Genomic DNA, 115,343 nt, shown 5'->3' on the forward strand with positions numbered 1-115,343 from the left:
TCCAATACTTATTTGAGCCGTATAATTTCTGGCAACCCACGGCGAGATTTCGAGGATGACCACGCTCCCAGAAGGCTGCCCCTTCTCTTGGGGGAATAAGCGCAACGGCTCGCTTCATCTTAATAGCAGCGCGACACGCTCTCGTGTCGTAAGCGCCATCACCAGACACCTCAAGGATGCTTCGACGTGTTTGTTTCAGTAGGTTCGGGAGTACTTCACCATCTGTAACCGTTGATAAACTTAGCTCGGCGGCAATGATCTCATGAGTGCTTGTATCAACTGCAATATGCAGCTTTCGCCAGACTCTCCGCTTGCCATCCGTCCCGTGTTTTTTGACTTTCCATTCACCTTCGCCATAAACCTTAAGGCCAGTTGCATCAATGGCTAGGTGTTGTATCGCTCCTCTCGCTTTAGTCTTAAATGAGACCTCAACTTGCTTGGCTCTACGACTGATGCAGGTGTAATGCGGACAACTTAACGGCACATGGGCTAACCTAAATATCGAGTCGATAAATCCTTGCAGCGCTCTCAGTGGCATAGAAAAAACTCGTTTCACCATGAGTGCTGTCGTAATAGCTAAATCACTGAACCGACGTGGCCTCCCGCGCTTATTCTGTTTGCTTTGCGCCCACCCACTTATTGCTTCTTCATCGATCCAGAAGGTCAGAGAACCACGGTTAATGAGCGATTGGTTGTATTGCTTCCAGTTGGTTGTTTTGTAACAAGGTTTAGGCATAAGGCTACGAGAGAGAGTGGTGGTAGCTGATCAGATCGTAGGTTCTTGATTTAGTTCCATTGAATTACGCAACAAAGCCACTCAGAGATCGCGTCAGTGAATTTATCGAAGAAGAGAAGAAAACACTGACCAAGACAATATCGAGCTACCGTAACGAACTAAAAAGCAATGTCGGTGAAATAGATGCTGTTATTAAAGAAAAGGCTCGAAATAAGTCTGCCGAATATACTCAAGCGTTAGCTGAGGTTATGACATCCATAAACTCAACCGCTATAGATACTTATTCTGAGGAAGAGTCACTAGAGGTTGTCTCGTCTTGGGAAAAGCAGCTAGAAGAGATTAATGAGCAAACGGAACAATACTTCAAAAAAATGCGAGATACCATCGAGCTTGTTATTAATGACATCAACGATGATGAATCAAGTTCAGTAGACGTTATCGTTGCCTTGGAAAGTGAAAACGAACAAGTAAAAGAATCCCTCAACCAATACTATGAGTTTGCTCAACTAGGAATGTCACTGGGCATTATTCAGCATGAGTTTAGCAGTACTGCTCGTAACGTAAGAAGTTCAATTCGTTCCCTCAAACCTTGGGCAGATAAAAACCCTAAGCTAAATGGGCTATATAACAACATTAGCCACAGCTTTGCGCATTTAGATGGGTATTTGAAAATGTTTACCCCGTTAAATCGCCGGCTATATCGAAGCAAGATAGATCTCTCAGGTAAAGAAATAGACAGCTACCTAAAAGATATTTTCGATGAACGCTTAAAACGCCACAACATTGAATTAACGTCGACTAAAGCGTTTATGGTGAAAACGACCAATGTGTTTCCATCGTCATTTTTACCCGTGTTTATCAATGTGGTAGACAACGCTATTTACTGGCTTAACACCCAACTGGAAAGTGATAATGATAAGAAAGAAATCAAGTTGGATGTTGATGGTGATCAGTTAGTCATAAGCAATAATGGCCCTTCAATCCCGCTAATTGATAGAGATAGGATTTTTGAATTCACTTTCTCTAGAAAATCCAGCGGTCGTGGCATGGGTTTATTTATAAGTAAAGAATCCCTCAATCATGAAGGGCTTGATATTCAGTTAGCTAGTGGAAGTGCAGATGCCTCTCCATGTTTTGTTATTAGTGAAAAAATTATGGAGCAAGAGTAATGTCTGCATTTAATCAGTACTGCCGTGAGGTAGTTGATGAGTATGTCCAAACTGTTTTGATCATCGATGATGGGGCTGGCTTAACAAACGCTTCAACTATTATTGAACCTGCCGATGCTCTTGTTGAACCTAGTGGAGTTTTTGACCCTATGGTTGCACCCGTACCGCTCGAGGAGGTGCAAATAGGAGAACTAGTGGAGCCGAATGAGCAAATCACACATCCATTAAATACGTTATCTCTCACTAATGCATTCTATGATCGTGGAATTGTGGCTGGTTTGTATCAGCCACAGATTCAGGAAGGTGAGCCTGCTGTTGATTTCGCTTCAAAAGCGATGAAAGTATCAGCAACTGCAGATGTCATAATTCTCGATTGGATGCTAGTAGATCATGACGCTACCTATAGCCAAGAAATCGTAAAGCAGATACTTCAACACGATAAGGCAAATGGCGGAAGGTTACGTACCATAGTTGTATATACTGGGGAAACAGATCTTCAGAAGTTACGTGATGATCTATGGGAGTATTTAGGTGACGAAAATTTAGATAAACCTGGTGAATATCAGGTTAGTTCAGAGCAGCTAAACATTATTTTTTATCATAAGAAAAATACAATTGAAGGCCCTAGGGCAGTATACGAAGAAGAATTACCAGCTAAAGCGCTAGAAGAATTTGCCATACTTGTTGATGGTTTAATTCCTGCTTTTGCGATGAAAGCGACGACGACAGTAAGGCAACATACTGGAGCTTTATTAGCGAAATTCAGCTCTGATTTAGATTCAGGATATTTAGCTCACCGTGCTCTTTTACCAGACCCTGAAGACTCCGAAGTTCTAATGTTAGAAAATTACTCATCGTACTTGAGGAATGTGCTAGCGCTTGCTCAGATTGACCGTAAGACTCTTGGGTACGACACAATAAAAACATGGGTTGAAGCAAACTATGACAAGCGATATCAGAAAGCTGCTATAACAGATGATGGGACACCTACTGATGAGATTACTCTCAGTAGAAATGGATTCCTTCAATCTTTTGAATATGGTTTTACCCCAAAAAAGAAAGGGCTATTTAAGGCTGTTCAAGAAAATACTAGTGCTGCTAGAGCTAGTAAAATAGTGAAGGTAATCGCTAACCTTGAAAAAGTTGTCGGTGCATTTGGTAAAGCTGATGGGGAAACTCAAAAATCTTCTCAAGCTCTCGCCTGTATTACTGCTTTTCGCCGTACATTCCGTGATTTGATGGTTGGTTTTCCTTATTTGACCCAAGGAACAATAATCAAATCAATTGAAGATGGCTCTTATCTGCTATGTGTTATGCCAAAGTGTGATACTGCAAGAGTAAAGAGACCACGTAACTTCTTATTTGCGCAGTTAGTTATTAACGATGGTGTGTTTGATTTAGTTGCACCAGATATAAACAACGAGGGTGATTATGTTCACCTGCGAACTAATTTGAAATTTTATGAGTTAGAACATATTGAGTTTAAAGCCCATGGGGGGCCGAAGGTTGAAGCATTTGATGATCAAGATAGTATTGTATTTGAGTCAGAAGCAAATAAAAAATACCAGTGGATTGGAGACCTTGAAGACTTAGATGTCCAAACGAAAGTATCATCAATTGTGGGTGACTTTAATCGCGTCGGAGTTGATGAGGTTGAATGGGTAAGGCGACGAAAAGCTCAAGCTAACTAAGATAAGCGGCTATAAGCCGCTTTTTTACGTCTGAAGTATGTGTAATCCTAAGCATGATTTTATTGAGTTGTGATTGAGGTATTGAGTGGTAGTTCTAGATTTCTTGAATGGTAGGAATATATTGGTTAGCAGAGAGTTATGTTTAGCGTCCCACTGAATAGTTTTGTACATCGTGTGAGTGATAAAAGCCAAGTGATGGCGCATGCTGCAGAATGTGGATGTCAGTTGAAACGAGTTCGTCGTTCGCGTAATTGGCTTTTGGTCGCTCAAGAGCATCAACTCGTTGAATTTAAAACGATGTTAACTCACGAAAATGACGATTGGATAGCAATCGCAATCGACAAAGTGCTGCCTAAACCTTTGGTGTGTTTGGCATCTCTGTTGGCCGCGACACCCTCAATGACCGTCGCTCAACTGGTGATGGAATCTGGATGTTCAATGGCAGAAGCAAGGCGTGCCATTGATGAACATGAAGGGCTGTAGGCGTATTCGAATCGTGTGAAAAGAGAATCGCGAGCAGCAAAAAGCCCGTAACGATATTACGTTTTTCAGCGTTATATCGTTACGGGCTTTATCATCTGTGTTTGTGCTGCTGTTAAGCTAAGCCATGTGGCTTATAAAGCGTTTACTCGATTAAGAGTTAGCGACTTTTACACGAATCGTGTTTTTGCCAAGCTTTGACAAGTTCAGCTTGTTTAGTGCTGCTTTAGCTTCTTCGTGCTCTGGCATTTCAACAAAAGCAAAGCCTTTAGATTCGCCAGTTTCTTGGTCTAAAACTAGGCTGCACTCTTTTACTGAGCCGAACTCAGAAAATAGAACACGGATGTCTTGCTCTGCAGTAGAGCGCGATAGGTTACGAACTAGAAGTTTCATAATAAACCTTGAATATGAATTTACGCTGAGCATTGTCGCACACTTTCGTGCTCACCCTCACAAATAATTAGCGGAATAGCTCGGTTTACCTGTTCGCTGCTCTCATTAGCCGTTAACCGCGGTTTATCGTGATATCTGACACATATCCATGCTCGGTACTGGTTAACGCCTGCTGCAGCATTTGAGCGGCTTCTTGTGCGGTCATAAAGCTTGAGGTATCCATTGCTTTGCCGCTGGTTCCCCAAAACTCGGTTGCCATCCCGCCGGGGTAAACTGCAACGATCTTCATCGGGTGACCTTTGAGCTCCAACCTTACCGATTCGATAAAGCCTTTTACTGCCCATTTTGCTGCGCAGTAGGTGGACTCTTCTGCTTTAGCGCCTTGAGCTGCGGTCGACATCACGACCGCAATGGTGACGGGTTGATCTTTGTAACGCTGAACCAGCTCACGAATCAGAAATATCGAGGACTCGATATTGTTTTTTAGCATGTCACTGATCGCCGCTGGATCTTGCTGTTCTATCTTACCGAAGTATCCACTGCCAGCGCTGTGAACCACCAGTTTTGGTGTTTCTGGCAATGCATCAAGCAGTTCGCTTACGGAGTGCGGGTCACATAGATCACAGGTTTGGCTAACGGTATCTGCTGGCAGGTTTTTCGCTAATTCAGCTAAACGTTGTGAGCTGCGGCCAGTGATCATTAAGCGCTGACGGCTGTTTGATGCGTTCGCATATTGCTTAGCTAAAGCTGCGCCTAAACCGCTGCTTGATCCGGTGATTAAAATCATGGGGACTCGGGATTGTTGAATTGAATCGAGATAGTAAGGCTTTGAAAGCTTGTTTTCTGAGATCTAAGACCAAGATGCTGAGGCTCATGACTAAGATTGCTCGATAGAATTGAGGTTTGAGAAAGTGATGTAAGCCAGGACGGAAAAAAGAAGGAGTACTAAAAAGTAAAAACGCCGGCATAGCGCCAGCGCTTTTGAAAATCAGATTACTCGTCGTCGAACTGTTTGGTCGTGAATGAGTCTTCGATTCTGTTGAGCTCTTCTTGATCTTTCACTCGCTGTTCTTCTTGGCGAATGACTTTCGCTTCATTGAAGCGTTTCTTTTCCGACTTAGTCAGGAATTTTACAGCTTTCTTGTTGGTCAGTGCGTAAGCAACTACGTCTTCGCCTTTTTCTCTGCGGTCGTTTACACGTTGTGAGAAACGTTCATTGTCGCGAGCTTTACGCTCCGCTGAGGTCAACTTGCTCATGCTTTAAAGCCTTTTCAATTATTCATGGTAGGGGATCTACGCTTAGCGAAACAATGGGGAAGTGCTCATAATTGGTGGAACTGTGTATCACGTTCGCTCAACTGAGTTTAGCCCATTTGTATGCTGGTGGCGCATCTTAGCACAAAGGCTTGAGCATACAGGTATGCTATTCGAGGGATTAAACAGAACAACCCACAATTTTCTGTTGTGGGTTGAGATTGTCTTTTGGGATCGAGGTTATTGCTGATGGAACTGCTAATCAGAAACGCCAGTTAATTAAAGTTTTTCGATATACAAAATCACTTCACCGACTTTAAAGCCGAACTTAGACATCTCGGTTTTGTTGAACAGGCGTTTGTCGTCCATCAAGAACATCCAATCATCGAGCACTACTTCATAAGTGCTACCGTCTACTTCGATTTCCAAATCGTATTTCCAGTAAAGCGCTGAACCTTGGGTCTCTCCATATGCCGTGCCCACGACATCGTTGGCGGTGCCTGTGTAGGTGTTGTCACCGGTTTTGATGAGGTTCCAAACGCGGGTTGAACGCTCGCCATCAGCAAAGGAGAACCACTCTTTGATTTCTCCGTTGTCTCCATCCCAAGTAGCGATGAGCTTGGCATCAAAGCGGCGCAGTAAGTTACCAGAGCGGTCAAGCACGATGCCGTAGGCCATCAATTCACCGTCAAAGAAGGTTTCCAGCTTTAGCTCTGGGGTCGTGTCTGCGTGGTTCTCTAAACTTGCAGAGCCACAACCTGTTAGCCAAGCGAGCGACAATATTGTCAGGGCGAGTTTGATTATTTTTGTTTTTGGACTCATTTATTTAAACCTAAAAGTTGTTTGCGTAGGCCGGGCTCAGAGGTGTTTTCAGATAACCAAATCGCTAAGAAAGCGTCACCAAACTGCTTGTCTTGAATGATACCGATAGGCTGCTCATCGAAATAAAAACGACTCACGTTGTCTTCGGTTACGCGGATAGTGAGTGTGCTTCCTGCTTCTACGTTAGGCCACATCTCGTATAGAGGTTTCAACCAACGTTGGATATTGTTGTTGGAGTAACCAAGTTTGCTCCATTGGTCTTGGGTGGCATCAACGAGGTCTTTGCTATCAATTGCGCGGTAATATTCAAGCTTTAAAGCGCGCTCGGAATTGGTTGGGGTCGCGTAGAATTCAGCGGAGTAGAGTGTCCAAAACAGGTAGCTCATCTCACCTTGGCCGCGTTTGCTTAGATTATCTACAGCGGAAGCTTTCGCATTTCCGGTTAACAGGAGTGCCGCGCAAATAAGGGTTAAGGTGACTAAGCTAAAGAGTCGATTTCTTGATTGCTCGCTTGTTTGAGTGCGAACGCGACTATTATCGCTCTCAGATTTGAACGCTTGCGTAGGGTTGCGTGGAAAAGCCATAAGTCACCTCGTTGTTGCCATTTTGGGTTGTACTAAGTTGGAGTAAGCGGCCACCAGTAAGGGCAACAAAATCCCCCAACTTATTGCAAGGGCAGCTAGCACCGATGCATCTGGCCAAGTAGTCAGAAGGGCGCCTGCTTTGATGCCTCCCCAATAACTACTAGTACCTGCTACGAACCCTATGACAAACAAGATCACTTTTGAGCATTTTAAAAGCCAATTCAGGCTGTGATTGAAACTGATTAAGAACATGATCCACAGGCAAATGAGCCAAACTGGAAACCAAGATTGATTAGCAATTTCAGAGTCGACGGCAAAAATACCGAAGTGGAGCATGAGGCTATCAAGCAATAGCCCCAATGGTAATAAGACGAGTATTTTCAAGTCGCTACTGCGAGTTGGAGAGAGAAGGAAGTGAACCACCACGATCAATGGCGTGACGAACGGGGCTTGCGCGGTAAAGAAGGCGCTGCAAACCCAGGTCGCTTGAAACAGAACGAGATTAATAATCCAAAACCGTTTCATCTTTTGCTCCAAAGTAACGAGGTTTTCTAGCAACTAAGTGATGAGTACTGATCACGCGCTCTTTGAATGCACCTTCACAGTAGCAGAAGTAGAAGATCCACAAGCGCTTAAACTCTTCTGAATAGCCTAGAGACTCTAACTCTTCCCAACTGTTTTCAAAGGCGATGTTCCAATCATTAAGCGTTCGAGCGTAGTGCAGGCCAATGTCATCAATTTCTTGGACAACAAGGTCTGTACTGGTCGCGAGGTGTTGGGTCATCACTGAGACCGAAGGTAGGCAACCGCCTGGGAAAATGTACTTCTGAATGAAGTCGACGCCTTTGCGGTATTTGTCATAACGACTGTCGGCAATGGTGATTGCTTGAATCAGCATTTTGCCTGATGGTTTCAACAGTGAAGAACATTTCTCAAAGAAGGTCTGGAGATATTCATGGCCGACCGCCTCAATCATCTCGATAGAGACCAACTTGTCATACTCACCAGTGAGGTTGCGATAGTCCTCTTTAAGCAGGGTGATTTTGTCGGTTAAGCCAAGCGCTTTTACTCTCTGTTCTGCAAGCGCGTGTTGGGCATCTGAGATTGTGGTTGTGGTGACATGGCATCCGTAGTGTTGCGCCATGAATATCGCTAAGCCACCCCAGCCGGTACCTATCTCGACCACGCTGTCTTTCTCTGACAACTCTAATCGCTCACAGATGGTTTTCATTTTGTTTTGCTGAGCTTTGGATAGAGTTTCTGCTTCTCCGCTGTAGATAGCGGAAGAGTATTGCATCGAGCTGTCTAAGAAGCGTTCATACAACTCATTGCCAATGTCGTAGTGCGCAAGAATATTACGTTTAGAGCCTTGCTCGGTATTGGCATTCTTACGACGCAACAATAGGTTTTTGATGCGAGAAATCCATTGCGTTTTATCGTCAAGCTCGTCGAGTTGAGATTGATTTCGAGCCATGATTTGAATCACTTTGGTGAGATCTGGGCTTGTCCATTTTCCATCAATGTAGGCCTCAGATGCGCCAATACTGCCGTCAATCACGACATCTCTAAAAAAGGTTGCATCGTGAATCACGATTCTACCTTTCAAGTCTGCTTCTCGATCGCCGAACACCGAATGCTGGTCGCGCTCAATAATCTCAAGCGTCGCGAATTGCAGGCTTTCTAGAACCTTAAAGATTAAAGCTCGATATTTACAGTTGCTTGAAACAGCAACGGCTTTAGCTTGTTGTTCAATGTTGTTGTTTTGTTTGGCAAGCTGTTCCATGTAAACCTCGCTGATAACTCATTCTAATATTTTGTGCCAACTAAGCTGGGTTGTGCCCCTTAGTTGGAGCGAACCCAAGCTTGGGTCGAGTTCTATTATTTAGTTGCTGTGAAGACACTTAAGATGTTGAGTCTGGATGCCCCACAAACGGTACTTTTTTCAGGAATAATTTGAGAGCCTGATAATAAATTCCCATCACGACTTTGATCGTCATCGCCGGAATCTTAAATACCGTTCGTCTAATGTTTGTCTTGGTTACTGACTGTTTCGTCAAGGCCAGTGTCGCATCGAAAAGCTTGTCGTCTCGGCGGCTTTCAATGTGGACCAAGGTGCGTTTCGCTGGTGGCTTTATTTTCCACAAATAGTTCATGTCTAAATCCATGAACGGCGAAACGTGAAACTCTTTTTTTACTTTCAACTCTTTGTGCATGTCGATGAGATAATAGTGTCTTTCTCGCCAAGGCGTATTGCTCACTTCGGCCAACATATAGCGACAATCACCAGTTTCGTCGTAACAGAAAAAACAGTTGATTGGGCTGAAATAAATCCCTAAACAACGGCACTGAGCCAGCATCGTCACACGGTTTGATACAGACCAAACCCCACCAAGTTGTTGTACTTTGGAAGCTATACGTTGCTTAAGTGATTTAGGTTCATCAGCCGTGACATTTTCTTTTTTTTCAGCGAGATAATCCGATTCAACAAAGCGAATCGGGTTATACCACTGAGTACCGAATAAGCGACTGCGAGTGGTTGTTTGAGGGATTTCATCGAGATCTAATCCCATCATGTACAACTGGTAGCTAAATTCATGAGTAATATCGCCAAAGCGGCGGTGGCGTACGTTACCCCAGTAAATTCCGCTGAGCTCTTCACTCTTTTCTGATGCTATCCCCATGTCGGGTGTCAGGGTTTGACTGTTCATAGCGCTGAACTCGTACTCAAATCTAAACCGAAGCGTTTGGTCACATCGAGTGCACTGTGGACACCGTCTTCATGGAAGCCGTTGTACCAGTACGCGCCGGCAAAGTGCGTCTGGTTTTTGCCACAAATCTGCTCACGCTTGTGCTGAGCTTCGACCGTGTTCGAATTAAGTACCGGGTGATGATAAACAAAGCTGCGAATGATTTTTTCTGGGTCGATGGCTTCGCTCTGATTCAAGGTGACACAGAAGGTGTCTTGGCTTTCGATGCCTTGCAGAATGTTCATGTTGTAAGTCACACAGGCAGGTCGTTTACTATCGCCATCCAACATGTAGTTCCAACTTGCCCATGCAAGCTTTCTGTCTGGTAACAATCGGGTATCAGTGTGCAGAACCACTTCATTGCGGCTGTATGGGATCTCGCCTAGAACCTGTTTCTCTTGCTCGGTCGCATCGCCGAGCAAACGTAACGCTTGGTCTGAGTGGCAAGCAAATATCACTTCGTCGAAACCTTGTGTGCTGCCATCTTCAAATTCAATCGTGATGCCCGTTTCTTGGCGAGTCACTTGTTTAATCGATGTATTCAGTGCAACGGGTTTGTTTAAGCGTGAAAGGATGATTTCAACATAAGAACGCGATCCTTTTGGAATCACATACCACTGAGGACGGTTCGCGATATCGAGCAATCCGTGGTTGTAGAAAAACTGGATGAAGAACTTGAGCTCAAATTCTTCCATCTCTTCCAAGCTTGTCGACCAAATAGCCGCACCCATAGGTAGGATGTAATGCTGACTGAAAAAGTCGGAAAATTGATTCTCGCGCAGGAAGCTGCCGAGGGTAACATCTGGCGTGAATTGGTTGCTTTCGAACTGGGCTTTACACAGCTTATTGAACTTGAGGATGTCAGACACTAAAGACCAGAACTGAGGTTTGAAAATATTACTCCTCTGAGCGAATAACGAATTAATGCTGTGGCCGTTGTATTCAAACTTCGTCGTAGTGTTGTGGACGCTGAAACTCATCTCGGTAGGTTGCCTTTCAACACCGAGTTGTACGAGTAGCTGATTGAAATTCGGGTAGGTTCGATCGTTGAATACTATGAAACCTGTATCTATCGAAAACGCCGAGCCTTGATGTTCAATATCAACGGTCGCGGTGTGGCCCCCAACATAATCGTTCTTTTCGAATACGGTCACGTCGTGGTGCTTATCTAATACGTGTGCGCAAGTCAGTCCAGAGATGCCTGAACCTATAATGGCGATTTTCTTCATTGTTATACCATCCTTGAAGCGAGTTTTTGCCAAACTGGAGTTGGAAGCATTCTTAGTAGCTTCATCAACATGATGAATCGTCTTGGGAAATCGATTTCACTCTTTCCTTGAGCAATACCATTTACGATTCGCTGAGTTGCGGCCTCACTACTAATAATCATAGGCATAGCGAAGGAGTTTCGCTCGGTTAATGGTGTTTCAACAAAGCCTGGGTGCACAATTGAGACATGAATATTGTGCTCGGCCAGATCAACCGACAGTGTTCTGCCTAAGTAGGTGAGGGCTGCCTTTGAAGCGCCATAAGCCTCGGCTCTTGGCAAAGGTAAAAAGCTGGCGCTGGAGCTTACTAAAACCAAACGGCCGCCCGGCTTAATGTTTTTTAACCAGGCTTTAAGGGCGTAGCCAATTGAAATTAGATTGATGTTGATGACGCGCTCGAAAAGCTCGGCATCAAAATTCACGGGGTCGTTGATGTACTCACAATCACCCGCGTTCAAGATCAGTAGGTCGAGCTGCTTATCTTGTTCGAGTGCAGGGAAATTGTGGTAATCGGTCAAATCAAAACAGAGTGGGTCAATTGACGAGTGCGATAAGTCTGTCTCGTGAGAATCAACTAAAGCTTGCAGTTTGTCTTGATTACGGCCGCAAGCAATCACCTGATGCCCTTGTTGAGCATAATCTATAGCGAGTGATTGGCCGATACCTGAGGTCGCGCCTGTGATCATAATACGCATTATTGGCTCGCTCTCTTTTTGATGGATTTGATGGCGCAGCCCAGAACTGGAATGTGTTCGTACAACATAGAGCCGACATCAAGATAGTCTCTGTGATAAACCACTTGACCGTCGAGCATCTTGAGGTGGCTGTGTCCTTGCACTTCGATCGGCTTTTGACCGTTCAGCTGCTTATGAGAAAATTGCATCGTCCAATACACCGAAGCTTCGTCGTGCGCTTCGAAAGTGTGTTCGATATGAAAGTAACAGCTCGTTACCTGGGTGTAGAGGTTCTCGAAGTAGTGGGTAAGCGCCGAAATACCGCTGACATGATGCAGCGGGTCTTGGAATTCAATATCGGGGTGATAAACCGTCTTAAGCACGTCGAAATTGTCGGTTCCGAGTTCTCGATACATGTTGAGAAAGTTATCAAGCCATAGAGAGTTATCCATAATATTCACTCTAATTATTTGAAAAAGGCTAAGGCTCTCAATCGTGCTTCTTTGTGTTCAACGATGGGTTGCCAGTATTCGCTGTTAATTCCATTTTTTGCAATGTAATCATGTGGAAAATGCACATGCTTGTCAGGAATATTTTGCAGCTCTGGAATGTACTTACGAATAAAAATTCCTTTCGGATCAAACTTTTCGCTCTGGGTGATCGGATTGAAAATTCGAAAGTAGGGTTGAGCATCACAGCCAGTACTTGAAGCCCATTGCCAACCGCCATTATTGGCGCTGAAATCACCATCGATAAGGTGCGACATAAAGAAGCGTTCGCCCCAGCGCCAGTCAATCAGCAGGTGTTTGGTTAGGAAGCTTGCCACCACCATTCTTAGCCTGTTGTGCATCCAGCCTGTCTCAACCAATTGACGCATCGCTGCATCAACTAATGGGTAGCCTGTCTTACCCTCACACCAAGCTTTAAAACTAGGGTTGTCGTGATACCAATCTAAGCCGTTGTATTTCTGCTGAAAGTTCGCACCTTTAACCAGTTTAGGATGGTGGAACATCAAATGCTTATAAAAATCTCGCCAAATCAATTCATTAAGCCAAGAAAAGGCTGGCAACTGAGTATCAAATAACAAGTCAGGCTGTTGTTGAATCAATTGAATCGCTAACCAACGAGGGCTGACTGCACCAATAGCCAAGTAAGGAGATAAGCCCGATGTCCCCTTTACTGATGGAATATCTCTAAGGCGAGAGTAGTCATTAACTTTATTGGCTAAAAAATTGGGAATCACATTCTCAAGGACGTTTTGGCTTAGTGGCCAACGCTCCGAATCGGTACGCGGAAAGTCGAAATCGTACTCGCCAGAAAAACCACTTAACGATTGTTTCAGTTGTGATAGGTTCTGAAGCGAATCCGTTTCAGATGAATCTGCTTGCGCTGATCCTGTTGAATGCACTGGAGTTGGGCTGCAAATAATGCCTTTCGCTTGCACTTCTTTTAACCATGCGTTTTTGAAAGGTGTGAAAACCTTGAACATCTCACCTTGTTTATTCAGTACGCTACCTAATGGCAGAATCGTATCGCAGTCGGTTATTTTCAGTTTGATGCCGCTTGCGATTAAGTGTTTGTCTCTTAACTGCTCATCCACTTCCGGCTCTGAATTGGCATACACACATGTCGCATCGACCTGTTTGCACAAGTTGATGAGTTGAATAGCTTGATCGTTAAAGTCTGTGGCTTTGAGGTGCAGCAGAGTGATACCGAATTCAGCGAGTTGTGACTCGAACTGTTTCAGGTGGCGATAAATGAAGTCCGCTTTTATCGGTGCCAGGTGATGTTGTTGCCATTGCTGCGGGGTTGAAATAAAAACGGCGATAGAGACGCCGTTTTCAACTGCAGAGACGAGCGCTGGGTTATCGTGAATCCTCAGGTCTCGTCTTATCCATAGAATGTCGCTCAATATCCGTATCTCAGCTTAAGTTCTTGTGGGTGCGGGTTTAGATAAACTTGTGATTCTAGGTACTCGTTTGGGTATTCCATCAGATAGTGATTAATCAGCGTCAGTGGAACTAACAGAGGAACCAGCCCTTCTCTGAATGATGAAATCTGATTGGTGAGCTCTTGTTTGTGAGCGCTACTCAGTTGTTTCTTAAAGTAACCTTGCAAGTGATGCAGAGTATTAGCATGACTGCCGCGATTTGCATGATGCGTTAGCGCCGTCATCAGACCTTCGATGTACTTTTCAGCCAACTCATCGATCTCTAAATCGTTACTCGCTAAAAGTTTGCCTAGGCTCTTGTAGCCTTCAATGTGGTGGCACATCACTAGATATTTGTGAGCGCTGTGAAATTGAATCAGCTTATGTTTGGTTACGCCTTCATCGACAAGATCGAGCCACTTTTGATATGTGAAAACACGAGTCATAAAGTTTTCACGCAGAATTGGATCGTTGAGGCGACCATTCTCTTCTACTGGAAGGAGGGGATTGCCTTGCATAACCTGTTGAGTAAACAAGCCAACACCTGTCGACTCAGAACCACGCCCGTGGTGGTGGTAAACCTTTACTCGCTCCATGCCACAGGTTGGGCTTTTCTGACACACAATGAACCCTGCGATGTGTTGATTGTTCTTTGAATAGTTTTGCCCAAACTCGATCAGTTCATCGGTGACATCGCCAGAACCATCAGGTCGAGAAACATGAATAATGTCGTCTAACATTCTTGTTTGACGGATCGTAGGACGAGGCGTTGGAAGTCCAACCCCCATCTCTGGACAAACTGGCTCAAGCTCTACGTAGTCTGCAAGATCGTCTGTGCAAAAACGAGAACGCTTATGGCCAGTATCGAACCGAACTTTATGACCGGCGACACATGCACTAATGCCTATTTTTATTTTTTTATCCATTGGTCAATTCCTTACACTCATTGCTCGTTGTTATTCTTATATTGTGTGTTTTGTTGCTTATTAAACATTACTTTAGTTCGGTTTTTACTTTTCTTACTAGCCAACTCTATGAGTCTTGTGACGTACCCGATAAATCTTTTGAAGCTAATAAATGTATTTACCCAGTGGGTTGAACAGTTGGCTCACCCCTTTAGTGAAATACAAGGCATCACTTGAAACGGTTAAACACACACAGCCTTCTTTAGTCGCAGGTTGGTGGGTGTGTTCTCCATCTAACCAGATGAAATCGCCTTTGTTGTAGACACCCATTTCGTCTTCGAAGCTGCCTTCTAAAAGAAGCGTGATCTCGAAGCCTTTGTGAGTGTGACAAGGCACCTGTCCATCCTTATCTATATGCAGCAAGCTGGTATGGTGTGATTCGTCATCAAAATCAAGTCGTGCGCGAGAAATCTTGCCCAAGTTCAACCAGTCTTTTCTTGCGACTGAATTGAGTGCGCGAGGAATCGTGAAGGTTGTGTTAGACACAGTCTCTTGTTGCGCTTCAACAACAACTTCGACAGCCTGAGACAAATCAGCTGTGATCTGGTCAATAGCATCAAAATCGAACTCCCCATCGTCAGATAGGAACGCATCCATTTCGCTGTCAGACCGTTTTAGCCCTGCTGTATCGCTTTCAAAGACTGAGTCAGCGGCTTGCGCCGTCAACATGCTTACTTGTTTTTGACAGTGTTCACAAAGCTCTACATGGCTAGAAACAATCAGAGAAACCGAATCCGCTAGATTGCCATCGACAAAATCTTTCAAGATTGCCGCATTTGGGTGATGTTTAATCATGGTCTTGTTCCCCCATGTGAACTTTTAGTTTGGCGAGTGCGAGTCTTAGACGTGATTTAACAGTTCCAAGCGGGACATCGAGTTGTTGGGCGAGTTGTTCTTGCGATAACTCTTGGAAGTAGACACCTTTCACAATGGTTTTTTGAGCGAGAGGCAACTTTTCGATTTGAGTCATTACATGACGGCTCATTAGATGATCGCCAAACTGAAGCTGATCACTTTGTGATTCGGCTACCATGGCGTCAATTGGCCAAATGTCGTCAGCGATGGTTTGCTCTGCTTTCGCTTTTACCTTTCTTAACATATCAAAGGCGGCGTTCCGCATAACGGTATAAACCCAAGTGGTTGCTGCGCCTTTTTCTTCGTTGTAGAGATGCGCTTTCTTCCAAACGTTGGTCATCGTGTCTTGGACTAGCTCGTTGGCAGCGGCTTCACCGCCCAACTTACTGATGCCAAAACGCTTGATTTTGGGAGCAAAGAATTTAAACAAGCAAGTAAATGCCTGCTTATCTCTGTCTGAACCAACCAAAATCAGCCAGCTTGAGAGCTCTGTAGGTACCTTACTTTCGGTAGGTAGTTTGTTGTCGGGGATAATGACATGCTCCTTGCCGTTCCCTGTTCTTCTGCTTTCCACTTGCATAGTAATCAACCATCATGCGAATTTGATAGACACTACGTGGAGAGTGAGAGTAGGGATCACTTTATTTTAAATTAATTTCTACTATACAAAATTATAGTGAATAAAAGTGCTTATTGCCCTGTAATGATTTGATTCAAAAAGGGAACTAAAGACGGAAAACTAGCGGGTTCTGTGAATTTGGTTTTCTTTTCCAATGGGATAGGCATCATTTCGAGGAGTCGAGCACAGATCCATTGAGGACTTTCAAAGTCAGGAGTGGGGTAAAGTGCTCTGATTGAATCGTGTTCTCGAAACAACTCGACAAGAAATGCAGTCACCACGTTCGGCACCTTATAGCTGTGTTGCGGCCAGTGAGGCAACGGGCGGAAATCACTTTTTATTAAATCATCTGTGTCGCGGAAGGACGAGTGAAGCTGGACCAACTGTTCGCCTTCAACATCGATTTCCAAGATTTGATCATCGGACATATTGAAATCGACAATAGACACTTTTGTCCCCCAAGAACTCAGACGTTCGGAGTTGGTGTTGTCCTGAGTCGCAATGATGAAGCCGTCTCCCTGCGCAGCATGAGCGACCATTTTCAAATACTTGGGTTCGAAAATACGCAGTCTTTGTCTGCCCCTTGGCAAAATGAATAACGGGAGAGGAAACACCGCAAGCTCTTGAGAAGTCTCTACGGGTGTTTCTGATTCGGTTTCTATCCGTGTGATCTTCTCAGCTGAATTCGGCACAAAGTACTCCTTAGTTCATACATGATTGAGTCTGTACGGATTTGATTCGTACGTAATTCAGAGATGTATACGTGTACTCGTTGAAGTTCGATCAATGTGGGGTGATGTATTGAACAGGAAGTTAGAGAGAGGGAGACATGGTTTTTTGTCGCGTTTATTCGCAATTTAATCGGTTTAACCTTTTTTAACTTACGGCATTAGGTAATATGGGTTAAGAATTAGTCAATGGGTAGATAACAAGCGACATGCTTATCTCTTAGTTCTTCTTTACCTGACATCACATCAAAGGAATGGTCATGATCGTTATTTATGGTATCAAAGAGTGCTTAAATCCGATTAAGTTACAGCTTTCTAATGTCTTACAACAATGTTTGAACAGTGAGATGGGGTTACCTGATGACAAACGAGCGCATCGGTTTGTACCATTAGAAAGAGATGATTTCTTTTATCCCGAAGGGCGAACAGAAGCTTACACCGTCATAGAAATTAATATGATGGAAGGACGAGCGGTGAACACCAAAAAGCGCCTGATTAAGAAGATATTTTCTGAAATAGAAAAGCAGCTGGCCATCTCTCCCATTGATATCGAGATCACCATCAAGGAGCAGCCATCGCATTGCTGGGGCTTTCGAGGCATGACTGGCGATGAAGCCCAAGATCTTAAGTATAAAGTAAAGGTCTAGGGTTTAAGCTCCTAACTCCTAATACGTAAGACAGAAGGCTTAAGCTAACCTATCTAGTCGTGGTTTTGGAGTTTGATGCCAAAGCCGTTAGATGGGCTGAGTTTGGACATATGAATTATAGGTAAATGATTCATGGACAAAGCCCTAAAGGGACTAGTTTCTTTGTTTTCCGCTGTATGTCACTACAGTTCGTTTGCGACAGTGGCAAGTTTGTTTTAGAGTGCAACTCTTCTCAGCATTTTTAGATTAGTTATGGTTAGAATCAACACGAATTTAATTCAAAAGATACTCATTACACTGCCTTTGTTTTGGATTGTTACCGTTCAGGTGTGGCTAGGTCAGGGGAGTAAGCCACTTGTGGGTATCACTTTATTGATAGCGGCCTGTTGTGCTCTTTTGTACCGAAAAAACAAGGAGAAACATGACTGGTTTGAAGATGGCTGGGTGTGGATACTGCTCTTGCTCTCTATTTTTTCCACTATATCTTACGAGTTGCATGGCTTCAGTAGTCAAGAACTAAGGGCAACTTTGATTGCTCTGGTATTTTTCCTTTTTTATCGAAATGGCTTTGTTAAGTTATCAGATATACAGAACTTATGCTTCACTTCTGTTGTCAGTACAACTGTCCTCGTTGCTTATTATATCTTTTTTCTCTCCGGGGATCGGGGGACCTTGCCGTCTAATGCTCTTGTTATAGCTTCAATTCAAGGTTTCTCTGTCATTTTATTGCTCGCACTTGGCTGTGTTTCGTATGAAGGAAAAAAAACCAAAGCAATAGCTATCTTGGCATTTATAGGCTTTCTATCAATGTTTTTGGTGGGGTCAAGAGGACCTCTACTAGCCGTTATTTTTATTGGTTTAGTTGTCCTATTCAAAATGATGATGCAGCATCGTCAGTACAAGGCGCTGCTTGGTATTAGTGCCATGGTCGTTTTTTCTGTGTTTTTGATGTCGAAATATGACGTGGTAAGTGAACGTATTGACTATAGCTTGCATGAGTACCATGAGATATCACAAGGCAACATGGATACTTCCATAGGCTTAAGATTACAAATGTATCAAGCAGGGTTCGACTTCTTTGTGGATAGCCCCTTGCTCGGCATTGGAGGCGATAAAGAAGCGCAATTAGATAAACTCTCATTTACTCCAACAAATTCGGGAAAGAGGTTTATCGTTAATGCACACCTGCATAACAATTATATTGATAAAGCAGCGTCATCTGGCTTGGTAGGCATTGCCCTTCTCATGCTTAGTTTGATGTACCCTTTGTTTAATTCTAGATACAAGCTATCGCCTATTGTATTGTTACCGGTTGTTTATTTTTCTTTCATGTGTCTATTCGATTCACCTTTCAGGAATGGTGATTTAGCTGTGATGTACTTTGTGTTTATTGGAGTACTACTAAAACTACAAGTGAGAACAGAAGCGTAATGAAACCGGTATATTACGCCAATTTCATTGTGGGTAGTTTTAGGCCGTTTATTGATTTAAGGTTATAACGAATAAATAATGAATAAAAATTTCAGGTATGACATCAATGCATTACGTGCATTAGCTGTCTCAATCGTCGTCATTTTCCATTTTTTCCCGGGTTTTATCACTGGCGGCTTTTTAGGTGTGGATGTGTTTTTTGTCATTTCAGGCTTCCTGATGACAAAGATTATCATGTCGAGTTTGGAAACTAATACCTTCTCATTAAAGGGCTTTTACTTAGCGAGGGCAAAACGCATTATTCCTGCTTTAGCGGTCATGTGCCTTGTTGTGTTACTCGTTGGCATTATTTACCTAGACCCTTGGGCGTTAAGAAAACTAGGTAAGCATATTCTCACCAGTGTCGGGTTTGTTTCTAACCATACCTATTTAAAAGAGTCGGGATACTTTGATGTGGCCGCGCAAAGCAAGTGGTTGCTTCACACTTGGTCTTTATCCGTAGAATGGCAATTCTATGTATTATATCCTCTCGTTTTAATGGCGACCTACAAGTTATTCGGAGCTAAAGGTGCAGCCGTTGCTATTGGAACGACTCTAATAGGAAGTCTAGCTTATAACTATGCGTATTTGGGGAGTTCGGCTTCTTATTACACATTACCGTCTCGTGCATGGGAACTGCTCGCAGGTTCGGTAGTTGCTTTGAAAAGAGAGCGCATTGAATTCAAAAAATCCAATGTTCAGTTATTGCTGTTAGTTGCTATTGCCTCGCTGTTTATATCTCCTTTCATGATCGACAGCGGCACACTTTGGCCTAGTCATGTGACGCTTATCCCGGTCATTGCTACCGCGATAATTCTGCTTTTGAATTTGGACCTCAATTTTACCTTTCATAAATCACGGCTGATACAAGGAGTTGGGTTATGTTCCTACTCAATTTATCTCTGGCATTGGCCTATTAATGTTTTCATTAAGAATCTCACGAGCAACACTATTACTCACAATATAGTTGGAGTAATGGTATCGGTATTGATGGGGATCCTTTCATTTAAGTTCATTGAAAGTTACCGACCTAAGGAGACACGCAAAGGCGGTAAGTTCTTTTTGAACTATTACCCTCTCATTCTTGCTTCCTTTATTGCCTTGATAGGGCAGGTTATTTATGAAAGTGAAGGATTACTTTGGCGCCTGGATAAAACACAGCTCGTCATTGCACAAAGTGTCTATGACCGGAACCCACGAAGCGGAGAGTGCCACGTCGAATTCGGACCCTCTCCTGAGTGTCACTATGGATCAGGACCCGTATCCGCGATTGTTTTAGGCGATAGTCATGGCGCATCGATAGTGAGAAGTGTTGAAGCGTCAGCACCTAACGATACATCGGTCATCGACTGGACGAGAAGCGCATGTCCGACGATTTCAGGTATCAAAAGAGTGCTCTCAAGTGGTGAGTTATCAGAAGAGTGTGGGGATTTTGTCTCAGCATCGTTGATTAAAGCTAAAACCAACTACCCTAACGTTCCTGTTGTTGTCATTAACAGAATGGGCGGCTATCTATATGGTTCGAATGAAGATGGATGGCAAAGTGAGAACGAAAAGATCAGTTTAATCGCAGGGGATAAAAGGTTTCAGACCAGATCTGAAGAGTACCTGAACTCAATCTTATCCAGTTTTGAAAAGACCATGTGCGAGCTTAGTCAATCTAACCCTGTTTATTTGGTTAAGCCAGTCCCTGAGCTGAAGAAAGATGTACCTAAAACTATGTATAAGTATTCGATTCTAAATCAATCTGATATTTCGGTTTCCATTCCTCTTGAAGAGCACCGACAAAGAACCGCATTGATTACGGAATCCTATGCAAAAATCAGCCAAAACTGTCGAGTTACTCTTATAGACCCTGAACCGATATTTTGTGATGATCAGCAGTGCCGAGGGGATATCAACAATCACCCAACATACGTTGATGACGATCACCTGAATGAATTTGGTGCTAGCCAACTTATTCCTCAATTCCGCGAAAAAATATGGGGTCAATCAGCTCCGTAGGAAATGCTCATTCGCCCTTATTGTTTACACGAAAAAATAAGGGCGTTTCTGTGTTTGGAGCTATTGTGTTGGTCTTAAATGATTCGTTTAGGTAGCGATGTTTAAGATAAATTTCGGTTCAAGTGAACCCTTGTGCTATACTCCGCGCCCCAATCCGAATTGGCTTGTTAAATCTTAGGAAATTATTATGAGTGTTAAAAACGAACTTCAACAAATTAACAACCGTCTAGACAAGTGTCGCAACAAGTTAGCGGCTGCTAAAACTCGTAATGATCGTCCTGTTGTTCGTCAATTTGAAGATGAAATTAAGAAGCTAACCAAGAAAATCGCTCAGCTGAAACATAAAGAAAGCTACGATGTGAACCAAGAGCGTAAGTCTCTGGTTGATATGCCATTTAAGCGTGAGATTACTAAGGCTGAACAAGCGGATATGGGTAAACTTAAAAAGTCTGTTAAAGGATTAGTAATTGTTCACCCAATGACCAAGATCGGTAAAGAGCTTCGCATTGAGGTTATGACGGGTTACGCACCGAAAAAATTCTAATTGCCAGTGATGGTGATGAAAAAGGAGCTAGCAATAGCTCCTTTTTGCTTTTTTAGGTATTAAAAAAGCAGAGTCAGCGGTAAGAATACTCACGCCGTTTTCAACTTTTTAGAGGTGATTGTTGTCACAAATCCTTTTATCTCCTATAAAAGTTAACGTGCTACTAACATGGCACCAAGTGAACGCAGTAATGTGTTCGCTTTTCGAATCTACAATTTCTCTCCAGTTTGTATAAATATAGGTAGAGCAGCACAGATAATTACAGATAAAACTAGACTCGTTAAGGAAGATGAGAACGTAAAAAAATAGAGGTTATATGAATCAATTAATTTCAATTGGACCACTAGAATCCTTCCTAATCGCGATTAGTGTTTTGTTTCTAGGTCATTTCGTCAATGCAAAGCTTCCTGTTCTCAAAAAGTACAATATCCCAGAGCCCATTGTCGGCGGCTTGATTGTCGCTTTTGCTATTACAGCCCTGCACTTTAACGGCCTTGATCTTGAGTTTTCTTTGCCCTTGCAGAACACATTTATGTTGATGTTCTTTGCAACGGTCGGCCTTGCAGCTAACTACACACAGCTGATGAAAGGTGGTGCCAAGGTATTCCTATTCTTAGGGGTGGCTTCGGTTTACATCATTATCCAAAACGGTGTAGGCGTAACCTTAGCAACGACACTAGGCCTTGAGCCCTTGATGGGTTTGATTGCTGGCTCTATCACCCTTTCGGGTGGGCACGGTACAGGCGCGGCTTGGTCTCAAACTTTTGCAGACACGTTTGGCATTGCAAATACGTTAGAAATCGCAATGGCTTCTGCGACCTTTGGTTTGATCATCGGTGGTATTATCGGTAGCCCAGTGGCGCAAAAGCTGATTGATAAAAACCAGCTTGAATCTGAGTACGGCACTGGCACGCAAACGCACGAACGCTTCCCTGAACTTGTTACTTACAACGAGTATGAAGAAGATAAAGTGACGGCGAAGAAGGTGATTGAAGTGTTGTTCATCCTTCTTATTTGTATCACGGGTGCGAAGTACCTAGAGCAGTGGGTGGCGACTTTTGAAATTTCTTGGTTGATGATTCCTGACTTCGTTTACGCGTTGTTTATCGGTGTGTTCATCACTAACGTGTTTGAAGTGACTAAACTGCATAAGACGGACAGCGAAACGGTTGATATTCTTGGTACGGTGTCATTGTCACTGTTCTTAGCGATGGCGCTAATGAGCCTTAAGCTTTGGAATATCTTTGACCTTGCGATTCCGTTCTTGGCTATCCTTGCAGTTCAGGCTGTGGTGTTAGGTATCTTCTCTTACTTTGTGACGTTCAAAGTAATGGGTTCTAACTATGATGCAGCGGTTATGGCGGGTGGTCATTGTGGTTTTGGCCTAGGTGCAACCCCAACAGCGGTAATGAACATGGGTTCTTTGGTGAACCGATTCGGTCCGTCGCCACAAGCCTTCATGGTTGTGCCAATTGTTGGTGCCTTCTTTATCGATATCGTTAACCTGATTATCCTACAAGGTTACATCTCGTTTATTGGATAGTGCGAACGCACCAATAACGAAGTATGCAGATACAAGAAAGCCAGTCGATTGACTGGCTTTTTTTGTTTTAGCGAACACCGCTTATTTTATTCAACGTATATTATTGAGCTTATGCGGGTGAGCTTGCTTGTAACTCTTTAAGCAGAGGGAACGCCGCTTTGGTGTGTTCTCCCGTGACAATGAATCCAACCAACTGGTTATCTTCATTAAAGCCCTTAGCGACAATGCCTTTAGGATCGAATCGAGTTTCCCAGCTCTGAGCTGTGTGAATATCGCGCCCTGCCAGCTGAATCGGGTAACTCGGTGTTTTCACCTTGGTGATCATATGAGGCAAGCTGAGCTTTACTTCACCCACTTTGACCTCTCCTGTATCCATAGTCAGCTGCTTCGCCAACACGTTTGCCGACAAGATTGCTGGCTGCAGATAAGCCATCACACGACCTTCAATTTCAGCGCAATCACCAATCGCATACACATTGTTGGCGCTGGTTTTCAGGGTGTCATCGACCACAATGCCTCTGTTGATGTCTATTCCCGCTTGCGTGGCTAAAGCCGTATTTGGCCTTAACCCTGCTGCGGCAATCACGATATCGGTTCGTATCAATCGAGAAGACGTGGTTTGCAACCTCACTCCATCAGGGAGATAAGTTGCGCGACATACTGCAGAATCGGTTTCGACGGTAACCCCTGCTTTTGCCAGCTCCCTTTCCAACTCAAGTGAAACGAAAGGCGGCACCAAGTTATTTAGCAAGTAACTCGCGGGTTCGATGATCGTGACATCTTTACCTGCGGTTTGAAGGTCGAAGGCGAGCTCAACGCCGATCAAGCCTCCACCAATCACGGTGATGCGTTGAGCGCCATCGATCTGAGCTTTGTGTTTATCGAACTCTTCCAAACTATTTAACGTAATGGTTGCGCTGCGTTTAAGCCCTTCCGCTGGTGGTATAAAAGGCGTCGCGCCCGTCGCTAATACCAACTTTGAATAGTGGATAGATTGGCCATCAACATGAATACACTGCTGCTCAGTATCTATCTCGCTCACAAGTGCTTTGGTTTTGATGACCACGTTGTACTGCTCTGCCAATTGTTGAGCGTTATGTACTGCCAGTGTTTCCGGCGTTTGTTCCTGACTGAACGCGTGGGAAAGGTTCGGCTTACTGTACTCAACCCCGGCATCGGCGGTGATCATAATAATCGCGATATCTTGGTCAAGCTTACGTACCATCTTGATGGTTTGTAGGGCAGCGAAACCGCCACCCACAATAACAATGTTCGACATGCTACTTCTCCACAAACACTTCTTTGCCTAAATGGCATTCAGGGCAAAGGAAATCATCAGGTACTTGCGCCCAAGGAGTTCCAGGTTCGACGCCTTGGTAGGGTTCGCCCAATTGTGGGTCGTACACCCATTCACACACTGTGCAACGCCAGCAAGTGCAGTCTGCACTGTGTACTGGCTTATCTTGCGCTTCTTCTGGCTTCTGCTCTGTCGTATCTTTGAGCTCGGTAGTGGTGTTTGCCGGTGCTGGTGTAGCTTCAAGCGGTGTGACATGACGTGATACTTGTTTCGGTGTGCTCACTTCATCTGCTTCTACACGCCAAACCTCGGCCAGTGTCATGCCGTAATCGATACATTGGCGAAGAGCGTCTGTGTCTGGTTTCCAATGGATGTGTTGTGGCGCACTGACTTCGAAGTTAGCTTCATGTAAACGAGCGTCGATACGTTTTACTGCGCCACCTGTCCAACCTGAAGAGCCAAATGCTGCGGCTCTTTTACCAGCAAAGCGCAGTCCGTGTATTTCTTCTAGTAGCGCTGCGATTTGCGGCATCATCACATTGTTCATGGTCGATGAGCCGACTAGAACCCCTTTTGAACGGAAGATATTGGCAAGGATGTCATTCTTATCGTGCTTAGAGATATTAAAGACTTTGATTGCCGTTTCTGGGCTGCCTTTACGGATACCTTTTGCGATTGCGTCAGCCATCATGCGAGTGTTGTTCGACATGGTGTCGTAGACAATCGTGATACGATCTTCTTTGTAGGCTTTAGACCACTTGTAGTATTGCTCAACAATTTGCGTCGCGTTGTCGCGCCAAATACAGCCATGAGAGGTGGCGATAACATCGATAGGCACACCTAAGCTCAATACTTCTTCTATTTTCGCTTTCACTAAAGGTGCGAAAGGTGTGAGGATGTTCGAGAAGTAACGCAGACATTGATCGTGCAGCTCTACTTGGTCTAGCTGATCGTTGAATAGGTTTTCATCACAGTAGTGCTGACCGAACGCATCGTTACTGAACAGGATCTCGTCACCTGTGAGGTATGTTGCCATCGAGTCTGGCCAGTGCAGCATTTTCATCTCAACAAAGATGAGTTGCTTACCGTTACCGACATCGAGCGTGTCGCCTGTTTTAACGGTTCGGAAGTTCCAGTCAGGCTGATGGTGATGGCCAACAATCGAGTTAACGCCAGCTTCTGTGCAGTAGACGGGTGTGTTTGGAATTTTGGCTAATAGTGCTGAAAGGGCACCTGAGTGGTCTTCTTCAGCATGCTGACAAATGATGTAGTCGATCTCATTGATGTCGATTTCCATCTCAAGGTTTGCAAGGAATTGTTCAGTAAAGCGATGATCAACGGTATCAACAAGCACCGTTTTCTCTTCACGAATCAGGTACGAGTTATAACTGGTACCTTTGTTCATGTGGTATTCCTTACCATGGAAGTGTTCTGTTTCCCAATCGTGGACGCCAACCCAGTGAACATTTGATTTAACGTGAATAGTCATAATGATAATACCTTATTTAAATATCTAAGGTCATCATTGCACTAGTTGTGCCATGTTTTTAAGTGTCTGTTTTTAATGTGTTTGTTTGGTCTTTTGTTATTTGAAGAGTCATTTTGACGCGATGCATTTTGTGGTTAAAATGAATCCTAAGTGTCTTTATGACTTTTTGGATTGATAGCGGTTTGGCAAGAAAATTAATGATGTTTGCTCAGAAAGAGCAGGGTGAGGAACATGTTTCAATAAAGGGGATTATAGCGTAACTCCTGCGCTTGGCGAATTAGAACACGTGGATTGATTAGGTATTGGTGGTCTAAAAAGCGACTTGAATGGCTAAAGCTGAGATAGAAAGGATGGATGAGAAATACAGACATGAAAAAGGCCAGACGAGTGTCTGGCCAAAACAAGGCAGTGTAATTTAACAGTCTGAAGTGCTGTTGAAACTATATTTTGTAAAACGAAAAAGCGTTTTAAAAATTAAAGTGTTGTAGCAGTTAAGCGTTGTAACTGTTTAACGTGTTATAGCTGTTGATTCATTTGTCATCTTAATTAACGCGTTAAAGCGTCGTCACGATTTCATCAAGAGCTAGACGTGCTTTGGGTTTACCGTGGTTATAGTCTTCGCCGTCTTTGTGGTAGCCGATTGCTAGCGCTACATCAACAACGTGACCGTCTAGTTCGTCAGCAAACTCTTCACTGATCATAGCGGCATCTACGCCTTCCATCGGTGTTGAAGCAATACCAAGACGAGCCAGTGTGTGCATTGTGTTACCTAGTGCGATGTACACCTGAGACTTAGTCCAGTTACCGTTGAAACCTGTTTCGTCTGTGTTCATTTCTGCGAATGCGTAAGCCCCTAAGAACTGCTCGTACATTTCAGCGGGTAGGTGACCAGAGCTTACTTCTGTGTCAGCACGCTTTGCGAATTTCTCTTTAGTGTACTTAGGATCGTGAGCAAACAGGATCGTATGTGACGCTTCTTTCGCATGCGGTTGGTTAAACTGGAACATGTTCTCGAAAGTATTGTGGAAGCGTTGTTTTGCTGCGTCACTCTCAATGATGATGAATTTCCAAGGCTGAGAGTTGATAGAAGAAGCTGACAAACGAAGTGCTTCTTTGATTACTTCCATGTCTTCCGCAGAGATGCGCTTTTCTGCATCGTATTTTTTAGCTGTGTAGCGAGTGTTTAGATCTGAAATGATTGGATGAGTCATGTTGAATCCTAATATCTATCAATAATAAATGTTGTAGGGTTTTATGTTCGGTAACGTCAACAATAAACGGATAACGCATTTAGGCTATATCTCTATAGAAGTCGTTTCTAGAACAGTCAGCCTCTAAAAGGCTGAACGCTTAAATGGCTATCGAACATGCCCCAATAAATCGAGTATCTGCGGTAGCTCAAGTCGATGGGTGTAAGATAATAGAAGATTGGCTTGGGAAAAATAGCGAACACATCAAATCACTATGGTTAATAATGTCCATAATGATTTGATTAGTGTGATCTGGATGTGTGTTGGTTTTCGAAAATCAGCCAGTTAGTACGCTTTGATTCCATATTGGCGTAATAAAGAGGGAAGTACACTGTCGAGGTTTGGGATATCTTCAGGGTTAAGTTCAATCAAGCTAAAACCGTGCTCTTGGTAAACTTTCTTGGTCGCATTTCGTTTGTCTTCTTCTATAGGGCCTGAATCTGTTCCCCAGAATTGAATGTATACCTTGCCGCTTGGCAGGTAGAAATCGCTCATTACTTCTTTTGATATCGGGAGCGGACGTTCATAGGCATGAACCACTCCCGCCATATAAAGCCAGTTATCGATGATCAGCTCTCCCTTTGAACGTACATAATGTCCGTCTAAGGTTCGGTGTTTCGCCTCAAATTTCTGACGAAAGCTAGAAAACGAGACATCGGTAGAGTGGCTTTCAGCATCATGCCCTAGAAATTCGACAACAGACTGCTTCAAACGTTTATTGCGAACCAACGAATCGTGCCATACCACAAATAGGTTTTGAGTCGCTTTATCTTCCCTTTGCTCACCGCCTGCTTTTAAGCCTGTTGAGGTGACATGCCAACCATCTTCTTCACGTGTTATCCAACCAAGCTCGCTGAGCAACAGGTTAATTTTTTTTGCGCTAAGTTGAAAGGCACTGCCTAGTTGAGTTGCCGTTAGCGTTTTTCCAGAGAAAGAATCTAGGTCGATGAGTAGTTTTTCTGGCCAGACAATAAAGACACCAAACTTCTTGTGTTCGACATACTCCCCACCAAAGCTTTCGCCTCGTTCTGTGAGTACCCAACGCTCCTGTGAACGCACGATATAGCCAGCTGTTTTCAAATCACTGAATAGAGCCTTCGCTTCTATCCCTTTTTGTTTGGCTAGTGCTGATGTGGAAATCTTGTCTGGCATAGTCTGTTTCTCAATTAGCAGTAGAACTGCTGATTAATGTTGAGGGGCTGTTGTATAGAATAGGGAAATACAATAACACAACTGTTGATACTAACTGCAGTTCACTGGTCCATGTTTTTAGTGAGTATTCGCTCTCATTTTGAATGTTAAGCAAAATGCGGTCTAACTTGTAATTAAATTACAGCTTTAGGTTTTTTTCTCATCTTGGTGCATATTTATCATTCGTAATACGATGTTCTTTTATACGGCTTATATGGATCTTAGATGCTATATTTTATTAGGTGTGATTTGTGTCACCATTTATTTTTAAGTATTACAAAATAAAGTGTGACGTGTATCTTGTGTTAATGATATTCACTCTCATTAACTTGGCTTTGTAATTTAAATTCATAGTGTTTTTGTGATCCAAGGTGTACTCATTAACCCGAAAGTGTTTTTTGCGTGTGATGGCTGTCACTAAAATTGGGCTGAGGTGCATTTTGAAAATGTTGTGATACATTTTAATCGACTTTTGAGTACACACTTTCGGTCATTTGACCAACCAATACATTACGGGGTTCTACCTATGTTATCACCAGAAGCAAAGATTAAGGTTCAAAACTTTGGTCGTTTCTTATCCAATATGGTAATGCCAAACATCGGCGCATTCATTGCGTGGGGTTTCATTACTGCACTATTCATCCCAACCGGTTGGTGGCCTAACGAAACGTTAGCATCAATGGTTGGCCCTATGATTACATACCTATTGCCACTGTTGATTGGTTACACTGGTGGTAAAATGGTTGGTGGTGACCGCGGTGCGGTAGTGGGTGCCATCACGACAATGGGTGTTATCGTTGGTACTGATATCCCAATGTTCATGGGTGCAATGATTGTAGGTCCACTAGGTGGTATCGCAATTAAGAAGTTCGATGAAGCTGTTCACGGTAAAGTGAAGAGTGGTTTCGAAATGCTAGTGAACAACTTCTCTGCGGGTATCATCGGCATGATCTGTGCGATCATCGCGTTCATCGTGATTGGTCCTGCGGTTAAGATTCTGTCTGGCGGACTTGCTGCTGGCGTAAACGCAATGGTGGAAGCGGGTGCACTACCTCTAGCATCTATCTTTGTTGAACCTGCGAAAATTTTATTCCTAAATAACGCAATCAACCACGGTATCTTCTCTCCACTAGGTATCCAGCAATCTGAAGAGATTGGTCGCTCAATCTTCTTCCTAATCGAAGCAAATCCAGGTCCTGGTTTTGGTCTTCTACTGGCTTACATGGTGTTTGGTAAAGGTAGCGCAAAGCAATCTGCGGCTGGTGCATCTATCATCCACTTTTTAGGTGGTATCCACGAAATTTACTTCCCTTACGTTCTAATGAACCCACGTCTAATTCTTGCGGTAATCGCAGGTGGTATGGCTGGTGTATTCACTAACGTAATGTTCGATTCTGGCCTTATTTCTCCAGCATCACCAGGTTCTATCTTCGCAGTCTTACTGATGACGCCAAAAGGCTCTTACATCGGCGTGATTCTATCGGTTATCGCAGCAACGGCAGTATCGTTTGTTGTAGCGTCAATCCTTCTTAAAACATCAGCGCAAGATGATGAGGAAGATTCACTAGAGAAAGCTTCAGCACAAATGAAAGACATGAAAGCGTCTTCTAAAGGTGCAGCAATGGGGGCAGATATCAACCTAGCTGACGTGAAAGCAGTATACGTAGCGTGTGATGCGGGTATGGGTTCAAGTGCAATGGGTGCAGGTCTACTTCGTAAGAAAGTTGAGGCAGCGGGCCTAAATATCACGGTAACTAACTACGCAATCAACAACTTACCAGCTGATTCACAAATTGTTATTACGCATAAAGATTTAACAGACCGTGCACGTAAAACCATTCCTGGTGCAATGCACATGTCTCTGAACAATTTCTTAGATGGCGCAGTATACGACAACCTAGTAGCAGAACTTGTTGAAGCACAAAGTGGTGAAGCGAAGGTAGAAGATCCGGCTCCTACGGCAGCACCAGCTCAAGAAGGCAACAAGCTTGCACTGACTAATGACAGCATCTTCCTTGGCCTTAAAGCGACTCAGAAAGAAGACGCAATCAAGTTTGCTGGCGAACAATTAGTAAAACTTGGCAACGTATCACCAGAATATGTAGACGGCATGTTTGCTCGTGAAGAGCTTGTGTCTACTTACCTAGGTGAGTCTATCGCAGTACCACACGGCACAATCGAAGCGAAACAGTACGTACAAAAAACCGGCATTGTTTTCTGTCAGTACCCTCAAGGTATTCAATGGGGCGAAGATGAAGATGATATCGCGAAGATGGTTATCGGTATTGCCGCACAAGGCGATGAGCACAACATGGTGCTGATGGCTATTACCAATTCACTCGATGATGAAGACGCTGTGGAATGCCTACAGAACACAACAAACCCTGCTGATGTTCTACGTATTCTCAACGGAAACTAACAAGCTCTAGTCAAGCTCCTGAGTGAAGGAGGCCAGTATCCCCCTACTGGCCTCATTTCCGGTCTCAATCTTTATCTGTAGATAAAGGTTCGATCTGAATAGGTCACTGCTTAATGCCTAGGACGTGATTGAAAGCGGCATGTGTTTGAGTGGTTAGCTATTTAGATTCAAATAATTATAAGGTCAAAATTATGAAAGCGTTACATTTTGGTGCAGGTAATATCGGTCGTGGTTTCATTGGTAAGCTTCTTTCTGATGCTGGTATGAAGGTTACGTTTGCTGACGTAAATGAAACGGTTGTAAATGCGTTAATTGAACGCCAAGAATACCCAGTTAAGATTGTTGGCGAAGAGTGTGTTGTCGAAGTTGTTAAGAACGTGTCAGCAGTAAACTCAGCGACAAGCGCAGTAGTAGATTGCATTGCTGAGTCTGATCTTGTGACGACAGCAGTGGGCCCTACGGTTCTTAAAATCATCTCTAAGTCTATCGCTCAAGGCATTGAAAAGCGTGCAGCTGCAAACAACACTGCGCCAATGAACATCATCGCGGCAGAGAACATGGTTCGCGGTACTAGCCAATTAAAAGCAGCCGTGTTAGATCACCTTTCTGATGAAATGAAAGCGTTCACTGAAGAGCACATTGGCTTTGTTGATTCAGCGGTTGACCGTATTGTTCCACCGGCAGAAGCGGGCGAAACAGACCCTCTAGCGGTAACGGTTGAAACGTTCAGCGAGTGGATCGTAGACCAAACACAATTCAAAGGTGAGATTCCAAATATCCCAGGTATGGAATGCACTGACAACCTAATGGCTTTCGTTGAGCGTAAACTGTTCACGCTAAACACAGGTCACTTAGTAACGGCATACCTTGGTGTGCTTGCCGGTCATGAGACTATTAAAGATTCTATCGAAGACGACGTAATCCGCGCTGAAGTAACAGCGACGATGGAAGAGAGTGGTGCGGTTCTGATTAAGCGTTACGGCTTTGATCCAGAAGCACACGCTGCCTACATCCAAAAGATTCTAGGTCGTTTTGCTAACCCGTTCCTACGTGATGAAGTAGACCGCGTTGGTCGTCAGCCAATTCGTAAACTGAGCCCGCAAGACCGCCTAGTTAAGCCTCTAAACGGTACATTAGAGTACGGCCTACCGAATGCTCACCTAGTAAAAGCAATCGCTGCTGCGTTCCATTACAAGAACGAAGACGACCCTCAAGCGGTTGAACTTCAAGCAATGTTCGCAGAAAAAGGCTTTGCTGAGACATTAGCGCATTATTCTGAGCTGAATAGTGACTCAGAAGTTGTTAAACTAGCGGAAGAAGCTTATCTAGCATTGAAATGATAAACCATCAAAGTGCCACACCAGTGGCACTTTATTCTTTTAGAGCAACCATGCCCATACATACAACACACGAATCAGATTTACTTGAAGAACTAGCCGAATCAGCTAATGCTGCGGAGTGCCTGTTGTGCGCCTACGATGTCTTAGAAGACATGCTGGACGCTTTGTTGAAAAGTATCTTCTATAAAGATGACTACGCAGTAAAATTTGTTGTTGACCCTCTCCTTACCACTGATGGCCCTTTAGGCGAAATTCTTGTTCGAACAAAACTATTGTTAGGGCTAGGCGTGATCAGTAAAGAGGTGTATGACGATATTGAAGTTTTCGTTACTCTAAAAGAGTGGGTAAATATTCAAGAAGGTCAGGTAAATTTCTGGGACCAAGATGTCGTTTTTGAACTTAATCGTATCAATGCTATTCAAAAAATGATGCCAATCGACTATGACCCGGAGTTGGTCGAAGGCATGTCTGATGATATGAAGCGGATGTTTTTAGAGCGTCACTTTCAAAAAGTGCGCTCTACGATAGTGCTAGCGGTTAATGATATACATCAGCAGTTAGCGAAAGAGAATGTGCTGACCTCTTAAGCTATCTCTAGGTAGTGAAAGTAAGCTCGGTGCTATTTATGATCTACTTTTGTCAACCACAGATCACACTGATCGATGAGCTCTTGCAAAAATTGTGTTGGGTTCGCAAGTTTCTCATTTCCTTTTACACTTGTTGTCGTTACCTGCCAAAAACTCAGTGAGACTAGGTTTCTTTTGTATAGGAACTCATTTAACTCTGCTGATGAAAGCGCAAGGGTCTCCCCAAACACATCATATAACTGTTGTATAACTGGCTTTAGCTCTGTGATAGTGCCTTTCAGAAACTGCTCTGAAGTCAGGTTTTCAATGGCTTGGGTATCACTAGAACTGTTTTGTTTACAAAGTGCTCTAATCGACTGGTAGAGTGAGTTTTCCAATCTTTGTACTGAAAGCAGAGCTTTTCCAAGTAGAGATAGTTGTTCATTGCTTAGGTTAGTTGTGTCTGTCATTTAAGTCAGTTCCTAATAAATTGAAGTCTGTTTTACCTGAATTTTGAGCTAGCTTGTTCGGGCGTATAGGTGTCTGCATTGAAAATAATATAGTCACCGCTTATCAATTTTTCACATTGAATTTGTCCTTTAAAGCCAATGCTGCACAGTTTTTTTAGCAAGTGTGGCTTGGCGTTATCGTAGACAATATTTAAAAAAGGAAGGTGGTTAGAGTGAACTACGTTATGTAGATTAAACTCTTCTAATGCCTCTGAGAGGTGATCACTGTCAGTCAGTTCGATGACCTCGACAATTTCATTCAACAACATGTCTATTTCCATATTTTTTAGTTGATAGCGATTGTGACATAAAAAAAAAACCACTTCCGATAGAAGAAGTGGTTTTAATTCTACAATCAAGATCTACATCAAATTATAGGTCTTGAATGTTCTCAGCTTCTAGCTCTTGGAAGTAGCGAAGAGTCTTAACTTTTAGCTCTTGTTGAGCTGGCTCATCAGCAACGATGATAGCTTTACGGTGCATCTGTAGAGCGGTAACAGTCCACATGTGGTTTACAGAACCTTCGATAGCCATTTGAAGCGCTTGCGCTTTGTTGTGGCCTAGAGAAAGGATCATTACTTCTTCAGAATCTAGAAGAGTAGCAACACCGATAGTTAGTGCGTATTTAGGAACTTGGTTGATGTCGCCATCGAAGAAACGAGAGTTCGCGATACGAGTGTCTTCAGTCAACGTTTTGATACGAGTGCGTGAAGATAGAGAAGAACCTGGCTCATTGAATGCGATGTGACCGTCGATGCCTACGCCGCCCATGAACAGGTTGATTTTTCCGTATGAACGGATTTTCTCTTCGTATGCTGCACAGTGAGCATCGATGTCTTCAGCTTTGCCGTCTAGCAGGTTGATGTTTTCTGCTTGGATATCAACGTGGTTGAAAAAGTTCTCGTGCATGAATGTGCGGTAAGACTCTGGGTGGTTAGGGTCGATACCAACGTACTCATCCATGTTGAATGTTACAACGTGCTTGAAGCTTACTTCGCCAGCTTTGTAAAGTTCAATTAGCTCAGCGTAAGTAGTTAGAGGTGTGCTACCAGTAGGAAGACCTAGTACAAATGGACGCTCAGCAGTTGGAGCGAATTTGTTGATCGAATCTGCGATATGACGAGCAGCCCATTTACCTACTTTTGCTTTGTTGCTTAATGGAATAAGTCTCATTGATTTTGCCCCTAGAAATTAAATATTATAGTGTTCTGAAACATTAATTCGCATTATAAAATAAGTTATCAGATTCCGCTATTGTTTTAGGTCAAGTTTTTGCCTTTTTGATCATATCTGTGATTGGAATTCTCAAAATTGCACAATTATTGTATGGATATTTGGTGGCGTTAAACAAGATTAATACGTTTGTCATATATCGTCGGATGGATTTGATTCAGGGGCTGAAGGATCAACAAACTTTATTGGATGAAGGGTAAGGGGGCAATGAAAATACGATCAAAGTATGGTGGCTATGTGGCACTGCCGTACAAAAAATAAGGAAGTTTCGCCGACAGGCGTGAATTATCATTGGGTATATTTAAGAATAGTGATTATTCAAAGGTATCACTATGAATTGTATATAAATATTGGTAAAACTGGACAGGTTGGCTAAACTTATTAATTACGAAGAAGATGCGAGTTTATTTTAAGTTCCCGCTAATCCGAGATGAACCCAAAAAAAGCTCAAAGTGATGAGGTATCACTTTGAGCTGTTTTACTAATCTTCTAACACTAACTCTCTTTCGTATTCTTCCCGAGAAACTTCGCTGCGTTTGCAGCCGTTTAGGGTATGAAAGCGACGGCGTCCACGAGCCAGTTGAATGTACTTCAACCAAACACGCTCTAACTTGGACTTCGCCTTATGAGGGTGAGACAACACTTTGATGAAGTGTTTTTCTTCTGAGTTGCTTGGCGAAAGTTCGCCAGTCTCAAGTGCAAGCATAGTGTCACCAAACAAGGTTAGGATTTCCTCTTCTGAAAGAGTAAAATCACCCGACTTAGCAAACCCTCGTGGGAATTTAATGGTGTCATAAAAACGTTTTTTTCCGTGTCGGAATTCGGTCTCAGACATATCAGCCTCAGTAATGTGGTTAGATAGAAATTAGTGTTTATTGCTCACGCGAAAATATTGTTAAAAGGCTAAAATAGGAAACAAAACGTTTTTGCCTTTACGATAAACAATCCTAGATCGGCTAGTTAGCAGATTTATTACAGAGATGTATTTTTGATGGATGTGAAAGTATTTAGAACCTTTCTTGAGGTTGCAAGGGTGCGCCACTTTGGGCGTGCAGCTGAAAACTTGTATTTAACACAAGCAGCGGTGAGTGCGCGGATCAAACAGCTTGAAGGCTATTTTGATACTCAGCTCTTCATTCGTGACCGCAATAACATCAAGCTTACCTCTTCCGGTGAGCGTTTGATTGGTTATGCTGAAGTGATGGTATCCACCTTACAACAAGCCAAATTTGAGCTGTCGTTAGAAAGTGGAAAAGCGTTGCAGTTAACACTGGGTGGCACACCGAATATCTGGGATGCGTATCTACAAAACTGCTTAAGTGTGGTGACCGACTCTTTCGGTGGCTACGGCTTTATGGCCGAGGTGATGGGGCGCGAGCAACTGAACCGTAATTTGTTAGAACGAACCTTAGATATGGCTTTCGCTTTTGATCAGATCAAAGCGGAAGAGCTGAACTGTAAAAAAGTCGCTGATTTGGTTTTGGTGTTGGTATCAACACAACAAGATGATCTGGAATCTGTATTCCAACATAAATACGTTTATGTCGATTGGGGAACGCGCTTCGGTTCTGAACATGCCGAGCGTCACCCAAAAGTGCCCGCGCCGTATTTACGTACCTCTACTGCACGTATTGCGCTCGATTTTATTTTAGAGAAAGGTGGCAGTGCGTATTTACCTGTTTCTATGGTTGAACCTTTTATCGAGTCGGGTCAATTGCACAAGGTCAAAGGGGTTGAAGACTGGTATCGCCCAATTTACCTGAGCTACCGTAAAAGCAGTACTTCGGTTGATGCGATCATTCAGGTTGAGAAGTTGGTTAATGAAATTGACCCATCGACTGCCTACACGTTGCAACAAGCCGCTGAACAAACACCAGAGTAACAGCTGTTTCTGTAACCAATATGCTTTGTTGATTAAATAAAAATGGCTCCTAACTAGTTATATAGTTGGGAGCCATTTTTGTTTTTACACCAGAAATGTATTTCTTTTCGTAACTAGAGATCGTTTCTAATTCCATAAATATCGTTTAAGCCTGGTATGCGTAACCTTTTTTAAAAGCCCTATCACTTCAAAGCACTATTCTTCGAAAATTCTAGAGATTCATTAGATTCTCGATAGACTCTTCAAGAGAGTGTGACATGTAAGAATGGATTTGATTGCCATCCGTTGCGTCAATCTCAATCTTAGAAATCCCCTTATCCGCTTCGTCTTCAAGAAAGCTGAGAGACTGCTCGACTGATTGACTGGTGAGAACCTGTTGGTTTGATAAAACAATACGACACGTGTGAAGAACCATAGCCTTTTCCTTTTTATATTCGACAGGTCTCTGCATCTTAGTGTGCTGAGTACCTATCGTTGACGTTGTGAGAAGAGTTTCTTCTCAAGGTTAAATTTAGTCGAATTGCGTAAAAAGAAAACCCTTTTTTGTGATTTATCTAACCTTCAGTTCCGAAAATGGCTAGCGACAATGACAGTTCACGGTAAACTTTTAGGTATCGGAGTAAAAATTATGGCAAATGGGAAGAGCACAGCATGTCGAGAAATATTCATCACAACAGTACGTTAACGAGTGAGCAGTGTCATTTAGCTCGATACGCGCGAGATGCTCGCTTTGATGGGATGTTTTTTACGGCGGTAAAAACAACCGGAATTTTTTGTCGTCCGATTTGCCCAGCAAGCCCGCCCAAAGAAGAAAATGTCGAGTATTTTTCTCATCAAGCTCAGGCTTTGAAAGCGGGTTATCGCCCTTGTTTACGTTGTCGTCCAGACAGCGCGCCTTTTTCTCCTGCGTGGAAAGGGGTTGAAACCACTTTCTTACGTGCGATGCAGTTGATTGATAATGGTGCGCTGAACTCAGGGTCAATCGTCGACCTTGCCACTCGATTAGGTATTTCAGACCGATATTTACGAACCTTATTCGATAATTACATCGGCGTGTCACCAAAGCAATATAGCCTTTATAGCCAATTGATGTTTGCCAAGCAGTTGCTGCACACCAGTAGCATGAGCATTACCGATGTTGGCTTTGCGAGTGGTTTTAATAGCACGCGTCGTTTCAATGATGCTTTTCTAAAGGAGCTGCAGCTCTCGCCAAGCCAAATTCGGCGAACAAAGCTCAGTGATAATCTGCGCAATCATATTCAGCTAGGCTTTCACGGACCATTGGACTGGAAGCATTTGCTGGATTTCTATCGACGAAGAATGATTGAAGGCGTAGAGGACGTTGGCGAAGATTATTATAAGCGCACGGTAAATGTGAACGGCTCAAAGGGTTGGTTCAAGGCGACTTTAGCCAAAGAAAACCGCTTGGATATTGAATTTGAGTTGGACGATATAAGTCAATTAAGAAGCTTGATTGCTAACATTCGACGCATATTCGACCTTGATGTCGATATTGCCCAGGTCGAGGCATTTTTTACAACCATTGACCCTAACTTGGTGGCCAAGAGTGGCATCCGCATACCTGGTGTGTGGAGCGCTTGGGAAGCTGGGGTAAGAGCGATTCTCGGGCAGCAAGTCTCGGTAACAGCGGCCATTGGTCAGCTTAACTTGTTGGTGCGAGAGCTCTCTGGTTCATATCAGGTTTCTGATTTACAAGAGCAGGCTAATTCACAAGAGTGCTCTGACTTACAACAAATAGCTGATGCATCAGAGAAAGCGTATTTCCCTACACCTAAACAAATAGCTGATGCTGATGTGAGCTTTCTAAGGATGCCGGGAAGTCGTAAGGAAACCTTAAAGCGTTTTTCCCAATACATGGTCGACAACGAATCCGAGCATCCTTCTAAGTGGATTGACCTCAAAGGCATTGGGCCTTGGACGATCCAATATGCGCTGCTGCGCGGGCTCAGTGAACCTAACCATTTGCTAGTAGGCGATTTGGTGGTGAAGAAGTTCATTGAGCATCGCCCTGCTATTAATGCAGAGAGCGTTTCACCTTGGGGAAGCTACGCCACATTCCATTGTTGGAATAAATCTTAATCGGAATACCAAGCTAGGAGATATCATGGCTAACCGTTTTACTTACTACGAGAGCCCTCTGGGCACCGTGACGTTACAGGCGAACGATGAAGGGCTACTCGGCCTTTGGTTTGAAACTCACACGACCAAGCCTGAACAGTTAGGTGTTCAAGATGATAGCTTTCCGATCTTCGCGTTGGCTATCAAACAGCTCAATCGTTATTTTGCTGGAGAAGCTATCCAGTTTTCTGTGCCGATCGCAGCCAAGGGCACTCCGTTTCAGCAGTCGGTTTGGCAGGCTCTTACTGCCATTCCTTATGGAGAAACATGGAGCTATGCACAATTGGCCGATGCAATTGGTAACCCAAAAGCGGTGCGTGCAGTGGGTTTGGCGAATGGCAAAAATCCGGTGTCTGTGATTGTGCCGTGTCATCGTGTGATAGGTAAAAATGGAAAGCTGACGGGTTATGCGGGTGGCGTAGAACGTAAACAACGCTTGTTAGTGATTGAGGGAAGAAAACAAACTTAGAAAGCTACTTAGCTAGCGACTTGAAACTCTGTTCTGTCGGTTAAGGTTGAAGGTTTGTACGACTCAGGAGGAATATTAAGAGGCCTCAAGCGTGATTCTGCAATAAAAACGTGACTTTGCAATAAATTCGCTACTTTCTGGAAAATAATGATTTGGTTGCATATTATTTAGCCATGTTTTTTAGGCAAGGATGCCCAAATGAATAACCATCATTTTCTGATAATAGCTTTCACTAGTGTGTTATTGCTGACCGGTTGTTTAACTGATACTAGTCGCCCCTTTGAAGTACCGCAGCTTGTTTTGTTCAAAGGGATGTATGAGAACGCGGACGATAACAGCTATCTACTTTTTGAGTCAGGACAAATGACCTATCAAACAATCGGTAACACGGTCACTAGAACTTATCGTATTGAAAATGATTTGATTAACATCGAGTTGAATTCAGGAAATAGCCGAGTGGATTCTGGGTTGATGATGCGAATTCAACAAGAAGGAGCGGTGTTAACTTGTAACCAGTGTCCAGCTGTGCAGTTAAGCAACGTCTGGACACGCGTTGATACGCCTTTAGTTGATATGCCTTAGACTAGAACATATCACCGTTCAGCCATAGGTGAGCGGCGATACTGACCCCATAACCAATCATGATTACTGGCATCCATTTCAAATGGCCAAAGAAGGTGTACTTACCATGTGCTGCCCCCATTAATGCCACACCAGCGGCACTACCAATAGACAATAAGCTGCCGCCAACGCCTGCGGTTAGGGTGATCAGTAGCCAGTTGCCCATCGACATTTGTGGCTCCATGGATAACACCGCAAACATGACCGGAATGTTATCGACAATAGCCGATAAGATCCCCACCATGACGTTGGCCCAAATTGGATCCCACTGGCTATACATCACGCCCGAAGCTAATTCCAAGTAACCAAGTAGACTCAAGCCACCGACACACATTACCACGCCGTAGAAGAACAAAAGCGTGTCCCATTCGGCATGAGAAACTCTTCGAAATACATCGAACGGCACAACAGAACCGAGTCGCTTCAGGGCGCCTTCATCGTTATTGGCGATCGCCACTGCCTTTTTCTTGGCGAGTGAGTTGGGCAAAGTCTTGCGTAAGTAATAGCCAAAGAACTGCAGATAGGCGAGCCCCATCATCATACCCATTACTGGAGGGAAGTGGAGTACGGCATGGAAAGCAACAGCGGTCGCTATTGTCATAATAAACAAGAATACGATACGCCTCGCACCACGTTTTAATTCAACGTGTTGATGGACTGTGTCGGGCTGAGTGGTGGGTACAAAGTAAGACATGATCAACGCAGGGACGAGGTAATTCATCACCGAAGGAATAAACAAAGGAATGAACTCACTAAAACTCACATAACCAGCCTGCCACACCATGAGCGTTGTGATGTCTCCGAATGGACTGAATGCACCGCCAGCATTGGCGGCTATCACGATATTCACGCAGGCTAGGTTGACGAATTTAGGATTAGAACCTGCCACTTTAAGAACCACAGCGCACATCAATAGAGCTGTCGTGAGGTTGTCTGCGATCGGTGAGATAAAGAAGGCCAGAATACCGGTTATCCAGAACAAAGAGCGAAAGTTAAAGCCTTTGCCTACCATCCACGCTTGCAGCGCATCAAACAGTCTCCTCTCTTCCATGGCGCTAATGTATGTCATGGCGACGAGTAGAAAGAGTAATAGCTCGGCATATTCCAGCAGGTTGTGTTCGAGCGCTTGTTTGGCGACTTCAACAAGGTTGTGTTCTTGGTAGGTAAAACCAATGATTATCCAGATTAGGCCCGCTGCAAGTAGAACTGGCTTGGATTTTCGGAGTTTTAGGTATTCTTCCATCATCACCACGATGTAGGCGACAACGAAAATGGTCAGCGATAGGTAGCCAGCAAATGAACTGGTTAGTTTGAGCGGCTCTCCCAACTGAGAAGTGGCAGCGCCTACTACCGTAGAAAAAAATAATAAAGAGAGAACAGCAGAAAGCTGGATACCTAACATGGATTACGCTCCGAAGTTAATAAGTTATTAACACGGGTAAAAGCGTAGACCTAAATAACCCTGTTCAGTGTGATAGATATCTTAATAATTCAATAGATTATATAGAAAACAGTAGATTGGGTGAAAACGTGAGATCACGATGAAAGATTTTTTTGAACTTTCTATTCGAAGCCTGATTATTGTGGCGATTATTGTGGCGATTATGTGCGTTTTTGATTGCGGTGTTGAAGCTAGGTTTGTTTAGTTTTGTATGAGAAATATTCTAATTTTTTAGCGTATACCTCTACTTTAAAATTTGAATCACAGTTTTATATGTTGCTTTGGTTCTTTTATTTAAACCGATGCACTATTTGATTTTGGTCATTAACCTTTTGCTCATTAGTTTGCACTATCTATATGTGTTCTGTTCCACATAAACGAGATGTATAGAGGTCCTTATGACTAATCCAACCAAAACCGATCGTAAAGTCACGATCGGCAGCTATATCGCACTCGCGTTCGCGATTGTGTTCTTTTCAGGCTTAATGCAGTCCAATGAATGGTATGGAGTGCTCGATTTTACGACGCTCAACGGTTCATTTGGTAAGGTCGCTTACGATGTGAGTGAGTCGGCTGATGGTATCCAAGCGGCAACGACGTCACTGCGTGGTAAAGGCGGTAGTGGTGCGCGCGACGGTTTCATTTTTGCATTGACACTTATTCCGACCGTGATGTTTGCACTGGGTATGATCAACGTACTTGAGCACTACGGTGCACTGGACGCGGCTCGTAAACTACTAACTCCACTACTTCGTCCTTTAATGGGCATTCCGGGCAACTCAGGCTTGGCACTGATTGCTTCTCTGCAAAGTACCGATGCGGGTGCTGCGATGACACGTCAGCTCAAAGATGAAGGGCATTTGACTAAGCGTGAAACCGATGTGTTCACCATGTTCCAGTTTACTGCGGGTGCGGCGATCGTTAATTTTTTCTCTTCAGGTGCGGTGTTGTTCACTCTAACGGCGATGGATGGTTCTTTGGCAGTGACATCGTCAATAGGTCTTGCTGTTGCGGTGATGTTTATCTTCAAGTTTGTTGGTGCGAACTTATTCCGCCTTTACCTCAATATTACTGAAGGTAAAGAAGACAAAACAAAATCAGACAAAGAACAAAAACTGGAAGAGGAAGTAGCATAATGAGCGAAGTTAAAGCAAAGAAACCAATGGTTACTGATATTTTCGTTGAAGGTGCTAAGAAAGGCTGGGTTATTGCGACAACCTCTACAGTACCTAATGTTCTGATGGCGTTTGTGATTATTAAGGCGTTGCAGATTACTGGTGCACTGGATCTGATGGGTAGTGTGTTTGCACCTATCATGGCGGTATTTGGTTTACCGGGCGAAGCGGCAGCAGTATTGATTGGCGCGTGGATGTCGATGGGTGGTGCAGTCGGTGTGGTTATCACGCTATTTGACCAAGGCATTCTGAACGGCAACCATATTGCTATCTTGGCGCCAGCTATCTACTTGATGGGTTCTCAGGTGCAATATATGGGACGCATCATGGGACCAATTGGTACTGAAGGTCGTTATATCCCTGTGATGATCGCGATTTCAGTATTGAATGCGTTTGGTGCTATGTTTTTGATGAACATTATTTTGTAACGTGGCTTTGAACGGTTAGCTACTATTTGAACGGTTAGCTACTATTTGAACGATCAGTTACTAATAGCTTTTCGATGTTGAAAAAAGAAACCCCGTTTGGCTTTCACCAAACGGGGTTTATTCTTTTTCGTAGCCATCCTGCTACTGACGTTGTTACTTATTTTTTAATAAGGTCACGTATGCTCCTTGCATCGTTCCTTGATTTGGCTAAATCCTTTAACCTATCCAATCCATCGCCTTCCTAGCGGTGTCCATGCTAACTCATCATCCTGACAAGTGACTCTATCCTAGAGTAAAACTTCCTTGCTGATCACTCATCCTAAGCCATCAAATCTTCATCCTGAAGATACCTAATCCGTTAGGCTTTTTCCTGTTCCTGCCAACTCCCTGTCGACATGAGTATTAAACACTTTGGAGGCTTTATTCGCAATTAGCCTTAGGAAATAAATATCCTCGCTAACTAAAATAAATATGCGTGGATTCATATAAAACAAGGGGTTGGGTTTGTAATTTTTCTTTTTTCTGCGAAGCTTGACTGTGATCTCTTACGTTCGGTGTGAGAGATCTCTTACAAATGTTCGGGCGCGAATATCATTCGTTGTCGAACTCATCCGTCGATAGGTGAGCGAAATACGCTCAACAAACTCAAAGTAATAGGAAAATATAATGGTTACAGCACTTTACGCAGCCTTGCTGACGGTCGTAATGATTTGGTTGGCGATAGAAGTCATTAAGCAAAGACGAATCAATCTGGTTGCTCATGCAGATGGCGGTGTTGAGTCGCTACAGATAGCACGCTCCGCACAAAGTAATGCAATGGATTACATCCCAATTACGGTTATTTTGATGGGCTTTTTGGAGATGAATGGTGCCAGTGTGTGGCTTATTCATGCCATTGGTGTTGCATTTATTCTGGGGCGTGTGATTCATGCAAAAGGTATTCTGGCAAAAAACTTAAAGGGTAGAAAAGTGGGCATGGTGTTAACGCTTATCTGCATGATCTCTTTGATTGTCCTAAACTTAGCTTACCTACCTTTTGATAAAATGTTCTAGGGAGCATTATGGCATTGCACCTTCCCCCTGCTTGGGCGATTGTCCTTGCGGGGTTAATACTCAACATCATGGCTATTGTCATGTCGAGCTTGGTGCTCGACAAAATTGAAGCGGAAAAATCGGAATACAACGATCGTAAATACGGTAATGTGTACTCAATACAACTGGCCTGGAATACGATCGAAACCTTAGAGCGCAAGCGTGAAGCCATTCTGATCCACCTAGATAAACCCTCAACAGAAACCGCTCAACCTGCCACCATCCTCGATGAAGCGCTGCGCGGCCAACTCCGGAGTTGGGTGAGTGAGGAGGTGCCAGCCATCTCGTTGGCTAATTTACCCAAGCTTATGATGCTGATAAACAGTGCTCAAGAAGCCCAACGAGCACGAATTGATGACTACTATTTGGATAATCTGACCTTGGTTGAATTAATCCAAAGGCTCGATGAAAAAATGGCTTTCTACAAGAATATTGCCCTGTTTCTTCAGGTGTTTGGTTTAGCACTTATCTTAGCTCGCGACCTCGCTAGAAGGCCTTAGTATCTATTTATCTACCACTTACTTAGCTACCTAGTTATCTACCCATCGACTGGTATCGCTAGCGAGACTCACTTGGCAGGTTAGGGTGCTGCTGGCCTTGGTACTTCTGTAATTGTTCTTTTAGCCCTTTAAACGTGCTCAGTGCACTATCAATCGATAATTTGTTCATTAACCAATTTGGCAGGATGCCACCTGCGTTCGCGTAAGCGGTATAGGTGATATAGGTATTACCATTGGTGAGCGGTTGCAGAGTCCATAAGGCATCTACATCATAAATTCGAATGTACCCCGACTCTTTCGCCAAATAATCAGACGCATCCTTGATCGACAAGACAAACTGCCCATCCTCGACGCTGTATTTTGAGTAGGTCACCATATCGCGGTCTCTGGCAGGCCAAGGCGCTTTGAACTGGGTATAGACGATATTTTCATCCTCAGATATCTGCATCAAAACACGACTTTCCGATACGTTATCTATCCAGTTTGGCACGTTCGCGCTGTCTTCCAATAACAGCAAAAAACCAGAATAAGTGGTGGGCGTTTGCATTTGTGCTCGTATTTCTACCAAGCCTTCAGTGTGAGGTCTCTTATCAATGATGATGCCATCTTCACTTTTCACGAACTGCCATGGAGCAGCGTAAGTCAGTGTTGATAAAGCATAGAGTCCGATTGCTAAAATCCTAGGTAATATCATTATTCTTCCATGAAAAGAAAAGCTTATCTTTAGGAGTATAGAATAAAAATGGTTTTGATTCGTGCTGAAATCGCACTGATTTCTCTCTGATTTGAGCGTTACATCGCTGTTTATCTTGGTGTTATCAATAATTGGCTGCTTATTTGTATTTGAGCCGTGAAAATAAAAACGGAAGCGTTCGGTCGCTTCCGTTTTGTTAGTGGGCAATGGATAAACGTTGAAGGCTAGAACCTAGAACTTAAAGCTTGTAGGCATCCACGGTTTTTATAGTGGTCCAATTGCTGTTGGCGTCTTGGATGAATTCTTGCGTATTCTCCAGCCAACGCTTTTGAACTGACTTATCTAAGTTCAAGTACAGCTTCCCACCTTCTACTTTCCAAGCTAGTGGGTCCGTTTCAAATTTCTTACCCATTGCCACACCAAAGGCACAATAGCCACCATATTGAGGTGCATAAGCCGATGGGTTAGATCGGAATTCATCTCGGTTTTCACTGCTCACAAAGTTATAAATCGCATTCTTATAAGTCGCTGTGAATTCAGATGTGCCTTTAACTGGCCCCTCATTGGCAAAGTAAGCGACAGGGTCATAACCTTTAATGGCGAGGTCATTGTTGTCGACACTCATATCAAGGTCTGCTGCCATTAACGAAAAGCTGGTTCCTAGTAACGCGGCCAATAGAGTGATTTTTTGACTGGTCGATTTCATGTGTGACATATCAAGTTCCTTGTCAGTGTTGGTTATTTTGTTTGAAGTAATTTAGCCCACTTGTCCGGTCTATAAAGGGACAAAAGAACTAAAAACTAAGCGAATCGTTCGGAGAGTGCATGGATCTGCTGTCACAATTAATGGAACACTTCTCGATACGCACTGGCGTTTTCTATTCTGGAAACCTGTGTGGGGTGTCGTCATTTAACGCGCAACAAGGCAAAGAAGGGCACCTTCACGTATTGAGAGCGGGCGAGTTGACCTTATCTGGTGCTCATATGGAATGCAGGCAGCTTTCTCAGCCCTGTATTATTTATCTGCCGAATAGCACACCACATGTAATTGAAGGTGTGGGAGAAGGTGCTGAGCTTGTGTGTGCGAACGTGGAGTATCGTTCAGGGCAGATGAATCCTTTATTATCGGCTCTGCCCGACATGATAGTGATTCCGTTTGAAGATGCACCGAACTTAATGCCTGTGATTGAGGTGCTGTTTCGAGAGTCGGGGCAAGCATTTTCAGGACAACAATCGTCAGGGCAGCAATACCTAATGGACAAGTTGAGTGATGCGTTGATGGCGTTGATTTTTCGTCATCTCATTGAACAGCAAAAAATCGATAGCGGCGTTTTCTCTGCTCTTGCACACCCAAGGCTTGCTGCTGTGGTGACGGCTATTCACCGGTTGCCTGCTCGTCACTTTTCGGTTGCAGAAATGGCGTCATTGGCCGCGATGTCTCGAACTCAGTTTATAGAAGCGTTCAAGCGTGAGGTGGGTGAAACGCCGGGAGATTACGTGCAAAAGTGGCGTGTGTCCGTTGCTCAATCTCTGTTACTGCAAAATAAGCCCATCAACTGGGTTGCCGATGAAGTCGGTTACAACAGTTATTCAGGTTTCTCACGCGCATTTCAGCATGTATCGGGTGTGTCGCCACGTCAGTGGTTAAAAGAGAGTAACGCATAAGAGGGAAAGGGATCTTGAAGTTTAAAGTTGCCAGTGAAAGCGAGTTAGTGCTTTCACTGGCAAGGCGAACCTCATTGCAGAAAAGAATGTTACATCGGGGCAAATTACAGACTGAGGGGGGTCACTAGGCCTGTAATACGTCGTTGGCTAGATGAGCACTAACGAAGTAACCAGTGGCGCAGTGGCGTTTTTTCTATACCAGCGATCAATATAAAGCTCAGGGTAAAGGTGCCGAAGAACACGGTGATGTCTTTAGCTAGCTCAGTGATGCCCAATACTCCGCAGACATTGAACAGCAAAATAATGATCAGCAGATGGCAAACGTAAATACCCAGCATACGATTCGAGATAGCGCGAAGCCATGCGTAATCGCCGATGTTTGGATTAGCTAAAAGCCACATGAGCACACCAATCCCCCACAAAGCTGTACCAAATAAGAAATCGTGAATATTAAAGGCGATATCAAATTGGGTTAGCCATGCCGCTTCGGCAAAGTGGATGACTATGCCTAACGCCAATAACCCTAATGCTTTGGCTGGGGACACTTTCCATTGATGCTGACGAATGAGGAAACCTAAGGTCACCATTAACGTGCTGAAGAACGGACCGTTGCGTGTGAAGAAAGGGGCACTAAGGTCGGTTAAGCTCGTGTAGCTGCCCGCCAATACACCATAGACGTAAAGCAGAATGGCCACCGGCAGTAGAAGCTTATCGAGCTTCATCTCTACCATCAAGGCGATGATCAAAACCGCGCACACAAGGGCGGGAATGAACCATAAATGTACCAACCCACCCTCTAAGAAAGAGTTGAGTGGGGTATTCATTAAGAAATCCCAATAGCCTTCACGTTCACCGAGATAGCCAAATTCTTCTACTTTCGCGAGATTGAATGGCATCACTAAGCAAATGATGCTCCATGCCAACCAAACTTTGAGTAGTGGTTTGGAGTAGTTGGTGAAGGTTGTCCAAGGCGATGCTGTGAGCTTAGGTTGGATCAGATAGCCTGAAATAAGGAAGAACAGAGGCACGGCAAAACGAGCGGTTTGGTTGAGCACATAACCAACCCATGGCACTTCATCTATTTGCCAATAAGTGAGTGCCATTTGGCCGTGCAAACCAATGATCGCCAAGATAGCAATCACTCTGCCTAACTCGATACTGGCGATGTGTTGTGAAGGCGTATGTTGAACGGAAGACATATCAGATCTCTCAGTAAAATTTTTACGAAATCTAGCAGCCTTTATGCCCAACCAGTTAGTCCTAAATCAAGGCTTATGACCTTTGTTTCAAGGCTTGTGTCGGTTTTTTGAAGCCTGTCGCAGCTATATTAAATCCATTGCAGTGAGTGCAAATATACCTAGTGTACAAGTGATAAGAGAAACAACAGTAGTAAGAGCGATGATGTTAGCCGCGAGTGTTGAGTTTCCTCCCATCGCACGCGCCATAACATAGCTTGCCGCTGCCGTTGGTGCTGCGCTCATCAAGAAGATAAGTCCGAGATCGAGCCCTTCAAACCCTAAGTACCAGCCAGCCAGTGTAGTCAGTAAAGGTGAGGCGATTAACTTGTAACTAGAGGCGAACCACGTAGACAACTTTTCTTGTTTAAGCGAACTAATATCTAGAGAGCCACCAGTACAAAGTAGAGCCAAAGGCAACGTCATGTTGGCAAAGTATTGACCAGCGTCTGTCACCATTTTTGGAATGGGAATTGAAAGTGCATAGAAGACGACCGCTAAGAAAATAGCAATGATTAACGGGTTTTTGGTGATGGACTTGGCGATCACTTTAATGGCTTTAGCGCCGGTGTCTTTGCCTTTGGGTGTTAATGCAATCACGGCTTGAATGTTATACAGCACGGTCAGGGATGCGACATAGATAGCAGCCAATGCCACGCCTTGGTTGCCATAGATATTAGCCACATAGGCGAGGCCAATGATCGCGGTATTAGCGCGGAATCCACCTTGGACAATCACACCTTGATCTTTCGAGCTTTTAAATACCAATTTGGTCGAGAAAATAGTAAACAAGAAAAAGACAAAGTTAGCAATGACGCCAAACGCAACTAACGCGCTACTGGCTGAAAAATTATGATTTGATTGAACAATACTAAGAAATAGCATTGCTGGTAAGGTGACTTGAAATACCACCTTAGATGCGACATCAATGAAATTATCATTGATCAAGCCAATTCGCTTGAGCATCACACCAAGAAACAGCATTAAACAGATAGGGCCTGTTACCGACGCCGAAAACGCAAACTGTTCCCAAAGTGTGTTCATTCTCTTTCCCTAGTTATTAAATATCTATAGTTACTCAATCGATCTCTGGTTAGCTCAGTAATCGGTAAACTCAAATTCCTTTGAATACTGTCGCATTTTTCCACAGTTTCTGACATCAGAGAAAACAAAATAAGTGTTTTGCAAATAAGAATTGCAAAAAAGAACGAACGTGCTAAAAATGAAGCATGAGATTTATTATTGGTGAATAATGAGCAAGGGAAAGATAACTAAAGAGTATATTTTGAGCCATGCATTTGCACTTGCGAGTGAGAATGGGCTTGAGAGTTTGACGATTGGCGAGTTAGCCAAGCAGTGTGGCATGTCTAAGAGTGGATTGTTTGCGCACTTCAACTCTAAAGAGAACCTGCAACTCTCTGTACTCGAGTACTCCAACGCCATATTCACCGATAGAGTCATTATTCCCGCAAGAGAGCTGGGAGATGGTGATATTGAAGCCAAGCTTAAACAACTGCTCGATAACTGGCTGGGTTGGAACCACTCGTTCCAAGGCAGCTGCATGTTTATTGATGCTTGGAAAGATGCAGGCAGCGAAACCTCGGTGATTCAGAAGGCACTGCAGAAAACCATTTCAGTGTGGATTGATTACTTGACGATTCAGGTAGCGAAAGCGGTTGAAAGCAAACAGTTCAGAACTGATTTAGACCCGAAACAGGCAACTTTCGAGTTATATGGCCTCTATCTAAGTGCGAATTTGTTCTACTCATTACGAGGGCAACAAGCGAGCCACACCCATTTTTGGAGTGGTGTACAGCGCTTAATCGCTAGCTGGAAAGCGGTTTAATACATATAGCAGGTTAACTCGTAAGCTACTTAGCTCGCAAATCATGAAGTTCGAAAATCATGGAATTCGCAAAGCATGTGACCTTGCTTAATTAATGTTTGCAAAAGATTTTAAGATAAGTGGCGGCAAGCAGTCATAAACGGCGCTATCGCCATTTTTATACTAACAAATAGCACGGTCGTTCGATTTTTGGGCCGAGCTCGATCCGCCAATAATGATGGCGATACAAGGAACGGTCATGAGTGACAAAATCTATTTCAATACATCGAACAAATTTAGCTTCAAGCGTAGCTTGATTGGCGCTACAACCAATCTGCACTACATTTTAGCGCCAAGTCATGCGAAGAAAACGGCACGTAAGCTGCTGCTCACTCCAATGCGTACTGAGCAGAAAAATGCCGATCCGCAAGGGCTTATCAAGAGTGAAATCAAAGGTCGTGATGGCGTTTTAAAAACCTATTCTTTGGGTACCGGGCCAGTTTGGGTACTGACTCATGGCTGGTCTGGCACCGCGAGTCAGTTTTTCCCTTTAATGGAGCACATTGCCGCAAAAGGCTTTACTGCAATGGCTTATGATCATCCTGCTCATGGTGGCAGTGATGGTGTGCATGGTCATATCCCTGCGTTTGTGAACGGCCTTGAAGCCATTCTCGATTCAGTGGGAGAGGTAGCAGGTTTGGTCGGTCACAGCATGGGTACGGCTTCTGCATTGGAATGTAAGCACGTTAAATTGGAAAACAAGCCGCTGTTGCTGATTGCACCTGTACTGGATTATCTAGAAAACCTATTTGGCAGTGTTGCTCGTTCTGGTTACTCAATGAAACTGTTTGAGGCGGTAGTCGGAGAAGTAGAAGAGCAATTTAACTACCCGATTCAATCTGTTGATCCTTATGGAAAGCTAGCGCTTCGTGAGTCTCAAACTATCATTGTTCATGATGAACAAGATAAGTTTACTAAGTTTGATGTGTCGAAGCGTGCAGCCTATGAAATGGGTCGCGTTAACTTGATTGCAACTCAAGGGCAAGGCCACGGACGAGTAATGAAGTGCCCACAAGTGTTTGAGAGCTTTGATAACTTGATTGGCTAAGTTTAACTAATCAAGCAAGTAGAACGCAGGTTAAGAAAACAAACACTAAAAAGGCCAACCAGACATTATCTGGTTGGCCTTTGCTTTTAGGTGTTTAGTCGACGCTTAGTTAGCGTTTATCAAAACCCTATTTTTAGTTTGCACAGTTTGCTGGGCCGATCTCTTTCCACACGCCCCATTGGCCAGTCGTTGTTGGATCTTCACCTGTTGTCCACCATTTCGCTTCCCAAACCTTACCACCTTGGGTCACTTGATCACCGCCATTGTAGACCGCACTTGAATCCCAAGCGTTAGTACACGTGCCACCGCCTGTGGTTTTCTTAAGAACTTTCACTGAAGTAGCCGCGACTGATGTCTCTGTACCATCACTGACTGTCACTGAGAAATTAAGTGTCGTGTCTTGCGTGTATTCCGCCGCGACAAAGCTTACTGAAGCGCCTTGAACAGTAGCATCAATACCTGCAGGTACATCCCACGTGAAGGTCAGCGTGTCTTGATCCGCATCGCTCGAAGCCGAAGCATCAACGACAACTACATCACCTGCACTCACTTCAGCCGGAGCAGAAACAACTGCGATCGGAGCTGTGTTTACTGGACCTGTGTCTTTAGGGTTTACTGTCACAACAACTGTGTCTGTTGACGTTGCGCCTTCGTTATCTGTTACGGTTAGGCTGAATGTCAGAGTCTCTTGTTGTGCGACTTCAACCACATCGAAGCTTGCAACAGCCGTATTCGCGTTGGCCAGAGTTACTGCCGTTCCGCTTACTTGTGACCAAGCATAGCTCGCAATCGTACCGTCACTGTCTTTTGAAGCGCTGCCATCTAGAGAAACAGAAGCAGGGCCTTCAACTGATTGGTCCGCACCTGCAGCTGCCGTTGGTTTACGGTTTGCAGGGTCAGTAGTTCCACCTGCTAGACCTTCATGCATCGCATTTAGGATATCGCCGTTATCCGCATCAATTTCCCAAGAGAATAGACCCGCAAGGCCAAGGCTACGAACGTATGCACTTTTTGCTTTTACTGAGCGGTCATCATCAAATGTGATCAACTTGCCTGAAGTACGGTTCCAAACGTAAGGCGCTTCTGCCATTTCGTCGTAGCCATATTCAAAACCGTTGATGCCTTGGTTGTTTGCACCAAGCATGTTCGCTTTTATGCCTTTGTAGTCAATAACGCCATCTTCCCATACGCCTTGCGCAGAGCTGCCGATTAGTTTGCCATTACCCACGCCTGTCATTGGATCGCTAGGATCTGAAAGTGATGACGGTAATACGCCCTCCCAGCCACGACCGTACATTGCTGTACCAACCACAAGTTTGTTCGCTGGAACGCCTTGCGCAAGAAGCAATTGGATGCCGTTGTCTGTAGTGTAGGCTGGGCCTGTGTACTGTTCGCCATTTTCATCTAGCCCTGTACCATCACATTGACCCGGGCGCATGAAGTTACCGCAGTTCAGTGCTGTTTGGTGGCCTAACACGTTGTTCCAACCGCCGTAGAAGTCGTAAGTCATTGCGAATATATAGTCCATGTATTGGATTGCTTCACCATAGTTCACGTCTTCAATCTTATCGTGACCAACACCGATCGCTGATGTTAGCTCGTAAGTACGACCGTTTTCCGCTTCTAGTTGATCAAGCATAGTGCGCAGCTCTGCCATCAGTGCAATGTAAGCTGGGCCATCATTCACAGGGTCACCAAGGTCTGGCGCCGCACCGCCTCCACCAGGGAATTCCCAGTCAATATCTACACCGTCGTAGAATTTCCACGTGTTAAGGAATTTCTTAACCGATGCAACGAAGGTGTCTCGGTTAGCTTTGGTTGTGAAATCGAAGAATGGGTCAGACAGCGTCCAACCACCAATTGATGGGATGATCTTCAAATCTGGATTGCGCTGTTTTAGCGCCATCATCATTGCGTAGTTGCCCTTGATAGGGGAGCTGTACTCATGACCCGCTTGCGGGAAACTCTTTTGAAAAGCCGCCCATGGGTCATGAATCACCACTTCGTAATCGTTAACGCCCTGACATGCTGTCATGAGTGCGTTGTAACTGTTGCCGCCCACTGATTTCACTGATTCGTTAGGGCCACAAATTGGGATGAAGCCATAAAGGATATGGGTCAAATTGTCAGCAGGTAGGTTATCGACTGTGTAATCACGGCCATAGATACCCCACTCAACAAAGTAAGTACCTACTACCGTGTTTGGGTCTGTGTTGTATGACTTGTTGTTCGGGTCCACGTTCATCGCAAGTGGCGCTAGGTGTGATCCATCGGTATCAGCGATGGTGATCTGAGCGGGGGCACTCTTGGCACAGCCTGTTTCATCACACGCTTCAATTTCCATATCGAATAAGCCGCCTTGGCCGTATTCGAATGAAGCCGTGGTTTGGCTGCCAGTGATTGGGCCTGTGGCTACTTTAACGCCATCAAAGTAGATGTTGTACGTGTTTCCTGATGTTCCGCTCCATTGGTTGAACTTGACGTCGACCTTTGCTTTGTCGTGATACTTAACCATCTGGTTGTAACCAGAGGTTGTTTCCATCGCGAGTTCAATTTTAGAAAACTGTAGGTTGTTGGAACCGTACATATCAATGCTAGGTGCTGTTGGCGCGGCCAATGCCGTACCAGATAGCGCTAGAGCAATACTCGCAGCACAGGTGTTTATACGAATCATACTATTTCTCTCATTCCTTGAAGGTTTAGAACCAAGTGGCCCTATAATCGGCTCCCGTCAGTTTTGAAGGAGCTTCACCGTCAGTATTCGAGAGAGTTTTAATTTCATGACTGAAAATAAATCCGTTTTCGATGGACAACTAAAAAATTGTATCTTGTTACAATTCTGTTGCTTAATGAATGAGAGGCTGAGTCCATGTTTTATAAAATAAAACCGCACCCAGAAGGAAAGTCTCATAAGTGAAATTACACGACATGAAGTTATGAAAAAGTGCGGTAAGCTATTATTAAATATCGCAAACTGAAGCGGCATCACAATCTGAAGCACGTCATACCGGTGCTTGTAAGGGGCAGGTAGTATTGATGTAAGAGGGGTTACTAAACAAAGCGCTGTTGAAAGTATTATTTTTTGAATTGTTCAGCTAATACTGAGCGTCGTTGCTGCATGAGTCCTTGAGTATCACCCGCAACAGTATCTTCATACCCTTCTTTTATGAATTGTTTGGATGGTGTGTTCGGCACTAACCGTTTTAAACGAGGTGAATTGTAGGTACCGCTAATGGTATAAATCGTTGGGCCTGAACCTGTGTTGATCGTGACATCTTTGCCATCAAAATCAAACGAGGTACTGATGAATCGATAGTTCATCATCACACCATCATCGGAAAGTGTAAGAATATCTGTTTTGTAAGGTGGAGCACCAATCTCGATCCATGTGCCATGGACGTTACTTGGGCTTACAGATTTTTGGTAGGCTTGGTAGCCGAAATAGCCGACGGTGAGGGCAATCATAAAGCCAGCCATTAAGAAGGCGTAGAGTAACGAATTGGCCAATATATCGCTGCTTTTCGTGGTATTTTTAGCCATTATCTCTTCATTTTAGTTACTCATACTGGTGATGATTCTATAAAATAAAACGATAGGTTGCAAAGGTTCTTATAAGAGTTAGAAGCAGGATCGAATGTTCTTTTGAATCAAACTGCCTCAGTGATTTTTTACCCACACATTCAGTCTTCATGCTTTGTTAAGGAATATTTACTTAGAATGATTAGGTTGTATACCCAATGCCACGCCTAAAATGATTTCATCTCGAACGAAATTTAACTTCGAAAGGTCAACAGATCCTAAGCTATATTCATTTATTTCTTGTAGGACAGTCTCGAATTGGTTAAAACAATTAGCACCTAAATTTACGCATAGGCTTATTCGTTGAGCCTAGTAATGCAATTTTGAGATAACAAGGAAGTACAATGATTAAAGAAAATACATACTTTGAAGGCGGTGTTAAGTCGTTAGCGTTTAACCAGTCTGGTGCTGATGTGAGTGTTGGTGTGATGGCCGCTGGTGAATACACATTCGGTACTGCAGCTCCGGAAAAGATGACTGTTGTTAAAGGTGCTTTAATTGTAAAGCGTGTTGGCGATGACGATTGGACGACATTCCAATCTGGTGAGTCTTTTGACGTTGCGGGTGACTCTTCATTCGATTTACAGGTTAAAGAAGCGACAGCTTACCTGTGTGAATACTTGTAGGAAGGCCTGAGTTCGTTCAACCAGAGTATCGTTTATCTATGGCTTAATAGAAAAAAACCACGCTCTAGGAGCGTGGTTAAATAAGTGATAATAACCGGCAGTGGATAGTGTCACTTGTTTTTACAGTCATCAAATGGATGACCAAATTGTTGTTCGTTGCAAAATCTCTTCAATCTTCAATCTTTAACTTCAATTCAAAGCTAAAAGCGCAAAGACGTCGTCAATTAGTAAGTCTCAAAAACGCCATTGTTGTAGTCCTGAATCGTCTGTTCAATTTCTTCCATCGAGTTCATGACAAACGGACCATAGTGCGCAACAGGTTCATTAATCGGCTCACCAGAAAAAATCAGTACACCTGAATCTTCTAAACTACTCAGAGACAGCAAGTCAGCTTTAGTGAGTAACGCAAGTTGACCTTGGTTGATGACTTTATCACCGATCTTAATACTGCCTCGGTACACGTAAGTCATGGCATTGTGATTAACATCTATCCCTAATGTTATTTTTTGCCCAGAATGAGATCGCCAATCCGCTACGCTTAACGGCACACCTGTTTGTTGCAGTGGGCCTTGCGTTCGTAAAGCCTCTACATCATGGTCAGCTAGGTTATGCAGTTCGAATACACCCGCAATAACTCTCAATAAACCACTTTGCTCACTTTGATGCTCCGCGATGCTTTCACTTTGGAAGTCGTGATATTGCGCTGGTTGCATTTTGTGTGTTGCAGGTTGGTTTATCCAAATCTGAAATCCATGCAGTGCACCTTCTTCCATCATTGGCATTTCGCTGTGAATCACACCACGACCCGCGGCCATCCACTGTGCACCACCGCTGCGAAGCTCTCCAACATTCCCCATGTGGTCTTTGTGCTGGAAGTGACCTTGCAGCATGTAAGTGAGCGTTTCTATCCCACGGTGAGGATGTGGAGGAAAGCCGCCAACATAATCTTTGCTTTCATCCGACTTAAGTTCATCAATCATTAAAAATGGAGAGAAACGCGTGTTATTGAAACCAGCGAGTCTTTGTATTTTTACGCCATCACCATCGGAGGTAGCGTGTGCTGCAATCACATGATCTACTGCTCTTACACTCGTCATTTTGAAATCCTCATAAACTTGAATAGCTGTAGTTTATGTAATTTGATTTAAAAAGAAGATGGCACAGTGTTGAGTGACTTATTCGAAAATTTTGAACAGGTAAGAATATGAAATTATGTCTATACTTGAATAGAGAGCAGACCGCCAAGGAGGCCGCTATGGCAGTACAGCAAAAACATGGCGAAAGGCAAGGTCGGATGGGCTTTGATAACGATTTTACAACGGAGCAAGGTCAGCGTTTTACAGAGGTTGCGAATAAAGCGGTTAAGCGCCGTGTTAGAAAGCACCAAGCAGATGGGCCTTTTATACACTCGGCCAAGCAAGCCGCTTTTAAAACCGTTGCTAAATCTAAGAACGAAAACCGAAATTTAGTACGACAAGTCGTATGGATTATTGTTATTGGCTTAGTGAGTTTATGGGCCATGTATATGGCAGGCTAGCGTGGACGCGTTTTTAATAACGTAACATTGTTCCCTTCGACCTTCGCTTCAAGACAACCTTCAAGCTCAGATGATTCCGATTCTGAGAAGGCGAGGTTCGTTGGTAGCTCTTCTATCAAGGTTGATACGGGATTATCGTGATAATAAGCGTATCGATTTTTTCCTGAATGTTTGGCAACATACATCGCTTTATCAGCACATCTCGTCAGCTCATGTAATTCTTGAGCATCTTGCGGGTACAACGAAACCCCAACACTGAGTGTCAATTCCTTGATTCTCTCGTTTGTCTGGCAACCACTTTCGAATAGCCCACAAATCCGATCTAAAATACCGTCTAGATCTTTGCGAGTTGGTACATCGTAGAGCATCAAAACAAACTCATCTCCAGCAAAGCGCGCAATCGAATAATCGTATTCATGACTTACCCTGTCTCTGGTTCGGATGTTGTTGCTTAAACGATTCGCAAAATGCTGCAAAACACTGTCTCCGACGTCGTGCCCGTAGCTATCATTAATGCCTTTAAAGTCATCTATGTCCAAAAAAACTAATGCAGTCAGTGAGCGTTCACTATCCACTGTCGCAAGTTTTTCTGTCGCCCAGCGTTCAAAGCTCCAACGGTTTGCCAAGCCTGTTAGTTGGTCTCTATAGGCCAGATCTTCAATCCCCTCTTTATATAGGCGTTGAATATAACTGACGGCTTTTGTGTAGTAATAAGCTGATGTGTGACATACCAAGCTCATTGTAAATAAGCTAAGAATAAACCGGTGTGAGCTGCTAAAAGGTAAAGAAAAGCTGCTAGGCATAGCTGTAATCAAGGTGCTGATAAATACACAAAATGAGGTACTGAATATAATGCCAATTCTGAAATCGTTTATGAAAATGACGGCAGCCAAAATCGGGTAGAGCCAGAGTGTCCGCTCGGGAATGGCGTGACTGTACAAGAATAGGATGACTCCTTGAACGAGCAGAACACCACTTAGAATCAATTCTGAATACTCAGCGGCAGTGACTTTTTTCACGTAAAATGCATTGGAGATAGCGATAAGTGCAAAACACAGTTCGAAAATTGACAGAGTGTAATGCTGACCTTGGAAGTAAGCCCAAGTGTAGAATGTGAATAACGCAGCGGCAGCCAGTGAAAAGGAGTGGACAATTTTTTGCTTGCGAGTGGATCGTATGTCCGCCATTTCTTCTAGGTGTCTGCCGACGAGCCTTTTCATGTGATTTGTGCCAAAGATTTTGATGATTGATGTTAATAGTAGATGAAATAAAAGTCATAGCAGAGTGTTAGTGACCTTTTTAGTGTGACTACTATCAAGGTTTCATATTTAAATGATGAGTGACTCATAATAAATAGTGATGCGCGTCACTAACGGTGCAGATGTATCCGTTAGTGAAACAATCACGGTTCTAGTTGCAGGAAGTTACTTGGCTATTATCTACTTGCTTTCCAATACGTTACTCAACATAGTTTGTAGATAGCTAATGTTTATAGATACCTAAATTTGATAGAGGCTCATAATGTTAATTACCTTTAGTTGCAAAGCTCATGCTAGCGTCACGATGTTTGGTGAAGTCGGTCTTCAGTTCATTAAGATGCTTGGGCATAGTGGCACTATTCCAGGAGCAATTGATGCTTCAGAGGTTTCTCAAGCGTTAAGTAATTTGCGTGCTGCGATCGCCGCTGAGCAGAGCAAGCAGGTAGAACAAGAAAATACCGATGACGATAATGAAGAGGTTGTTGAAGCGCCTGTTAATATCGGTAGCCGAGCTTTCCCGTTAGTTGAACTATTGAAAGCGGCCATTAAAGACGAATGCGAAGTGATGTGGGAAGACGGTAGCGGTAAGCGATTGTAAGAGTATTCGAGCTCTTCGAATCAGAAAACAAACGTTTTCATAGGTTGACTAATAAATGCAAACTGAAACAATACGCTGCATTTATAGAAGTGTGTTGATCTAAAGGAAATTTGATGAGCTCTTATTCTCACGTTCGCAGTTACGCCAGTTTATTCAGTGCCTTATCGTTGGCGCTTGCATCAGCTCCGAGTGCCGCTGATATATCAACAACGCCCGTCATTGGTGGCGTGTTTAGCTCCAGTGAAGTGTTGAAAAATCAGGTGCTTTCAAGCCTAAGTTATTCTGCCAAACTCACTCGTGATGCAGCTCTTTTCACCATTGGTGGCGTTACATTAGATGCGTATATTCTCGCTCTCCCTTTAGATGTCAAAACAAAAGCCAGAGTCGTTGCTCAGTTATCTAACCCGACGTACTCAATTCCTTTGGGTTATTTTCTCTATAGTTATTACGACCGCTATTCAGGCTTGGGCAGTGAAGATGTGTTCAAATCTTACTTGTCGACGGTTTATGATAAGCAGGCGCTAAAGGGCTTTGAACATAGCCTCTATCATGTTGGAGATAAGCCAACCTCAGAGCATCACGAGCCAGATACCTCGACTGAAGCAACGGGACATCATGAAGGTATTCGTATCGATGAACAGTTCATTGCCAACATGGTGGTTATCTACGATGCGTTATTCGAAATTGGTGTCTGGCAGGATATGGACACGCTCCCTGCGAATTACACATACTTAACCAATAGCCCTGAAGATCTAGCGATCATCGCTCAGATTCAACCGATCATCGTTGATTTGATCGGTAAAGCGGCATTGGGAATGGATGACGGCGATATGAAGTCTGCAATGCTGGCGATTGCAGAAGATGGCAAACCAGAAAACGCTGATAAGCCGAATAACAAAGCACAAGCTCTTACCATCACTCTCATTGATTTTGTGCGCTTAAACTTGCTTAAAGCTTATCGACAATTTGTGTTTAAAGAAGAACGTGCAGAAGCGCTCGATGATTGGATGCAACAAGCGTTCAGTGACCAGCCTGATGCGCTCATTCAATTCTTAGAATCCCAACAGCAAAAACGTTTTGCGGTCCAAGTGACGGTCGATGGTTTACAGCAAGGGTTGATTGAGGGGTTGGTCGATGAAGATTCACCTTTCATTTCGGTGGCTTATCAGAACCATAAAAACCGAGCGCAATACAAACCTCAGTTAGAAACGGTGATTGAGCCTGAGCATCAACAACAAGTGAGTTTCATGGAAGTTCTGTCTGAACAAACCTATCGTGATCCGAATTATCTTCCGTTCTTCAAAAAGCTCTATCAAGAGCATCGAGACAATATTAGCCGAGTGGGTATCTCTTCAACTCCCACAATCAGCGTACGTAACCTACCTATCATCAAAACGGGTGCAAAAGTGTCTGGTAACGGTGGAACGGGTATCCCTAATTTCCACTTTGTCGACCGAGAGATCGACCGAGCGTATTACTTCTTTGGTAATGATGCCCTGCAGTTAGATGTGTTGATGGCAGACAATAAGGTACAAACCATGTTTGATCGCCTTGATTACCTAAAAACGCTGAACTGCAACGCTCAATATGATTGGAATGCTCACACCACTTACGATGGGTTAGTAAACCTAGGTTTGGGTGAGTCACTACGTGATTATGGTGAGAAACGCTGCGTTAAAGAGCTTCAAGAACGTTCAGAAGTCGAAGTGGTTTTGCAAGAAAAGCGTCAAGCCTTGATTGAAGATATTGAAGCGTATCAGACTATATCTGGCTTTGATTTTTTCACTAAGTTTTCAAAGAGAGCTCTGGTTAAACAGTCTATCACTCAGTTTGCCGAGTTAGATGGAAAAGGGATGCCAGACTACACCTTGGTGTATAACCCATGGCCGGATCACTTCGCGCACTTTACCGGTCCTTTTAGTGACGAAATTCTGATGCCGACTGGAGAGCTTAACCGACTGGACTATTGGATTCGCCAGATTGAAGCGACCTACCGCAGTGCCGGCGTTTACGATAAAACACTATGGGGCATGGCAGGGGATCATGGTTTAACGCCGGTGTTCTACGCGCTCAATCCCGAAAAGCAGGTGTTTGAAGGCTTACAAGCAGAGCTAGAGTACCCAATAGTGGTTAAGAAGATATCTTCAGACGAGGGTGAAGGGCCTAAAATCACCAATGCCCTAAGCTACCCAAGTTCGAAGGAGTTGGATGTTGTGGTTGCTTCTACTGCTGGTGGTAACTTCATGATGGACTTCTTTAATTCGGCTCACGGGTGGCAGGTGCAGCCAGTTTACCAAGAACTCACGCAGTGGTCTCCGATTGCGGCGACAGCTGGTCAGAATATCGACATCATCAATCAGATAGCGCAACGCTTGCCTGAAAGTCTTGATTATATGGTCGTAAGAGAAAGCACATGTGATCAACAACGCTGCGCTGTTCGTGTGATTGGCAATCGTGATTTAAAACGGGTCGATGAATTGATCACTCGTGAAGGTGACAAGCTTTTCTATGAGTCATTGGAAGACAACCGAGCGCCAATTTTGCTCAATACGCAAAGGTTAAATCCATACCTAGCATCACCAAGCGAAGCTGATTTTTCACAGTACTCTCTATTAGTAGAAAAATGTATTAACCGAGCGGTTAAGGCGGATGTGACAACGTGGTGTAGCAGTGCTGAGTGGACTTCATTGACGCAACCAACACCTCGACCAGATTCAGTGAATCAACTGGCTAATATCTACCTTGAAGATAGGGCTGGCACGGTTAACTTGTTCCCTAAAGCGGGAATTGGTTACAACACTAAGGTGCCGGGTCGTCATGCTGGTGAGGATTACTTAGAGAAAGATGCCTTCATCGGATTCTGGGGAGCGCCAATTGGCGATAACTCTCAGCAATTGAAAATCGAAGCTAATGGCTCTTTGGCTCCAACGCTGTTTGAGTATTTGACCGGAGAACCTGTGGTCGAAGGTGAGAACGGTTGGGGCTTTCCGTCGTTGCTGAATAAGTTGGATGTGTCTAAGAATAATTAAACTCTATTATCTATCGTTTAGGTTACGATACCGTAAAGCGAATCTAATGTGGCTTTTATTAGCCACTTTAGACTTCAATAAACTGCTCAATACAATCGATGTTTAGTTTGCTTGGGGCACCTACTAAATATCTTAACTAACGACACCTTTCCAATACCTCTTCACGGCATAACACATTTTAAATAAAGTGATGCTGTTCACGCTTTCTTGACTCCCGATTCTGAACTAAGAATTTTTCCTAGTTATTCTAAGACCCTCTCTCATGCGGTCGCTTTTTAGACTCCTTATTATTTCATCATCGAATTGCAAAGAGTGCATGGTCAGTAATGTTCCGTGCAGACCTCATCAATAATAAGAGAGTTCACAATGTTAAAGTTCCTAGATCAGGTTAGAAAACCGACGCTGGATCTTCCGGTCGAAACTAGAAGAAAAATGTGGTTTAAACCATTCCTACAATCGTACCTAGTCGTATTCATTGGCTATTTGACCATGTATTTAATCCGTAAGAACTTCAATGTCGCGCAAAACGACATGATTTCTACTTATGGATTATCAATGACCGATCTAGGTCTTATTGGTCTTGGCTTTTCAATTACTTATGGTATTGGTAAAACGGTTGTTTCCTACTACGCGGATGGCAAAAACACCAAGCAGTTCCTGCCATTCATGCTTATCCTATCTGGCCTTGCCATGTTGGGCTTTAGCTTCAGCTTGGGTGGAGGCAGCGCTAGCTTATTCATGATGGTTGCCTTCTACGCATTGAGTGGTTTCTTTCAAAGTACCGGTGGTCCTTCAAGTTATTCGACTATTACTAAATGGACGCCTCGTAATAAGCGTGGGTCGTATTTAGGTCTTTGGAACATGTCACACAACGTAGGTGGTGCAGGTGCTGCTGGTGTAGCGCTGTTTGGCGCTAACTACTTTTTTGATGGCAACGTAATTGGTATGTTCGTGTTCCCATCGATCATCGCGATTGTGGTTGGTTTTATTGGGATGCGTTTTGGTAACGACTCTCCAGAAGCATACGGTTTAGGTACAGTTGAAGAGTTGTTTGACGAAGAAATCAGCGAAGAAGATACTATTGCTGAAGAAAATCAAATGACTAAGAAAGAGATCTTTGTTGAATATATCCTTAAAAACAAAGTGATCTGGTTACTCTGCTTCGCGAATATCTTTTTGTACATTGTTCGTATCGGTATCGATCAATGGTCTACAGTTTATGCGTATCAAGAGTTAGGTCTATCAAAAGAAACGGCTATTTCAGGCTTTACTCTGTTCGAAGTTGGCGCTCTGGTCGGTACATTAATGTGGGGTTATTTATCAGACCTTGCTAACGGACGTCGTGCTTTAGTTGCTTGTGTATCGCTTGGACTGATTATTGTATCTCTAGAGTTTTATCAGCATGCAACGAGCGAGTTCATGTACCTAGCATCACTATTCGTACTTGGCTTCCTAGTATTCGGTCCTCAACTGTTGATTGGTGTTGCTGCGGTAGGTTTTGTTCCTAAGAAAGCAATCAGTGTGGCTGATGGCGTGAAAGGCACATTTGCTTACCTAATTGGTGACAGTTTTGCCAAACTTGGCCTAGGCATGATTGCAGACGGAACGCCTATTTTCGGCTTAACAGGTTGGAAAGGGACATTTGCAGCACTCGATACTTCTGCTGCCATTTGTATTGTTTTACTGTTGTTCGTTGCTATTGCGGAAGAGAAGAAGATTCGTCACGCGAAGAAGATGCACCTAGCGGCTCAAAACGCGTAGCTTGTCTGAGTACTTGTTCTCGCAAAGAGAGTTTCGGGTAGATAGTTTCACGTGCTTTATTGGTTTAAAGCACGTGAGATCATACCAATCGTTAGTTCGATTCAGTATCATCTCTACCAATAAACTTAATTTTAGATAGCTCCTGTTGGGGCTATTTTTCTTTCTCACTCTTAATTTTGGTTAATATCATGATTAATGTTGCGCTTGTTGATGACCACGTCATTGTTCGATCTGGCTTCGCTCAATTACTCAGTCTTGAAACTGATATAACGGTCGTGGGGGAGTTTAACTCTGCGGCAGAAGCGCGCCTCGGACTGCCAAGTTGTCACCCTGATGTCGTTATCTTGGATATTTCAATGCAAGATGAAAGTGGCCTGAGCTTATTGGAAGAGATTCCATCTGGCATTGCTAGTATTATGTTGAGCGTACATGACTCTCCGGCGATGGTTGAAAAGTCATTAGAGTTAGGAGCTAAAGGTTATCTCAGTAAACGCTGTAGCCCTGATGAGTTAATTCAGGCCGTACACACGAGCGCAAATGGCGGCTGCTACCTTACGCCAGATATCGCCATAAAACTTGCGACACCAATGAAGAATAAAGCCTCGTTAAATCAGCTCACCCGCAGGGAAAGCGAAGTGTGCCAGTTATTGGCGACAGGGCTCGACGTGAAATCTATTGCTGTCGAGTTAGGGGTTAGCCATAAAACGGTACATGTGCACCGTGCCAATGCCATGGACAAACTCAATGTTAAGAACAACGTTGAGTTAGCTAAATTGTTCGCTCAAGACCAGTACTAATGCGTTCTTATCTAGCCACCTCCTTATGCGGGGTTTTTATGGCTGGCTGTGCATGGTTCTGTTTATGGGTTATTGCCTTCTATTTCATTAATGACCCTGAGTTAGCCATTCTGCTTTTCCCATTCTCACTCCGGTTAGGAATGACGCTGCACACTCGCACTCACTATTGGCCTGCTATCTATATTGCTGAGTGGGGGCTCGCGATTGCCCTAGCTCTCCTACTTGATGAACCTCAATGGCTGACGATACTAATCGCCAGTGGACTAAGTATTCCAGCCACTCTAATTGCCAAACGTTATTATTCTGGTGACCTGAATCGTCACTTGTTGGTGATGGCGAGCTTAATCATGGTCACAGCACTCATCAATGTTGCCGCGGTCAGTTCTCATGTTCCGGCTGTTTACATGGTGTGGTTGGTGAGCACCACAGGTGGTTTGATGTTAGTGCCGATGTGTTATCTGGTATGGAATTACCTATTCCAAAACAAGTGGGCGCCACTGAGCTCTTACTTAATCAACAATGTCATTGAGTTCAAAATCCGTCACATCGCTTTATACAGCCTCTTGTTGGTCGTCAGTATTTTGATACAAACCAGTTTGCCAGATGAGCTAAGGCGCTTCGCCCCGTTTTGTATGGCTATCCCTATTATCTTGCTCGCCGTTCGTTATGGATGGCAAGGCGCCTTGCTCGCTACCCTGCTAAATAGCGTCGCGTTGATTGCAGCCCACAGTGGCACGTCCAAACTCGAAATTACTGATTTACTCTTGTCTCTTTCCGCTCAGACCATCACAGGTATTTTGCTTGGTTTAGCTGTTCAAAAACAAAAAGATCTCAACTCGAAATTACGCAGTGAGCTCTCTAGGAATCAAAACCTTTCCCGTCAGCTAATCACGGCTGAAGAATCGGTTCGTCGTGATATTGCCCGTGAGTTACATGATGAGATAGGCCAGAACATCACGGCAATTCGGACTCAAGCGAGCATTATCAAACGTGTCGATGCAGCTGAAATGAGCGTTCGCTGTGCTGGTACGATTGAATCATTGTCGTTGAATGTTTATGACACCACCAAGCGTTTGCTAACGAAGCTAAGACCAAAAATGTTGGACGACCTTGACCTGAAGGACTCCGTTGAACAGCTCATACGTGAAATGGAGTTCTCGGATCACGGTGTTGATATCCAGTTAAATTGGCACGGTGACTACTCATGTTTGAGTGACACGCTCAAGGTTACTCTCTTCCGACTGTGCCAAGAGTCTTTAAACAATGCCCACAAATATGCTGAAGCAAGTGAAATTAGAATAGAACTGATTCTAGATGATCAAGCTTATCTTCGAATTACAGACAATGGTGTTGGTTTTACAGCGCAGGATCTTCTCAAAGGAATGGGTGTTCGTGGTATGCAAGAGCGTGTTCAGGCGCTCGGTGGCAAGATGGCAATCAACGCTAATGACTCTTCTTCGGGTACTAATATCAGCGTTACATTACCTAAAGTGTGAGAACGAATATGTTTGGATTTCTGCGCTCAACAACGTCAAAAAGTCATACTCTAAGCGATGATGAGGTCAATCAGCGTTATCGTTATTGGCGTCTTCACATCATGATAGGAATGTATGTCGGCTATGCAGGTTTTTACTTCACTCGTAAAACCTTTAATTATGCCGCGCCAGCCATGATCACCGATCTTGGCTTAGACAAAGGCGATATCGGCTTGATTGGCACGCTCTTTTATCTTTCTTACGGCTTATCTAAGTTTATTTCAGGCACCATATCGGATCGGTCGAACCCGCGTTACTTCATGGGGCTCGGCCTAATCGCGACAGGCTTGATCAATATCGCGTTTGGTTTTTCTAGTTCGTTGGCGGCTTTTATATCGCTTTGGGTGCTTAATGCATGGTTCCAAGGCTGGGGCTGGCCATCGTGTTCCAAGTTGTTGACGACCTGGTATTCTCGCTCCGAAAGAGGCTTTCGCTGGGCTATATGGAATACAGCACACAACGTTGGTGGGGCATTGATTCCTATTCTCGTCGGCTATCTAACTCTCCAATACAGTTGGCGATCTGGGTTTATATGGCCGGGTGTGATTGGTGTTTTTATTGGTATTATCGTCTGTTTGCGCTTACGTGATAAGCCCACGACCATGGGGCTTCCGACGGTAGGGAAGTGGCGCAATGACCATCTAGAATTGGCGCAAGAGAGCCATGGGCAAGGGTTAAGCTATCGAGAGATCCTGAAAGCCTATGTGTTCAGCAATAAGTACATTTGGCTGCTCGCCTTTAGCTATGTGTTGGTTTACATCGTAAGAACGGCAGTTAACGACTGGGGCAATTTATATCTCACCGAAGAGCACGATTATAGTTTGATAAACGCCAACGCTGCGTTGTCTCTGTTTGAGATTGGCGGTTTCGTTGGTTCACTTGTTGCTGGATGGGGATCGGATAGGCTGTTTGGTGGTAACCGTGGTCCCATGAATATCCTGTTCGCGATTGGTATCTTCCTCTCGGTATCCGCTTTATGGCTTATGCCTCTAACCAACTTTGTGTTTCAAGCGGCTGGGCTGTTTTGTGTAGGCTTTTTTGTGTTTGGCCCTCAAATGCTAATAGGTATGGCTGCCGCGGAATGCTCACATAAAGACTCCGCAGGAGCTGCGACAGGCTTTGTTGGCTTATTTGCCTATATGGGTGCTGCACTTTCTGGCTACCCATTAGCGCTCGTTCTAGAAACTTATGGCTGGAGTGGGTTCTTCATTACCATCTCGACTTGTGCGGCCGTTATTGGCTTGCTGCTACTGCCTTTCTTACAAGCTCAATCGCCTCAGAAAAGTGCAGAGGTTCGCTCTGGCTTTTAAGGGATTTCTTCGTAAATAAGATAGCTGCTAATGGTCCTCTGGTTATTATGCAGCTACCCTATCTTCAGCTTTTTTTTTACGTAGCATTCAAATGTGACTCTTTTCACGCTTTTCATGGTTCTCACCTGTTTCTAAGAATTTTTCCTATTGCGTCTAAGACCTCATCTCATGTGGGTTCTAGCTGCTCTCTGTAGTCTTTCTAATTATTTACGTTATTAGAAATCAGCTCTCTGAATTGTGTTCAAAGGGCTCACTACGGAAAACGCCATGTCACTCAGCCACTTCTCAGAACACTCATTTTTCCCAATGGAAAACACCATCCAAAATTATGCATGGGGGAGTATTTCTTCGATACGTGAACTGTTTGGCTTTAAGAATGAGTCACAAGAGCCGCAAGCGGAAGTTTGGATGGGAGCGCATCCAAAAGGTTGCTCAATGGTTAAGCTTGACCAACATTTGGTGCCTCTCTCTGAGCTGATTAACAAGAATAAACCCGCTTATTTATCTACTGATATTGCGCAGGAGTTCGGTGAACTGCCGTTCTTGTTTAAGATCTTGGCAGCGGAAAAAGCGCTATCGGTCCAGGTCCACCCAAACAAGCACCAAGCCGAGTTAGGCTTTGCGAGAGAGGAGCAAGCAGGAATCCCTCTGACTGCAGGGCATCGTAATTACAAAGACTCTAACCATAAACCTGAATTGGTTTACGCGATCACTGAATATCAAGCGATGAATGGCTTTCGAGAATTCGATGAAATATTAGGTCTGTTCAGAAAGTTGGATTCGAGCGAGCTGGCTGGTTTGGTTGAAGAGTTTGGTAACAATCTTGACTCTCTAGGCTTAGAAGCTTTTTTCCGCGATCTGTTAACGCTAGATGACCAACGTAAACATCAAGCATTAGATCAACTTCTGACTTACGCAGAGTCTCATCAAGACCAAGCTGAATTTGCTTTGGTTACTGAGCTTAGCCATCAGTACCCGAACGATATCGGTTTGTTTTGTGTTCTGCTGCTTAACTTGATCACATTGGAGCCGAGTGAAGCGATGTATTTGAATGCGAACACTCCGCACGCTTACATTAAAGGTACCGGGCTTGAGATTATGGCAAATTCAGACAACGTGCTACGAGCAGGTTTAACGCCAAAACACATTGATGTCGCTGAGTTAGTCGCCTGCACAAAATTCACGCCAATTCCGTTCGAAGGCTTGTTGTTAGAGCCATCAAAACTGGGTAAATGTGATTGTTATGATATCCCAGTCAGTGACTTCAATTTCAATATCTTTCATCGTCCTCATCAAGAAGAAGTTATCACAAGTGGCGCTGAAATTTTAATGGCAATAGATGATGATCTAGTGCTAATGAGTCAGAAAGGCGAGCACTTAACCCTCACCAAAGGGCAATCGGTATTTATCCCAGCTTATATTGGCCATTACGAATTGAGCAGCAAAGGGCGAGTGGCGAGAGCGTTTAATTAGCGAAGTCGCTTCTAGTTTAAATAGAGAGTCATCCCCACGAAATTAGTATCACTATCATCAACAATTTGGTAGCCAAGCGCCTGATAAAAACTGATGGCGCGGGTGTTACTTCTAAAGCTCGACAGAGTGACTTGGTTTCGTTGTTCTTGATGGGCTTTTTCGTGGATGAGTGACATGACTTTTTTACCAAGAGACTGACCTTGGTATTGAGGGGAAATGATCAGCAGATGAATATGGTATGCGTTGTCATAAGGCTTAAAGCAGACTAGTCCTACTTTCTCATTTTCGCTATATATCCAATGAAACCAAGAGGGATGATAATCATTGATTAGGCGTTGACGTTGGAAGTCGTCGTCCCATCCGAAAACGTTATCTACGTGTATGAAAAGACCTTGTTTAACACACGTAAACAGTTCTTCGAATTCAGAATTTGAAACGAGCTGGAGTTGTATATTCTCTTCTTGTCTTGCCACTTTGCTTTCTTCCTTATCAAACGCCTTTGAATAAGCAAACAGTAACATAATTGAAGAAGCCGAATTAGCTTAGAATTGCGATGTGATGAAACCAAAAAGCCATGCGTGATGCATGGCTTAGAATAAAGTCTTGGACTGATTTTTCTATACGATCTTAAGTGCGTGGTGGCGCGTGAGCTGTTTGTGTAGCGAGTCTTTTAGCGCCATGCGTTCAACTTTGAGGTTGTGCATGCTGTCGTCATCGATAGGGCTGCCAGAGATTTCTAGCTGACGGATGTCGTAGTCGAGTTGGTGGTATTTCTGCATGTCTGCTTTGAATTTTTCGTCGTCGTGGTTGAGCTGAACAATGTCTAATTTAAGATCTGGGAAATCTAAGATAAAGGCATGGTTTTCATTGAGCATTGGCACTTCCTCTCTAGTCGGATTTTTAGGGCGTGTTGATCTTTCGAGCTTGTTTTTGCGGCGAATTGCTGGGTATTTCTACAAGGCAGAGGCTTTGATGTGTAGCTAGCCTACATGAGAGGCCGATAACGTAGTAGAAATAACCAGCAAACGCTGCCCGAAGGGTTCGGCTAAAAGCGTTTTACTCTTTGTTAAGGGAGATTTGCTTAGAATGACTAGGCTACTTCTCCCTCGCCGCGATTAAAACGCTTTTATCTCGAACAAAATCCAACCGCGGAAGGTCAACACGCCCTGACAGTATAGAAGCAATTTATCGAAAGAAATGTGGTTCAAAACACAAAGCCGTAAAGCGATCAAAAAAGGGCACAAACTCGAGAAATCATCTTCGAACTTGCGCCCTTTTTTGTGTATATAGCTAACTATTTATAGTTATATGTTTAGAACTATGTGTGTTGAAAGCAGAAAGCTTACTTTGCTTTCTTACCAGAGCGTTGCTGCTCTTTGTGTGCAAGCTTTTCTTTCTTACGTTGATCGATAAGGTGAGCGGCTTCGCCACCTACGTGGGTTTCACCACGGGCATTCGACAGTTGAACTTGCTTTTCACGTTCGCGGAAACGCGCTTTCTGCTCATCGCTGTGTTTATCAACACACTTAGGGCAGCTTACGCCTTTCTCAAAGTGCTCAGATGCTTTGTCTTCGTCTGTGATTGGCAGGCGACAAGCGTTACACACGTCGTAGCCGCTCTTCTCTAGCTGGTGGTTAACTGCAACACGACCATCAAATACGTAGCAGTCGCCTTCCCACATGCTCTCTTCTTCTGGTACTTCTTCTAGGTACTTAAGAATGCCGCCTTCAAGGTGGTAAACCTCATCAAAGCCTTGCTCTTTCATGTAGGCTGTTGATTTTTCGCAACGAATACCGCCAGTACAGAACATCGCGACTTTCTTGTGCTTCTTAGGATCAAGATTTTCTTCAACGTACTGAGGGAATTCACGGAAGGTTTCTGTGTTTGGGTTTACAGCATTTTTGAATGTGCCGATGTCCACTTCGTAGTCGTTACGGGTATCAACCAGAATTACATCAGGATCAGAAATCAGAGCGTTCCACTCGTTTGGTTTCACGTAAGTGCCGACAACGTGGCGTGGGTCGATACCCTCAACGCCCATGGTTACGATCTCTTTCTTGAGCTTAACCTTGGTGCGGTTGAATGGTTGTTCTTCGTTGAACGACTCTTTGTAAACAACATCAGCCAAACGAGAATCTTGTTTGAACCATTGAAGAAGAGCGTCGATAGATTCGCGCTTACCTGCAACGGTGCCGTTGATACCTTCACTCGCAAGTAGCAAAGTACCGCGGATTTGGTTGGCTTCTAACACGTCAGTGAGTGGCTGGCGAATTTCTTGGTAATCATCAAGTGCTACGAATTTATACAGAGCACATACAACATATTGAGACATGGTTTTTCCTTTCTGCGAGCTGGAACGTAAATCCAGAGCGTTGCCTTTTATGATACATACTGAGTTTGATTTACTCAGGTTTGCCCATATTGGCTTATTAAAATCCGCCGCAGTATAACCAAGCCAAGGAAGGACAAAAACCAACCAAAAGTAGGGCTATTTAGCATTATTACCAGTGTGGTTTTTGGACTAAGAAATGCAATGAAACCGTTTTATCTGGTTCGAATTACAACACGTATTCCCAAACCAAAAAGGCCCTGCTGTAAAAATACATCAGGGCCTTGGTATTGAATCTGTCTGACTTAATCAGCGATTACGCTTGGTTCAGTACTTCCGCTAAGCGTTTCACCGCTTCAGTCAACTCTTCTGGGTTGGCGTTGGTGAAGTTTAAGCGCAGTGCGGCTTTGGCTTCATCGGCCTTTGGATAGAATACTGGGCTTGGTACAACCGCTACACCATTCGATAGTAGAGTTTTAGCCAGTTCAAAGGTGTCGCACTCTGGGATTTCTACCCAAATGAACATCCCGCCATCTACGGCTTTTAAGACGCAATCTGCAGGCAGTTGTTTCTCTAATTCTGAGAACAGTACTTCATAACGAGACTTGTACAGGGTGCGAATGTTTTCCATGTGTACGCCAAAGTCTTCATGTTTTAGAAGACCAACAAGCAGTGCTTGCATTGGTACACTTGAGTGTAAATCCGCGCCTTGCTTCACTTTGATCAGTGGCTCAAGGTAGCTGCGTTTTCCTGTTACTGCGCCAATACGTAAACCTGGCGATGCGATCTTAGAGAATGAACGAAGAACGATAGAGTTGTCAGGGCAGAACGAAGAAACCAACGGCAGTTCTGTACCTGTGAAACGTAGCTCACGGTATGGTGCATCTTCAATGAATGCCACGTTGTATTTGATACACAGCTCAGCGACTTTTTGACGAGTTTCTGTTGCCCAGCACACGCCGGTTGGGTTGTGGAAATCAGGCACGGCATAGAACATCTTCGGTGATTGCTGTGCAAAGCACGTTTCCAGTTCATCTAGGTTCGGGCCAAATTCAGTTTGAGACACGGTTGCAATGTTTGCTTGAACTAGGCCAAACACCTGCATCGCACCTAAGTAGCTTGGCGCTTCCATCACAACCACATCACCCGGGTCAACATACGCACGTGCAATCAAATCCAAACCTTGCTGAGAGCCAGTACAGATCATTGCCGTGTGTGATTCTGGCAATTGGTAGCTTTGTGTAAGGTGGTCAAGCAACGGGCCGTAACCGGCAGTCGAACCGTATTGGAAAACTTCAGGCATGTTCGCTAGGTTTTCTAGCGTTGGCTTCATTAAATCGATTGGGAATGTTTTCTCGTCCGGTAAACCACCGGCCAATGAGATGACATTTGGATCACTTGCGGCTGCGAGGATCTCTCGAATGTATGAAGATTGAATCTGTTGTAATGACTGTGCGATTTCCATGTGTTGTGTCTCGTCGTTTATCGTTTTTATTCTATCGCTTGATATTACACGGCAATTGTAAAAACTAGCGTGTCCGTTTATGCTCTTAAACATGTCCATTTATGCTATTTAAACGATGTCACGACAACACTTATCCCGAATCAATGATGTTTTGTTCCATATTCATCAAGACATCAGCCAACCTCTGTCGGCAAAAGCGCTCTCCGAGATTGCGGCTTATTCAGAACAACACTTCCACCGCACCTTTAAAAGCGTGGTTGGGGAGTCGCTACATCAGTACATTCGACGCACTCGAATGGAGTATGCGGCCAATCAATTGATGTTCGATACCACGTCGTCAGTGGTAGAGATTGCTAGCAAATGTGGCTTTAGTTCGGTGTCATCTTTCAGCCGAGCATTCAAAGCGACCTTTAACATGTCACCGGGAGAATGGCGTAAACACGACTTACAGATAGCAGAAAAACCCTATTTGAAAGATCCCGAAGTAGCGGCGGGTTATTTGAACGTAGCGCAGCGAGTGTTACCCGAACCTAAGATCGTTGAAACACCGGAGCGCATGGCGGCTTATGTTCGACATACGGGTTATAACCGTTCCATTCGCAACGCGTGGCTGATATTGAAAGCGTGGGCGAACTCAGAACAGCGCGACTTTTCGAGCCAGTTTGGTTTGCATCACTCAAACCCTGCTTGGGTTGAAATGGATCAGTGTCGCTATGTGGCGTGTATCGCGATTGATGAGCCGATTAAGTATCGCAGTGTCGTGAACCAGATGGTGATTCCGGGTGGTTTACATGCTGTATTTCGACTGAATGGCCGTTATGGTGAACTGCTACCACAGATCAGTATGGTGTTAGAAAAGTGGCTACCTACGTCTGGCTTCAAGCAGCGTTCCACTCCGGCTTATGTGCATTATCATCAGAATCATTTTCTAAACAGTGATGAAGTGTTTGAGCTTGATTTCTATCTCCCTGTGAGTTTTTATTAGTAACCCCATTTTTGAGGAAAAATTATGTATCTCGTTTTGTATTGCCACAATATCGGTATGACCGATTTTTCATTCTTTGAGACGGAAGATTTCGATAAAGAAGAGGGCTATATCGTGCGAGGCAAATGGCCGAATGAGAAAGCGTTTCGTGATTACTTAACCAAAGAGTTTGGTGACATGAGCGAATTCCAAGTGATCGACTTAATCGCCAAAGGCGCAGAAGCAGAACATTACTCGCCAGAAGAGTTGATGCGCCTAGCTTTGTAATATCTAGTTTAATAACGGTTAGCTCATCAGCATCCAGTTAAGTAGCATCTTTCGAACAAACGAATAAAGAAATGGCAGCCTGATTGGGCTGCCATTTTCGTTTTAAGTGAGAGCAAATTGCTCTGTACTAAGAGTGGAGCTACTGCGCCACTTCATCAACCAAGTACAAGATTGACTGATACGGAATGCCACTGTGATGTGACAAACCGATCTCACAGGTTCGGCTGTTGCTGAATCCACGAGTACAGTTGCTCGGCACTTGTTCTTTGAGTGGGTGTACCGCTGCTTCATTCAGCTCTGGAGTGGTAAAACCTTTATCACCCGCCCAACCACAGCATTGAATATGCTCAGGAACGATGACCTCTTCGGTACAGGCTTTGGCAAGGCTCAACATCGCGCCTTCCAAACCCATTCGACGAGAACTACACGTCACATGCAGCATCACGGTTTCTTGCAGCGGCTCAAGTGTCAGGTGCTCAAGCAAGTATTGGTTCACAAACCCTGTCGGCTCTAATACCTCTAACGGTTTGGTGAACTGTTCAATACTACGTTTAGCACATGGGCTGGTATCCATTAAGACTGGGTATTCACCCTGACGACTAGCTTGCCATAACACTTCTTCGAGTTGTTGCGCTTTAGATTGGGCTAAATCGGTCATCCCTTTGCTGTCGTAAGGCATACCACAACATTGGTCGTCTAGCTTCTTCGGAAGAATAACCTCGAATCCGGCTTTGTTAAGCAAAGACATGGTTACTTCAGTTAGAGGACGTTGATCGCCCGCATCGCTTTGTTGTCCCATAGTTCGACTTGCACACGAAGGGAGATAAACCACCTTTTTATGATTGTTTGAGGGTTCTGCCGTCACTGGTGATGAGGTTAGCGAATGACTGTTGGATTGCGGCATCTCCGGCATCCAAACCGGTGTCGCGCCTTTAGTCATTGAGCGCAGGCCGTTGGTTAGCTTGCCGACGGTATTTGCTCCTAATACTTTACTCGCCACTTGGTTGGTTTTGAGGCCAGCCTTAGTCAGTTTAGTGGTGGTCGAGAAATGATCCGCTGTCCACTTAGCGATTGGCGTAAACTTCTCGTACTTGGCAATACGAAGCTTCTTAATCAAATCACCGGTGTTGATTCCCACTGGGCAACGTTCGGCACACAGGCCAGTTGCGGCGCAGGTATCAATGCCTTGGTATTCGAAGGTTTTCTCTAGATCACTTGCTTCTATCTCTTCACCTGCGGCACGGCGGCGTTGTAGCTCGCGATATAAAACAATACGTTGGCGTGGTGACAGAGTGAGCGTACGAGACGGACAAACAGGCTCACAGAAGCCACATTCAATACAGCGGTCGACAAGGTCATCGGCAGCAGGCATTGGCTTCAAATTTGTGATGTGTGAATTCGGATTGTCGTTGATGATAACGCCGGGGTTGAGCAGTCTTTCTGGATCAAACAAGGCTTTGATTTGTTGCATCAAGGCGTAGCCATCTTTGCCCCATTCCAATTCGACATAAGGCGCCATATTACGGCCTGTGCCATGTTCTGCTTTCAGTGAACCTTGGTATTTCACCGCGACCAGTTCGGCAACGTCATCCATGAAACCGCCGTAGCGATCGATTTCTGTTTGGCTATCAAAGCCTTGAGTAAAAACAAAATGCAGGTTGCCTTCGAGGGCATGGCCGAAAATAATCGCTTCGCTGTAGTCGTATTTATCGAACAGCTCTTGCAGCTCTCGAATACCATTAGCAAGGTTTTCGACAGGGAAAGCCACGTCTTCGATGATAACGGTTGTACCGACTTCACGAACGGCTCCAACCGCAGGGAACATGCCTTTTCGAATGCCCCACAGAGTTGCGACTGTCTTTGGATCGGAAGTGAAAGGCACCGATTCAACAATCGTGTATTCAGTCAATGCGTCCAAAATTGATTTACATTGTAAATCTAAGTCCTGCTGGGAGCTGGCGTGTGATTCCACCAAAATAGCCGCGGCTTCCAAATCCAAGTTCGGCATGAATGCCGGCATACCTGGCTTATCAGCCACTGAGCGCAGCGCTCTGCCATCCATCAATTCAACGGCAGCAACGGGTGTTTTTGATAGCGTAGTAACGGCTTTACTGGCTTGCTCTATGTCTGCAAACACTAACAGAGCCGAAGCTTTGTTCGGATGTTCGATGACCGTGTTGTAGGTAATCTCAGCAATGAAACCTAGTGTGCCTTCTGAGCCAATCATCAAGTGTTTGATGATCTCAATTGGATCGTGGTAATCGACCAAGGCATTCAGAGCGTAGCCAGTGGTGTTTTTGAGGCGGTACTTGTGGCGAATTCTGTCTGCGAGTTCTTGGTTTGACGCTGTCTGTTGATGTAATTCAACAATGCCTTCAAACAGTTCTTTGTGCGATTGCTTGAATGCCTCAACACTTGCGTTATCAGCCGTATCAAGCAGGGAGCCATCACTCAATACGATTTTCATGCTCTCGACGGTGCGATAAGAGTTTTGCGCGGTACCACAACACATACCACTGGCGTTATTCGCTGCAATACCACCAATTTTACAGGTATTGATAGAGGCTGGATCTGGGCCGATTTTACGTTGGAAAGGGGCAAGGTATTTGTTTGCATCAGCGCCAATCACACCCGGTTGAAGGATGATCTGATTGCCGTTGTCGACGATTTCGTGGCCGCGCCAGTCGTCGGTCAGTGTGATGAGTACCGAGTCTGAAACCGCTTGCCCTGACAGGCTGGTGCCCGCGGCGCGAAAGGTAAAATGAATACCGAGTTCGCGACAACTTTGAATGGTGAATATGACTTCGTCTAAGTTCTTGAGCCTTAGAACCATTTTCGGCACCAAGCGATAGAAACTCGCATCGGTGCCGTAAGCCAATCGCTTTGCCTCTTGAGTGACAATGCGTTGTGTTTCTATTTTTTGAGCCAGTATCGCTTCAAGCTGCTGATAAGCTTGTGCGTCTATTACTCGCTCATGGGATGTGGTTGTCTCCATCTTTGCTTCCTTGTGCTTCTTATTTGGCACTGATCAGGGCGTGTTGACCTTTCGTGGTTAAATTTTGTTCGAGATAAAAGCGTTTTAATCGCGGCGAGGGGGAAGTAGCCTAGTCACTCTAAGCAAATCCCCCTCAACAAAGAGTAAAACGCTTTTAGCTGAACCCTTCGGGCAGCGTTTGCTGGCCATTTCTACTACGTTATCGGCTTCTCATGTAGGCTAGCTACACATCGGCGCCTCAGCCTTGTATAAATACCCAGCAACTCGCTGCAAAAATCAGCTCGAAAGATCAACACGCCCTAGCTTTTTATTTTATTTTCCAGTGCTTAAACGGTGTCACAACGGCAGTGGAATTGCTGTGACACCGATTGAACTTCAGTCTAAGTAGACCAAAGTATTAGTCCGAATCTGAGCCTGAGTCGTGGCCGATTAATCTAGCCCTACCAGAGAATCACGAGTTAAGTCTTTGATTGTCTTGGCGCCAGTTAGAGTCATCGCAACGCGCATCTCTTTATCGTAAAGATCGAGCAGGTTCTCAACACCTGCTTGTCCTTGCGCTGCTAACGCGTAGACGAAAGAGCGACCAAGCAAGGTGCAGTCTGCGCCCATCGCCATCATGCGAACTACATCTAAGCCAGTACGAATGCCAGAGTCGACCAGAATCTTGGTGTCGCCTTTTACCGCGTCTGCAATCGCAGGCAGTGCTTTAGCACTTGATAGAACACCATCAAGCTGACGACCACCGTGGTTTGAAACCACGATACCGTCTGCGCCAAATCTCACGGCGTCTTTTGCATCTTCTTCATCAAGAATGCCTTTGATGACCATCGGGCCATCCCAGAAATCACGGATCCACTCTAGGTCTTTCCATGAAATCGACGGGTCGAAGTTGTCACCCAACCAACCGATGTAGTCTTCCAGTTTGGTTGGAGAACCTCGGTAAGTAGAGATATTGCCAAGATCGTGTGGTTTACCCAATAGGCCAACATCAACGGCCCAACTAGGATGACGCATAGATTGAAATACACGACGAATTGCTGCATTTGGGCCGCTCATTCCTGAGTGCATGTCACGGTAGCGAGCACCAGGTACAGGCATATCCACCGTGAAGACCAGTGTTGTCACGCCTGCCGCTTTGGCACGTTCCAATACGTTCTTCATGAAGCCACGATCTTTTAGCACGTAAAGTTGGAACCACATTGGGCGATCAATCTTAGGTGCGACTTCTTCAATCGGGCATACCGATACGGTCGACATAGTAAAAGGGATACCTTTGTTGTCGGCGGCTTTTGCTGCTTGTACTTCACCACGTCGTGCGTACATACCTGTTAAACCAACAGGAGCTAGTGCGATTGGCATTGCTAGCTTTTCGCCAAACAACTCGGTTTCCAAATTTAGGTCCGACATGTCATTGAGGACACGCTGCTTGAGCGCGATCTCTGCAAGATCGGCCGTGTTGCGGCGTAGGGTATGTTCTCCGTAAGAACCGCCGTCAATGTAGTGGAAAAGAAACGGTGGTAATTTCGCTTTTGCTGCGGCGCGGTAATCAGTCGATGCGGATATGATCATAATTTCAGTCCTAAATTCTTGGGATGTTGCCCTTCTATGAGAGCTTGGCTTGGGCTGCTTTAATTCTTGAAAAAGTAAGTGTTTGTTGTTTCTTAAACAGTGAAACAGATAAGCAATAAAATGGCGTTAATACCCGGGGGTGTTGATGTGTTTTAGTATCCATTCCGAAACTCATCAACTGTCTTATTAGACGGTGTTGCAGTCGGGGAATTGAGTATTAACGCCAAGTGCTTTTGTACCGACTTATGGTTTACATAAGTGCGTCTGTCATTTTGAAGCCGTAGATAACCACTAGGCCGATGATTCCTGTCATCACCAAGTAGTAGAACGTTGGGATGATTGTCTTACGTAGTGTTGCGCCTTCGCGTCCTAGCAAGCCTACGGTCGCCGATGCGGCTACCACGTTGTGAATTGCAATCATGTTACCTGCTGCAGCACCAACGGCTTGCAGAGCAACAACCACAGCACTAGAGATAGATAGAGTTTGTGCTACTTCGAATTGGAACTGGCTGAACATCATGTTTGAAACGGTGTTCGAACCTGCAATGAAGGCACCTAACGCACCCACCGTTGCACTCAACGCTGGGAATGCGCTGCCGACTAGGTCAGCTGCAAAATTGGCCGTGGTTACTGGCATACTTGCTAAATCAGCGCCGTTCACGCCAGAGTTAATGAAGATACGAACCATTGGGATGGTGAACACCAACACAAAGCCTGCGCCAATCAGAGTCTTGCTCGACTCACCAAAAGCTTTAGCCAGTGGTGTTGCACTGCGTGATTGCATTAGAACCGCAACCAGTGCGACGAAGACCAAGATACCGCCAGGTAGATACAGAGGTTGAATCGCTGTGCTTACGCCGGTCTCGCCAAGGATGTTGCTGAATGAAAGGCTAACGCTCTTAAGTAGGCCTTTGAACTCAGGGCTCACACGGCTAGCAACGAGAGTGACAGCGAGCAGCACGTAAGGTGCCCATGCCATCGCCATGCTCATTTTCTTATGACCTTGCTTACTGTTTGAATGAGTGTCATCTAGATCGATCTTCAAAGAACCTAGCCATTCTGCTGGCCACTTGTCTTCGCTCTCAAAATCCCATTTTGATTTAGGTACTAGGAAGCCACGTTTTGCTGCTGTTACAACAATAGCAAGGCCAACCAAACCACCAATCAGTGATGGGAACTCAGCACCGAGGAAAACACCCGTTAGTGCGTAAGGAATGGTGAAAGCGGCACCTGCGAACAGTGCGAATGGCAGGATATCAAGACCTTCAGTCCAGCTTTTGTTCTTACCGAAGAAGCGAGTCAGCATCATTGCCATCAATACAGGAATCATCACACCAACGCAGGCGTGGATGATCGCAACACTTGATGTGATCTGTTGTAGGTAAGCATCCCATGTTGAACCATTGGCAATCAGGCTTTCACCGATGTTGTGCGTATCCAAACCTTTGTTTACGCCAACAATGATAGGTGTACCAACTGCGCCAAACGATACCGGCGTAGATTGAATCATCATGCCCATCAGTACCGCAGCTAACGCTGGGAAGCCAATTGCAACCAATAACGGAGCGGCGATTGCAGCGGGTGTGCCGAAGCCAGACGCACCTTCAATGAATGAACCAAAACACCAAGCAATGATGATCGCTTGTACACGACGGTCTGCTGATATGTCAGTAAATCCGTTGCGGATGGTGGTGATAGCTCCGGTGTGTTTCAAAGTGTTTAATAAGAAGATGGCGCCAAACACAATCCAGAGAACCGACACGGTAATGCCGAAGCCTTGGAATACTGAAGCCAGCACGCGAGTGCTAGACATATCCCATGCGAATAGGGCGATAGCAACGGTTAATGCAAATGCCACGGGCATCGCTTTTTTTGCAGGCCAGTTAAGGCCAACCAGCAGAATCGCTGCAACAACTATTGGCGAAAAGGCCAATAATGCTAGTAGAGTTTCACTCATGGGTACTTCCTCGTACTTGTTTTCAAACGTTCATGTTTGAAGTGAATAACACGTCATTAGTTTTGTAGGTGTAATCTGAATCTCATGGATTCAATTGTTGTAATTAGAGTCGCTTTATTTGTAACCGATGTGATTGCAAAAGCTGTTTTTGTAATTGTTTTGTTAATTTGGCGTGAATTTACCCCTTTATTTTTTATTGATATAGGGAAATAATGAAAATAATTAATTCCAAAATTGGCATAATCAAATGCGAGCAGACGATTTGATCCTGTTTTCACAGGTAGTAGAGCTGGGCAGTTTTAGTAAGGTGGCAGAGCAAAATAACCTTACAAATTCGGTAGTTAGTAAGAGAATTGCGCGTTTGGAAGAAGAGATTGGCGTGCAGCTGTTATATCGAACCACGCGTAAATTGACCCTGACCGAGGCGGGTAAGGCAATGTTACACGGAGCCAAAAATGTGAAGCAGGCGGCTCAAGAGGCTATGGACGCAGTTTCAGGCTTTGGTGAAAATGTCAGTGGTCATATCAAAATGTCAGTGCCTACTATCTCCGGAGATTTGATTCTCGCAGACGCTGTTGCCGAGTTTTGTAATATGCACCCAGGTTTAACGGTCGATATGTCTCTTAACAATCGATTTGTTGATTTGGTTGAGGATGGTCTCGACTTGGTCATTCGAACCGGCTACTTGGAAGACTCAAGCCTTATTGCTCGTCATATATTGGATTCACAATGGGTGGTGTGTGCCTCGCCATCTTATATCGCTAAGAACGGTAAGCCGATGCAGCCCAAGGATTTGGTTGAGCACAATTGCTTGCAATACGCTTATCAAACGACAGGCGCCAGTGAGTGGCAGTTCTTACACAGTAAGGATGGCTGTACCGACAACGACAAATACATCGTACGCGTCTCTGGCTCTTTCTCTACCGATAACGCGACGGCATTACGAAAAGCCGCTTTGGGCGGTCATGGTGTGGCGTACGTGCCACGTTGTCTGGTGTATCACGATATTCGCAACGGCCAGCTGGTGGACATCTTCCCTGATTTAGTCGGTAAAAAGCTGGGTATTTATGCGGTGTACCCTTTCACTCGTCAGCCACCGAACAAGATTAAGTTATTGATTGAACACATCAGAACGCGTTATCTGACGATTTCACATTATTTTTAATAAGGATCACGATGAGCTATTTAAAAGAGTATCAATATCCAGTCACCAACAAACAGATCGTCAGCGATGACTATTTTGGTCAGATAGTCGAAGACCCATATCGCTGGTTAGAAGACGACAGAAGTGACGAAACCGCGCAGTGGGTGGCGAGCCAGAATGAAGTGACGTTTGATTACCTCGCTCAAATCCCGTATCGCGCAGAACTGCGAGAGCGATTAGCGAAAGCGCAAGACTACAAAAAGAGCTCGCAGCCGTTTGTGCGAGGTGATTACACCTATTTCTATAAGAACGACGGCCTGCAGAATCACAGCATTCTTTATCGTCAGAAAGAAGGCCTGCAGGTTGAAGTGTTCCTAGATCCGAATACCTTCTCGGAAGATGGCACCACATCACTGGGCTCGGTGTCGTTTTCGAAAGATTACAGCCTAGTGGCATACAGTATTTCAGAGGGTGGTAGCGACTGGCGTAAGATCTTTGTGATTGATACTGAGACTAAGCAGCAGCTTGAAGCCGAAATCACAGACGCTAAATTTACCGGTATTTCTTGGTTGGGTAATCGCGGCTTTTATTACTCTAGCTACGACAAGCCCGACGGCAGCCAGCTTTCAGCACGTACCGAACAGCACAAACTTTACTTCCATGAATTGGGTACAGAGCAAGCTAGCGACAAGGTAATTTTTGGTGAGAGCAACGCTGAACAACACCGTTATGTGTCGGGCTACACCACTGAAGACGACCGTTACTTGATCATTCTAGGGCGAGAGTCGACATCGGGTAATAGACTGTTCTATATCGATTTAAATTCACCAGAACAAAAGCTGAATACGCTGATTGATCATGTGGATAGCGACACTTATCTCATCGATAACCAAGATGAGACCTTCATTCTATATACGAATCTTGATGCGCCTAATGGCAAGGTGGTGAGCTTTGATACTCGCGATGGGAAATGGCTCGAAATCATCCCTGAAAAGCCACAGCCATTGGATATCAGCACGGGTGGTGGCTACTTGTTTGCTCACTACATGGTGGATGTAGTGTCTAAGATTCAGCAGTTGGATTACCAAGGTAACCTAGTTCGTGACATTCATTTGCCTGGGCTGGGAACGGCCAGTGGTTTAGGTGGAAAAAACGAGCAAACTCAGCTTTATTACACCTTTACCAACTATGTTACGCCGCCAACGATTTTCTCTTTCGATGTCGAATCAGGCAATTCTGAAATCTACCAACGCTCTGAGTCTCCGTTTGAATCGGATCAATTTGAGTCTAAACAAGTCTTCTATACCTCGAAGGATGGCACCAAGGTTCCGATGCTTATTTCTTATAAAAAGGGATTAGTGTTAGACGGCAATAATCCAACCATGTTGTACGCCTATGGTGGCTTTAACGTTAGCCTAACGCCTTCTTTCTCGGGCATGGTTGGCAGTTGGCTAGAACTGGGTGGTGTGTATGCAGTGCCGAACTTACGTGGTGGTGGCGAATACGGTAAGGCGTGGCACAAAGCTGGTACACAACAACAAAAACAGAATGTATTTGATGACTTCATTGCTGCTGCAGAGTTCTTAATCGCAGAAAACTACACCAGTAGCGATAAGTTGGCGATTCGCGGCGGTTCTAACGGAGGCTTGCTGGTAGGCGCTTGTATGACACAAAGGCCAGAGCTGTTCCAAGTGGCTCTGCCTGCGGTTGGGGTGTTGGACATGTTGCGTTACCACACATTCACGTCTGGCGAAGGCTGGGCGTACGACTATGGCACATCCGCGCAAAACAAAGAGATGTTCGAATATCTGCTTGGTTATTCTCCGGTTCATAATGTGGTGCGCGGCACGGATTATCCAGCAACTCTGGTGACGACTGCCGATCACGATGACCGCGTGGTACCTGCTCACTCATATAAATTCATTGCAGAGCTGCAAGATAAGCATGAAGGTGGCGCGCCTGTGATGATTCGTATTGATGTTAATGCAGGGCATGGGGCAGGTATGCCGCTGAGTAAAGCTATCGATCTCACTGCTGATATCTACGCATTTACCCTGTTCAATATGGGAATAGAGTCCCTAGATTCAATTTAAAAAATAATTAATTTTAGATAGCTGGGTATTTGAATTACCCCCAAAAGCCTCAAAATCGGCCTTAGATTTTGAGGCTTTTCATATTTACGAAAATCAATCAAAATTTCACCATATTTTCCTCGCTCCACCACACTCTTTTCCGTGATAGACCCCGCCATTACTGATGAAATGAAAGCGATTTCAAGCTGTATTATTACGGGTTTTTACGTCTCTCTATCTGATTATAAATAAATAACCATATCTGGTGATAACTCTAAAAGTTTCATGGTATTTAGGCGGGTTTATCAGTGTGAACAGCAACTAACTTTTCAACGCTTTCATTGCTTAATATTTCCCTGTTCGATGAAAACTCAAAAAAATAATAGGGAATTACAATGCAAAAATTTAAGCTTTTGCCAATAACGGTCGCAGTGGCGGCTTCGCTTGCTTCACTCTCTTCTTTTGCTGCTGATACTAATATCGAAGCACTAGAAAAACGAATTCAAGAGTTAGAATCTAAGGTTGTTGATATTAATTATGTTAACGATCAACAACCCGCGGTTTTAACTGCAGAAACTAAGGTGCCAGATGGCATCGTCTTCTCTGGTTATGCTCGTTACGGCGCTCACTACAAGAGCGGTGATGAGCGTTACGTAGACATCGGTACAACAGGTCGTTCTGTCGGTCGTTTGGGTAACGAAGCTAATGGTGGTGAGGTTCAGCTAGCTAAGCTTTTCGAAGCTGACAATGGTGCGATTTGGGACGTCGTATTCATGGCTGACCACTGGGAAGCTGACGCTTGGGCTGATGACGGCGGCTTGAGCATGAAAAAAATGTACGCTGGTGTAACTAATGTATTTGAAAGCCAACCAGAACTTTACATGTGGGCTGGTCGCGACTTCCACCAACGTCCGCAACAAGGTTTGAATGATTACTTCTGGATGACACACGATGGTCAAGGCGCTGGTTTTAACAACCTAGATTTCGGTGGCGCTAAGCTAGATATGGGCTTTGTCGGTCAAGTGAAAGGCGGCCTCGTAAATGACAATGGTCGATACGCAATTACTTCTAAACTTCATTCAATTAACGCGGGTATCGGTCAACTGGACTTGTATGCGAACTACGGTTTTGCTTCAGATGAAGCGGATACAGCGAGTTCAACTAAATATGTGATCGACCAAAAAACAGGTCAAACGAAAAAAGTGGTAACAGCTGGTACTAAAGTGAGCGATGAAACGGCATACCTAGTAGGTGCAACTCTTGGTTTAGGAGATTCCAACAAGTTAGTCGTTAAGTATGGTGATGGTGCAGATTCATCGGTATTTGAGTTGAAAGGCGACTATAAAACTTTTTACGCAAGCATTGAAGGTAACTACGCAGCATCGGATAAATTCATCATTGATTACCTAGTGTCGTATAAAGATAACTCTGGTGCAGACTTAGCTCGCGATAACACTGAGTATGCGGGTATCGTTCGTCCACAGTACCAATGGGATGACGTTCATTCTACATGGTTAGAAGCTGGTTACGGCATGGTTGATTACGATGACGACGGCGAAGAAAACGCGTGGAAGGTAACTTTATCTCAAAACGTTTCTCTCGGTGGCTTACCTTGGAGTCGTCCAATGCTTCGCTTTTACACAACCGTGGGTGATGTCGAAACTAAAGGCAACACTGTGAACACAACCAATGTTGATACATTGTCGTTCGGCGCAATGTTTGAAGCTTGGTGGTAATCACAAGCTAGAAAGAGTAGCTCTTTGAACTAGGCATATTTTCAAAGAGCGATGCTTTAAAATATCCATGCTTATTAAGAGTATACGTTGAAATACCTATGCTTTTAAAGAGTAAGTAATACTGTCCATTTAGCCCTAAAGGCAGATTGATTAGGGCACGTTAAATAACTCCATTCTTGGGCACATTTTATGTGCCCTTTTTTTCGTCTTGAATACCTGTTCTATCATTTGGTATGGCCTCTTCACTTATTCTCCATACCGTCTTCAATACCCCGTTTCATATTATTTTAATTTATCTCGCACACGTTGATTTACCCTTGTTAATTGTAATGGCTAAGTCGCATCGTAGCCCTTGCATATCAATAGGCTAGATAGGAGGAATACTAGACATCAATTGTATTGGATACGCCGATAGTTATGTTGAAACCCCTTCACTGAACTATAACTTTTAACAAAACTGACTAACTATGGATTCATGATTTCATGAAATAGTTTCATGGCGTGAAGTGAATCTGTAAGCGCTTTCATGATTTCCACAACTGGCCTTTTTACCTCCAACTTTAGTGTGATGACACTCACTTCAACTAAAACGTAATTTCTTAATAATCGTTTTGTAAGCGGTTACAAGCTAATGAAGTATCGAGGTTCGAGTGGCGACAATTAAACACGTATCAGAACATGCAGGTGTGTCTCAGGCGACAGTGTCTAGGGTTATTAATGGCACTAGCAGAGTCAGTCATGACAAGAAATTAAAGGTTGAAAAAGCGATCAAAGAATTGGGTTATCGCCCGAACTCTATCGCTCAAGCTTTGGCGTCAAGTCGTACCGGTAGTGTGGGCGTTGTTGTTCCAGAACTTGGCGGTTCTTTCTATTCAGGCATTTTGCATTGCATAGAAGAAAACCTACGCCGCTTTGGTTACCACGCTGTGGTTACAGCGGGTTCGAACACCGAGCAAGGGCAGCGAGAGTCGGTGGAGTTTCTGTTGGGGCGTCGTGTTGATGCTTTGATTCTTCATACTCAACTGCTCAGCGATGATTATTTAATTGAATTGGAAGAACAGGGGACCCCTGTGGTTTTAATTAACCGCTTCATCCCAGAAATGGCGATGAGTTGCATTGATATTGATAACGAAGTCGGGGGGCTACTCGCTACTCAATATCTTTTGCAAAAGGGACATACAGATATCGCGTGTATTACCGGGCCTTTAGATAAAGCAGATGCTAGGGGGCGTTTGCAGGGGTATCGAAAGGCCTTGGAAGAAGCGGGTGTGCCATACGATGAAGCATTAGTCTCGGAAGCGGGCTTTACTGAAGAGACGGGCATCAGCGCTATGAAAAAGCTGATGAATCGTAAGTGTCATTTCACAGCAGTATTTGCTTCGAATGATCACATGGCATTCGGTGCCTTTGAGGTGCTGCATCAAGAGGGGCTGTCTGTTCCGAAAGATGTATCACTGGTGGGCTTCGATAACACCATCTTCGCGCGCTATCTTACCCCTAGTTTGACCACCATTAATTTCCCTATTGAAGAGATGAGCGTTGAAGCAGTACAGCTCACTCTACAGAAGCTAAAAAAAATAAAACATGACGTGAACTTTAAATTGCTGCCGACGTTGGTCACTAGAAACTCGGTATCGGATTTACCAGTTACCCTATAAAAATATTAAGGATAGAACATGAAATTTAAGACCTTAGCGCTTTCATGCGCGGTTGCTTTAGGATTAGGTACAACAGCTGCAAATGCAGCAGACAAAGAAATTCGTTTCGACGGTTTCCCTGATTTCGATAGCAGCCTGAAGGTATTACTGCCTGATTTCGAAAAGGAAACGGGTATCAAAGTTGATTACCTTATGAACAACCACGGTGACCACCACACGAAACTCACAACGAACCTTGCAACGGGTTCTGGTGCCGGTGATGTGATTGTTGTCGACGTTGAGAAAATTGGTCCATTTGTTGGATCTGGCGGCCTAGTTAACCTGTCTGAAAACTACGGTGCAGATAAATACGAAGAACGATTCGCACCTTACGCATGGGCACAAGGTAAAGGCGCTGACGGCGACATGTACGGCATTCCTGTCGACTTAGGTCCAGGTGTTATGTACTACCGTACCGACGTATTCGAAAAAGCAGGCATTGATGTAGAAGAAGCAATCAAAGATTGGGATTCATACATTGCTGCTGGTGAAAAACTGAAAGAGCAAAACGTACAACTTATCGCTTCGGCAGCCGACGTGGCACAAGCGATTATCTTCACGACCGTTCCTGAAGGTGAAGGTCTGTACTTCGATAAAGATGGCAACCCAGTGGTGACATCAGAGCGTTTTGTTCACGCTTTTGAAGTAGCAAAAGAAATTCGCGACAAAGGCTTAGACGGCCGCATTCTAGCTTGGTCTAACGAATGGTACGAAGGCTTCCGCAACGGCACATTTGCAACTCAACTTTCTGGCGCTTGGCTTCTTGGTCACCTAAACAACTGGATTGCTCCTGAAACTAAAGGTAAGTGGGCAGTAGAAAACCTACCTGATGGTATCTACGGCAGCTGGGGCGGTTCATTCCTTTCAATTCCAACTCAATCAGACAATCCAGATGAAGCTTGGGCGCTTATTGAATACATGACGACTGACCGTGAAGTACAGCTTAAGCACTTCGAAACGATTGCCGCTTTCCCTGCGAACATCACCACGTATGACGATGAGCTTTTCCAAGAAGAGATGGAGTTCCTCGGTGGACAAAAAGCCCGTCTTCTTTTTGCTGAAGTGGCGCAAAACATCAAACCGGTCTCTCCAGCACAAGGCGACCACGTTGCACGTTCTATTATCTTAGAGAACGCATTGATGGAAGTACTTGATGAAGGTAAGGACATCAAGACTGCGCTTAAAGAGGCAGAGCGTCTAATCAAGCGTCGCACGCGTAATCTTTAATTTGTTTTTACTTTAAGTAAGTGAGGAAGCGTGGATAACGCGCTTCCTTTTTAAGAGGTCGTTACTATGAATCATACAGCGAGCACAACGATAGAACCTGCGGACAAAAGCCTTTTTTCTCGTCTAAATTTGAAAGCGCTTACACCGTATGGATTTCTTCTGCCGTTTCTGATCATTTTTTCTGTATTTGGGATCTTCCCGCTGTTGTTCTCTGTTTACCTGTCGTTCCACGAGTGGAACCCGGTAAGAGGCATGGATGCGATGGAGTTCGTTGGTTTTGAGAACTATCACATTGCTTTAACGGACCCATGGCTATGGCGTTCATTGAAGAACACGCTTTGGCTAGCGATCACTTCAGGCGTGGCTCAGCACTTAGTCGCTATTCCAGTGGCTTACATGTTGGTTTCAATGGGTGACCGTATGCGTCACTGGCTAACATCGGCGTATTTTCTACCGTTCATTACATCAACGGTCGCAGCGTCACTGATTTTCTTCAATATGTACTCTCCTAACTCAGGAATTATTAACCAAACGCTAATGGCACTAGCCGATAGCACGCTGTTTGGTTGGGCATTCGCTTGGGTTAACGATTTTCAACCCATCCGTTGGTTAGACGATGCCACTATGGTGAAGCCGTCTATCGCAATCATGGTTTTCTGGAAATACACCGGTTTTAACATCGTCCTTTACACCACAGGTTTAATGACGATTCCTAAAGACATCTTAGAAGCTGCACGTATGGATGGTGCCAATGCCTTCCGCCGCTTCTGGAACATTTCACTACCAATGATTCGTCCATTCATCTTCTTTGCTATCACGATGACCATCATCGGTAACCTGCAAATGTTTGAAGAACCGTTCGTATTAACACGTGGTACAGGCGGTACTGGCCAATCTGGTTTAACTATCTCGATGTACCTCTACAAAGTGGGTTGGGAATGGCTAGAAATGGGCACAGCATCTGCTATCTCGTGGTTACTGTTTGCACTCATCGCGACTTGTACATTGGTTCAATTTTTACTCTTCGGTAAGAAAGGCTTAGGGGAACATTAAGATGTCGACATCAATTAAGACAAATACCTCACCACTAAGTGGACTGAAACCAAGCGAACGCAGCATGTTCATTCTGACTAAGATCTTGATGGTCATGCTAGGCATCTTACTGGTTGTTTCAGCGCTGATTACAGTCTTTCCATTTGTATGGTCGGCACTGCTATCAACGCGTGACCGTTCTGAAATTTTCGGCACGGGCATTAGCTTTGCGATTGGCGATAGCCTGGCGATTAACTACGCCAAGTTGCTTGAAATCATGCCGTTTTGGAAAGCGATGTTTAACTCGATTTACGTGGCTTTCTTAGGTACCACCATCTCGCTGCTGTTTTGTAGCATGGGTGGCTACGCGTTTGCTGTGTTTAAGTTTCGCGGTAAGAACGTGTTGTTCGGCATGTTGGTTGGCTCAATGGCGATTCCGCCTGTGCTTAGCTTGATCCCTTACTTCATGATCGTGAAATTTTTAGGCTTGTTGGATAACCACATGGCGGTATGGCTACCGTTCACCACCACACCATTTGGTATCTTCTTGATGCGTCAGCACGTGATTGCATCGATTCCAAAAGAGCTACTTGAAGCTGCGAAATTGGATGGTGCAGGTGAGTTCAGAACGTACTGGAGTGTGGTATTGCCACTGATGAAGCCTGCCTTAGCAACACTGGCTATCGTTCAGTTCGTTTTCTTCTGGAACATGTTTATGCAGCCTCTCGTGGTGCTAAACAACCCAGATAACTATGTTATTACGCAAGCACTTCGAAGTGTTCAAGGTATTCCGAATACGCCATGGGGCGCGGTAATGCTAGGTACAACAATTTCTATTTTACCGCTCGTGATTACTTACCTGTTCGCATCGAAACAGATGATCAGTGGTTTAACGTCCGGCGCAGTCAAAGGTTAGGTTTAAGGGTTATAACAATGAATAAATATCAACTTCCAAGTGATTCAAAGTTACGCAGTAAGGAATTTGTATTCGGTGTCGCGACATCTTCATACCAAATTGAAGGCGGCGTTGAAGAGGGCGGTCGTACACCGTCAATCTGGGACACTTTCTGCAAGACGCCGGGCAAGGTCGATAACGGCGACAATGGTGATGTGGCGTGTGACCACTACCACTTATGGAAACAAGATATCGAGATGATTCAAGGCTTAGGCGTTGATGCTTACCGTCTCTCTATTGCATGGCCGCGCATCCTGCCGCAAGACGGTGTGGTGAATCAACAAGGCCTGGAGTTTTACGGTCAGATCATCGACGAGTGTCATGCTCGTGGCATGAAAGTGTATGTGACTTTGTACCACTGGGATCTTCCGCAATACCTTGAAGATAAAGGCGGTTGGCTAAACCGTGAAACGTCTTACAAATTCGCAGAATACGCAGAAGTGGTGAGTAAGTACTTTGGCGATAACATTGACGTGTACACCACGCTCAATGAACCGTTTGTGTCTGCATTCCTAGGCTACCGTTGGGGCGAACACGCGCCAGGTATCAAGGGTGAGAAAGAAGGCTACCTAGCATCTCACCACCTAATGCTGGCACACGGTTTGGCAATGCCGATCCTTCGTAACAATGCGCCTCATGCTAAGCATGGCGTGGTATTCAACGCGACGCCAGCTTACCCGCTGACGCCACAAGACCAAGCGGCAGCAGATTACTGCGAAGCCGAGAACTACCACTGGTTCATCGACCCAGTATTGAAAGGCGAGTACCCGCAGTTAGTGGTTGAGCGCCAAGCGATGAACATGCCGATGATCCTTGAAGGTGACTTAGACATCATCAGCGCACCGGTTGATTACATCGGTATCAACTACTACACACGCAATGTCGCTCGCTTCAATGAGAATGGCGACATTGAATCAGTAAAACAGACTGACGCAGAACACACTTACATCGGCTGGGAAATTAACCCACAAGGTTTAACCGATTTATTGGTAAGACTGGATGCTCGCTACGAAAACATGCCGCCTATCTACATCACAGAGAACGGTGCTGCAGGCAACGACGAGCGTGTTAACGGACAAGTGATGGATGACCAACGTGTTCGTTATTTCCAAGGTCACATCGAAGCGGTTCACAACGCGGTTGAAGCGGGTGTGAAAGTCGACGGTTACTTCGCTTGGAGTCTGATGGATAACTTTGAGTGGGCATTCGGCTACTGCCAGCGTTTTGGCATTGTCCATGTTGACTACACCACCCAAGAAAGAACATTGAAACAGAGCGCAATTGCGTACCGAAATATGCTGCTAGAGCGTGCTGAGGAGAACAGATAATGGCTAAAGTAGAATTTAAGAACATCAAAAAATCATTCGGTGATGTTGAAGTCGTCAAAGAGTTTGATTTTACGGTTGAAGACGGTGAGTTCGTGGTTTTCCTTGGCCCATCTGGCTGTGGTAAATCGACAACGCTACGCATGCTAGCTGGCCTTGAAAGCATCAGTTCTGGTGACATCGTCGTTGGCGGCAAGTTGATGAATAAAGTCGACGCGAAAGACCGTGACTTGGCGATGGTATTCCAAAGTTACGCTCTGTACCCGCACATGACGGTTTACGAGAACATCGCGTTTGCTCTGAAACTGAAAGGCATGCCAAAAGCTGAAATCGACGTAGAAGTGCTAAAAGCGGCGAAAATGCTGGAGCTTGACCCACTACTGAATCGTAAGCCGAAAGAGCTTTCTGGTGGTCAACGTCAGCGTGTGGCAATGGGCCGTGCGATGGTTCGTACGCCTAAGGTTTTCTTGTTTGATGAGCCGCTATCTAACCTAGATGCAAAACTTCGTGGCGTGATGCGTGAAGAGATCAAACATCTACACCGTGAACTAAAAACCACCACGATCTACGTAACCCACGATCAGATCGAAGCGATGACACTGGCAGATCGCATCGTGATCCTGAAAGACGGCTATGTTGCTCAAGTTGGTACACCAACCGAGGTGTTCCAGCGTCCTGCAAACAAGTTTGTCGCGCAATTCATTGGTAACCCGTCAATGAACATGTTGGAAGCAAAACTGATTGAAAAAGAAGGCGAGTACTTCGTTGAAATTGGTGATGTTCATATCCCACTGCCTGAGCGTTTTAAGTCTCTGGCGTCTAAGAACCTAGCGCTGCATTTTGGTGTTCGTCCAACGGACATTCACCTACGTGCCGAGCAAGTTGACCATGACCGCGTGCTGCCATTCCCTGTGAGAATCAAAGACAAGGAATTACTGGGCGCAAGCATTCTTCTGAAAACAGAAATTGGCGGTCAACCGCTGATGGTTGAAACCCAAGCGGCTGAAGTGGATGTAAAAGATCTGACGCTTTACTTGGATTTGGATGCTTTCCACTTGTTCGATGCTCTGAGTGAGAACTCTCTAGCGAGCTAGCCAATCAATTTAAATCAGTCATTGAGCTGACACCAACCAACTTACGACAAATTGTTTTGGCTCCTCCTGATTTGGGAGGGGCTAGGGATAGTGATGATGAAATTCGGATATTTTGACGATAAAAACAAAGAATACGTAGCAACCACACCGTGCACGCCGATCAAATGGTGTAACTATGTGGGCACATTAGATTTCGGTGGCATTGTAGATAGCAACGGCGGCGTGTTGTTGTGTAAAGGCGATCCTGCACTCAACCGTATCACCAAGTACATTGCTCAACTGCCAAACTCAGATTTCAAAGGTTCGACAATGTACCTCAAGGTGCGTGACGAAGCGGGTAATGTAGAAGTATTCTCACCGTTCTACACACCCACTCTGAAGCCGCTCGATAAGTTTGAAAACCACACCGGTTTGTCATACACCACCATCATTGCAGAAGCCTTTGGTGTGCGTTGTGAAGCGACGTTCTTTGTACCAAAAGCTGACCAAGTACTGCTACAAGACATCAAAGTGACCAACATTTCAGACAAAGAACTGCACGTTGATGTGGTGCCTGTGTACGAATTTACACACTTCGATGCGCTTAAACAGCTACTCAATGCGGACTGGGTGCCACAAACCATGACGCTTAAAGCGCATCAGCAAGAATCGGGTCATACCGTGCTTGAGCAGTATGCCTTTATGAAGCGTGACTACGCGGTGAACCTGATGACAGCGGATCGCCCTGCGACGTCTTTTGATGGTGACTGCCAATCGTTCCTAGGTAATTTGGGTTACGGTACATGGGCAGCGCCAGAAGCACTAAACAATGATGAACTAGGCAACACCGAGTGTTTGCGTGGCGACAATATTGGTGCGCTTAACCTACGTCTAGGTTGGTTATCTCCAGAGCAGACAGAACGTACAATTGTACAAATCGCACAAGAAGAGAGTGTTGAAGCGGCGCTGCCTTTATTGGCTAAATATCGTGACCATCAAGTTGTCGATTCGGCTTTCGCTGAACTGGCTGAACATTGGGATGGTTACCTACAAGCGGTTCAGGTTGAAACGCCAGATCCTGCGATGAACTCAATGCTAAATGTACATAACCCACGTCAGTGTCACACAACCAAAAACTGGTCTCGTTACTTGTCTCTGTATCAGCTTGGCTATGGCGCGCGTGGCATCGGTTTCCGTGATTCTTCGCAAGATACATTGGGCGTAATTACCCACATGCCGGAAGAGGCGCGTGAGTTCATTGAGCGTCTGTTGTCTGTTCAGAACACCAATGGTTCTGCGATGCATCAGTTCTTCCCATCAACGATGGAAGCGAACGCGGGTGACTCACGTGAAGAGGAAGATCGCCCTGATTACTACGGTGATGATCACCTGTGGATCATCTACGCGGTGACGCAATATGTGAAAGAAACGGGCAATGCAGACTTCTTGAACAAAGAGATCCCGTTCTATCAAAAAGACAAAGCGGGCAACCCAGTTGAAACGGGAACGGTTTGGAACCACCTGTGCCGCGCGATTGAATTTACCTACACCAATACTGGTGAGCACGGCCTACCGTTATTAGGTTTTGCTGACTGGAATGACACGGTAAACCTGCCAACGGGTGCTGAGTCGATGATGGTGGCGAACATGTACGGCAAAGCACTACTCGACATGTTGGACTTGTGTGAGCTGCGTGGCGAAGTGCAACTGACAGCTAAGTTTAAAGATCAGTATCAACAGATGCAGAGTACGGTGAATGAGTGCGGTTGGGATGGTGAGTGGTTTGTTCGTTACTTTGATGAGCAAGGTTTACCAATCGGCTCTCATAAAAACGAGCAAGGGCAGATCTACACCAACGGTCAAAGTTGGCCTGTAATTTCTGGCTTCGCGACTCAAGAACGTGCAACGCAAGCGCTAGATTCGGTTTACAACAAACTGAACACTACCAATGGCATTAAGCTTTCAACTCCGGGTTACAACGGCTTTGATCCTCAGCTAGGTGGCGTATCGACGTACCCACCAGGTGCGAAAGAGAACGGCGGTATATTCCTGCATTCCAACCCTTGGGTGATGATCGCAGAAGCGAAAATGGGCAATGGCGAACGTGCTTACGAGTACTACCGTCAAATCAACCCGGCTTCTAAGAACGATGACATTGATACCTTTGAATCTGAGCCTTACTGCTACCCACAAAACATTTTGGGTGACGAACATAAGCAATTTGGTTTAGGCCGAAATGCATGGCTTTCTGGTACTTCATCTTGGACATACGTTGCAGGTACGCAATGGATTCTAGGTGTTCGACCGGAAGTGGATGGCTTGCTGGTGGACCCATGTATTCCTGCTGAGTGGCCTGAATTCAAAGTCCGTCGTCAATTCCGTGGTGCAACCTACAACATCCATGTTACCAACCCAAATAACGTGTGTAAGGGAGTGGTTGAAATGAAGGTCAACGGTGACCTAATTTCAGGCAACAAAGCACCGGTATTTACATCGGGTGAGCACTCGATAGAAGTGGTTTTAGGTTAACAAAGAGAAGGGCGCTTTATGCGCCCTTTATTGCTTCTTTCGTTTGGTTTTCTAGTTTGGTTCTTTCGTTGCAGTTGTTTCGTTAGCAATGCGTTCTCTGGGGGCTGATTTCGCATACAGCAGTTGCTTTACTTTGCTTTCTTTATGTTGGCTGATAGGTGGCTTGGCATTGCCAAGTAAAGGTTTGAGATTGGTTCGGGCTAAGCGTCAATAAGCCAATCTGGTTATTGAATGCGTCGGCTGGGCAAGTCATTGGTTCTATTGCAATACTTTGCTCGCTCGTCGGCGTGTACAGCTGAACGAATGGGTAGCTTTCATCTTGTTGGTAGCGAATTGCGGCAGACGAATCTGAGCGCGTAAACGCAAGTTGATTGGTTGTCTTGGAATCAAATTCAAAGCAGTGATTTAAGCTTTGATTGGCGAGTGAATCACCCAAAGACAAACAGTCAAAAGCCAGTTTTTCACCATTGGGTAGGTCGTTTTCGTGGATGACCTCAGAGCAAGGCGACATAGCGAGTCCACATTGTGCTAGCGCAGTGCCGAGTGAGAAATAAGGGTGCCAAGCATCACCGAATGGGAATGCAGAATCACCAAGATTAGAGACGGTCGTTGAGGAAGTGAGTTTACCCGTGATATCGATAGTGAAGGTGACTTCAAGGTTGAACGCAAACGGGAAAGCAGGATGCAAAGATGACGTTTGATATTGCAACGTCACACTGGCGGATTCTTCAGTGGCTACGCTGTTTGTGATTGAAAAAGGTTGGTTGTAGAGCAGGCCGTGTACGGCGTGATCAGACCATGGAAAGTTAGCTGGGAGTTGATGGTTTTGGTTATCGAAACTGTAACGACCTAAGTTTAAACGGTTTGGAAAAGGGAATAATTTAGCACTGCGGGAAAAGAACGGATGTTGGTTGATCAGTTCATCATAATTCTGATAACCACAAATAAAAGAGAATGGACTGTTATTTACGGTATATTTATTAATAACAGCACCAAATCCATTGATTATTTGAAGTTCTATACCATGTTGGTGGTTTATTAATGTGACAGAGTCAATATTTCCAAATTTTTCATTTATAATTTTAAACATGTTGATGTCTCCATTTTAAAAAGATATTAACAAGAAGAAAAAAATATTCAATGGCGGTTTTAAAATGAATAATAAAATTCCATATACGAGCTACTCAGGAAATTCGGAACACTTATGTAAAAAAGGTGATGCAGTTGAATTTATTCAACCTTGGTACACGCCAATTTCTACCACACCAGAAAATACCGGTATGGCGGTGGGCGGAATTGGTAATACATTTACACTGACGCCAAACGGCAAAACACCAAATTTCAGCTTTATTCCGGGAGTATTTGTTGATTGTTCAGAGCAAGTTATTAATTTTAATGATTTTTATGCGTCGGTGATGAATGTGCCGACCATCGATACGCTGCAAGTCAGTGATGAGCAAGAGCTGAGCGTTCACCTAAACTTTTATCCTGCCTTGTTCGATGGCAAGAAGATCGAAAGCAAAAACATATCAAATGCGATTAACCTGATTCGAGCAGCATTAAAAAATGGTCGCTTCTACCAAGAAAATAAAGCTAACTTTACAAAGTGGAACGTTGAATTTTCAAATAAGACTCAATTGTTGATTGAAGAAGATTCGGCTTCAACAATTTGTCAATTATATGTTGCCTTAGATTTCTTTAATGGTTTATTAACAAATGATACAACGAAGTTATTATCACTTACCGCGGGTAATAGTAATCATATAGATAGCGTTAATGGCAGAGATATAGAATATCAAGCTTTGTATCCATTGGCTGAATATAAATACAATAGCTTCGAAGATATTAATATAAAGCGTAAGGTAGTATCTCCGATCGTTAAAGAGAACAAACGCCTTTGTTCATTACCGATGCACTGGAATCACTTCGAATTAACCAATAATTCAGCGCAAACTCGCGTGATTACGCTTGCTCAACCGCTACAAAACTTGATTGGTTCAACCTATCAAAAAGGTCGCGATGGCATTCAAGATTCGGCTTGTACCTTATCTCAAAATCCTATCGCTCAGCAGCATGAAGTGGTTAACTTAAAAGGCGAAAGTCACAGTTTTACGGGTGTTCAGCTGTCTAGCCAATCGCCTTATCAGAGCGATATTGAAGGCGAGGTGGTGTTTGGTGTTCAAGCGGATAGCCATTTGACTGAATCTGGTAAGGTTTCGATTTCTGTCAAACCAACGCTTTATACCTCTAAGACAGCTCAGCAAACAGAGTTCGCACTGAAAACAGGCCGTACCAACGCGGAATTCCAAACAGGAATTTACACGGGGCGTGAAGCATTGAGCGCATTGGTGGTGGTTCAGGTTGAATTGGAACCTGGCGAGTCTGTTGACCTGCGTTTTGCACAGGTGATGGCTCACAGCAAAGTCATGCTTAATGGTTGGCACTCAGATAAGGCTTACACGCAATTCTACCCGCAAGTAAAGCCTGCATTACCTATGTTAGAAGACATGTTGCCTAAGCTCGAAATCATTGAGCAGCAGATCGTCGAACAACAAACAGCTTTCCTCGAACAAGCTCAAAGCAAGATATCGCAGCCAGAATCGGCATTGCGTTATGCGACGATGGCAATGAACTCATTGTCCTTCCTAGCCGAATCAACGGTATGGGATAAAGAAGATAAGTTCTTGGTGAAAGAGTGTGTCGACTATCCATTCTTTAACTCTCTGGATGTGTATTTCTACGGCTCATTCTCACTGCTTTATTTGTTGCCTGAGCTTGATGGCTGTGTGATGAAAGAGTTCTCGAAAGCCATTTTGGCGGAAGACTTTACTCAGCGTCGCTACTGGGAATATGAAGCGACGCCTAATGCCGAATTGATTGATGACAAGTACCAAGGCGTGCGTGCCATTCGAGGTGCGGTAATCCACGACTTGGGCAGCCCATTCGACATCCAGCCAGACGCTTACAGTTGGCACAACGTGAAAGAATGGAAGGACCTAGCGCCGAAATACATCTTGATGGTGTTCCGCCATTATCAAAACACCCAAGATCTCTCTGTGGTTAAAGAGTGCTGGCAGGCTGTGACTGAGAGTATCGATTTCTTATCGAACTTGATCGCTGAGGGCGATGATTTACCGCTAACCCGTGGCACAGACGATACCTTTGATAACCTTGCGTCTCACGGTATCTCTATTTACTGCGCGAGCCTTTGGGTAGCTGGCCTACAAGCCGCGAGTGAACTTGCACAATTGATGGGCGAAAGCGATCTAGCTAGCGGTTACTTAACGCGTTCGAAAAAGGCGTTAGCAACAGTTGAGCAAAGCTTGTGGGATGACAAAGAGGGTTACTACCACTTCTTCGTGACGCCAGTTCAAGCCAAGCATTTAACCGGTGCGGGCTACCAAGAATTGGAAACATTAGGCCTGACTTTGACGGGCGACGCGATTGCTGACAAGAGCACACTCAATGCCTATCTTAATGAAACGGACGCCTCAATTAATATCAGTAAGGTATCTCAAAGAGCCTCCAAGAAACGTTTGCTGAGTGAAACGGCGCCACAAGCCTTTACTCCAGAATACTTAGATTTAGTGCCAGATTCCGACAACAGCTTTGGCGATGCTTTGTTGGCTGATAGCTATCTAAAGCTCATCGGTTTAGAGGGTATTTTCCCGCAACAGAATATCCAACGCGCATTGGACTATGTTTATAAGCATAACTTCGAAATCAACAGTCCTGAGTTGGGTGTTGCGAATATGACGTTAGCCGATGGCTCTCCACATGAAGCATTTCAGGCACAAGATGTGTGGATTGGTGTTCAGTTTAGTGTCGCAACAGCGTTGAACTTAGCGGGTAAATCGCAGCAAGCAGAAACATTGATGGATACCGTGTATACCGCACTCTATGACTATTCGAAAATTCCATTTGCAGCGCCAGAGGGGTTCAATTGCTCTGTGTCTGTCAATGAGAAAGATCTTATAGAAGCATTTAAATTGTCGCAAAATGATGCGAAAAACTGGCTAAGTGTACTTAAATGTCAAAACTGTGTGCTGTCTGACGGTCGTATCAACCCAACCTTGACGAAAGATACTGATAATTTTGTTAAAATGTTGAGCGGTGAAATCCCGCTAGAAAAGCTGGCTGGCTTGCACAAATGGCTACTGAGTACTGGCTTGAAATACACGGCTGGTCGCTACTTTAGACCGGGGATGATCTTCGCCTACTTGTATTAACTTAATGACACGATTTTCAACGAAAGCAGTGGTATGTAGGTTGAAACTGATGGGGAGCTTAAAGCTCCCCGAATGTCACTTGATTAGGGTATCGAGATGCGCACTAAAACAAAAAAAACCACCGTATACGATGTAGCAAGACTGGCTGGCGTTTCTCCGAGCACCGTGTCTCGCTTCCTTAATCGAACCACTTATGTGTCGGATGATAAAAGCCAAAACATTGAGCAAGCCATTAAAGACACGGGCTACAAGCCTAACTTCCAAATGCAAGAAAACACCAACCGACGCTCGCTCACTATTGGTGTCTTGGTGCAACACCCTGATAGCCCCTACACCAGTCGTATCCTCAACGACATGGAAAAAACGCTGATCGCTCAAGGCTATTCATTAGTGATCGCAACAGGGCATTGGCAGAAAAAGCTAGAAATGCACGCGTTGGAGTATCTCGCAAAAAGTAACGTGGATGGCATGATCATCGTTACAGGAAGCATTACTCAGGAAGAGATTTCCAAGTATGCACAAGACATTCCTATCGTGATGGTTGGCTACGATTTTGTTGAGAATAACGTCCGCTCCATCAACATTGATAACGTGTTGGGCGGCTACATGGCAACCTTACATTTACTGCAACAAGGGCATGTGAACATTGCTCACATCAAGGGCTTATCAAGCCAGCCTGATGCAGGTAATCGCTTTGAAGGCTATAAGAAGGCACTTCAAGAGGCGGGCATAAAAGTAATGCCAAAACTTGTTAAACAAGGTGATTTCAGTAGTGAATCTGGCTACGAGAAAACGGTAGAGTTGATAGAGTCAAAGATTCACTTCTCAGCCTTGTTTGCGGCCAATGACCAAACCGCTTACGGCGCGATTAAGGCATTGCATGATCACGGTTATAAAGTGCCAGAAGATGTGTCTGTGATTGGCTTTGATGACTTGCCTACGTCTAAGTATTTCACGCCAGCACTGACGACGCTGAGACAGCCGATTGAAGAGATTGGTGAAGTGTGTGCTCAGTCGATCTTGAACTTGTTATCTGGCGAGCGGCATGAAGCAAGGTTGCCCCCCATTGATTTAATCGTCAGAGAGTCGACCAAGTCTTTGTATCGTTAATTTCAAGACAAGCCTCAAGGTGGTACGCCCGTGATGATTCGTATTGATGTCAGTGCGAACCGTGGTGCAGGAATACCGCTGAGTAAAGCTATCGCTCTCGCTGCTGATATTTACGCGCTCACATTGTTTAACATGGGGATTGAATTACGAGCTAACTTAGCTGTGAGATAATTAAAATAAACCTAACTCTGAACTAGTCGATCAGTTTGTAGTGCACCAATATTGAGGTGTTACGTGTGCTTACGTTTGTAGAGCTATAAATACTGTAATATCCAACCAAGTTAAACGTCACTACTTAGCCTTCATCCTAGACGGCTTTATTATAGGTTTTCGAATGAAACAATTAACTCTAGCTCTCATTTTGTCCTTTTTATCGTCAGTCAGTTACAGTCAGGATTCTGAGTTTTATCCTGAATACTATTCCCAAGAAGTTATATCAAATGATCACTTAACTTTTGTCCTTAACTTTGATTTGGACTTTAAGTATGACAAAGAACGCTACATTGAAGCCGCTAACAAATGGCTAGGCATAATCAAAAAGGTTGATGGAAAAGATCAGCACACAATTAACATTGAAATTATTGTGTCAGATGATGTGGAAGAGTACGGCTTAGCGGCAGTAGAAGAGTATGAAGACAATATCCCCTCATTAGGCATTATCTGGATTAGCTCAGACCTCCATGAGCCTGATTTTGATCCCAAAAGCTATAAGCCAACTATTTTGCATGAATTTGCGCATATTCTTGGCGTTGGAACTTCAAGTGACGGGTTTATAGACGATTCAAAAGAGATTGCCGGTAAAGGTTTTTGTATGGAAACCAGCAAAGCAGTTACTGCCTATAATGAAGCTTATAATAGAGATTATGAATGCTTGCCATTTTCCGACGGCGGTCATTTATACGATTACATCAATGGGACTGACGACAAACGCGGTAAGGATTCTAAAGGCCGAACTATTCCGCCAATGCCTAAAGAGTTAATGGCTAATGGTGATGACTTGGGACCGGTGACGTTGTCAATTATTGATGATCTGGGCTTTGAACTTTACGATTGACTCTACTACGCCCTTAACTGGGCGTTTTTTAATCCCCAAAGTTAATTCAATCACTACTTATCGAAAAATTCGGATTTGTTCTCAGCCTTTATGTTCAGCTAGTTCTGATAATTTACAATAAAGATTGATTGGTTTTTCATCATCTCAAGTAATACGGGGCATGTAAGCTAAATCACTTTTGCCCCCTTCTTTGTTTTGACTGGCTCAACACATACTTCATCAAAGCCTCATCTGACTTACTTTTTCTAATCTAACTATGTGACCAAATTTACTAACCCACTAAAACTCACTGAACGAAGGACACCGTGCAACCAAGTATATTTTCTATACATACGATAACAGTGATAGTTTTTCATTAAACTTTAACTGGTTACGCATACATGACTTGCAACTTGGCACATTAATTTACGCTATCTAGAAAATTTTTGTATTTTATTGCAGAATCATTCTGCCTAGTATTGCTGTTATACATTTGGGAGGTAAAGTTGAGCTATTCATTTGATATTAAAAATTCAAAAGATCTATTTCACGAATTTTCTCGCTTAGCAGGAGAATATCGTAAAGAACCACTATCTTCTGGCTCTGCGGTAATCTGTGCAATTTTTTCATGGCACGTAGTAGAGTGGATCTATCGAGAATATCCTTCATTAATTGCTGCATATCCAAAGGAACGAGATTTTAAAAATTTCATGAAAAGCTCCTGCCCTGCTCTTAGCTACATGCAAGATATTGCCAATGGCAGTAAGCATCGTGGCATTACAATGTATAAACCTGTAGTTACAAAGACAGAACGACATCAAGGTGCATTTTCTTCAGCTTTCTCTAAAGACTTTGATGTATCTAGTTTAAAAATTGAGCTTGATAGTGGTGATATTGTGTACTTTGATGAAGAAGTAGATAAAGTAGAAGCTTACATTAAACTGTTTTTCTCTAGCACGTTGAAAGAAAATGTATAACGATAAATTTAAGAGTGAATCGAGTAAAGCCTTACAGGCTGTATCAGCATTCGTTATGTTAATAACCTCTCTATATTTTGGTTACGAAAGTAAACCTACGGAAATGGGATTAACCATTGTGGCTGGCTTCTTAGGGCTTGTGTTTGCAAATCTAGAAAAATTTCAGAGCTTCAAAGCAGGTGGAGTTGAAGCTCAGCTAAAAGTAGATCAATTCGAAGCTATATTGGAAAAAGAAACAGAAGCACCAACTGAAGAAGTAGATGAAGCAGAGGCACAGGTGCCCAACGTAGATCTAGTGCCTGAAAATACTAAAAGTGTCCTGAGCGCATTACAAAACCACGAATATACATGGCGCTATGTTTCAGGCTTATCTAAAGAGACCAACCTCTCTCGGAATCAAGTCAAAGAATCGCTCTTATGGCTTTCTGAGCATGGATACGCAAGGAAATCGCTTGGTAAAAGCGGGGAGATTTGGGCATCTACTCAAGAAGGGCGCTATTTGTTTGCGATCATTCGCTTTAGTGATGTACCAACTGCGTAACAATCGTTTAAGGTTTCAAGATACTTATTCTAATCTATCTAGAGCACGTTAGAACTTAAATTCTAACGTGTTTCTGTCCAAAAACGAGTTAGCGCTCTGCTGTAGTGACCCGACTATCAGCTAACCCTTTTTAAAGTTCGTCAACTTGAGCAAACCTTAATAATCACTGGCTCGAATCACTGAGTTGATTTTTCATATTCGCCAGAAACGAAAAATGCCGCATCCATGCGACATTTTTCTTTTGGCGGCCAAACCAGTTTTGCTATATCCATTCTAGATTTCAATCCATTAGGAGATTATTCAGAATGTACTTATAAGACGCTGTTAATCTTGATTAGTTCCCTTTACGCGGCATTTTTTTTCGATTTATTTTCTAAGTCGAATGACGCTGCGATTAATTTCTTGGTGTAGTCATTTTTCGGTGCATTGAAAATCTCTTCTGCAGACCCTTCTTCCATCACTTCACCTTTCTGCATCACCAATACACGATCCGATAAGGCTTTGACTACCGAAAGGTCGTGGCTGATGAATAGGAAGCCGATATTGTGCTTGGCTTGAATGTCTTTTAGCAGGTCAATCACCGTCAGTTGTACAGAGCGATCGAGTGCTGAAGTCGGTTCATCCAATAGAATGAAAGATGGTTCAAGAATCAACGCGCGAGCAATCGCAATACGTTGTCTTTGTCCGCCCGAGAACTCATGTGGATAGCGGTTAATTGAATTGGGTTCTAAGCGAACTTCAATCAATGCTTTGCGAGCTCGTTCTAATCTTTCTTTCTTGGATAGATGAGGTTGATGTACCGTTAAACCTTCAGTGATGATTTCCCCAACGGTCATGCGTGGTGATAAAGAACCATAAGGGTCTTGGAATACCATCTGTACATCTTTCTTGAGCTTGTGACGTTCTTTATCGGTTAACAAACTCACATCTTGGCCTTTGTAAACAATACGTCCGGTACTTGGCAGTAAGCCGATCAGTGCACGTCCTAGCGTTGACTTACCTGAACCTGACTCACCAACTATACCTAACGTTTCACCTTGTTTTAGGGTCAATGAGATGCCTTTTACAGCTTCGAAATATTGACTCTTACTCTTAATGAAGTGGGATTTCACTAAGAATTGAACACGGATATCATCGGCACACAGTAGCTCTGGCGCCGATGCTTCTACAGGAACCTTAGCGCCTTTCGGAATTGAGTTGATCAGCATGCGTGTGTAATCGTGCTTAGGATTTTCGAATAGCTCTTGAGTGAGTCCTTCTTCGACCAATTCCCCTTTACACATCACGAGTACTCGGTCGGCAAAGTGTTTTACTACACCGAGATCATGGGTAATGAACAAAATCGCCATGCCCATCTTGCTTTGAATTTCTTTGATAAGAGAAAGCACTTCAGCCTGAACCGTTACATCTAAAGCCGTAGTCGGTTCGTCTGCAATCAGAATATCTGGTTCATTGATCAGAGCCATTGCGATCATGATGCGTTGTAACTGGCCGCCTGAAAACTCATGTGGGTATTTGCTGTATGCCTGTTCTGGCATTGGTAGATGTACAAGGTTGAAAAGCTCAAGCACACGCTGCTTCGCTTGAGATTTCGATACATTACGATGACACATAATGGCTTCAGCCACTTGTGTGCCCACGCGCAGGTATGGGTTGAGAGAGGTCATTGGTTCTTGAAAGATCATTCCGATCCTGTCACCACGAATTGACTGCATCTCTCGTTCAGTCTTTTTGAGTATCGACTGACCTTCAAATTCGATTTCCGATTGAGCATCAATAATGGCGTTGTCAGGAAGCAAACGCATCAAAGCGTTGGAAGAGACAGATTTACCTGAACCCGATTCGCCAACAATGGCCAAGGTTTCACTAGAATTAAGAGTAAAGTTAATCTTTTTTACCGCATCAATGATTCCATCATTGGTTATGAATTTAACGGAGAGATTATTAACTTTAAGAATGGCCCGGTCCGACATGATATATCCTTATCAATTTAAGACATTAGGTGAAGATTGAACTTCTGAAGTGGTTTTTAGTTGCCCAAAATGGTGATGAGCGCGTTGAATTTGTTCTAGCTCGAGCATCCAATGTGAGCTGCGCTGAGCACTGCAAAATGCGATCAGGTGATTGAGTAAATCTTCGCTCTGCTTTTCCAATAACCTAAAGGTACGTTGAATCAACTCTGTACCCTCAAGAGAGATAAATTGCATCAATGCATAAGATTGGTTCAAGGTATCGAAGGCTTGTTGCTGTTGGCCTAAACGATTGAGAATCTCTGATTGAGCGACACTGGCGTCTCTAAGGCCTGAAATTAAGCAAGCAAACTGGCAGGGTTTGATGTCACTTTGGTATGCCGCGTTTTGGATGTGATGAGGAAGAGAGGTGAGAACATCGTTATAGAGGCGCTGTGCTTCGGGCCAATGACCTTGTTCCATTAACTGTTCAGCTTTTAGGTAGTGCATCCAGCAGCGTTCAATTTCCATGTCCACATCCTTAATTTTAAATATCCTAAAATGTTAATGATATTTATTATCAATTGCAAATTAAAATCATTCACATGCTAAGTTGGTGAATTAAATCTCTCGTTATTGCTAAAAACGGGGTGAATTGTATGTTATTTGTTCAGTTGAACAGCTGTGCAGCGTAAGTCACTAAATTTATAGGTAATTACATCTACACTGATTTTATCTACACCCAAGTAATGAAGGACTAAGGAGGCGGCGATGGCGATGCAAAGACTCAATACAGAACAGCTGTATAAGGTAGCGGAACTCGATAAGCTACCATGTAAGTCGACCAAAGAACTGGCTCCAATTGACGAAATCGTCGGGCAAGAACGTGCACAAAAGGCCGTTGAGTTCGCGATGTCAATTAAGGAAAAGGGTTACAACATTTATGCGATAGGTCGAAATGGTCTGGGTAAACGTACCATGATCTTGCGCTACCTAAACCGACATCCTCAAGAAGTACAGGAGCTTTTTGATTGGTGCTATATCGCGAATTTTGAAGACATTCGTACACCTAAGGTGCTGAAATTACCTCGTGGTGTTGGCAGCAGTTTGAAGCAAGATATTGAAAAGCTGATGCGTAAGCTTCTTAAAGCAATGCCACTCGCATTCGATAACGAGATGTACTTTAACCGCGCTGACCGATTAAAAAATCAGCTGGCCGCTAAGCAACAAGCGGCGTTAGAAGCGATCAGTCAAGAAGCAAAAGATAAGGGCATCAACCTGACGATCACGACTCAGGGTGACTACCAATTTGTCGCGATGAATGGCGATGATCTTCATACCGAAGAGAGCTTCGACTTACTCACGCCAGAAGAGCAAGATCAATTCGATAAAACCATTGATGGATTGGAAGTCGGGCTGCGGACCATTTCTCGTGAACTGACTGAGCTTGAAGAGACGTACACAGAGAAAGTTCAAAAGTTGAATGATGATACGGCGCGAGATGTTATTACCCACTTCATCAAGCAGTTGAAGCAAGATTACAGCCAATATCCTGATATTAAAAAGTACCTGACAGCACTGCGTAAAGACATTGTCGACAACGCAGATATTTTCTTAGAAGAGAGCACAGAGCAAGCAGAAGTTGCGACCGCCTCTTTGGATAAGAAAATGCCACGTCGCTACAAGGTGAACGTGATTGTGAGCCAGAAGGAGGAGACTCTGCCGATCGTGGTGGAAGAGAATCCAAATTATCACTCTCTGTTTGGTTATGTCGAGACGGCAACGTTCAAAGGCACCGTATTTACGGACTTCTCTTTGATTCGTGCAGGTAGCTTACATAGAGCCAATGGCGGCGTCTTGCTGATGGATGCGGTCAAAGTACTTGAACAACCTTATGTATGGGAAGGCTTGAAGCGCGCGCTGCGTTCGCGTCAATTGAGCTTCACGTCATTAGAAAAAGAGGTCACGTTAACGGGGGCGGTATCGCTTGATCCTGAGCCTATTCCATTGGACGTTAAGATCATCCTGTTTGGTGATTATCGAACTTATCAACTACTGCAACATTACGATGCGGAGTTTGGTGAATTGTTCCGTGTGACGGCCGATTTTGAAGATGAGATGAAGCGTACTGCGGATTCTGAAATGCATTACGCACGCTTCATTTCAAGCATCGTGCACGACAACAACATGCTGCATTGTGATCGCAAAGCGATTGCTCGCATCATTGAGCACAGTTCTCGTCAGGCGGGTGACCAAAGTAAGTTGTCGTTGCACTCGGCACACATTGCCAACCTGCTTCGTGAGTCAAACTACGTGGCGAAAGGGGCGAAGTCGAACCTGATTCGTGCTACGCATGTCGACCAAGCGCTATCTAACCAACAGATGCGTGTCGGGCGACTGCAAGACAGCGTCATGGAAACCTTCACCAACGGTACAACACTGATTCATGTGGATGGTCAGGCGGTTGGGCAGGTCAATGCGCTGTCTGTACTCAGTACGACTGATCATATGTTTGGCGCACCGAACCGGATCACGGCAACCACGGCTTATGGTGACGGTGAAGTGATTGATATAGAGAGAAACGTAGACCTAGGTGGCAGTATTCACTCGAAAGGGGTGATGATCTTATCGGCTTACCTTTCTTCGGTATTTGGTAAGACAGCGAAAGTACCGCTTACTACCAATATCACTTTCGAACAATCGTATGGTGGCGTCGATGGTGATAGCGCGAGTATGGCCGAGTTCTGTGCGGTAGTGTCTGCATTCTCTAAGCAGCCGAACCGTCAAGACATCGCGATTACCGGCTCGATGAACCAGTTCGGTGAGTCCCAGCCTATTGGTGGTGTGAATGAGAAAATTGAAGGCTTCTTTGATGTGTGCGAAATCAAAGGACGTTCAAATGAGCAAGGGGTGATCATCCCACGTTCAAATGTTCACAATCTGATGCTGCGTAATGACATCGTAAAAGCGGTTGAAAAGGGCGAGTTTAATATTTGGGCTATCGACCATGTGACCGAAGCGATTGAGCTGTTTACAGGCAAAGCCGCCGGTGAGGCGAGTGACGAGGGGAGCTATCCAATCGATACTATCTTTGGTATCGCTCAAGCTAAACTGAACGCACTGCGTAAATAGTCTAATATCTATAGACCCAGCTAGCTTTTTAATTAGATAAGTGTTTGAAAATTAGACAAATAAACAAAACTAAAAAGCCATCGACATAAAAATCGATGGCTTTTTTTGATTGCGACTTTGCTCGCTATTGAGTCGTCTGTATCTGGTCTGCTTACGGTATTCGGTGAAAGCAATGTGCTAAATGACTTTACCTATTTCGCAAACAGAGCTTGGTGCCATCGAACTTCAGCTTCGCCAACAAGTGTTTGGCATTAGAGCGGCCAATATCATCAAATTCTACCCCGTATCGAGCGTAATGCGTTGATTTTTGGAGATTACAGATGATGCCTTTCAATGGCGGTATAAGTGGGCCATTGTAGTTCTCAGGTGTAACTTCAATAGATACTCGTTCGGCAATTTGAATCGCACGAGAAGTCGGTGAGGTAACAAAACGACAACCACTTTTCGATAAGTCTCTAATCTCACAGTTTGCTCGTTGATCGTTGAAGATGATTCTGGAAGCTAAGTTCACCTCGTAGCGTGTTTCTTTACGCAGTTGGGTTACTTGCATCGAGCTTGGTGTTGAAAGCACAAGTATAGGGAAGGGATCTCCAATCCTATGGTGAATTTGGCTTTTAAAGTGGATAAGAGCGCCTTCTCCTCGCAGAGAGTACGCACGAGCTGTCATCCAAAAACCTTCTTGAAAGAAAAAGCTCAGATCATCGTTGGATACGTCGGGAACCTCAACCACAATGCAGTTATCACTGTGTGTACCGATAAATTTGGTGGTGGCGAGAAACTTAGTACCAACTGGAGTCGATACATTTAGTGTTAGTTCACTGCCGTGCTCTATCATAGCCAGTGCATCGGTGCTATTTAATGTAGAAACGGTGCGGTTACGAGGATCTTGAAGTGCCTGATTATGCTCCAAAGGCTTCTTCAGTGGTGCGTTCATTATATGTTCTCCATGCGCCAACATGCGTCTGTTTGTTATATTGGTAACTTGCTATTAAGGGGCAAATACGTGCTAGATTTAGCAGGTGCAATTACATAAATTAAGTGCAATTACATAGACTAGGTAGATGTACTCACATAGATTTATAGAGTGCCTTTATCTTTATTGATTCGTTATTAAGCCGATGGCACAGAGTTATTTACTTTGTTTGTAAGTACTTAGTTCTATTTGTATAAGCTTGAGTTAGTCTATTACAAGGAATGAATACTTCAAATTTTTATTGTTTGTCGTATCAATTATTTTCAGGAGTTGAGAATGCAGGCAACAAAATGGGATCAAGATGCGAACCAGATCACAGTTGAGCTAGCACCCAACCAGTTCGCGGTTGTTAAGTATCAAAAGGATGGAGATGTACTACATATCACATCGACACGTATTCCTGATGAGCTTCAAGGTAAGGGCTTCGGTAAGGTGATGATGGAGTCGGTACTGACTGAAATTGAACAAGCAGGTTTTAAAATTGTACCGATTTGTAGCTATGTGATTCACTATATGAATAGGCAGCCACAGTGGGCACACCTTTTATCCGATAAAGCATAGTAACGAGTATATGTCTCAATCAATATCGTCAAAAAATATCGCTCAACCGATAGCGAATTCAAGTCAAAATCAGCCAGAGCTTTATCAACAAAAGTTTTATCAAAATGAGCTTTATCAAAAAATAGCGGCCTCACTGGATTGTCACCAAGGGGTTGATGTCCAGGTGATTCAAAGCCTATGGGGCGGGTATGGTGAATTAGTTCGTTTGATTTTTTCTAAAGACAGGCGTTCTTCATTCAACAGCGTGATTGTTAAACATGTCGCATTGCCAGATAAAGCAGAACACCCAAAGGGTTGGAATACCAAACTTTCTCATCAACGAAAGGTGCACTCTTACCAAGTTGAGACCGCGTGGTATCAGTCGTTTACCCAACAGTGGGATGAGCGTTGCCCTGTACCTGTAGGGCTGCAATGTGAGTTCCAAGAGCACGAGTGGCTGATTGTGATGCAAGATTTGGCCGAAATCGGTTTTCCGTTAACTTCTCAGTTTGATGTGCTTGCTGCTTTTGATGATTTAGCAATCCAAGATACTCAGTCTGATCTGGCGTCTGGTTACACACTAGAAGAGCAAAACCAGCGCGATGCTTGCCTTAAATGGCTCGCTAACTTTCATGCAAAGCACATCAATGTAGATCAAGAACATTTAGCTTCATTGTGGCAAGTCGGCACATATTGGCATTTAGACACTCGGCCTGACGAGTTAAACGCATTGGCTGATTTACCGCTTAAGAGCCAAGCGCAGCACATTGATAATCTATTAAGGGCGTGCCCATATCAAACCTTGGTACATGGTGACGCTAAGCTCGCCAACTTCTGCTTTGATTTAAAAAGCGAGCGCGCTGCTGCCGTTGATTTCCAATACGTTGGGCGTGGTTGTGCGATGAAAGATGTGGCCTTGTTCATGAGCAGCGCGGTTAGGCCGCAAGATTGCGCAGAGCTTGAATCAGAAGTGCTGGATGCTTACTTCCAGCACTTGAAAGAAGCACTCATGCACTATCAACCACACCTTTCGTTCGATGATGTTGAAGCCGCATGGCGACCAATGTTTTACGTGGCATGGGCTGATTTTCAACGTTTTGTTAAAGGTTGGAGCCCTGAGCATTGGAAGATCAACCCGTATACCGAGCAACTAACCTTACGAGTGCTTAACCAATTAGACGAACAGGAGTCCGTCAATGTTCGATAAAACCGCGAGCTGGAAAACGCCGCAAAACTTCTTATTACTGATTTCGATTGTTGTCCCTATCGCGTTCTCGAGCTGGATGGCGCTGCTGAATAACTTTGTTATTGAGAAAGCGAACTTTGATGGTGCGGATATTGGTTTATTGCAAAGTGTTCGTGAGATCCCTGGCTTCTTGGCCTTTACCGTGGTGTTTGTGTTGGCGTTCATTCGCGAGCAACGCTTCATGTTGATATCGCTGGCGATGCTCACGGTCGGTACGGCGATTACCGGTTTGTTTCCTTCACTCACTGGCCTATTGCTGACCACCATTTTGATGTCGACGGGTTTTCACTATTTTGAAACGCTCAAGCAGTCTTTGTCACTCCAATGGTTGAGTAAAGAAGAAGCCCCTGAGATGCTGGGTAAAATGATCTCCGTTGGCGCGTTGGCCTCGTTAATTACTTATGGCTCAATCTGGGTGATGTTAGAACAGCTGAAGCTCGATTTTGCTTGGGTGTACGGCATTACTGGCGGTATTGGATTTATTTTAGTTTTGGTGATGACCTTTGGTTTTCCTGAGTTTCAAACCAAGACACAACAAAATAAGAAATTGGTGCTGAGAAAGCGTTACTGGCTCTACTACGCGCTCACCTTTATGAGTGGCGCGAGAAGACAGATCTTCACGGTATTTGCTGGCTTTCTCATGGTAGAGAAGTTTGGTTACTCGGCTGCTGACGTAACGCTACTGTTCTTAATTAATTACCTGTTTAATTTCTTATTCGCAAAACGTATTGGTCGATTTATCGGTGTGGTTGGAGAGCGCAAGGCGCTGATCTTCGAGTATGTTGGTTTGATTGGTGTGTTTGTCGGTTATGGTTTGGTACAAAGCGCGGAATGGGCAGCGGCGCTGTATGTTGTCGACCATCTGTTCTTTGCACTCGCATTAGCGATCAAAACCTATTTCCAGAAAATCGCCGATCCTGCCGACATGGCATCAACAGCAGGTGTCTCTTTCACCATCAACCATATTGCAGCGGTTGTTATTCCGGTCGTATTTGGGGTGATTTGGTTATCGTCCCCTGCAACGGTTTTCTACATAGGTGCTGCGATGGCGGCGGTATCTTTGGCGTTGTCTTTAAACATCCCTAAGAAGCCCGAAGAGGGCAATGAAGTGCGAATGTTTAGCTGGCGCTAACTCTCGATAAAGACTAATAAAAAGCTCCAATAGTGATATTGGAGCTTTTTTGTATGTACTAGATGGAAATATCTAGTCAGCTTCCGGTAGGGTTAGCTTTCAGTAGGATTAGCTTCTTGCGGTTTTTAATTCACCACGTAACTTGAAGATTCCTTTTGGTGCCTTAGTCAGCAAGATGCCACAAAGTAGAGGGATCATCATAAGCAGAGACTGTTCAGATAGAACCTCACCATTGATGTAGCAAGAGATCAGCAGCGCAACCACTGGGAAGATTAGGAAGCAGATAGACGCTTGGAAAGGCGTCGAAACTTGTCCTAATTTAAAGTAAGCCACAATCCCGCCAACACTCGCCACAAAACCTAGGTACACGACAGCTGAGATTGAATCCCAAGTGAAGGACTCAACATTAACGCTTTCACCCATCGCTGAAACTGCGAACAAGAATAGAGAAGCAATTAAGCTCGGAACGGCGTTGTAGGTAAGTACTTCGATGCCTTTACAGTGCTTTTGAACTAAAACATACATCACTGCGTGAATGGCAACTGCAAGGCCTAAGCAAACCGTGCCAATAAGGTAATCATCACCACCCATTTGCATTTCATTGCCAAGGATTAAACATAGGCTCACAACAGCTGTGACCAAACCAAAGATTTGATGTTTCGCCAATCGTAGACCTAAGAATAAACCCGACATCAGCATGACAGCGACTGGCATGTTGGCGAAGATGATCGACGCTAGACCAGAAGAGATGTATTGCTCACCATAGATCATCAAAGTGAACGGAATAGCAAAATACATCAGTGCCACAATAAGCAGCCATTGACGTTTACCTTTAGGGAAAAGCAAAGGTTGGTTGAAGACTTTTGCTAATACCGCAAGCAAAGGTGCTGCAAGTAAAAAGCGTAACGCAGTGGCAAAAATAGGTGGGATAGAATGCAATGCCACTTCCATAGCGAACCAAGTGGTTCCCCAAATTAAGCAAACAGAGACAAAAAGCAAGATAGTTAGCGACTTCGAATTCATGGTGACTACTCATTAATAATTATTTTAAATCATAGGCTTGTGGCGCCTTAATGACGTGGCACAGTATAGAAAGGTAGTCGGAGAAAAGTTTTGCCTTTTTATCTCTAATTTGAGGTTTTTATGGAAATTAAATCTATAATGTAATTGTTTTGAAGAAAAATTATTTTATTTTAGATAACTTGAACAAAGCCATTATTCTTTGTGAGGTTTAATGTTGGTCGATAAATCGTCAGTTTAGCGACGTATGGAAATTTGGTTGAAAGATATTAAGAATAAGATTCAGCGTGTTGTTTTAGGTGTTCAATAAAGGCGCGAATTCTGGCTGGCACCTGTAACCCATAATTATGTACGACATAGAAAGAGGCTTTAAGAACTTGATCTTTGGGCAAGATGTTTACCAATGTTCCTTTTTTCAGGTCTTCTTCAATTGCTTGTTTAGGTAAACAGGCAATCCCCAACCCATTTAAGGCCATCATGCGGATCGTCGGAACGCTATCTCCGATTCTACTTGCCCTGAATTGATACGTGCTTACTTTGCCCTTATTAATTTCAAAGCTTCTTTGGCTGTTGATTCCTTCCCACTGATTGGCAATGTAGTCATATTGGGAGAGGTCACTTGGCGTGATTGGCTGCGGTATTTGCACCTTAGTAAGATAATCTGGGTGACAGCACAGTACTTGATGAAGCTCTCCGAGCTTAATTGCACGAGACGTTGAATCAGGAAGAGCCCCAACAGTGACCGACAGGTCTATGTATTTCTCGATAAGATCTACGCGCATATCGTTGGCCAATAGTTGAGGCTCGATACGAGGGTGGCTTTTCATAAACTCACACATTGCAGGTCCAATAAGATGTGTCATCAATGTGTGTGGGGATGTGATGGTGATAGTGCCTGCAAAATCAGAACAGGACTCGCGTACTTCTTCTTCCGCAAGCGACATTAATTTTCGCATTTCTAAGCATCGTTGATAAAAACGTTGTCCAGCGTCGGTTAAGGATTGGCGACGTGTTGTTCGAGTGAGTAATTTCACACCAAGGTGTTGCTCAAGCCCTTGTAAGTGATGGCTAACGACAGATTTTGAGAGATCTAGCTTATCAGCCGCTTTCGTTATGGAGCCCGATTCTACAATTTGGGCGAACACTTGCATGCGATGTAATTCGTTTTTCATGGTGGTTCATTGTCTTATTAAATCGAACTATGTTTCAAATATTACTGTATTTATCTATTTTAACAAACAAGTAAGATTCTCCTCGTACCTTAACAAAATAAGAAAACGGAGAGAATGATGACTATTTTAGTGCAATTTACCTTGAGCCATACTGAAGATAAAACGGCAGAGATCGTTGAGTTTTTTAATGAAATATTGCCAGATACTCGTACTTTTAACGGCAACCTTTCTGCGGAGCTTTATCAAAAAGATTTGGCAGAAAATTCCTTGGTTTTATGTGAAGAATGGGAAAGTACCGCTCACTTTAATGAATACATTGCTTGGCGCAAAGATATTGGTGATTTTGACCGTTTAGGCGCGATGCTTACGGATATGCCAATTATCACCGTCATGTCAAAAATCGTCACAGCCTCTGAGGCGTAATGATGAATAAGATATGGAGCCCTTCTTCAGTACCCGCTCCAGCCGCTAATTATCATCAATGTGCGTTGATCCCCGCAGGTTCAACGCGATTGCACATCGCTGGGCAACTAGGGATTGATAGCGAAGGAATGGTGGCTGAAGGTGCGGAACAACAGATTGTACTGGCTTGGAAAAATCTGAGAGGTGTGCTTCAGGCAAACCAAATGGATATCGAAGATTTAATCAGTGTAAGGCTGTACTTAGTGGACCGGAATGATATGTCTGACTATCAAGCCGCAAAGCAGCAATTGCCTTTCGATGTTGGTGGTCTCCCAACGACATTACTGTTTGTGCAAGGGCTCTTTGACGAGCGATGGAAAGTTGAAATTGAGGCCGAAGCAGCGAAACTGATTTAAGTCGATCTCTGTATACTCAATTGATACGAAAGACATGATATGAAGCAAAAAGCCCCTTTATTTAATCAGACTATAAAGGGGTGATTTCTTATCTAGAAATATTGCTATTCAGCGACGCATAGTGATTTGGTTGAAATCGATCCAACCATTCGCCAGCTGCTCAACAGGATTAACTGTTTTAGCATAATTGAGTTGCTGTTTTACGTGGAAAATCGGTCTATAAACACCGAACTCTATTAATTGTGCCTCAAGCTCTAGAAAGGCCGATTGTCGCTGGTGGTAGTCATTGAGAACCCATAGCTGTTCAAGGCTTTTGTTACGCCACTGTTTTTGCTCGTCAGTTAAACAAACCTCTAAGGCAATAGAACTTTGTAGCCATCCCATCCAGCTGCTGTCGAGATTGTCTGAAAACACTTCACCACTGATCAATATATCCGCATTTTGTAGGTTGCTTTGTTGGCAAAAATCTGGAAATTCGAGCACCTGATATTCGCAGCTAAAACCAAGTTCATTAAGTTGTTCACAATAGTGGCGAGCCATTTTTATGTGATCAAACAGCTGATAGGTTAGGATTTTTATCGGTTGTTTAGGCTTGTTTAGTTTATCTGCGAATTGTCGAGCCACTTTTAATGCGTCTTTGTCATTCGCCGTCACTAGCTTAGATTTCGATGGCTGACTAGACGTCGACAGCATTCCATATGCGTAGCCGACAGTATTCAGAGGAATGTCTTTCGCGACACCAAGTAAACGCAGTAAATCATTCAGTGACCTAAGGTGTTGTGGTTCTGCGAGCCAAGGGTGGCGATGTGAGTTGAGCAAGGCGTACTCGCAGCCTTTCTCCCACTGCTCTATCTCTGCTAGCTCGTTCTGTAATAACGATTGTTGATAGTGCGGATATGAGTGAACAATGTCGCAGTGC

105 protein-coding genes (1 of these 105 running past the window's edge) are annotated in these 115,343 nt (G+C 44.2%); 56 read left to right on the plus strand and 49 right to left on the minus strand.

Translation table 11 applies throughout. The features are described from left to right. On the minus strand, positions 1-736 hold a 736-nt coding region (locus tag ACED53_RS03250), incomplete at its 3' end, for an IS5 family transposase (RefSeq protein WP_371715237.1). Positions 737-795: 59 nt separating this feature from the next. Here ACED53_RS03250 and ACED53_RS03255 point away from each other — a divergent pair. From ACED53_RS03255 to ACED53_RS03265, 3 genes are all read left to right on the plus strand, one after another. Beyond that, positions 796-1,905: an ATP-binding protein gene (locus ACED53_RS03255; RefSeq protein WP_371692863.1), complete on the plus strand. Its 1,110-nt coding sequence runs from the start codon at positions 796-798 to the stop codon at positions 1,903-1,905. Then, positions 1,905-3,596, plus strand: a complete 1,692-nt coding sequence (locus ACED53_RS03260; protein ID WP_017100700.1) for a response regulator receiver domain — start codon at positions 1,905-1,907, stop codon at positions 3,594-3,596. Before ACED53_RS03255 ends, ACED53_RS03260 begins: the two co-directional genes overlap by 1 nt. 138 nt (positions 3,597-3,734) lie before the next feature. Continuing rightward, positions 3,735-4,079, plus strand: coding sequence for a ribosome recycling factor family protein (locus tag ACED53_RS03265; protein ID WP_017100701.1), 345 nt, complete (start codon positions 3,735-3,737; stop codon positions 4,077-4,079). A 150-nt stretch (positions 4,080-4,229) separates the two neighbouring features. Here the strand turns inward: ACED53_RS03265 and ACED53_RS03270 are convergent, their stop codons facing one another. The 16 genes from ACED53_RS03270 to ACED53_RS03345 all read right to left on the minus strand — a co-directional run bounded on the left by ACED53_RS03270 (position 4,230) and on the right by ACED53_RS03345 (position 16,879). Next, the gene (locus ACED53_RS03270) at positions 4,230-4,469 is read right to left on the minus strand and encodes an RNA-binding protein (RefSeq protein WP_004732698.1); all 240 of its coding nucleotides are present in this window, start codon (positions 4,467-4,469) and stop codon (positions 4,230-4,232) included. 112 nt (positions 4,470-4,581) lie between these two features. Further along, positions 4,582-5,256: an SDR family NAD(P)-dependent oxidoreductase gene (locus ACED53_RS03275; protein ID WP_017100702.1), complete on the minus strand. Its 675-nt coding sequence runs from the start codon at positions 5,254-5,256 to the stop codon at positions 4,582-4,584. A 206-nt stretch (positions 5,257-5,462) separates the two neighbouring features. Beyond that, positions 5,463-5,726, minus strand: a complete 264-nt coding sequence (locus ACED53_RS03280; protein WP_017098840.1) for a hypothetical protein — start codon at positions 5,724-5,726, stop codon at positions 5,463-5,465. Between the two features lie 276 nt (positions 5,727-6,002). After that, positions 6,003-6,545 (minus strand): DUF3833 domain-containing protein, encoded by a 543-nt coding sequence (locus tag ACED53_RS03285; protein WP_017100703.1) that lies wholly within the window; start codon positions 6,543-6,545, stop codon positions 6,003-6,005. Next, positions 6,542-7,129 (minus strand): chalcone isomerase family protein, encoded by a 588-nt coding sequence (locus ACED53_RS03290; protein ID WP_017100704.1) that lies wholly within the window; start codon positions 7,127-7,129, stop codon positions 6,542-6,544. The genes ACED53_RS03285 and ACED53_RS03290 overlap by 4 nt, the downstream gene beginning before the upstream one ends. Before the next feature lie 3 nt (positions 7,130-7,132). Further along, positions 7,133-7,654, minus strand: coding sequence for a DUF2878 domain-containing protein (locus ACED53_RS03295; protein ID WP_017100705.1), 522 nt, complete (start codon positions 7,652-7,654; stop codon positions 7,133-7,135). Continuing rightward, positions 7,632-8,912, minus strand: a complete 1,281-nt coding sequence (locus tag ACED53_RS03300) for a cyclopropane-fatty-acyl-phospholipid synthase family protein (protein ID WP_017100706.1) — start codon at positions 8,910-8,912, stop codon at positions 7,632-7,634. Before ACED53_RS03300 ends, ACED53_RS03295 begins: the two co-directional genes overlap by 23 nt. Positions 8,913-9,030: 118 nt before the next feature. Continuing rightward, positions 9,031-9,837: a DUF1365 domain-containing protein gene (locus ACED53_RS03305; RefSeq protein ID WP_017100707.1), complete on the minus strand. Its 807-nt coding sequence runs from the start codon at positions 9,835-9,837 to the stop codon at positions 9,031-9,033. Beyond that, positions 9,834-11,105, minus strand: a complete 1,272-nt coding sequence (locus ACED53_RS03310) for an NAD(P)/FAD-dependent oxidoreductase (RefSeq protein WP_017100708.1) — start codon at positions 11,103-11,105, stop codon at positions 9,834-9,836. Before ACED53_RS03310 ends, ACED53_RS03305 begins: the two co-directional genes overlap by 4 nt. Before the next feature lie 2 nt (positions 11,106-11,107). Next, entirely contained in the window at positions 11,108-11,839 is a 732-nt protein-coding gene (locus tag ACED53_RS03315) for an SDR family NAD(P)-dependent oxidoreductase (protein WP_017100709.1), read from the minus strand. After that, positions 11,839-12,270 (minus strand): nuclear transport factor 2 family protein, encoded by a 432-nt coding sequence (locus tag ACED53_RS03320; RefSeq protein ID WP_017100710.1) that lies wholly within the window; start codon positions 12,268-12,270, stop codon positions 11,839-11,841. The genes ACED53_RS03315 and ACED53_RS03320 overlap by 1 nt, the downstream gene beginning before the upstream one ends. Positions 12,271-12,284: 14 nt before the next feature. Then, positions 12,285-13,730 carry a deoxyribodipyrimidine photo-lyase gene (phrB, locus tag ACED53_RS03325; RefSeq protein ID WP_017100711.1) on the minus strand — a complete coding sequence of 482 codons (1,446 nt, stop codon included), beginning with the start codon at positions 13,728-13,730 and terminating at the stop codon, positions 12,285-12,287. After that, a complete protein-coding gene (locus ACED53_RS03330) occupies positions 13,727-14,674 on the minus strand; it encodes a DUF523 and DUF1722 domain-containing protein (RefSeq protein ID WP_017100712.1) in 948 nt (315 codons plus the stop codon). Before ACED53_RS03330 ends, phrB begins: the two co-directional genes overlap by 4 nt. Positions 14,675-14,818: 144 nt before the next feature. Further along, positions 14,819-15,508: a ChrR family anti-sigma-E factor gene (locus tag ACED53_RS03335; protein ID WP_009846089.1), complete on the minus strand. Its 690-nt coding sequence runs from the start codon at positions 15,506-15,508 to the stop codon at positions 14,819-14,821. Then, a complete protein-coding gene (locus ACED53_RS03340; RefSeq protein WP_009846090.1) occupies positions 15,501-16,148 on the minus strand; it encodes a sigma-70 family RNA polymerase sigma factor in 648 nt (215 codons plus the stop codon). Before ACED53_RS03340 ends, ACED53_RS03335 begins: the two co-directional genes overlap by 8 nt. 110 nt (positions 16,149-16,258) lie before the next feature. After that, positions 16,259-16,879: an LON peptidase substrate-binding domain-containing protein gene (locus tag ACED53_RS03345; RefSeq protein ID WP_017100713.1), complete on the minus strand. Its 621-nt coding sequence runs from the start codon at positions 16,877-16,879 to the stop codon at positions 16,259-16,261. 296 nt (positions 16,880-17,175) lie between these two features. Between ACED53_RS03345 and ACED53_RS03350 the strand changes: the two genes are divergently transcribed. The 5 genes from ACED53_RS03350 (at position 17,176) to gltS (ending at position 23,123) form a co-directional block, all read left to right on the plus strand. Then, positions 17,176-17,562, plus strand: a complete 387-nt coding sequence (locus tag ACED53_RS03350) for a tautomerase family protein (protein ID WP_017070218.1) — start codon at positions 17,176-17,178, stop codon at positions 17,560-17,562. Positions 17,563-17,814: 252 nt separating this feature from the next. Further along, positions 17,815-18,993: an O-antigen ligase gene (locus tag ACED53_RS03355; RefSeq protein WP_009846093.1), complete on the plus strand. Its 1,179-nt coding sequence runs from the start codon at positions 17,815-17,817 to the stop codon at positions 18,991-18,993. A gap of 78 nt (positions 18,994-19,071) precedes the next feature. Continuing rightward, positions 19,072-21,036, plus strand: a complete 1,965-nt coding sequence (locus ACED53_RS03360) for an acyltransferase family protein (protein WP_017100714.1) — start codon at positions 19,072-19,074, stop codon at positions 21,034-21,036. 187 nt (positions 21,037-21,223) lie between these two features. Then, positions 21,224-21,580, plus strand: coding sequence for a YibL family ribosome-associated protein (locus tag ACED53_RS03365; protein ID WP_009846095.1), 357 nt, complete (start codon positions 21,224-21,226; stop codon positions 21,578-21,580). A 316-nt stretch (positions 21,581-21,896) separates the two neighbouring features. Then, positions 21,897-23,123, plus strand: a complete 1,227-nt coding sequence (gltS, locus tag ACED53_RS03370; RefSeq protein WP_017100715.1) for a sodium/glutamate symporter — start codon at positions 21,897-21,899, stop codon at positions 23,121-23,123. A gap of 109 nt (positions 23,124-23,232) precedes the next feature. On the opposite strand, the gene norW is transcribed toward gltS, so the two are convergent. The 4 genes from norW to ACED53_RS03390 form a co-directional block, all read right to left on the minus strand. Continuing rightward, a complete protein-coding gene (gene norW, locus ACED53_RS03375) occupies positions 23,233-24,402 on the minus strand; it encodes an NADH:flavorubredoxin reductase NorW (protein ID WP_017100716.1) in 1,170 nt (389 codons plus the stop codon). Position 24,403: 1 nt separating this feature from the next. Then, complete coding sequence (norV, locus tag ACED53_RS03380; protein WP_017100717.1) at positions 24,404-25,909, minus strand: anaerobic nitric oxide reductase flavorubredoxin; 1,506 nt, start codon at positions 25,907-25,909, stop codon at positions 24,404-24,406. A 554-nt stretch (positions 25,910-26,463) separates the two neighbouring features. Further along, entirely contained in the window at positions 26,464-27,120 is a 657-nt protein-coding gene (locus ACED53_RS03385) for an NAD(P)H-dependent oxidoreductase (protein ID WP_017100720.1), read from the minus strand. Between the two features lie 324 nt (positions 27,121-27,444). Next, entirely contained in the window at positions 27,445-28,311 is an 867-nt protein-coding gene (locus tag ACED53_RS03390; RefSeq protein ID WP_009846100.1) for a hypothetical protein, read from the minus strand. Between the two features lie 565 nt (positions 28,312-28,876). Between ACED53_RS03390 and ACED53_RS03395 the strand changes: the two genes are divergently transcribed. From ACED53_RS03395 to ACED53_RS03405, 3 genes are all read left to right on the plus strand, one after another. After that, positions 28,877-30,769 carry a PTS mannitol transporter subunit IICBA gene (locus tag ACED53_RS03395; protein WP_017100722.1) on the plus strand — a complete coding sequence of 631 codons (1,893 nt, stop codon included), beginning with the start codon at positions 28,877-28,879 and terminating at the stop codon, positions 30,767-30,769. Between the two features lie 191 nt (positions 30,770-30,960). Next, positions 30,961-32,109, plus strand: a complete 1,149-nt coding sequence (locus ACED53_RS03400) for a mannitol-1-phosphate 5-dehydrogenase (RefSeq protein ID WP_017100723.1) — start codon at positions 30,961-30,963, stop codon at positions 32,107-32,109. 50 nt (positions 32,110-32,159) lie between these two features. Next, positions 32,160-32,696, plus strand: coding sequence for an MltR family transcriptional regulator (locus ACED53_RS03405; protein WP_017100724.1), 537 nt, complete (start codon positions 32,160-32,162; stop codon positions 32,694-32,696). A gap of 32 nt (positions 32,697-32,728) precedes the next feature. Here ACED53_RS03405 and ACED53_RS03410 read toward each other — a convergent pair whose 3' ends face one another. The 4 genes from ACED53_RS03410 to ACED53_RS03425 all read right to left on the minus strand — a co-directional run bounded on the left by ACED53_RS03410 (position 32,729) and on the right by ACED53_RS03425 (position 35,252). Next, complete coding sequence (locus ACED53_RS03410; RefSeq protein WP_009846104.1) at positions 32,729-33,145, minus strand: hypothetical protein; 417 nt, start codon at positions 33,143-33,145, stop codon at positions 32,729-32,731. A gap of 32 nt (positions 33,146-33,177) precedes the next feature. Continuing rightward, entirely contained in the window at positions 33,178-33,453 is a 276-nt protein-coding gene (locus ACED53_RS03415; RefSeq protein ID WP_009846105.1) for a hypothetical protein, read from the minus strand. Between the two features lie 103 nt (positions 33,454-33,556). After that, the gene (nagB, locus tag ACED53_RS03420; protein WP_009846106.1) at positions 33,557-34,357 is read right to left on the minus strand and encodes a glucosamine-6-phosphate deaminase; all 801 of its coding nucleotides are present in this window, start codon (positions 34,355-34,357) and stop codon (positions 33,557-33,559) included. 541 nt (positions 34,358-34,898) lie between these two features. Next, positions 34,899-35,252, minus strand: a complete 354-nt coding sequence (locus tag ACED53_RS03425; RefSeq protein WP_017097795.1) for a DUF413 domain-containing protein — start codon at positions 35,250-35,252, stop codon at positions 34,899-34,901. A gap of 156 nt (positions 35,253-35,408) precedes the next feature. Between ACED53_RS03425 and ACED53_RS03430 the strand changes: the two genes are divergently transcribed. Then, on the plus strand, positions 35,409-36,299 hold the full coding sequence (locus ACED53_RS03430; protein WP_029225450.1) for a LysR family transcriptional regulator: 891 nt from the start codon (positions 35,409-35,411) through the stop codon (positions 36,297-36,299). 211 nt (positions 36,300-36,510) lie between these two features. Here ACED53_RS03430 and ACED53_RS03435 read toward each other — a convergent pair whose 3' ends face one another. Further along, a complete protein-coding gene (locus tag ACED53_RS03435; RefSeq protein WP_012601212.1) occupies positions 36,511-36,714 on the minus strand; it encodes a hypothetical protein in 204 nt (67 codons plus the stop codon). A gap of 236 nt (positions 36,715-36,950) precedes the next feature. Here ACED53_RS03435 and ACED53_RS03440 point away from each other — a divergent pair, with 236 nt between their 5' ends. The 3 genes from ACED53_RS03440 (at position 36,951) to ACED53_RS03450 (ending at position 39,489) form a co-directional block, all read left to right on the plus strand. Further along, positions 36,951-38,399, plus strand: coding sequence for an AlkA N-terminal domain-containing protein (locus ACED53_RS03440; RefSeq protein WP_017100725.1), 1,449 nt, complete (start codon positions 36,951-36,953; stop codon positions 38,397-38,399). A gap of 25 nt (positions 38,400-38,424) precedes the next feature. After that, on the plus strand, positions 38,425-38,907 hold the full coding sequence (locus ACED53_RS03445; protein ID WP_017100726.1) for a methylated-DNA--[protein]-cysteine S-methyltransferase: 483 nt from the start codon (positions 38,425-38,427) through the stop codon (positions 38,905-38,907). 198 nt (positions 38,908-39,105) lie between these two features. Next, complete coding sequence (locus ACED53_RS03450; RefSeq protein WP_012601209.1) at positions 39,106-39,489, plus strand: hypothetical protein; 384 nt, start codon at positions 39,106-39,108, stop codon at positions 39,487-39,489. Between the two features lies 1 nt (position 39,490). Here ACED53_RS03450 and nhaD read toward each other — a convergent pair whose 3' ends face one another. Next, positions 39,491-40,930 carry a sodium:proton antiporter NhaD gene (gene nhaD / locus ACED53_RS03455; RefSeq protein WP_017100727.1) on the minus strand — a complete coding sequence of 480 codons (1,440 nt, stop codon included), beginning with the start codon at positions 40,928-40,930 and terminating at the stop codon, positions 39,491-39,493. 437 nt (positions 40,931-41,367) lie between these two features. On the opposite strand from nhaD, the gene ACED53_RS03460 reads away from it, so the two are divergent. The 4 genes from ACED53_RS03460 to ACED53_RS03475 all read left to right on the plus strand — a co-directional run bounded on the left by ACED53_RS03460 (position 41,368) and on the right by ACED53_RS03475 (position 44,164). Next, complete coding sequence (locus ACED53_RS03460; protein WP_009846112.1) at positions 41,368-42,105, plus strand: nucleoside recognition domain-containing protein; 738 nt, start codon at positions 41,368-41,370, stop codon at positions 42,103-42,105. Beyond that, positions 42,105-42,572, plus strand: coding sequence for a YjiG family protein (locus tag ACED53_RS03465; RefSeq protein WP_004737023.1), 468 nt, complete (start codon positions 42,105-42,107; stop codon positions 42,570-42,572). Before ACED53_RS03460 ends, ACED53_RS03465 begins: the two co-directional genes overlap by 1 nt. Positions 42,573-43,238: 666 nt before the next feature. Then, positions 43,239-43,625: an MAPEG family protein gene (locus ACED53_RS03470; RefSeq protein WP_009846114.1), complete on the plus strand. Its 387-nt coding sequence runs from the start codon at positions 43,239-43,241 to the stop codon at positions 43,623-43,625. A gap of 8 nt (positions 43,626-43,633) precedes the next feature. Then, a complete protein-coding gene (locus ACED53_RS03475) occupies positions 43,634-44,164 on the plus strand; it encodes a DNA mismatch repair protein (protein ID WP_102579996.1) in 531 nt (176 codons plus the stop codon). A 58-nt stretch (positions 44,165-44,222) separates the two neighbouring features. On the opposite strand, the gene ACED53_RS03480 is transcribed toward ACED53_RS03475, so the two are convergent. Both ACED53_RS03480 and ACED53_RS03485 read right to left on the minus strand, forming a co-directional pair. Then, positions 44,223-44,858 carry an START domain-containing protein gene (locus ACED53_RS03480; protein WP_009846116.1) on the minus strand — a complete coding sequence of 212 codons (636 nt, stop codon included), beginning with the start codon at positions 44,856-44,858 and terminating at the stop codon, positions 44,223-44,225. 238 nt (positions 44,859-45,096) lie between these two features. Beyond that, the gene (locus ACED53_RS03485) at positions 45,097-45,573 is read right to left on the minus strand and encodes a YHS domain-containing (seleno)protein (protein WP_017100730.1); all 477 of its coding nucleotides are present in this window, start codon (positions 45,571-45,573) and stop codon (positions 45,097-45,099) included. A 110-nt stretch (positions 45,574-45,683) separates the two neighbouring features. Here ACED53_RS03485 and ACED53_RS03490 point away from each other — a divergent pair, with 110 nt between their 5' ends. Further along, complete coding sequence (locus ACED53_RS03490; RefSeq protein ID WP_017100731.1) at positions 45,684-46,523, plus strand: AraC family transcriptional regulator; 840 nt, start codon at positions 45,684-45,686, stop codon at positions 46,521-46,523. Between the two features lie 158 nt (positions 46,524-46,681). On the opposite strand, the gene ACED53_RS03495 is transcribed toward ACED53_RS03490, so the two are convergent. After that, entirely contained in the window at positions 46,682-47,722 is a 1,041-nt protein-coding gene (locus ACED53_RS03495) for an acyltransferase (protein WP_102579997.1), read from the minus strand. Between the two features lie 123 nt (positions 47,723-47,845). Then, the gene (locus ACED53_RS03500) at positions 47,846-48,802 is read right to left on the minus strand and encodes an AEC family transporter (protein WP_017100911.1); all 957 of its coding nucleotides are present in this window, start codon (positions 48,800-48,802) and stop codon (positions 47,846-47,848) included. Positions 48,803-49,010: 208 nt separating this feature from the next. Here ACED53_RS03500 and ACED53_RS03505 point away from each other — a divergent pair, with 208 nt between their 5' ends. Both ACED53_RS03505 and ACED53_RS03510 read left to right on the plus strand, forming a co-directional pair. After that, positions 49,011-49,604 (plus strand): TetR/AcrR family transcriptional regulator, encoded by a 594-nt coding sequence (locus ACED53_RS03505; protein ID WP_017100910.1) that lies wholly within the window; start codon positions 49,011-49,013, stop codon positions 49,602-49,604. 238 nt (positions 49,605-49,842) lie between these two features. Then, a complete protein-coding gene (locus ACED53_RS03510) occupies positions 49,843-50,691 on the plus strand; it encodes an alpha/beta hydrolase (protein ID WP_029225482.1) in 849 nt (282 codons plus the stop codon). Between the two features lie 133 nt (positions 50,692-50,824). Here ACED53_RS03510 and ACED53_RS03515 read toward each other — a convergent pair whose 3' ends face one another. Beyond that, the gene (locus ACED53_RS03515; protein ID WP_017100908.1) at positions 50,825-53,365 is read right to left on the minus strand and encodes a glycosyl hydrolase family 18 protein; all 2,541 of its coding nucleotides are present in this window, start codon (positions 53,363-53,365) and stop codon (positions 50,825-50,827) included. A 401-nt stretch (positions 53,366-53,766) separates the two neighbouring features. After that, the gene (locus ACED53_RS03520; RefSeq protein WP_012601200.1) at positions 53,767-54,231 is read right to left on the minus strand and encodes a DUF2850 domain-containing protein; all 465 of its coding nucleotides are present in this window, start codon (positions 54,229-54,231) and stop codon (positions 53,767-53,769) included. A 383-nt stretch (positions 54,232-54,614) separates the two neighbouring features. Between ACED53_RS03520 and ACED53_RS03525 the strand changes: the two genes are divergently transcribed. After that, positions 54,615-54,896: a pyrimidine/purine nucleoside phosphorylase gene (locus tag ACED53_RS03525; RefSeq protein WP_009846125.1), complete on the plus strand. Its 282-nt coding sequence runs from the start codon at positions 54,615-54,617 to the stop codon at positions 54,894-54,896. A 224-nt stretch (positions 54,897-55,120) separates the two neighbouring features. Here the strand turns inward: ACED53_RS03525 and ACED53_RS03530 are convergent, their stop codons facing one another. Continuing rightward, the gene (locus tag ACED53_RS03530) at positions 55,121-55,993 is read right to left on the minus strand and encodes a pirin family protein (RefSeq protein ID WP_017100907.1); all 873 of its coding nucleotides are present in this window, start codon (positions 55,991-55,993) and stop codon (positions 55,121-55,123) included. Positions 55,994-56,151: 158 nt separating this feature from the next. Between ACED53_RS03530 and ACED53_RS03535 the strand changes: the two genes are divergently transcribed. Beyond that, on the plus strand, positions 56,152-56,433 hold the full coding sequence (locus tag ACED53_RS03535; RefSeq protein ID WP_009846127.1) for a hypothetical protein: 282 nt from the start codon (positions 56,152-56,154) through the stop codon (positions 56,431-56,433). Here ACED53_RS03535 and ACED53_RS03540 read toward each other — a convergent pair. Further along, on the minus strand, positions 56,430-57,620 hold the full coding sequence (locus tag ACED53_RS03540; protein ID WP_032499235.1) for a GGDEF domain-containing protein: 1,191 nt from the start codon (positions 57,618-57,620) through the stop codon (positions 56,430-56,432). The two genes, ACED53_RS03535 and ACED53_RS03540, sit on opposite strands and share 4 nt — an antisense overlap. Positions 57,621-57,954: 334 nt before the next feature. On the opposite strand from ACED53_RS03540, the gene ACED53_RS03545 reads away from it, so the two are divergent. The 7 genes from ACED53_RS03545 to manA all read left to right on the plus strand — a co-directional run bounded on the left by ACED53_RS03545 (position 57,955) and on the right by manA (position 68,195). After that, the gene (locus ACED53_RS03545; protein WP_017100906.1) at positions 57,955-58,290 is read left to right on the plus strand and encodes a DUF1840 domain-containing protein; all 336 of its coding nucleotides are present in this window, start codon (positions 57,955-57,957) and stop codon (positions 58,288-58,290) included. Positions 58,291-58,403: 113 nt separating this feature from the next. Beyond that, a complete protein-coding gene (locus ACED53_RS03550; RefSeq protein ID WP_102579998.1) occupies positions 58,404-61,319 on the plus strand; it encodes an alkaline phosphatase family protein in 2,916 nt (971 codons plus the stop codon). A 366-nt stretch (positions 61,320-61,685) separates the two neighbouring features. Continuing rightward, entirely contained in the window at positions 61,686-63,080 is a 1,395-nt protein-coding gene (gene uhpT / locus ACED53_RS03555) for a hexose-6-phosphate:phosphate antiporter (RefSeq protein WP_009846131.1), read from the plus strand. A gap of 188 nt (positions 63,081-63,268) precedes the next feature. Next, positions 63,269-63,877 (plus strand): transcriptional regulator UhpA, encoded by a 609-nt coding sequence (gene uhpA / locus ACED53_RS03560; protein ID WP_009846132.1) that lies wholly within the window; start codon positions 63,269-63,271, stop codon positions 63,875-63,877. Continuing rightward, entirely contained in the window at positions 63,877-65,373 is a 1,497-nt protein-coding gene (uhpB, locus tag ACED53_RS03565; RefSeq protein WP_032499231.1) for a signal transduction histidine-protein kinase/phosphatase UhpB, read from the plus strand. Before uhpA ends, uhpB begins: the two co-directional genes overlap by 1 nt. 8 nt (positions 65,374-65,381) lie before the next feature. Then, positions 65,382-66,722, plus strand: coding sequence for an MFS transporter (locus ACED53_RS03570; protein WP_017100905.1), 1,341 nt, complete (start codon positions 65,382-65,384; stop codon positions 66,720-66,722). Positions 66,723-66,989: 267 nt separating this feature from the next. Beyond that, positions 66,990-68,195: a mannose-6-phosphate isomerase, class I gene (gene manA, locus ACED53_RS03575; protein ID WP_017100904.1), complete on the plus strand. Its 1,206-nt coding sequence runs from the start codon at positions 66,990-66,992 to the stop codon at positions 68,193-68,195. An 11-nt stretch (positions 68,196-68,206) separates the two neighbouring features. Here manA and ACED53_RS03580 read toward each other — a convergent pair whose 3' ends face one another. From ACED53_RS03580 to ACED53_RS03595, 4 genes are all read right to left on the minus strand, one after another. Further along, complete coding sequence (locus tag ACED53_RS03580) at positions 68,207-68,716, minus strand: N-acetyltransferase (RefSeq protein ID WP_017100903.1); 510 nt, start codon at positions 68,714-68,716, stop codon at positions 68,207-68,209. Between the two features lie 96 nt (positions 68,717-68,812). Further along, entirely contained in the window at positions 68,813-69,070 is a 258-nt protein-coding gene (locus ACED53_RS03585; protein WP_010432560.1) for a YdcH family protein, read from the minus strand. A gap of 467 nt (positions 69,071-69,537) precedes the next feature. Next, positions 69,538-70,527, minus strand: a complete 990-nt coding sequence (locus ACED53_RS03590) for a rhodanese-related sulfurtransferase (RefSeq protein WP_017100902.1) — start codon at positions 70,525-70,527, stop codon at positions 69,538-69,540. Between the two features lie 313 nt (positions 70,528-70,840). Next, positions 70,841-71,989 (minus strand): PLP-dependent aminotransferase family protein, encoded by a 1,149-nt coding sequence (locus ACED53_RS03595; protein WP_017100901.1) that lies wholly within the window; start codon positions 71,987-71,989, stop codon positions 70,841-70,843. 115 nt (positions 71,990-72,104) lie between these two features. On the opposite strand from ACED53_RS03595, the gene ACED53_RS03600 reads away from it, so the two are divergent. Together ACED53_RS03600 and ACED53_RS03605 are read left to right on the plus strand one after the other, a co-directional pair. Next, positions 72,105-72,974 carry a GyrI-like domain-containing protein gene (locus ACED53_RS03600; protein WP_009846140.1) on the plus strand — a complete coding sequence of 290 codons (870 nt, stop codon included), beginning with the start codon at positions 72,105-72,107 and terminating at the stop codon, positions 72,972-72,974. Positions 72,975-72,998: 24 nt separating this feature from the next. Further along, a complete protein-coding gene (locus ACED53_RS03605) occupies positions 72,999-73,241 on the plus strand; it encodes a hypothetical protein (RefSeq protein WP_012601190.1) in 243 nt (80 codons plus the stop codon). Positions 73,242-73,380: 139 nt separating this feature from the next. Here ACED53_RS03605 and ACED53_RS03610 read toward each other — a convergent pair whose 3' ends face one another. The 3 genes from ACED53_RS03610 to ACED53_RS03620 all read right to left on the minus strand — a co-directional run bounded on the left by ACED53_RS03610 (position 73,381) and on the right by ACED53_RS03620 (position 79,762). Further along, a complete protein-coding gene (locus tag ACED53_RS03610; protein ID WP_017100900.1) occupies positions 73,381-76,236 on the minus strand; it encodes an FAD-binding and (Fe-S)-binding domain-containing protein in 2,856 nt (951 codons plus the stop codon). 429 nt (positions 76,237-76,665) lie between these two features. Next, positions 76,666-77,805: an FMN-dependent L-lactate dehydrogenase LldD gene (gene lldD / locus ACED53_RS03615; RefSeq protein WP_017100899.1), complete on the minus strand. Its 1,140-nt coding sequence runs from the start codon at positions 77,803-77,805 to the stop codon at positions 76,666-76,668. Positions 77,806-78,055: 250 nt separating this feature from the next. Next, positions 78,056-79,762 carry an L-lactate permease gene (locus tag ACED53_RS03620; RefSeq protein WP_017100898.1) on the minus strand — a complete coding sequence of 569 codons (1,707 nt, stop codon included), beginning with the start codon at positions 79,760-79,762 and terminating at the stop codon, positions 78,056-78,058. 84 nt (positions 79,763-79,846) lie between these two features. On the opposite strand from ACED53_RS03620, the gene ACED53_RS03625 reads away from it, so the two are divergent. The 11 genes from ACED53_RS03625 to ACED53_RS03675 all read left to right on the plus strand — a co-directional run bounded on the left by ACED53_RS03625 (position 79,847) and on the right by ACED53_RS03675 (position 94,552). Next, the gene (locus ACED53_RS03625; RefSeq protein WP_261879047.1) at positions 79,847-79,975 is read left to right on the plus strand and encodes a hypothetical protein; all 129 of its coding nucleotides are present in this window, start codon (positions 79,847-79,849) and stop codon (positions 79,973-79,975) included. 34 nt (positions 79,976-80,009) lie between these two features. Next, positions 80,010-80,927 carry a LysR family transcriptional regulator gene (locus tag ACED53_RS03630; RefSeq protein WP_009846145.1) on the plus strand — a complete coding sequence of 306 codons (918 nt, stop codon included), beginning with the start codon at positions 80,010-80,012 and terminating at the stop codon, positions 80,925-80,927. 11 nt (positions 80,928-80,938) lie between these two features. Beyond that, the gene (locus ACED53_RS03635; protein WP_017100897.1) at positions 80,939-82,999 is read left to right on the plus strand and encodes a prolyl oligopeptidase family protein; all 2,061 of its coding nucleotides are present in this window, start codon (positions 80,939-80,941) and stop codon (positions 82,997-82,999) included. Between the two features lie 374 nt (positions 83,000-83,373). After that, a complete protein-coding gene (locus tag ACED53_RS03640) occupies positions 83,374-84,714 on the plus strand; it encodes a carbohydrate porin (protein WP_017100895.1) in 1,341 nt (446 codons plus the stop codon). A 650-nt stretch (positions 84,715-85,364) separates the two neighbouring features. After that, complete coding sequence (locus tag ACED53_RS03645; RefSeq protein ID WP_017097774.1) at positions 85,365-86,372, plus strand: LacI family DNA-binding transcriptional regulator; 1,008 nt, start codon at positions 85,365-85,367, stop codon at positions 86,370-86,372. A gap of 18 nt (positions 86,373-86,390) precedes the next feature. Beyond that, the gene (locus ACED53_RS03650; RefSeq protein WP_017083012.1) at positions 86,391-87,638 is read left to right on the plus strand and encodes an ABC transporter substrate-binding protein; all 1,248 of its coding nucleotides are present in this window, start codon (positions 86,391-86,393) and stop codon (positions 87,636-87,638) included. Between the two features lie 66 nt (positions 87,639-87,704). After that, positions 87,705-88,691, plus strand: a complete 987-nt coding sequence (locus tag ACED53_RS03655) for a carbohydrate ABC transporter permease (RefSeq protein WP_009846152.1) — start codon at positions 87,705-87,707, stop codon at positions 88,689-88,691. A gap of 1 nt (position 88,692) precedes the next feature. Continuing rightward, the gene (locus ACED53_RS03660) at positions 88,693-89,586 is read left to right on the plus strand and encodes a carbohydrate ABC transporter permease (RefSeq protein ID WP_017100894.1); all 894 of its coding nucleotides are present in this window, start codon (positions 88,693-88,695) and stop codon (positions 89,584-89,586) included. Positions 89,587-89,603: 17 nt separating this feature from the next. Further along, on the plus strand, positions 89,604-90,953 hold the full coding sequence (locus ACED53_RS03665) for a GH1 family beta-glucosidase (protein WP_029225479.1): 1,350 nt from the start codon (positions 89,604-89,606) through the stop codon (positions 90,951-90,953). Continuing rightward, a complete protein-coding gene (locus ACED53_RS03670) occupies positions 90,953-92,044 on the plus strand; it encodes an ABC transporter ATP-binding protein (RefSeq protein WP_017083014.1) in 1,092 nt (363 codons plus the stop codon). The genes ACED53_RS03665 and ACED53_RS03670 overlap by 1 nt, the downstream gene beginning before the upstream one ends. A 93-nt stretch (positions 92,045-92,137) precedes the next feature. Next, positions 92,138-94,552 (plus strand): GH36-type glycosyl hydrolase domain-containing protein, encoded by a 2,415-nt coding sequence (locus ACED53_RS03675; RefSeq protein WP_032499230.1) that lies wholly within the window; start codon positions 92,138-92,140, stop codon positions 94,550-94,552. Positions 94,553-94,694: 142 nt separating this feature from the next. On the opposite strand, the gene ACED53_RS03680 is transcribed toward ACED53_RS03675, so the two are convergent. After that, positions 94,695-95,642: an aldose 1-epimerase gene (locus ACED53_RS03680; protein ID WP_017100891.1), complete on the minus strand. Its 948-nt coding sequence runs from the start codon at positions 95,640-95,642 to the stop codon at positions 94,695-94,697. 64 nt (positions 95,643-95,706) lie between these two features. Between ACED53_RS03680 and ACED53_RS03685 the strand changes: the two genes are divergently transcribed. The 6 genes from ACED53_RS03685 (at position 95,707) to ACED53_RS03710 (ending at position 102,442) form a co-directional block, all read left to right on the plus strand. Next, positions 95,707-98,781 carry a GH116 family glycosyl hydrolase gene (locus tag ACED53_RS03685; RefSeq protein WP_029225478.1) on the plus strand — a complete coding sequence of 1,025 codons (3,075 nt, stop codon included), beginning with the start codon at positions 95,707-95,709 and terminating at the stop codon, positions 98,779-98,781. A gap of 96 nt (positions 98,782-98,877) precedes the next feature. Next, complete coding sequence (locus ACED53_RS03690) at positions 98,878-99,891, plus strand: LacI family DNA-binding transcriptional regulator (RefSeq protein WP_017100890.1); 1,014 nt, start codon at positions 98,878-98,880, stop codon at positions 99,889-99,891. A 30-nt stretch (positions 99,892-99,921) separates the two neighbouring features. After that, on the plus strand, positions 99,922-100,062 hold the full coding sequence (locus ACED53_RS03695) for a hypothetical protein (RefSeq protein ID WP_157939752.1): 141 nt from the start codon (positions 99,922-99,924) through the stop codon (positions 100,060-100,062). Between the two features lie 163 nt (positions 100,063-100,225). Then, positions 100,226-100,945, plus strand: a complete 720-nt coding sequence (locus tag ACED53_RS03700; RefSeq protein WP_017100888.1) for a hypothetical protein — start codon at positions 100,226-100,228, stop codon at positions 100,943-100,945. 485 nt (positions 100,946-101,430) lie between these two features. After that, entirely contained in the window at positions 101,431-101,901 is a 471-nt protein-coding gene (locus ACED53_RS03705) for a hypothetical protein (RefSeq protein ID WP_017100887.1), read from the plus strand. Then, positions 101,894-102,442 carry a hypothetical protein gene (locus ACED53_RS03710; RefSeq protein ID WP_017100886.1) on the plus strand — a complete coding sequence of 183 codons (549 nt, stop codon included), beginning with the start codon at positions 101,894-101,896 and terminating at the stop codon, positions 102,440-102,442. Before ACED53_RS03705 ends, ACED53_RS03710 begins: the two co-directional genes overlap by 8 nt. Before the next feature lie 344 nt (positions 102,443-102,786). On the opposite strand, the gene ACED53_RS03715 is transcribed toward ACED53_RS03710, so the two are convergent. Together ACED53_RS03715 and ACED53_RS03720 are read right to left on the minus strand one after the other, a co-directional pair. Further along, a complete protein-coding gene (locus tag ACED53_RS03715; protein ID WP_017101298.1) occupies positions 102,787-104,415 on the minus strand; it encodes an ABC transporter ATP-binding protein in 1,629 nt (542 codons plus the stop codon). A 12-nt stretch (positions 104,416-104,427) separates the two neighbouring features. Next, on the minus strand, positions 104,428-104,922 hold the full coding sequence (locus ACED53_RS03720; RefSeq protein WP_009846166.1) for a hypothetical protein: 495 nt from the start codon (positions 104,920-104,922) through the stop codon (positions 104,428-104,430). 240 nt (positions 104,923-105,162) lie between these two features. Between ACED53_RS03720 and ACED53_RS03725 the strand changes: the two genes are divergently transcribed. Beyond that, positions 105,163-107,523 (plus strand): Lon protease family protein, encoded by a 2,361-nt coding sequence (locus tag ACED53_RS03725; RefSeq protein ID WP_009846167.1) that lies wholly within the window; start codon positions 105,163-105,165, stop codon positions 107,521-107,523. A 187-nt stretch (positions 107,524-107,710) separates the two neighbouring features. Here ACED53_RS03725 and ACED53_RS03730 read toward each other — a convergent pair whose 3' ends face one another. Beyond that, the gene (locus ACED53_RS03730) at positions 107,711-108,457 is read right to left on the minus strand and encodes a flagellar brake protein (protein WP_012601168.1); all 747 of its coding nucleotides are present in this window, start codon (positions 108,455-108,457) and stop codon (positions 107,711-107,713) included. Positions 108,458-108,772: 315 nt separating this feature from the next. Here ACED53_RS03730 and ACED53_RS03735 point away from each other — a divergent pair, with 315 nt between their 5' ends. From ACED53_RS03735 to ACED53_RS03745, 3 genes are read left to right on the plus strand one after another with little or no spacing between them, the layout of a single operon-like run. Next, entirely contained in the window at positions 108,773-109,057 is a 285-nt protein-coding gene (locus ACED53_RS03735) for a GNAT family N-acetyltransferase (RefSeq protein ID WP_029223001.1), read from the plus strand. Positions 109,058-109,067: 10 nt separating this feature from the next. Further along, a complete protein-coding gene (locus ACED53_RS03740) occupies positions 109,068-110,243 on the plus strand; it encodes a phosphotransferase (RefSeq protein WP_017101300.1) in 1,176 nt (391 codons plus the stop codon). After that, on the plus strand, positions 110,233-111,414 hold the full coding sequence (locus tag ACED53_RS03745; RefSeq protein ID WP_009846171.1) for an MFS transporter: 1,182 nt from the start codon (positions 110,233-110,235) through the stop codon (positions 111,412-111,414). Before ACED53_RS03740 ends, ACED53_RS03745 begins: the two co-directional genes overlap by 11 nt. Before the next feature lie 108 nt (positions 111,415-111,522). Here ACED53_RS03745 and ACED53_RS03750 read toward each other — a convergent pair whose 3' ends face one another. Together ACED53_RS03750 and ACED53_RS03755 are read right to left on the minus strand one after the other, a co-directional pair. Then, complete coding sequence (locus tag ACED53_RS03750; protein WP_017101301.1) at positions 111,523-112,437, minus strand: DMT family transporter; 915 nt, start codon at positions 112,435-112,437, stop codon at positions 111,523-111,525. 266 nt (positions 112,438-112,703) lie between these two features. Beyond that, a complete protein-coding gene (locus ACED53_RS03755; RefSeq protein WP_009846175.1) occupies positions 112,704-113,606 on the minus strand; it encodes a LysR family transcriptional regulator in 903 nt (300 codons plus the stop codon). A gap of 114 nt (positions 113,607-113,720) precedes the next feature. Between ACED53_RS03755 and ACED53_RS03760 the strand changes: the two genes are divergently transcribed. Then, entirely contained in the window at positions 113,721-114,029 is a 309-nt protein-coding gene (locus ACED53_RS03760) for a putative quinol monooxygenase (protein ID WP_012601159.1), read from the plus strand. Then, entirely contained in the window at positions 114,029-114,424 is a 396-nt protein-coding gene (locus tag ACED53_RS03765) for a RidA family protein (RefSeq protein WP_009846177.1), read from the plus strand. The genes ACED53_RS03760 and ACED53_RS03765 overlap by 1 nt, the downstream gene beginning before the upstream one ends. Before the next feature lie 108 nt (positions 114,425-114,532). On the opposite strand, the gene ACED53_RS03770 is transcribed toward ACED53_RS03765, so the two are convergent. Beyond that, positions 114,533-115,343, minus strand: partial view of an ABC transporter substrate-binding protein gene (locus ACED53_RS03770; protein WP_017101302.1) — the 3' end only. It continues 926 nt past the right edge of the window; only the last 811 of its 1,737 coding nucleotides appear in the window; its start codon lies beyond the right edge, outside the window — the gene reads right to left on this strand; the stop codon is at positions 114,533-114,535.

It is taken from the genome of Vibrio sp. 1F169 (assembly GCF_041439605.1).
Taxonomy (GTDB): Bacteria; Pseudomonadota; Gammaproteobacteria; order Enterobacterales; family Vibrionaceae; genus Vibrio; species Vibrio tasmaniensis_A.

What these genes read in the sequence shown, in the direction of transcription:
- ACED53_RS03260 (WP_017100700.1), top strand. Translation starts at nt 1,905, where the DNA reads ATGTCTGCATTTAATCAGTACTGCCGTGAGGTAGTTGATGAGTATGTC.
- ACED53_RS03265 (WP_017100701.1), top strand. Translation starts at nt 3,735, where the DNA reads ATGTTTAGCGTCCCACTGAATAGTTTTGTACATCGTGTGAGTGATAAA.
- ACED53_RS03270 (WP_004732698.1), bottom strand. Translation starts at nt 4,469, where the DNA reads ATGAAACTTCTAGTTCGTAACCTATCGCGCTCTACTGCAGAGCAAGAC.
- ACED53_RS03275 (WP_017100702.1), bottom strand. Translation starts at nt 5,256, where the DNA reads ATGATTTTAATCACCGGATCAAGCAGCGGTTTAGGCGCAGCTTTAGCT.
- ACED53_RS03280 (WP_017098840.1), bottom strand. Translation starts at nt 5,726, where the DNA reads ATGAGCAAGTTGACCTCAGCGGAGCGTAAAGCTCGCGACAATGAACGT.
- ACED53_RS03285 (WP_017100703.1), bottom strand. Translation starts at nt 6,545, where the DNA reads ATGAGTCCAAAAACAAAAATAATCAAACTCGCCCTGACAATATTGTCG.
- ACED53_RS03290 (WP_017100704.1), bottom strand. Translation starts at nt 7,129, where the DNA reads ATGGCTTTTCCACGCAACCCTACGCAAGCGTTCAAATCTGAGAGCGAT.
- ACED53_RS03295 (WP_017100705.1), bottom strand. Translation starts at nt 7,654, where the DNA reads ATGAAACGGTTTTGGATTATTAATCTCGTTCTGTTTCAAGCGACCTGG.
- ACED53_RS03300 (WP_017100706.1), bottom strand. Translation starts at nt 8,912, where the DNA reads ATGGAACAGCTTGCCAAACAAAACAACAACATTGAACAACAAGCTAAA.
- ACED53_RS03305 (WP_017100707.1), bottom strand. Translation starts at nt 9,837, where the DNA reads ATGAACAGTCAAACCCTGACACCCGACATGGGGATAGCATCAGAAAAG.
- ACED53_RS03310 (WP_017100708.1), bottom strand. Translation starts at nt 11,105, where the DNA reads ATGAAGAAAATCGCCATTATAGGTTCAGGCATCTCTGGACTGACTTGC.
- ACED53_RS03315 (WP_017100709.1), bottom strand. Translation starts at nt 11,839, where the DNA reads ATGCGTATTATGATCACAGGCGCGACCTCAGGTATCGGCCAATCACTC.
- ACED53_RS03320 (WP_017100710.1), bottom strand. Translation starts at nt 12,270, where the DNA reads ATGGATAACTCTCTATGGCTTGATAACTTTCTCAACATGTATCGAGAA.
- ACED53_RS03330 (WP_017100712.1), bottom strand. Translation starts at nt 14,674, where the DNA reads ATGGATAAAAAAATAAAAATAGGCATTAGTGCATGTGTCGCCGGTCAT.
- ACED53_RS03335 (WP_009846089.1), bottom strand. Translation starts at nt 15,508, where the DNA reads ATGATTAAACATCACCCAAATGCGGCAATCTTGAAAGATTTTGTCGAT.
- ACED53_RS03340 (WP_009846090.1), bottom strand. Translation starts at nt 16,148, where the DNA reads ATGCAAGTGGAAAGCAGAAGAACAGGGAACGGCAAGGAGCATGTCATT.
- ACED53_RS03350 (WP_017070218.1), top strand. Translation starts at nt 17,176, where the DNA reads ATGATCGTTATTTATGGTATCAAAGAGTGCTTAAATCCGATTAAGTTA.
- ACED53_RS03355 (WP_009846093.1), top strand. Translation starts at nt 17,815, where the DNA reads ATGGTTAGAATCAACACGAATTTAATTCAAAAGATACTCATTACACTG.
- ACED53_RS03360 (WP_017100714.1), top strand. Translation starts at nt 19,072, where the DNA reads ATGAATAAAAATTTCAGGTATGACATCAATGCATTACGTGCATTAGCT.
- ACED53_RS03365 (WP_009846095.1), top strand. Translation starts at nt 21,224, where the DNA reads ATGAGTGTTAAAAACGAACTTCAACAAATTAACAACCGTCTAGACAAG.
- gltS (WP_017100715.1), top strand. Translation starts at nt 21,897, where the DNA reads ATGAATCAATTAATTTCAATTGGACCACTAGAATCCTTCCTAATCGCG.
- norW (WP_017100716.1), bottom strand. Translation starts at nt 24,402, where the DNA reads ATGTCGAACATTGTTATTGTGGGTGGCGGTTTCGCTGCCCTACAAACC.
- norV (WP_017100717.1), bottom strand. Translation starts at nt 25,909, where the DNA reads ATGACTATTCACGTTAAATCAAATGTTCACTGGGTTGGCGTCCACGAT.
- ACED53_RS03385 (WP_017100720.1), bottom strand. Translation starts at nt 27,120, where the DNA reads ATGACTCATCCAATCATTTCAGATCTAAACACTCGCTACACAGCTAAA.
- ACED53_RS03390 (WP_009846100.1), bottom strand. Translation starts at nt 28,311, where the DNA reads ATGCCAGACAAGATTTCCACATCAGCACTAGCCAAACAAAAAGGGATA.
- ACED53_RS03395 (WP_017100722.1), top strand. Translation starts at nt 28,877, where the DNA reads ATGTTATCACCAGAAGCAAAGATTAAGGTTCAAAACTTTGGTCGTTTC.
- ACED53_RS03400 (WP_017100723.1), top strand. Translation starts at nt 30,961, where the DNA reads ATGAAAGCGTTACATTTTGGTGCAGGTAATATCGGTCGTGGTTTCATT.
- ACED53_RS03405 (WP_017100724.1), top strand. Translation starts at nt 32,160, where the DNA reads ATGCCCATACATACAACACACGAATCAGATTTACTTGAAGAACTAGCC.
- ACED53_RS03410 (WP_009846104.1), bottom strand. Translation starts at nt 33,145, where the DNA reads ATGACAGACACAACTAACCTAAGCAATGAACAACTATCTCTACTTGGA.
- ACED53_RS03415 (WP_009846105.1), bottom strand. Translation starts at nt 33,453, where the DNA reads ATGTTGTTGAATGAAATTGTCGAGGTCATCGAACTGACTGACAGTGAT.
- nagB (WP_009846106.1), bottom strand. Translation starts at nt 34,357, where the DNA reads ATGAGACTTATTCCATTAAGCAACAAAGCAAAAGTAGGTAAATGGGCT.
- ACED53_RS03425 (WP_017097795.1), bottom strand. Translation starts at nt 35,252, where the DNA reads ATGTCTGAGACCGAATTCCGACACGGAAAAAAACGTTTTTATGACACC.
- ACED53_RS03430 (WP_029225450.1), top strand. Translation starts at nt 35,409, where the DNA reads ATGGATGTGAAAGTATTTAGAACCTTTCTTGAGGTTGCAAGGGTGCGC.
- ACED53_RS03435 (WP_012601212.1), bottom strand. Translation starts at nt 36,714, where the DNA reads ATGGTTCTTCACACGTGTCGTATTGTTTTATCAAACCAACAGGTTCTC.
- ACED53_RS03440 (WP_017100725.1), top strand. Translation starts at nt 36,951, where the DNA reads ATGTCGAGAAATATTCATCACAACAGTACGTTAACGAGTGAGCAGTGT.
- ACED53_RS03445 (WP_017100726.1), top strand. Translation starts at nt 38,425, where the DNA reads ATGGCTAACCGTTTTACTTACTACGAGAGCCCTCTGGGCACCGTGACG.
- ACED53_RS03450 (WP_012601209.1), top strand. Translation starts at nt 39,106, where the DNA reads ATGAATAACCATCATTTTCTGATAATAGCTTTCACTAGTGTGTTATTG.
- nhaD (WP_017100727.1), bottom strand. Translation starts at nt 40,930, where the DNA reads ATGTTAGGTATCCAGCTTTCTGCTGTTCTCTCTTTATTATTTTTTTCT.
- ACED53_RS03460 (WP_009846112.1), top strand. Translation starts at nt 41,368, where the DNA reads ATGACTAATCCAACCAAAACCGATCGTAAAGTCACGATCGGCAGCTAT.
- ACED53_RS03465 (WP_004737023.1), top strand. Translation starts at nt 42,105, where the DNA reads ATGAGCGAAGTTAAAGCAAAGAAACCAATGGTTACTGATATTTTCGTT.
- ACED53_RS03470 (WP_009846114.1), top strand. Translation starts at nt 43,239, where the DNA reads ATGGTTACAGCACTTTACGCAGCCTTGCTGACGGTCGTAATGATTTGG.
- ACED53_RS03475 (WP_102579996.1), top strand. Translation starts at nt 43,634, where the DNA reads ATGGCATTGCACCTTCCCCCTGCTTGGGCGATTGTCCTTGCGGGGTTA.
- ACED53_RS03480 (WP_009846116.1), bottom strand. Translation starts at nt 44,858, where the DNA reads ATGATATTACCTAGGATTTTAGCAATCGGACTCTATGCTTTATCAACA.
- ACED53_RS03485 (WP_017100730.1), bottom strand. Translation starts at nt 45,573, where the DNA reads ATGTCACACATGAAATCGACCAGTCAAAAAATCACTCTATTGGCCGCG.
- ACED53_RS03490 (WP_017100731.1), top strand. Translation starts at nt 45,684, where the DNA reads ATGGATCTGCTGTCACAATTAATGGAACACTTCTCGATACGCACTGGC.
- ACED53_RS03495 (WP_102579997.1), bottom strand. Translation starts at nt 47,722, where the DNA reads ATGTCTTCCGTTCAACATACGCCTTCACAACACATCGCCAGTATCGAG.
- ACED53_RS03500 (WP_017100911.1), bottom strand. Translation starts at nt 48,802, where the DNA reads ATGAACACACTTTGGGAACAGTTTGCGTTTTCGGCGTCGGTAACAGGC.
- ACED53_RS03505 (WP_017100910.1), top strand. Translation starts at nt 49,011, where the DNA reads ATGAGCAAGGGAAAGATAACTAAAGAGTATATTTTGAGCCATGCATTT.
- ACED53_RS03510 (WP_029225482.1), top strand. Translation starts at nt 49,843, where the DNA reads ATGAGTGACAAAATCTATTTCAATACATCGAACAAATTTAGCTTCAAG.
- ACED53_RS03515 (WP_017100908.1), bottom strand. Translation starts at nt 53,365, where the DNA reads ATGATTCGTATAAACACCTGTGCTGCGAGTATTGCTCTAGCGCTATCT.
- ACED53_RS03520 (WP_012601200.1), bottom strand. Translation starts at nt 54,231, where the DNA reads ATGGCTAAAAATACCACGAAAAGCAGCGATATATTGGCCAATTCGTTA.
- ACED53_RS03525 (WP_009846125.1), top strand. Translation starts at nt 54,615, where the DNA reads ATGATTAAAGAAAATACATACTTTGAAGGCGGTGTTAAGTCGTTAGCG.
- ACED53_RS03530 (WP_017100907.1), bottom strand. Translation starts at nt 55,993, where the DNA reads ATGACGAGTGTAAGAGCAGTAGATCATGTGATTGCAGCACACGCTACC.
- ACED53_RS03535 (WP_009846127.1), top strand. Translation starts at nt 56,152, where the DNA reads ATGGCAGTACAGCAAAAACATGGCGAAAGGCAAGGTCGGATGGGCTTT.
- ACED53_RS03540 (WP_032499235.1), bottom strand. Translation starts at nt 57,620, where the DNA reads ATGGCGGACATACGATCCACTCGCAAGCAAAAAATTGTCCACTCCTTT.
- ACED53_RS03545 (WP_017100906.1), top strand. Translation starts at nt 57,955, where the DNA reads ATGTTAATTACCTTTAGTTGCAAAGCTCATGCTAGCGTCACGATGTTT.
- ACED53_RS03550 (WP_102579998.1), top strand. Translation starts at nt 58,404, where the DNA reads ATGAGCTCTTATTCTCACGTTCGCAGTTACGCCAGTTTATTCAGTGCC.
- uhpT (WP_009846131.1), top strand. Translation starts at nt 61,686, where the DNA reads ATGTTAAAGTTCCTAGATCAGGTTAGAAAACCGACGCTGGATCTTCCG.
- uhpA (WP_009846132.1), top strand. Translation starts at nt 63,269, where the DNA reads ATGATTAATGTTGCGCTTGTTGATGACCACGTCATTGTTCGATCTGGC.
- uhpB (WP_032499231.1), top strand. Translation starts at nt 63,877, where the DNA reads ATGCGTTCTTATCTAGCCACCTCCTTATGCGGGGTTTTTATGGCTGGC.
- ACED53_RS03570 (WP_017100905.1), top strand. Translation starts at nt 65,382, where the DNA reads ATGTTTGGATTTCTGCGCTCAACAACGTCAAAAAGTCATACTCTAAGC.
- manA (WP_017100904.1), top strand. Translation starts at nt 66,990, where the DNA reads ATGTCACTCAGCCACTTCTCAGAACACTCATTTTTCCCAATGGAAAAC.
- ACED53_RS03580 (WP_017100903.1), bottom strand. Translation starts at nt 68,716, where the DNA reads ATGTTACTGTTTGCTTATTCAAAGGCGTTTGATAAGGAAGAAAGCAAA.
- ACED53_RS03585 (WP_010432560.1), bottom strand. Translation starts at nt 69,070, where the DNA reads ATGCTCAATGAAAACCATGCCTTTATCTTAGATTTCCCAGATCTTAAA.
- ACED53_RS03590 (WP_017100902.1), bottom strand. Translation starts at nt 70,527, where the DNA reads ATGTCTCAATATGTTGTATGTGCTCTGTATAAATTCGTAGCACTTGAT.
- ACED53_RS03595 (WP_017100901.1), bottom strand. Translation starts at nt 71,989, where the DNA reads ATGGAAATCGCACAGTCATTACAACAGATTCAATCTTCATACATTCGA.
- ACED53_RS03600 (WP_009846140.1), top strand. Translation starts at nt 72,105, where the DNA reads ATGTCACGACAACACTTATCCCGAATCAATGATGTTTTGTTCCATATT.
- ACED53_RS03605 (WP_012601190.1), top strand. Translation starts at nt 72,999, where the DNA reads ATGTATCTCGTTTTGTATTGCCACAATATCGGTATGACCGATTTTTCA.
- ACED53_RS03610 (WP_017100900.1), bottom strand. Translation starts at nt 76,236, where the DNA reads ATGGAGACAACCACATCCCATGAGCGAGTAATAGACGCACAAGCTTAT.
- lldD (WP_017100899.1), bottom strand. Translation starts at nt 77,805, where the DNA reads ATGATCATATCCGCATCGACTGATTACCGCGCCGCAGCAAAAGCGAAA.
- ACED53_RS03620 (WP_017100898.1), bottom strand. Translation starts at nt 79,762, where the DNA reads ATGAGTGAAACTCTACTAGCATTATTGGCCTTTTCGCCAATAGTTGTT.
- ACED53_RS03625 (WP_261879047.1), top strand. Translation starts at nt 79,847, where the DNA reads ATGGATTCAATTGTTGTAATTAGAGTCGCTTTATTTGTAACCGATGTG.
- ACED53_RS03630 (WP_009846145.1), top strand. Translation starts at nt 80,010, where the DNA reads ATGCGAGCAGACGATTTGATCCTGTTTTCACAGGTAGTAGAGCTGGGC.
- ACED53_RS03635 (WP_017100897.1), top strand. Translation starts at nt 80,939, where the DNA reads ATGAGCTATTTAAAAGAGTATCAATATCCAGTCACCAACAAACAGATC.
- ACED53_RS03640 (WP_017100895.1), top strand. Translation starts at nt 83,374, where the DNA reads ATGCAAAAATTTAAGCTTTTGCCAATAACGGTCGCAGTGGCGGCTTCG.
- ACED53_RS03650 (WP_017083012.1), top strand. Translation starts at nt 86,391, where the DNA reads ATGAAATTTAAGACCTTAGCGCTTTCATGCGCGGTTGCTTTAGGATTA.
- ACED53_RS03655 (WP_009846152.1), top strand. Translation starts at nt 87,705, where the DNA reads ATGAATCATACAGCGAGCACAACGATAGAACCTGCGGACAAAAGCCTT.
- ACED53_RS03660 (WP_017100894.1), top strand. Translation starts at nt 88,693, where the DNA reads ATGTCGACATCAATTAAGACAAATACCTCACCACTAAGTGGACTGAAA.
- ACED53_RS03665 (WP_029225479.1), top strand. Translation starts at nt 89,604, where the DNA reads ATGAATAAATATCAACTTCCAAGTGATTCAAAGTTACGCAGTAAGGAA.
- ACED53_RS03670 (WP_017083014.1), top strand. Translation starts at nt 90,953, where the DNA reads ATGGCTAAAGTAGAATTTAAGAACATCAAAAAATCATTCGGTGATGTT.
- ACED53_RS03675 (WP_032499230.1), top strand. Translation starts at nt 92,138, where the DNA reads ATGATGAAATTCGGATATTTTGACGATAAAAACAAAGAATACGTAGCA.
- ACED53_RS03680 (WP_017100891.1), bottom strand. Translation starts at nt 95,642, where the DNA reads ATGTTTAAAATTATAAATGAAAAATTTGGAAATATTGACTCTGTCACA.
- ACED53_RS03685 (WP_029225478.1), top strand. Translation starts at nt 95,707, where the DNA reads ATGAATAATAAAATTCCATATACGAGCTACTCAGGAAATTCGGAACAC.
- ACED53_RS03690 (WP_017100890.1), top strand. Translation starts at nt 98,878, where the DNA reads ATGCGCACTAAAACAAAAAAAACCACCGTATACGATGTAGCAAGACTG.
- ACED53_RS03700 (WP_017100888.1), top strand. Translation starts at nt 100,226, where the DNA reads ATGAAACAATTAACTCTAGCTCTCATTTTGTCCTTTTTATCGTCAGTC.
- ACED53_RS03710 (WP_017100886.1), top strand. Translation starts at nt 101,894, where the DNA reads ATGTATAACGATAAATTTAAGAGTGAATCGAGTAAAGCCTTACAGGCT.
- ACED53_RS03715 (WP_017101298.1), bottom strand. Translation starts at nt 104,415, where the DNA reads ATGTCGGACCGGGCCATTCTTAAAGTTAATAATCTCTCCGTTAAATTC.
- ACED53_RS03720 (WP_009846166.1), bottom strand. Translation starts at nt 104,922, where the DNA reads ATGGAAATTGAACGCTGCTGGATGCACTACCTAAAAGCTGAACAGTTA.
- ACED53_RS03725 (WP_009846167.1), top strand. Translation starts at nt 105,163, where the DNA reads ATGGCGATGCAAAGACTCAATACAGAACAGCTGTATAAGGTAGCGGAA.
- ACED53_RS03730 (WP_012601168.1), bottom strand. Translation starts at nt 108,457, where the DNA reads ATGAACGCACCACTGAAGAAGCCTTTGGAGCATAATCAGGCACTTCAA.
- ACED53_RS03735 (WP_029223001.1), top strand. Translation starts at nt 108,773, where the DNA reads ATGCAGGCAACAAAATGGGATCAAGATGCGAACCAGATCACAGTTGAG.
- ACED53_RS03740 (WP_017101300.1), top strand. Translation starts at nt 109,068, where the DNA reads ATGTCTCAATCAATATCGTCAAAAAATATCGCTCAACCGATAGCGAAT.
- ACED53_RS03745 (WP_009846171.1), top strand. Translation starts at nt 110,233, where the DNA reads ATGTTCGATAAAACCGCGAGCTGGAAAACGCCGCAAAACTTCTTATTA.
- ACED53_RS03750 (WP_017101301.1), bottom strand. Translation starts at nt 112,437, where the DNA reads ATGAATTCGAAGTCGCTAACTATCTTGCTTTTTGTCTCTGTTTGCTTA.
- ACED53_RS03755 (WP_009846175.1), bottom strand. Translation starts at nt 113,606, where the DNA reads ATGAAAAACGAATTACATCGCATGCAAGTGTTCGCCCAAATTGTAGAA.
- ACED53_RS03760 (WP_012601159.1), top strand. Translation starts at nt 113,721, where the DNA reads ATGATGACTATTTTAGTGCAATTTACCTTGAGCCATACTGAAGATAAA.
- ACED53_RS03765 (WP_009846177.1), top strand. Translation starts at nt 114,029, where the DNA reads ATGATGAATAAGATATGGAGCCCTTCTTCAGTACCCGCTCCAGCCGCT.